92 protein-coding genes, 1 tRNA gene and 14 pseudogenes (1 of these 107 only partly in view) are annotated in these 115,343 nt (G+C 56.3%); 47 read left to right on the top strand and 60 right to left on the bottom strand.

Features of this window, described 5'->3' with window-relative positions; all coding sequences use genetic code 11:
* Both ptsP and PSES9_RS23105 read right to left on the bottom strand, forming a co-directional pair.
* Positions 1-1,805 (bottom strand): annotated as a pseudogene (ptsP, locus tag PSES9_RS23110) (phosphoenolpyruvate--protein phosphotransferase) (it extends 475 nt beyond the left edge of the window).
* Between the two features lie 19 nt (positions 1,806-1,824).
* Positions 1,825-2,304 (bottom strand): annotated as a pseudogene (locus PSES9_RS23105) (RNA pyrophosphohydrolase).
* Positions 2,305-2,444: 140 nt separating this feature from the next.
* On the opposite strand from PSES9_RS23105, the gene PSES9_RS0107495 reads away from it, so the two are divergent.
* The gene (locus PSES9_RS0107495; protein ID WP_010485603.1) at positions 2,445-3,098 is read left to right on the top strand and encodes an HAD family hydrolase; all 654 of its coding nucleotides are present in this window, start codon (positions 2,445-2,447) and stop codon (positions 3,096-3,098) included.
* Positions 3,099-3,177: 79 nt separating this feature from the next.
* On the opposite strand, the gene PSES9_RS25675 is transcribed toward PSES9_RS0107495, so the two are convergent.
* The 3 genes and pseudogenes from PSES9_RS25675 to ilvA form a co-directional block, all read right to left on the bottom strand.
* Positions 3,178-3,354, bottom strand: a complete 177-nt coding sequence (locus PSES9_RS25675) for a hypothetical protein (RefSeq protein ID WP_443216054.1) — start codon at positions 3,352-3,354, stop codon at positions 3,178-3,180.
* A 76-nt stretch (positions 3,355-3,430) separates the two neighbouring features.
* Positions 3,431-3,670, bottom strand: a pseudogene (locus PSES9_RS25670) (DUF2269 family protein); the annotation flags it as partial.
* A 12-nt stretch (positions 3,671-3,682) separates the two neighbouring features.
* Entirely contained in the window at positions 3,683-5,197 is a 1,515-nt protein-coding gene (gene ilvA, locus PSES9_RS0107485; protein ID WP_010485600.1) for a threonine ammonia-lyase, biosynthetic, read from the bottom strand.
* A gap of 190 nt (positions 5,198-5,387) precedes the next feature.
* Here ilvA and rpiA point away from each other — a divergent pair, with 190 nt between their 5' ends.
* Complete coding sequence (gene rpiA / locus PSES9_RS0107480; protein WP_010485598.1) at positions 5,388-6,059, top strand: ribose-5-phosphate isomerase RpiA; 672 nt, start codon at positions 5,388-5,390, stop codon at positions 6,057-6,059.
* Between the two features lie 72 nt (positions 6,060-6,131).
* Entirely contained in the window at positions 6,132-6,464 is a 333-nt protein-coding gene (locus PSES9_RS0107475) for a YegP family protein (RefSeq protein WP_010485597.1), read from the top strand.
* 64 nt (positions 6,465-6,528) lie between these two features.
* Here the strand turns inward: PSES9_RS0107475 and PSES9_RS0107470 are convergent, their stop codons facing one another.
* The 5 genes and pseudogenes from PSES9_RS0107470 to PSES9_RS0107450 form a co-directional block, all read right to left on the bottom strand.
* Entirely contained in the window at positions 6,529-7,440 is a 912-nt protein-coding gene (locus PSES9_RS0107470) for an SdiA-regulated domain-containing protein (protein WP_010485595.1), read from the bottom strand.
* Positions 7,441-7,569: 129 nt separating this feature from the next.
* A complete protein-coding gene (locus PSES9_RS0107465; protein WP_010485592.1) occupies positions 7,570-7,917 on the bottom strand; it encodes a NirD/YgiW/YdeI family stress tolerance protein in 348 nt (115 codons plus the stop codon).
* Between the two features lie 122 nt (positions 7,918-8,039).
* A complete protein-coding gene (locus PSES9_RS0107460) occupies positions 8,040-8,939 on the bottom strand; it encodes an SdiA-regulated domain-containing protein (protein WP_010485590.1) in 900 nt (299 codons plus the stop codon).
* 109 nt (positions 8,940-9,048) lie between these two features.
* Positions 9,049-9,714: pseudogene (locus PSES9_RS23095) on the bottom strand (fumarylacetoacetate hydrolase family protein).
* Between the two features lie 97 nt (positions 9,715-9,811).
* Positions 9,812-11,206, bottom strand: a complete 1,395-nt coding sequence (locus PSES9_RS0107450; RefSeq protein ID WP_010485586.1) for an FAD-binding oxidoreductase — start codon at positions 11,204-11,206, stop codon at positions 9,812-9,814.
* Between the two features lie 188 nt (positions 11,207-11,394).
* Between PSES9_RS0107450 and serA the strand changes: the two genes are divergently transcribed.
* Positions 11,395-12,624, top strand: coding sequence for a phosphoglycerate dehydrogenase (serA, locus tag PSES9_RS0107445; RefSeq protein WP_010485585.1), 1,230 nt, complete (start codon positions 11,395-11,397; stop codon positions 12,622-12,624).
* Between the two features lie 84 nt (positions 12,625-12,708).
* Here the strand turns inward: serA and PSES9_RS0107440 are convergent, their stop codons facing one another.
* The 3 genes from PSES9_RS0107440 to PSES9_RS0107430 form a co-directional block, all read right to left on the bottom strand.
* Positions 12,709-13,143 carry a DUF4399 domain-containing protein gene (locus tag PSES9_RS0107440; RefSeq protein ID WP_010485584.1) on the bottom strand — a complete coding sequence of 145 codons (435 nt, stop codon included), beginning with the start codon at positions 13,141-13,143 and terminating at the stop codon, positions 12,709-12,711.
* Positions 13,144-13,216: 73 nt separating this feature from the next.
* Positions 13,217-13,708, bottom strand: coding sequence for a DUF523 domain-containing protein (locus tag PSES9_RS0107435; RefSeq protein ID WP_010485583.1), 492 nt, complete (start codon positions 13,706-13,708; stop codon positions 13,217-13,219).
* 21 nt (positions 13,709-13,729) lie between these two features.
* Positions 13,730-14,353 carry a 2OG-Fe(II) oxygenase gene (locus PSES9_RS0107430; protein WP_010485582.1) on the bottom strand — a complete coding sequence of 208 codons (624 nt, stop codon included), beginning with the start codon at positions 14,351-14,353 and terminating at the stop codon, positions 13,730-13,732.
* Between the two features lie 85 nt (positions 14,354-14,438).
* On the opposite strand from PSES9_RS0107430, the gene PSES9_RS0107425 reads away from it, so the two are divergent.
* The gene (locus PSES9_RS0107425; protein WP_036988126.1) at positions 14,439-15,206 is read left to right on the top strand and encodes a DUF2059 domain-containing protein; all 768 of its coding nucleotides are present in this window, start codon (positions 14,439-14,441) and stop codon (positions 15,204-15,206) included.
* A 32-nt stretch (positions 15,207-15,238) separates the two neighbouring features.
* Here PSES9_RS0107425 and PSES9_RS0107420 read toward each other — a convergent pair whose 3' ends face one another.
* Positions 15,239-16,174, bottom strand: coding sequence for an alpha/beta hydrolase (locus PSES9_RS0107420; RefSeq protein WP_010485580.1), 936 nt, complete (start codon positions 16,172-16,174; stop codon positions 15,239-15,241).
* A gap of 120 nt (positions 16,175-16,294) precedes the next feature.
* Between PSES9_RS0107420 and PSES9_RS0107415 the strand changes: the two genes are divergently transcribed.
* Positions 16,295-16,873 (top strand): DUF6436 domain-containing protein, encoded by a 579-nt coding sequence (locus tag PSES9_RS0107415; RefSeq protein ID WP_010485579.1) that lies wholly within the window; start codon positions 16,295-16,297, stop codon positions 16,871-16,873.
* A 6-nt stretch (positions 16,874-16,879) separates the two neighbouring features.
* Here the strand turns inward: PSES9_RS0107415 and PSES9_RS0107410 are convergent, their stop codons facing one another.
* On the bottom strand, positions 16,880-17,920 hold the full coding sequence (locus tag PSES9_RS0107410; protein ID WP_010485578.1) for an AraC family transcriptional regulator: 1,041 nt from the start codon (positions 17,918-17,920) through the stop codon (positions 16,880-16,882).
* 118 nt (positions 17,921-18,038) lie between these two features.
* On the opposite strand from PSES9_RS0107410, the pseudogene PSES9_RS23090 reads away from it, so the two are divergent.
* From PSES9_RS23090 to PSES9_RS0107390, 4 genes and pseudogenes are all read left to right on the top strand, one after another.
* Positions 18,039-20,420 (top strand): annotated as a pseudogene (locus PSES9_RS23090) (penicillin acylase family protein).
* 73 nt (positions 20,421-20,493) lie between these two features.
* Positions 20,494-20,934, top strand: a complete 441-nt coding sequence (locus PSES9_RS0107400; RefSeq protein ID WP_010485577.1) for a YtoQ family protein — start codon at positions 20,494-20,496, stop codon at positions 20,932-20,934.
* Between the two features lie 73 nt (positions 20,935-21,007).
* Positions 21,008-21,367 (top strand): DUF7079 family protein, encoded by a 360-nt coding sequence (locus PSES9_RS0107395; protein WP_029529423.1) that lies wholly within the window; start codon positions 21,008-21,010, stop codon positions 21,365-21,367.
* A gap of 193 nt (positions 21,368-21,560) precedes the next feature.
* Positions 21,561-22,226 (top strand): FMN-dependent NADH-azoreductase, encoded by a 666-nt coding sequence (locus PSES9_RS0107390; protein WP_010485575.1) that lies wholly within the window; start codon positions 21,561-21,563, stop codon positions 22,224-22,226.
* 23 nt (positions 22,227-22,249) lie between these two features.
* On the opposite strand, the gene PSES9_RS0107385 is transcribed toward PSES9_RS0107390, so the two are convergent.
* Positions 22,250-23,149, bottom strand: a complete 900-nt coding sequence (locus PSES9_RS0107385) for a LysR family transcriptional regulator (protein WP_010485574.1) — start codon at positions 23,147-23,149, stop codon at positions 22,250-22,252.
* Between the two features lie 34 nt (positions 23,150-23,183).
* Positions 23,184-23,897 carry a peptidase E gene (locus PSES9_RS0107380; protein WP_051120942.1) on the bottom strand — a complete coding sequence of 238 codons (714 nt, stop codon included), beginning with the start codon at positions 23,895-23,897 and terminating at the stop codon, positions 23,184-23,186.
* Between the two features lie 399 nt (positions 23,898-24,296).
* On the opposite strand from PSES9_RS0107380, the pseudogene PSES9_RS0107375 reads away from it, so the two are divergent.
* The 4 genes and pseudogenes from PSES9_RS0107375 to argE all read left to right on the top strand — a co-directional run bounded on the left by PSES9_RS0107375 (position 24,297) and on the right by argE (position 27,916).
* A pseudogene (locus PSES9_RS0107375) lies at positions 24,297-25,644 on the top strand (flavin-containing monooxygenase).
* Entirely contained in the window at positions 25,644-26,063 is a 420-nt protein-coding gene (locus tag PSES9_RS0107370) for a RidA family protein (protein ID WP_010485571.1), read from the top strand. Before PSES9_RS0107375 ends, PSES9_RS0107370 begins: the two are co-directional and overlap by 1 nt.
* Positions 26,060-26,737, top strand: coding sequence for a DUF1028 domain-containing protein (locus PSES9_RS0107365; protein ID WP_010485570.1), 678 nt, complete (start codon positions 26,060-26,062; stop codon positions 26,735-26,737). Before PSES9_RS0107370 ends, PSES9_RS0107365 begins: the two co-directional genes overlap by 4 nt.
* A 24-nt stretch (positions 26,738-26,761) precedes the next feature.
* Complete coding sequence (argE, locus tag PSES9_RS0107360; protein ID WP_010485568.1) at positions 26,762-27,916, top strand: acetylornithine deacetylase; 1,155 nt, start codon at positions 26,762-26,764, stop codon at positions 27,914-27,916.
* A 16-nt stretch (positions 27,917-27,932) separates the two neighbouring features.
* On the opposite strand, the gene PSES9_RS0107355 is transcribed toward argE, so the two are convergent.
* The gene (locus tag PSES9_RS0107355) at positions 27,933-28,856 is read right to left on the bottom strand and encodes a LysR family transcriptional regulator (protein WP_010485565.1); all 924 of its coding nucleotides are present in this window, start codon (positions 28,854-28,856) and stop codon (positions 27,933-27,935) included.
* 377 nt (positions 28,857-29,233) lie between these two features.
* Here PSES9_RS0107355 and PSES9_RS0107350 point away from each other — a divergent pair, with 377 nt between their 5' ends.
* From PSES9_RS0107350 to PSES9_RS0107330, 5 genes and pseudogenes are all read left to right on the top strand, one after another.
* On the top strand, positions 29,234-30,724 hold the full coding sequence (locus PSES9_RS0107350) for an aldehyde dehydrogenase (RefSeq protein WP_010485564.1): 1,491 nt from the start codon (positions 29,234-29,236) through the stop codon (positions 30,722-30,724).
* Between the two features lie 60 nt (positions 30,725-30,784).
* Positions 30,785-32,167, top strand: a complete 1,383-nt coding sequence (locus PSES9_RS0107345) for an aspartate aminotransferase family protein (protein ID WP_010485562.1) — start codon at positions 30,785-30,787, stop codon at positions 32,165-32,167.
* A gap of 137 nt (positions 32,168-32,304) precedes the next feature.
* Entirely contained in the window at positions 32,305-33,288 is a 984-nt protein-coding gene (locus PSES9_RS0107340) for an ABC transporter substrate-binding protein (RefSeq protein WP_010485560.1), read from the top strand.
* A 70-nt stretch (positions 33,289-33,358) separates the two neighbouring features.
* Positions 33,359-34,193: pseudogene (locus tag PSES9_RS23085) on the top strand (ABC transporter permease).
* Positions 34,181-35,017: an ABC transporter ATP-binding protein gene (locus tag PSES9_RS0107330; RefSeq protein WP_010485558.1), complete on the top strand. Its 837-nt coding sequence runs from the start codon at positions 34,181-34,183 to the stop codon at positions 35,015-35,017. The pseudogene PSES9_RS23085 and the gene PSES9_RS0107330 overlap by 13 nt, the downstream one beginning before the upstream one ends.
* A gap of 60 nt (positions 35,018-35,077) precedes the next feature.
* Here PSES9_RS0107330 and PSES9_RS25665 read toward each other — a convergent pair.
* The 10 genes and pseudogenes from PSES9_RS25665 to PSES9_RS0107275 all read right to left on the bottom strand — a co-directional run.
* Positions 35,078-35,431, bottom strand: a pseudogene (locus PSES9_RS25665) (methyl-accepting chemotaxis protein); the annotation flags it as partial.
* Between the two features lie 186 nt (positions 35,432-35,617).
* Positions 35,618-36,397: pseudogene (locus tag PSES9_RS25660) on the bottom strand (PAS domain-containing protein); the annotation flags it as partial.
* A gap of 392 nt (positions 36,398-36,789) precedes the next feature.
* Positions 36,790-37,668: an ABC transporter permease subunit gene (locus PSES9_RS0107320; protein WP_010485554.1), complete on the bottom strand. Its 879-nt coding sequence runs from the start codon at positions 37,666-37,668 to the stop codon at positions 36,790-36,792.
* Positions 37,665-38,590: pseudogene (locus tag PSES9_RS23080) on the bottom strand (ABC transporter permease subunit). The gene PSES9_RS0107320 and the pseudogene PSES9_RS23080 overlap by 4 nt, the downstream one beginning before the upstream one ends.
* Before the next feature lie 26 nt (positions 38,591-38,616).
* Positions 38,617-39,759: a polyamine ABC transporter ATP-binding protein gene (gene potA / locus PSES9_RS0107310; RefSeq protein ID WP_010485552.1), complete on the bottom strand. Its 1,143-nt coding sequence runs from the start codon at positions 39,757-39,759 to the stop codon at positions 38,617-38,619.
* A 54-nt stretch (positions 39,760-39,813) separates the two neighbouring features.
* Complete coding sequence (locus PSES9_RS0107305; RefSeq protein ID WP_010485550.1) at positions 39,814-40,911, bottom strand: polyamine ABC transporter substrate-binding protein; 1,098 nt, start codon at positions 40,909-40,911, stop codon at positions 39,814-39,816.
* Positions 40,912-41,400: 489 nt separating this feature from the next.
* Positions 41,401-42,495 carry a polyamine ABC transporter substrate-binding protein gene (locus PSES9_RS0107290; protein WP_010485546.1) on the bottom strand — a complete coding sequence of 365 codons (1,095 nt, stop codon included), beginning with the start codon at positions 42,493-42,495 and terminating at the stop codon, positions 41,401-41,403.
* A gap of 162 nt (positions 42,496-42,657) precedes the next feature.
* Positions 42,658-44,031: an aspartate aminotransferase family protein gene (locus PSES9_RS0107285; protein ID WP_010485545.1), complete on the bottom strand. Its 1,374-nt coding sequence runs from the start codon at positions 44,029-44,031 to the stop codon at positions 42,658-42,660.
* 59 nt (positions 44,032-44,090) lie between these two features.
* On the bottom strand, positions 44,091-45,449 hold the full coding sequence (locus PSES9_RS0107280; protein WP_010485543.1) for a glutamine synthetase family protein: 1,359 nt from the start codon (positions 45,447-45,449) through the stop codon (positions 44,091-44,093).
* A gap of 44 nt (positions 45,450-45,493) precedes the next feature.
* Positions 45,494-46,246: a gamma-glutamyl-gamma-aminobutyrate hydrolase family protein gene (locus tag PSES9_RS0107275; RefSeq protein WP_010485541.1), complete on the bottom strand. Its 753-nt coding sequence runs from the start codon at positions 46,244-46,246 to the stop codon at positions 45,494-45,496.
* A 277-nt stretch (positions 46,247-46,523) separates the two neighbouring features.
* Here PSES9_RS0107275 and PSES9_RS0107270 point away from each other — a divergent pair, with 277 nt between their 5' ends.
* From PSES9_RS0107270 to aguA, 8 genes and pseudogenes are all read left to right on the top strand, one after another.
* The gene (locus PSES9_RS0107270) at positions 46,524-47,903 is read left to right on the top strand and encodes a glutamine synthetase family protein (protein WP_010485538.1); all 1,380 of its coding nucleotides are present in this window, start codon (positions 46,524-46,526) and stop codon (positions 47,901-47,903) included.
* A 299-nt stretch (positions 47,904-48,202) separates the two neighbouring features.
* Entirely contained in the window at positions 48,203-49,258 is a 1,056-nt protein-coding gene (locus PSES9_RS0107265) for a polyamine ABC transporter substrate-binding protein (RefSeq protein WP_010485536.1), read from the top strand.
* 141 nt (positions 49,259-49,399) lie between these two features.
* Positions 49,400-50,011: pseudogene (locus PSES9_RS23075) on the top strand (LemA family protein).
* A 1-nt stretch (position 50,012) separates the two neighbouring features.
* Positions 50,013-50,903 carry a TPM domain-containing protein gene (locus PSES9_RS25500; RefSeq protein WP_010485531.1) on the top strand — a complete coding sequence of 297 codons (891 nt, stop codon included), beginning with the start codon at positions 50,013-50,015 and terminating at the stop codon, positions 50,901-50,903.
* Positions 50,903-51,406, top strand: a complete 504-nt coding sequence (locus PSES9_RS0107250) for a TPM domain-containing protein (protein WP_010485529.1) — start codon at positions 50,903-50,905, stop codon at positions 51,404-51,406. Before PSES9_RS25500 ends, PSES9_RS0107250 begins: the two co-directional genes overlap by 1 nt.
* 52 nt (positions 51,407-51,458) lie before the next feature.
* Positions 51,459-52,097 (top strand): TetR/AcrR family transcriptional regulator, encoded by a 639-nt coding sequence (locus PSES9_RS0107245; RefSeq protein WP_010485527.1) that lies wholly within the window; start codon positions 51,459-51,461, stop codon positions 52,095-52,097.
* A 239-nt stretch (positions 52,098-52,336) separates the two neighbouring features.
* The gene (aguB, locus tag PSES9_RS0107240) at positions 52,337-53,215 is read left to right on the top strand and encodes an N-carbamoylputrescine amidase (protein WP_010485525.1); all 879 of its coding nucleotides are present in this window, start codon (positions 52,337-52,339) and stop codon (positions 53,213-53,215) included.
* A gap of 79 nt (positions 53,216-53,294) precedes the next feature.
* On the top strand, positions 53,295-54,401 hold the full coding sequence (gene aguA, locus PSES9_RS0107235; protein ID WP_010485523.1) for an agmatine deiminase: 1,107 nt from the start codon (positions 53,295-53,297) through the stop codon (positions 54,399-54,401).
* An 83-nt stretch (positions 54,402-54,484) separates the two neighbouring features.
* Here the strand turns inward: aguA and PSES9_RS0107230 are convergent, their stop codons facing one another.
* The 7 genes and pseudogenes from PSES9_RS0107230 to PSES9_RS0107200 form a co-directional block, all read right to left on the bottom strand.
* A complete protein-coding gene (locus PSES9_RS0107230) occupies positions 54,485-55,747 on the bottom strand; it encodes an OprD family porin (protein WP_010485521.1) in 1,263 nt (420 codons plus the stop codon).
* A gap of 479 nt (positions 55,748-56,226) precedes the next feature.
* Positions 56,227-57,198, bottom strand: a complete 972-nt coding sequence (locus PSES9_RS0107225; protein WP_010485519.1) for a GGDEF domain-containing protein — start codon at positions 57,196-57,198, stop codon at positions 56,227-56,229.
* A gap of 122 nt (positions 57,199-57,320) precedes the next feature.
* The gene (gene desA / locus PSES9_RS0107220; protein WP_010485517.1) at positions 57,321-58,505 is read right to left on the bottom strand and encodes a delta-9 fatty acid desaturase DesA; all 1,185 of its coding nucleotides are present in this window, start codon (positions 58,503-58,505) and stop codon (positions 57,321-57,323) included.
* Between the two features lie 311 nt (positions 58,506-58,816).
* Positions 58,817-59,353 (bottom strand): annotated as a pseudogene (locus tag PSES9_RS23065) (chalcone isomerase family protein).
* Between the two features lie 86 nt (positions 59,354-59,439).
* Positions 59,440-60,792, bottom strand: a complete 1,353-nt coding sequence (chrA, locus tag PSES9_RS0107210) for a chromate efflux transporter (protein WP_010485515.1) — start codon at positions 60,790-60,792, stop codon at positions 59,440-59,442.
* Positions 60,793-60,855: 63 nt separating this feature from the next.
* A complete protein-coding gene (gene ppk2 / locus PSES9_RS0107205; RefSeq protein ID WP_010485514.1) occupies positions 60,856-61,779 on the bottom strand; it encodes a polyphosphate kinase 2 in 924 nt (307 codons plus the stop codon).
* Positions 61,780-61,804: 25 nt separating this feature from the next.
* Entirely contained in the window at positions 61,805-63,409 is a 1,605-nt protein-coding gene (locus PSES9_RS0107200; protein ID WP_010485512.1) for an inorganic phosphate transporter, read from the bottom strand.
* Between the two features lie 387 nt (positions 63,410-63,796).
* On the opposite strand from PSES9_RS0107200, the gene modA reads away from it, so the two are divergent.
* The 8 genes and pseudogenes from modA to PSES9_RS0107160 all read left to right on the top strand — a co-directional run bounded on the left by modA (position 63,797) and on the right by PSES9_RS0107160 (position 71,436).
* Positions 63,797-64,555 (top strand): molybdate ABC transporter substrate-binding protein, encoded by a 759-nt coding sequence (gene modA / locus PSES9_RS0107195; RefSeq protein ID WP_010485508.1) that lies wholly within the window; start codon positions 63,797-63,799, stop codon positions 64,553-64,555.
* 27 nt (positions 64,556-64,582) lie between these two features.
* Positions 64,583-65,236 (top strand): molybdate ABC transporter permease subunit, encoded by a 654-nt coding sequence (modB, locus tag PSES9_RS0107190; protein WP_029529418.1) that lies wholly within the window; start codon positions 64,583-64,585, stop codon positions 65,234-65,236.
* Positions 65,233-66,366 (top strand): molybdenum ABC transporter ATP-binding protein, encoded by a 1,134-nt coding sequence (gene modC / locus PSES9_RS0107185; RefSeq protein ID WP_010485504.1) that lies wholly within the window; start codon positions 65,233-65,235, stop codon positions 66,364-66,366. The genes modB and modC overlap by 4 nt, the downstream gene beginning before the upstream one ends.
* 284 nt (positions 66,367-66,650) lie before the next feature.
* Complete coding sequence (siaA, locus tag PSES9_RS0107180) at positions 66,651-68,627, top strand: biofilm regulation protein phosphatase SiaA (protein ID WP_010485502.1); 1,977 nt, start codon at positions 66,651-66,653, stop codon at positions 68,625-68,627.
* 84 nt (positions 68,628-68,711) lie between these two features.
* Positions 68,712-69,254: pseudogene (gene siaB, locus PSES9_RS23060) on the top strand (biofilm regulation protein kinase SiaB).
* Between the two features lie 24 nt (positions 69,255-69,278).
* Entirely contained in the window at positions 69,279-69,659 is a 381-nt protein-coding gene (gene siaC / locus PSES9_RS0107170) for a biofilm regulation phosphoprotein SiaC (RefSeq protein WP_010485501.1), read from the top strand.
* A 3-nt stretch (positions 69,660-69,662) separates the two neighbouring features.
* Positions 69,663-70,487, top strand: a complete 825-nt coding sequence (siaD, locus tag PSES9_RS0107165) for a biofilm regulation diguanylate cyclase SiaD (protein WP_010485499.1) — start codon at positions 69,663-69,665, stop codon at positions 70,485-70,487.
* A 178-nt stretch (positions 70,488-70,665) separates the two neighbouring features.
* Positions 70,666-71,436, top strand: coding sequence for a hypothetical protein (locus PSES9_RS0107160; RefSeq protein WP_010485497.1), 771 nt, complete (start codon positions 70,666-70,668; stop codon positions 71,434-71,436).
* Between the two features lie 17 nt (positions 71,437-71,453).
* Here PSES9_RS0107160 and PSES9_RS0107155 read toward each other — a convergent pair whose 3' ends face one another.
* The 5 genes from PSES9_RS0107155 to PSES9_RS0107135 form a co-directional block, all read right to left on the bottom strand.
* Positions 71,454-71,978, bottom strand: coding sequence for an Mpo1 family 2-hydroxy fatty acid dioxygenase (locus PSES9_RS0107155; RefSeq protein ID WP_010485495.1), 525 nt, complete (start codon positions 71,976-71,978; stop codon positions 71,454-71,456).
* 57 nt (positions 71,979-72,035) lie between these two features.
* Positions 72,036-73,349 (bottom strand): NAD(P)/FAD-dependent oxidoreductase, encoded by a 1,314-nt coding sequence (locus tag PSES9_RS0107150; RefSeq protein WP_010485493.1) that lies wholly within the window; start codon positions 73,347-73,349, stop codon positions 72,036-72,038.
* 101 nt (positions 73,350-73,450) lie between these two features.
* Positions 73,451-74,815 carry a glutamine synthetase family protein gene (locus PSES9_RS0107145; protein ID WP_010485491.1) on the bottom strand — a complete coding sequence of 455 codons (1,365 nt, stop codon included), beginning with the start codon at positions 74,813-74,815 and terminating at the stop codon, positions 73,451-73,453.
* Positions 74,816-75,204: 389 nt separating this feature from the next.
* Complete coding sequence (locus PSES9_RS0107140) at positions 75,205-76,281, bottom strand: FAD-dependent oxidoreductase (RefSeq protein WP_010485489.1); 1,077 nt, start codon at positions 76,279-76,281, stop codon at positions 75,205-75,207.
* An 8-nt stretch (positions 76,282-76,289) separates the two neighbouring features.
* Positions 76,290-77,303, bottom strand: a complete 1,014-nt coding sequence (locus tag PSES9_RS0107135) for an AraC family transcriptional regulator (protein WP_010485487.1) — start codon at positions 77,301-77,303, stop codon at positions 76,290-76,292.
* A gap of 120 nt (positions 77,304-77,423) precedes the next feature.
* Here PSES9_RS0107135 and PSES9_RS0107130 point away from each other — a divergent pair, with 120 nt between their 5' ends.
* Positions 77,424-78,494 carry a fatty acid desaturase gene (locus tag PSES9_RS0107130; protein WP_010485485.1) on the top strand — a complete coding sequence of 357 codons (1,071 nt, stop codon included), beginning with the start codon at positions 77,424-77,426 and terminating at the stop codon, positions 78,492-78,494.
* 40 nt (positions 78,495-78,534) lie between these two features.
* Here PSES9_RS0107130 and PSES9_RS23055 read toward each other — a convergent pair whose 3' ends face one another.
* From PSES9_RS23055 to arsS, 6 genes are read right to left on the bottom strand one after another with little or no spacing between them, the layout of a single operon-like run.
* Positions 78,535-79,263: a DUF3047 domain-containing protein gene (locus PSES9_RS23055; protein WP_010485483.1), complete on the bottom strand. Its 729-nt coding sequence runs from the start codon at positions 79,261-79,263 to the stop codon at positions 78,535-78,537.
* On the bottom strand, positions 79,260-81,401 hold the full coding sequence (locus PSES9_RS0107120; protein WP_010485482.1) for an FAD-dependent oxidoreductase: 2,142 nt from the start codon (positions 81,399-81,401) through the stop codon (positions 79,260-79,262). The genes PSES9_RS23055 and PSES9_RS0107120 overlap by 4 nt, the downstream gene beginning before the upstream one ends.
* Positions 81,401-82,369 carry a hypothetical protein gene (locus PSES9_RS0107115; protein ID WP_010485480.1) on the bottom strand — a complete coding sequence of 323 codons (969 nt, stop codon included), beginning with the start codon at positions 82,367-82,369 and terminating at the stop codon, positions 81,401-81,403. The genes PSES9_RS0107120 and PSES9_RS0107115 overlap by 1 nt, the downstream gene beginning before the upstream one ends.
* Positions 82,369-82,887 carry a peroxiredoxin-like family protein gene (locus tag PSES9_RS0107110; RefSeq protein WP_010485478.1) on the bottom strand — a complete coding sequence of 173 codons (519 nt, stop codon included), beginning with the start codon at positions 82,885-82,887 and terminating at the stop codon, positions 82,369-82,371. Before PSES9_RS0107110 ends, PSES9_RS0107115 begins: the two co-directional genes overlap by 1 nt.
* 9 nt (positions 82,888-82,896) lie before the next feature.
* Positions 82,897-84,297, bottom strand: coding sequence for a sodium:solute symporter (locus PSES9_RS0107105; RefSeq protein WP_010485476.1), 1,401 nt, complete (start codon positions 84,295-84,297; stop codon positions 82,897-82,899).
* 11 nt (positions 84,298-84,308) lie between these two features.
* Positions 84,309-85,277 carry an arsenosugar biosynthesis radical SAM (seleno)protein ArsS gene (gene arsS / locus PSES9_RS0107100; protein WP_010485474.1) on the bottom strand — a complete coding sequence of 323 codons (969 nt, stop codon included), beginning with the start codon at positions 85,275-85,277 and terminating at the stop codon, positions 84,309-84,311.
* Positions 85,278-85,430: 153 nt separating this feature from the next.
* Here arsS and PSES9_RS0107095 point away from each other — a divergent pair, with 153 nt between their 5' ends.
* Positions 85,431-85,847: a hypothetical protein gene (locus tag PSES9_RS0107095; RefSeq protein WP_010485473.1), complete on the top strand. Its 417-nt coding sequence runs from the start codon at positions 85,431-85,433 to the stop codon at positions 85,845-85,847.
* 157 nt (positions 85,848-86,004) lie between these two features.
* On the opposite strand, the gene gabT is transcribed toward PSES9_RS0107095, so the two are convergent.
* Together gabT and gabD are read right to left on the bottom strand one after the other, a co-directional pair.
* Positions 86,005-87,285 carry a 4-aminobutyrate--2-oxoglutarate transaminase gene (gene gabT, locus PSES9_RS0107090; RefSeq protein WP_010485471.1) on the bottom strand — a complete coding sequence of 427 codons (1,281 nt, stop codon included), beginning with the start codon at positions 87,283-87,285 and terminating at the stop codon, positions 86,005-86,007.
* A 192-nt stretch (positions 87,286-87,477) separates the two neighbouring features.
* Complete coding sequence (gene gabD, locus PSES9_RS0107085; RefSeq protein WP_010485469.1) at positions 87,478-88,926, bottom strand: NADP-dependent succinate-semialdehyde dehydrogenase; 1,449 nt, start codon at positions 88,924-88,926, stop codon at positions 87,478-87,480.
* A 368-nt stretch (positions 88,927-89,294) separates the two neighbouring features.
* Between gabD and PSES9_RS0107080 the strand changes: the two genes are divergently transcribed.
* Positions 89,295-89,371, top strand: a tRNA-Arg gene (locus PSES9_RS0107080).
* Positions 89,372-89,802: 431 nt separating this feature from the next.
* Complete coding sequence (locus PSES9_RS0107075; RefSeq protein WP_010485467.1) at positions 89,803-91,935, top strand: TonB-dependent siderophore receptor; 2,133 nt, start codon at positions 89,803-89,805, stop codon at positions 91,933-91,935.
* A 321-nt stretch (positions 91,936-92,256) separates the two neighbouring features.
* Here PSES9_RS0107075 and PSES9_RS25655 read toward each other — a convergent pair whose 3' ends face one another.
* Positions 92,257-92,424: a helix-turn-helix domain-containing protein gene (locus tag PSES9_RS25655; protein WP_010485464.1), complete on the bottom strand. Its 168-nt coding sequence runs from the start codon at positions 92,422-92,424 to the stop codon at positions 92,257-92,259.
* Between the two features lie 379 nt (positions 92,425-92,803).
* Between PSES9_RS25655 and PSES9_RS0107065 the strand changes: the two genes are divergently transcribed.
* The 3 genes from PSES9_RS0107065 (at position 92,804) to PSES9_RS0107055 (ending at position 96,976) form a co-directional block, all read left to right on the top strand.
* The gene (locus tag PSES9_RS0107065; protein ID WP_010485463.1) at positions 92,804-93,604 is read left to right on the top strand and encodes a phosphatase PAP2 family protein; all 801 of its coding nucleotides are present in this window, start codon (positions 92,804-92,806) and stop codon (positions 93,602-93,604) included.
* A gap of 477 nt (positions 93,605-94,081) precedes the next feature.
* The gene (locus PSES9_RS0107060) at positions 94,082-95,386 is read left to right on the top strand and encodes an MFS transporter (RefSeq protein ID WP_010485460.1); all 1,305 of its coding nucleotides are present in this window, start codon (positions 94,082-94,084) and stop codon (positions 95,384-95,386) included.
* A gap of 549 nt (positions 95,387-95,935) precedes the next feature.
* Complete coding sequence (locus PSES9_RS0107055; protein WP_010485458.1) at positions 95,936-96,976, top strand: GlxA family transcriptional regulator; 1,041 nt, start codon at positions 95,936-95,938, stop codon at positions 96,974-96,976.
* Positions 96,977-96,987: 11 nt separating this feature from the next.
* Here the strand turns inward: PSES9_RS0107055 and PSES9_RS0107050 are convergent, their stop codons facing one another.
* Together PSES9_RS0107050 and PSES9_RS0107040 are read right to left on the bottom strand one after the other, a co-directional pair.
* A complete protein-coding gene (locus PSES9_RS0107050) occupies positions 96,988-97,731 on the bottom strand; it encodes a glutaredoxin family protein (RefSeq protein ID WP_010485456.1) in 744 nt (247 codons plus the stop codon).
* 184 nt (positions 97,732-97,915) lie between these two features.
* Positions 97,916-98,830 carry a LysR family transcriptional regulator gene (locus PSES9_RS0107040; protein ID WP_010485453.1) on the bottom strand — a complete coding sequence of 305 codons (915 nt, stop codon included), beginning with the start codon at positions 98,828-98,830 and terminating at the stop codon, positions 97,916-97,918.
* A gap of 168 nt (positions 98,831-98,998) precedes the next feature.
* Here PSES9_RS0107040 and PSES9_RS0107035 point away from each other — a divergent pair, with 168 nt between their 5' ends.
* From PSES9_RS0107035 to PSES9_RS0107025, 3 genes are read left to right on the top strand one after another with little or no spacing between them, the layout of a single operon-like run.
* Positions 98,999-100,342 carry a nucleobase:cation symporter-2 family protein gene (locus PSES9_RS0107035; protein ID WP_010485451.1) on the top strand — a complete coding sequence of 448 codons (1,344 nt, stop codon included), beginning with the start codon at positions 98,999-99,001 and terminating at the stop codon, positions 100,340-100,342.
* Positions 100,343-100,402: 60 nt separating this feature from the next.
* On the top strand, positions 100,403-100,903 hold the full coding sequence (locus PSES9_RS0107030) for a nucleoside deaminase (RefSeq protein WP_010485450.1): 501 nt from the start codon (positions 100,403-100,405) through the stop codon (positions 100,901-100,903).
* A complete protein-coding gene (locus tag PSES9_RS0107025) occupies positions 100,900-101,259 on the top strand; it encodes a hydroxyisourate hydrolase (RefSeq protein ID WP_010485447.1) in 360 nt (119 codons plus the stop codon). The genes PSES9_RS0107030 and PSES9_RS0107025 overlap by 4 nt, the downstream gene beginning before the upstream one ends.
* 20 nt (positions 101,260-101,279) lie before the next feature.
* Here PSES9_RS0107025 and PSES9_RS0107020 read toward each other — a convergent pair whose 3' ends face one another.
* The 7 genes and pseudogenes from PSES9_RS0107020 to urtA form a co-directional block, all read right to left on the bottom strand.
* Positions 101,280-101,627 carry an FmdB family zinc ribbon protein gene (locus PSES9_RS0107020; protein ID WP_010485445.1) on the bottom strand — a complete coding sequence of 116 codons (348 nt, stop codon included), beginning with the start codon at positions 101,625-101,627 and terminating at the stop codon, positions 101,280-101,282.
* Positions 101,628-101,748: 121 nt separating this feature from the next.
* Positions 101,749-102,978 carry a formamidase gene (gene fmdA, locus PSES9_RS0107015; RefSeq protein ID WP_010485443.1) on the bottom strand — a complete coding sequence of 410 codons (1,230 nt, stop codon included), beginning with the start codon at positions 102,976-102,978 and terminating at the stop codon, positions 101,749-101,751.
* A 210-nt stretch (positions 102,979-103,188) separates the two neighbouring features.
* Positions 103,189-103,878 carry an urea ABC transporter ATP-binding subunit UrtE gene (gene urtE / locus PSES9_RS0107010; protein ID WP_010485441.1) on the bottom strand — a complete coding sequence of 230 codons (690 nt, stop codon included), beginning with the start codon at positions 103,876-103,878 and terminating at the stop codon, positions 103,189-103,191.
* An 86-nt stretch (positions 103,879-103,964) separates the two neighbouring features.
* Positions 103,965-104,728: pseudogene (gene urtD, locus PSES9_RS23050) on the bottom strand (urea ABC transporter ATP-binding protein UrtD).
* Positions 104,725-105,906 (bottom strand): urea ABC transporter permease subunit UrtC, encoded by a 1,182-nt coding sequence (urtC, locus tag PSES9_RS0107000; RefSeq protein ID WP_010485439.1) that lies wholly within the window; start codon positions 105,904-105,906, stop codon positions 104,725-104,727. Before urtC ends, urtD begins: the two are co-directional and overlap by 4 nt.
* 100 nt (positions 105,907-106,006) lie before the next feature.
* Positions 106,007-106,927: an urea ABC transporter permease subunit UrtB gene (gene urtB / locus PSES9_RS0106990; RefSeq protein ID WP_010485437.1), complete on the bottom strand. Its 921-nt coding sequence runs from the start codon at positions 106,925-106,927 to the stop codon at positions 106,007-106,009.
* A gap of 109 nt (positions 106,928-107,036) precedes the next feature.
* A complete protein-coding gene (urtA, locus tag PSES9_RS0106985; protein ID WP_425439618.1) occupies positions 107,037-108,251 on the bottom strand; it encodes an urea ABC transporter substrate-binding protein in 1,215 nt (404 codons plus the stop codon).
* Positions 108,252-108,592: 341 nt separating this feature from the next.
* Here urtA and PSES9_RS0106980 point away from each other — a divergent pair, with 341 nt between their 5' ends.
* Both PSES9_RS0106980 and PSES9_RS0106975 read left to right on the top strand, forming a co-directional pair.
* The gene (locus PSES9_RS0106980) at positions 108,593-111,991 is read left to right on the top strand and encodes an ATP-binding protein (RefSeq protein WP_010485434.1); all 3,399 of its coding nucleotides are present in this window, start codon (positions 108,593-108,595) and stop codon (positions 111,989-111,991) included.
* A complete protein-coding gene (locus PSES9_RS0106975) occupies positions 111,966-112,655 on the top strand; it encodes a response regulator (protein ID WP_010485432.1) in 690 nt (229 codons plus the stop codon). Before PSES9_RS0106980 ends, PSES9_RS0106975 begins: the two co-directional genes overlap by 26 nt.
* Before the next feature lie 28 nt (positions 112,656-112,683).
* Here the strand turns inward: PSES9_RS0106975 and PSES9_RS0106970 are convergent, their stop codons facing one another.
* Together PSES9_RS0106970 and PSES9_RS0106965 are read right to left on the bottom strand one after the other, a co-directional pair.
* On the bottom strand, positions 112,684-113,865 hold the full coding sequence (locus PSES9_RS0106970; protein ID WP_010485430.1) for a M20 aminoacylase family protein: 1,182 nt from the start codon (positions 113,863-113,865) through the stop codon (positions 112,684-112,686).
* Positions 113,865-115,157: an MFS transporter gene (locus PSES9_RS0106965; RefSeq protein ID WP_010485428.1), complete on the bottom strand. Its 1,293-nt coding sequence runs from the start codon at positions 115,155-115,157 to the stop codon at positions 113,865-113,867. Before PSES9_RS0106965 ends, PSES9_RS0106970 begins: the two co-directional genes overlap by 1 nt.
* Positions 115,158-115,343 lie beyond the last annotated feature (186 nt).

Below are 115,343 nucleotides of genomic sequence, written 5' to 3'. Positions count from 1 at the left end.
ATCATGCCCACTGGCGGCAATGGCACATCGGTGCCTTCATCGCGCACCTCGCCCCACGCCCGATGGATCAGGTGCAGGGCCTCTTCAAGCTCCTGAACCCCCGATATCATCGGCAACAGGATCCGCAGGTTGTTCAACCCTTCGCTGGCCTTGAGCATGGCCCGGGTTTGTACCAGGAAAATCTCCGGATGATCGAGGGTCACGCGAATGCCGCGCCAGCCCAGGAATGGGTTGTCTTCCTTGATCGGAAAGTAGGACAGGCTCTTGTCACCGCCGATATCCAGGCTGCGCATGGTTACCGGCAGCGGATGGAAAGCTTCAAGTTGCTCGCGGTAGATTGCCAGTTGCTCTTTTTCGCTGGGGAAGCGCTCCTTCATCATAAAGGGCACTTCGGTACGGTACAGGCCCACACCTTCGGCACCACGCTCTTGCGCGCGGGTTACATCCGCCAGCAAGCCGGTATTGACCCACAGCGGCATTCGATGTCCATCGAGCGTCTCGCACGGCAAGGCGCGCAGCGCATCGAGCCCCTGGCTTAGCTGACGCTCTTCCTCAACCACGTCAGCGTATTGCTTGCGCAGTATTTCACTGGGGTTGGTGAACACCTCGCCATGGTAACCATCGACGATCAGCTGGATTCCGTCGATCTTCGAATAGGGTAAATCCACGGCGCCCATGACTGTCGGGATGCCCATGGCACGGGCAAAGATAGCCACATGGGAGTTACCCGAACCCAGCACCGAAACCAGCCCGACCAACTTGCCTTCCGGCACTTCGCCAAGCATCGACGGCGACAGCTCCTCACTGACCAGGATGGTGTTATCGGGATACGTCAGGTTTTGCTGGCGAGCTTTCTGCAAATACGCCAGCAAGCGCCGGCCCAGGTCCTTGATGTCCGAGGCTCGCTCACGCAGGTAGGCATCGTCCATCAATTCGAAACGGTTGACGTGATCCGTTACCACCTGGCGCAAGGCTCCCTGCGCCCACTGGCCGGTCTTGATGACCTTGACCACCTCGTTACCCAGCGAGGCGTCTTCGAGCATCATCAGGTAGACATCAAACAGCGCACACTCTTCTGGGCGCAGTTGTGTGGCCATCTTCGCCGAAAGTGCGCGCATGTCTGCACGAACGCCTTAAAGAGCCGTATTGAACAAGGCCAATTCAGCGTCGATGTTCTCAATGGTTTTATCGGGTACCACTTCCAGGTCCGCTGGTGGCAGTACCACCAGCGCAGTACCAACCGCCGCGCCTGGCGAGCCGGGCACGCCGACAAACTTGGCTTCCTGGATACCCTTGCCTTGCTTGCCCAGGCCACGAATCGAACCCGTGGCCTCGGCGTGGGCAATAACACCGGCGAGCTGGGCGCTCATGGTCACCAGGAAGGCTTCTTCACCTTCGTCGAACTGGCGGCGCTCTTTTTGCTGGATAACCAGAACGCCCATCACCCGACGGTGGTGAATGATCGGCGAGCCCAAAAATGAGGCATAGCGCTCTTCACCGGTTTCGGCAAAGTAGCGATAGCGTGGGTGAGCGGCTGCATTTTCGAGGTTCAGCGGCTCTTCGCGCGTGCCTACAAGACCGACCAGGCCTTCATTGGGCGCCATGCTTACCTTGCCAATCGAACGCTTGAGCAAGCCGTCGGTGGCCATCAGTACGAAACGGTTGGTTTCAGGGTCGAGCAGGTAAACCGAGCAAACGTGGCTGCCCATGGCCTCTTTTACGCGCTGCACGATAATGCCCAACGCCGCCTTGAGGTCTTTGGCGGCATTCACTTCCTGGACGATCTTGCGCAGCGTATTGAGCATGGCTCGACTCTAGTCTATGTCAGTCCCGCGTCAACAAACGCGGTGCGAGTTCTTTAAGGGCGCGGCGATAAACTTCACGCTTAAATGTAACGACTTGACCGAGAGGATACCAATAACTGACCCACTTCCAGCCATCAAACTCAGGTTTATTGGTGAGGTCCATGCGTACGCGCTGCTCATCGGAGGTTAGGCGCAGCAAAAACCATTTTTTCTTCTAACCAAACACCAGCGGTTGGCTTTCCGTACGCACTAACCGCTGAGGCAGACGATACCTCAACCAACCACGGGTGCAGGCGAGAATTTGAACATCGCGCCGTTCGAGCCCGACTTCTTCATTCAACTCACGATAAAGCGCGTCTTCCGGCGACTCATTATCGTTGATCCCACCTTGTGGGAATTGCCAAGCGTCCTGGTTAATCCGGCGCGCCCACAGCACCTGCCCGGCATCATTAGTCAAAATAATGCCGACGTTCGGGCGAAAACCATCGGAGTCAATCACGGCGCACAACCTCGTAAACGCATGTACTGGCATTGTTCCACAAAGCCTGCGACAGCGGCAACGCGCTAGATGGTGTAATAGGAATACCTCGCAAAAGCAGCTATTCTGCGGGCCCTTGGACTCAATCAGTAAGGTGATGTGTGCGCTTGGCTTTATTTGATCTCGACAACACCCTGCTCGGTGGTGACAGCGATCACGCGTGGGGCGACTACTTGTGTGAACGCGGCATCCTCGACGGTGTGGCCTACAAGAACCGCAATGACGAGTTCTATCAGGACTACCTGGCTGGCACCCTGAACATCACCGATTATCTGAATTTCACCCTGGACATACTCGGGCGCACCGAGATGAGCCAGTTGCAGCAGTGGCACGATGACTTTATGCGCGATTGCATAGAGCCCATTATCCTGGCCAAGGCCGAGGCCCTGCTCGAACAACACCGCCAGGCAGGTGACAAGCTGGTCATCATCACCGCGACCAACCGCTTCGTCACCGGACCTATTGCCGCCCGCCTTGGCGTGGACACCCTGCTGGCGACCGAATGCGAAATGGCCGACGGCCGCTACACCGGCCGAACAACCGATGTACCCTGCTTCAAGGAAGGCAAGGTCACCCGTCTTAATCGCTGGCTCGAGGAGACCGGATACAGCCTTGAAGACAGTTACTTCTACAGCGACTCAATGAATGACTTGCCGCTGCTTGAGCAAGTCAGCCATGCCTTCGCCGTTGACCCCGACCCACGCCTGCAAGCCGAAGCCGAAAAGCGCGGCTGGCCGGTGATATCACTGCGCTGAATCAATAGCGCCGAGACTCGGCAGGCACAAAAAAAAAGGGTTACGGCGCGCGCCTGTAACCCTTTTTGGGAGCAACCCCTTAGACCGGCTTGGCGCCCATCAGCCCCATGATCGCGATCAGCAGGATAATGATCAGCACCGCATAAGCCATGCACAAGCGCTTCAAGCCGGCTGGTGCCGGCGTCTCCCCCACCGCCAGCCAGACGCGCAGGCGCCTGGAAAGCAACAGGCCCAGGATCACCAGCAGGGCAAACAACAGGCTGCTTGCCGGAAAGCAACAGGCCCAGGATCACCAGCAGGGAAAACAACAGGCTGCTTGCAAACAACCACATCTGGCTCAGCGGCAACCCGGTCATGTCGACCATCCAGTAACCACTGAACGGCAGCGTCAGCGCCAACAGGGCCAGCACCGGCACGCTGATAAAGCGTGTGCGCTTGAGTTTACGCTGCAACACGTCGGCATCACCGCTGCGCTGGGCCTTCCAGAGCATGAACACATGGGCCAGCAAACCTAACAGCACAAGCACTGCAACGGCGCTGTGGGCGATCTTTATCAGTTGATAATGTTCCATCGTATATTGGGCCTATCCAAGGAAAAGTGTGTACGCCGGGTTCTCACTCTCATCCCAGTAGGGATAGCCGATCGCGTCAAGTGCTGCCGGGACCAGATGGCGCTCGTGTTGAGGAACTTGCAGCCCCGCCACCACACGGCCATCCGCGGCGCCATGGTTGCGGTAATGAAACATCGAGATATTCCAGCGCCCACCCAACTTATTGAGGAAGTTGAACAGAGCACCCGGACGCTCGGGAAACTCAAAGCGCAGCACGATTTCGTCACTGACCCGCTCCGCGCGACCGCCAACCATGTGGCGTATATGCAACTTGGCCAGTTCGTTGTCGGTCAGATCAAGTACCGGGAAACCCTTGTTTTGCAGGCCTTCAACCAACGCCTTGCGCGGGTCGGTTTCGGGATGCGTCTGCACGCCAACGAAGATGTGTGCCTCTTTGGCGGCATGGTAACGGTAGTTGAATTCAGTGATCTGGCGCTTGCCAAGGGCTTCGCAGAACGCCTTGAAGCTGCCAGGCTGCTCGGGAATAGTCACGGCAATGATCGCCTCGCGTTTTTCGCCCAGCTCGGAACGCTCGGCGACGTGACGCAAACGATCAAAGTTGATATTGGCTCCCGAGTCGATGCCAATAAGCACCTGATCCCGGACACCTTCACGCTCGACGTACTTCTTGATGCCGGCGACACTCAAGGCGCCAGCAGGTTCGGTGATGGAGCGCGTGTCATCGTAGATGTCCTTGATCGCCGCGCAAATTTCATCGGTGCTGACGGTAACCACTTCATCGACATAATCCTTGCAGATATCGAAGGTATGCTTGCCGATCTGGGCAACTGCCACACCATCGGCAAACAGCCCAACCTGCCCCAACACCACACGCTCACCCGCCGCCATGGCGGCTTGCAGGCAATTCGAGTCATCTGGTTCGACGCCTATGACCTTGGTTTGCGGGCATAGGTATTTGACGTAGGCCGCGATTCCCGCGATCAACCCGCCACCGCCAACAGGAACGAACACCGCATCGATCTTGCTTTGATACTGGCGCAGGATCTCCATCGCCACCGTGCCCTGGCCAGCAATGGTGTCCGGGTCATCGTAGGGATGAACATAGGTAAAGCCCTGCTCCTCGACCAGCTTCAGCGAATGAGCCAATGCCTCGGGGAAGCTATCGCCGTGCAACACTACGATTCCACCACGCGAACGCACGCCATGGACCTTGATTTCCGGCGTGGTCTTGGGCATCACGATTGTGGCCTTGATCCCAAGGTGCTTGGCAGCCATGGCCAGGCCTTGGGCGTGGTTGCCGGCCGAGGCAGTGACCACACCGCGCTCACGCTCGATATCACTGAGCTGGATCAGCTTGTTGTAGGCGCCACGAATCTTGAATGAATAAACCGGCTGCAAGTCTTCACGCTTAAGCAAAATCTTGTTGCCCAGACGCTCTGAAAGTTGAGGAGCGACTTGCAACGGCGTTTCCACCGCTACGTCATAGACGCGCGAGGTCAGGATTTTCTTAACGTAGTGTTCGAGCATGATCTCTAATCGCTGGCGGTATTCAAAGGAGCTCACGAGTCTACCCCACGGCGGCCGTGCTAGACCACACGGAATCGGGGGATTTGGCTGCGACGTCGTGACTCGATTGCAGCACATTAGTGGCAGGGTTTTCTTGCACATGCCGCTATAATTAGCCCCCACCCATCTTCAACTTAGGCTCAGAACCGTGATGACTCAGGACCAACTCAAGCAAGCTGTGGCGCAGGCTGCTGTCGACCATATCCTCCCCAAGCTCGACGCAAAGAGCATCGTGGGTTGGGGCACGGGCTCCACCGCCAACTCCTTTATTTATGCGCTGGCCAAGCACAAGATGGAGTTCGACGGTGCAGTTGCCAGCTCTGAAGCCACCGCAGCACGCCTTAAAGGCCACGGCATCCCGGTCTACGAACTGAACACGGTCAGTGACCTGGAGTTTTACGTCGATGGCGCTGATGAAAGCGATGAGCGCCTGAACCTGATCAAAGGCGGCGGCGCTGCATTGACTCGCGAAAAGATAGTCGCGGCCGTAGCCAAGACCTTTATCTGCATTGCCGGTGCCAGCAAATTGGTGCCAGTGCTTGGGGCCTTTCCCCTGCCGGTCGAGGTGAGCCCTATGGCGCGTAGCCATGTGGCCCGCGGGCGGGTCAAGCTCGGTGGCGATCCGGGATACCGCGAAGGCGTAGTTACGGATAACGGCAATGTGATTCTTGATGTATTCAATCTGCAGATCGTCAACCCAATTGAACTGGAAACGCGCATCAACGCAATCGTGGGCGTTGTCACCAACGGTCTGTTCGCGGCGCGTGGTGCCGATTTATTGCTGCTGGGAACCAGCGAAGGGGTCAAGAGTCTGACTCGATAGGAGGCTTGGGCTGGTCGGATGGCAAAGACCAGCTAGGCTTGGATTGTCCCTATCCCGACCAAGGAGGTCAAAATGGCCAGTAAATTTCACCTGAAAAAAGCCAAAGACGGTCAGTTCCACTTCAACTTGCTCGCAGGTAACGGTGAGATCATCCTCACCAGCGAGATGTACAAAGCCAAGGACTCGGCGCTTAACGGCATTGAATCGGTGAAAAAGAATTCGGCGCGCGAAGGCGCTTTCGAAATCAAGACCAGCAGCAACGACAAGCATTACTTCGTGCTCAAGGCGACAAACGGCCAGGTGGTAGGCCAAAGCCAGATGTACACCACAGCCGCAAGCTGCAAGAACGGTGTTGAATCAGTCCAGAAGAATGCGCCAGGGGCCGTGCTCAACGACGAAAGCTAAAGCCAAGGCATTGGACTCAAAAACGCCGGTGGCTTATGGAGCCCCGGCGTTTTTTATGAGCGCACTACTTGGCTTGCTTCTCGAACACATAGAACAGGTTTGGCTCACTGATCAGGTAGAGCACGCCGTTATCATCCATGGCGACACCTTCAGCCTGTGGCACCGACGCCTTCAAGCCATGCTGGCGACGCAGCAGGGATAAGGTACTGATCGGCTTGCCCTCCACATCAAGCTCGATGACAAGGCTCGACTCATCAGAGAGCGCCAACAAATGGCCCGTTTTCTCGTCAAACTGCAGGCTCGACAGGTCGCGAACAAACAAGCCCTTATCGCGCTTGATGTTATCAACCACATGCACTGAATACTTTTGTTCGGCGTTGGCTTCGGCAAAACCGGTTATTTCAAGGATTCGTACGGGGTCACGCTCTTTGGCCACATACAGGCGCTTGCCCACAGAATCATAGGCCAGGCCTTCGAACCCTTTGTTGCCGCCCCCACCCACGCTGAGTGAGAACTGCTTGGTTTGATCGGCATTGACTTGCCTGGTGCTGTCATCGATCTCTACCCGCAGCAGCCGCTGGAGCCGCTCATCGGTGATCACGAATACATTGGGGCGAATGTATTCAACCGCCTCGGGATCACCAAAGCCCACCAGATCAATACGGCGCAAAACCTGGCCATCGAGGGAGAGCTCGATCAGCTGTGGCTGCGTATTGGTGACGGTAAACAAGGTGCGCCTATCAGGGTCGAAAGTCAGCGCGGAGATATCATCATCAAGGCCTTCAATTTTCTTGGCCTCGAGGCTGACGCGATAATCCGACAGCCAGATCGCATCCGCTTGACTGCTGCTGGCAGATGTTGCGTTGAACCAGATCCGTTCGAACAAACGATACTGCTGCGCAGCGACCGCCAGCAATACCACCACCAGTACCAATAAGGCCAGCAACACACGTTTAACCGAGAACAGGGAACCCATGTTTGTACTTCTCAGAAATTGCGCATAAAAAACGCCGCCCAAGCCCAGCTTGCAGCAGCGCATCCAACATTGGGGCTGGCCCCGGATGCACTAGATCAAATGCACCCGGAATGCCAATCACAGCAAGTGTTACTTGACCAACTCCACGCGGTCGACTTCAACTTCAACACCGCTACGACCCTGATCAACTTCACCGGTCAGCTTGACGGTGGCTTTATCGTCAACGCTCTGGCTCGGCCAGTCTTCATCATCGATTTCAACTTCGACGGTGCCGGTGGCGTCCTTGAATGTGTAGTGTTCGCCGCGCAGACGCTCGACAATCTGACCTTGCAGCACAACCTGGGTATCGTCAGCAGCCTTGAGCGCTTCAGCGACTGTGGTCACCTGAACGTTGGCGCTAGGACCGTTGTAGCTTTGAGCCATGACCGCAGTCGAGAACAGTGGGGCAAGCAGCAGTGCGAGAGTAGTGCGTTTCATAGTCTGAATCTCTAATCAGTGAATGACAGGGTCAGATTAACCAGCGTAGCTGAAGCCTTGCTGAATTTTGCCTTAAGCCAAACTTAAAAGAATCCTCAGACAGCGAAGTGATGTTCCAGTGGCTAATTATACAGCACATAGAAAAGATTGGGCTCGCTGACCACATAGATATCGCCATCGGCACCGATGGTCACGCCCTCGGGCTGCTTGACGCCCCAACCCAGACCATTGAATCCACTGGCAAGACTGATAAAGCTGTGCGGCCTGGCGTTGGCATCCAGCTCAACCAATACCCGCGACTCGTCAGAGAGCAGCAGCCCATGCCCGGTCCGGGGATCAAAACTCACGGAAGAAATATCGCGGACAAAAACATCGTCGATATTAAGCTCAAGCATGCCCTGGGCCGGACCGCTCTTGCCTGGCAGTGGCAAGGTGTAAAAGCCCCGGGGATCTCGCTCTTTGGCCAACAGTATCAGCTGGCGACGACTGTCCCAGCCTAGCCCCTCAAAGCCTTTGTTAGCGGCCTTGGCAAAGCCCAGGTCAACCTGGATTTGCTGCCTGGCATTGATCTGGGTTGTGCTTGCAGTCAATGGAAAAACCGTGAGCGTGCGCTGACGCTCATCGACGATGGCCATCAAGTCGCCAGAGAGCGCTTCGACACCTTCGGGGTTTTCAAGCCCTGTCACCGGGATACGCCGCAACACATCGCCAGTCAGCGATAACTCGACCAACTCGCTATGCTTGCCCAAAATAGTAAACAGGGTGTTGCTGCTGGGCCGGTACGTCAGCCCGGAAACCTCACCCTCTTCAAGCCCGGCAATCGCCTTGCCGGCCAGGGTCACGCGGTAGCTGGGCAACCAGATGCTTGACGCTTGCATCTCGTCACTGGTTTGCAGTTCCTTGAGCAGGAACAGCGCGCGTTGATCCCAGCGCTGATAGAGCCCGACACTGACAAACACCACAAGCATTAAAACCAGCAGACTGCGAAATACAGTGCTGAACACCTTCGAGCTTTTGGGCACCGCTATTACTCAATAAAAACGATACCGCTCAAGCTAGGCGTATCCTCAGGTTCAAATACCGCTCAACGCGCATCCCTGCACATACTAAGAAAGGGGCCGGATCATTTAATTAGAGGACTTGGCTGGTGAAACTGCTCAACCCAACCAGTTCAATCTGCAATTGATCACCCTTGTTCAGAGGGCCTACTCCGACTGGAGTTCCAGTGAGAATGACATCGCCAGGTTGCAAATTGAAGTGAGCGGCCATGTTCTGGATCATTGGCACGATCGGATTGAGCATGACGCTGCTGTTACCGTCCTGGCGGACTTCACCATTGATGCACAGACGAATGCCAATGCCGGCCAAGTCAGTGATGGCATCACCACTGACAAAAGGCGCAAGCACGCAGGCGCCATCAAATGACTTGGCGATTTCCCACGGATAGCCCTTTTCCTTGAGCTTGGCCTGGACATCACGCAGGGTCAGGTCCAGGGCAGGCGCGAAACCTGAAATCGCATCCCGTACTTCTTCGCTGCTCGGTGAGCGCGACAGTGGCTTGCCTATCAGCACCGCGATCTCGGCTTCGTAGTGCACCGAGCCACGGTCGTCAGGAATGCTGAACCCAGTATTGAGTGGCACTACACAACTGCCTGGCTTGATAAACAACAGCGGCTCGGTCGGAACAGGGTTGTTTCAATCTTTGGCATGCTCGGCGTAGTTGCGACCAATGCACACCACTTTACCCATTGGGAAATGGATGAGGGTGCCGTCGATATACTGATGCTGGTAGCTCATGAATAGTCCTCAAAAGGCAATGCATGCAAAACAATGTGGGCTCGACAACAGGCCGGACATCAGTGATGTGTTGTCCAGTTCCGGCCTGGCCTGGCAATTACTCAGCGAAAATCTTACCGGGATTCATGATGCCATTGGGATCAAACACCGCCTTGATGGGCTTCATGTAGGCAATTTCAGCTTCAGAGCGGCTGTATCCCAAGTAGTCACGCTTGGTCATGCCCACGCCATGCTCAGCCGAGATCGAGCCGTTGTACTTCTGCACGATCTCGAACACCCACTTATTGACAGTGGCACACTTGGCGAAGAATTCGTCTTTGCTCAGGTTCTCGGGCTTGAGGATGTTCAGGTGCAGGTTGCCGTCCCCGATGTGACCGAACCAGACAATCTCGAAATCCGGGTAATGTTCGCCGACGATCTCGTCAATATCATGCAAAAAGGCCGGGACTTTAGAAACGGTCACCGAAATATCGTTTTTGTATGGCGTCCAGTGGGAGATGGTCTCGGAGATATATTCGCGCAGCTTCCACAGGTTCTGCAGTTGCGCCTCGCTCTGGCTCATCACGCCATCGAGTACCCAACCTTGCTCAACGCAGTGCTCAAAGGTCTCGAGTGCGGCGTTGGCCACTTCTTCGGTACTGGCTTCAAACTCAAGCAATGCGTAGAAAGGGCAATCGGTTTCGAAGGCTGGCGGCACATCGCCACGCGCCATGACCTTGGCCAGGGCCTTATCCGAGAAAAACTCGAAGGCGGTCAGGTCAAGTTTGCTTTGGAAGGCATGCAGCACCGGCATGATCGAATCGAAATCAGCGGCACCCAGCACCATTGCGGTCAGGTTCTGTGGTGCGCGATCGAGGCGCATTGTCGCCTCGACCACAAAGCCCAGTGTGCCTTCGGCACCGATAAACAGCTGGCGCAAGTCGTAGCCGGTGGCGTCCTTGATCAGGTCTTTGTTCAACTCAAGCAGCTCGCCAGTGCCGGTCACCACCTTTAGGCCAGCCACCCAGTTGCGGGTCATGCCGTAGCGAATAACCTTGATACCGCCGGCATTGGTGCCGATATTGCCGCCAATTTGACTGGATCCTGCGGAAGCGAAATCCACCGGATAATACAGGCCCTGTTCTTCAGCAAAGTTCTGCAGTTGCTCTGTAACGACACCTGGCTGGCAGACCACGGTGCGATCAAATTCGTTGAACCCAAGAATTTGATTCATGTAGTCAAACGAAACCACCACCTCGCCGTTGGCCGCGACGGCAGCAGCAGACAACCCGGTGCGGCCGCCGGAGGGTACTAAAGCGACCTTGCTCTGGTTCGCCCAGCGGACGATGGCCTGCACCTGTTCAACGCTCTTGGGAAAGACAATAGCAAGCGGTGCCGGGGCAAAGTGTTTGGTCCAGTCCTTGCCGTAGGCATCAAGGGAATCGGCATCGGTCAGCACTTTTCCGACTTCGACTAAGGACTTCAACTCATCAATCAGGGCAGGATTGGTCATCTACAGAACTCTCAAACGATTCATGGTCACCCTGAGCACGCTTCATCTGCCAGGATAGGGTGTTTCGCGGGGCACCTATGCTAGCATACGCACCCCGTTAATCAGTGCCCAGCACTAACCCACGGGCTTATCAGCAGTTGGTGCTGAGAATTTTCCTGACACTCTATTGTGGGACAACAGGTACTCCGATGAGCAAGACCTCTCTCGACAAGAGCAAGATCAAGTTCCTTCTTCTCGAAGGCGTCCACCAAAATGCCGTGGATACCCTGAAGGCTGCCGGCTACAGCAATATCGAGTACCTCACCGGCTCGTTGCCTGAAGCCGAATTGAAGGAAAAGATCGCCGAGGCCCATTTTATCGGCATCCGCTCTCGTACCCAGCTGACGGCTGAGGTATTTGATTGCGCAAACAAACTGGTTGCCGTCGGCTGTTTCTGCATTGGCACCAACCAGGTGGATCTCGATGCGGCCCGCGAGCGCGGTATCGCCGTATTCAACGCCCCCTTCTCGAACACCCGCTCGGTTGCCGAACTGGTATTGGCGCAAGCGATTCTGTTGCTGCGCGGTATCCCGGAGAAGAACGCCTCTTGCCACCGTGGCGGCTGGATCAAAAGCGCGGCCAACTCATTTGAGATCCGCGGCAAGAAACTGGGCATTGTTGGTTACGGCTCGATTGGTACGCAGCTGTCGGTGCTTGCAGAAGCGCTGGGCATGCAAGTGTTCTTCTATGACGTAGTGACCAAGCTGCCGCTGGGCAACGCCACGCAAGTCGCCAAGCTGCATGACCTGCTCGGCATGTGCGATATCATTTCGCTGCACGTTCCTGAGCTGCCATCGACTCAGTGGATGATCGGTGAAGCGGAAATCCGCGCAATCAAGCAAGGCGGCATCCTGATCAACGCTGCACGCGGCACTGTGGTTGAACTTGACCACCTGGCAACTGCGATCAAAGAAGAACGCCTGATTGGCGCGGCCATCGACGTATTCCCGGTCGAGCCTCGCTCGAACACTGAAGAGTTTGAAAGCCCGCTGCGTGGCCTTGACCGCGTAATCCTGACGCCGCACATCGGTGGTTCGACCGCCGAAGCCCAAGCCAACATTGGCCTGGAAGTGGCTGAAAAGCTGGTCAAGTACAGCGACAACGGGACCTCGGTATCGTCGGTCAACTTCCCGGAAGTGGCCTTGCCGTCACATCCTGGCAAGCACCGCTTGCTGCACATCCACGAAAACATTCCAGGTGTGATGAGCGAGATCAACCGCGTATTCGCCGAAAACGCCATCAACATCTCCGGTCAGTTCCTGCAGACCAATGAGAAGGTTGGCTACGTGGTAATCGACGTCGATGCTGAATACTCCGATCTGGCATTGGAGAAACTGCAGCAGGTAAACGGCACTATCCGCAGCCGCGTTCTGTTCTAAAACAGAACAGCTGCACTAAAAAGGGAGGCTTTTGGCCTCCCTTTTTAGTGGCTGGCATTTGGGTTTGCTTGAAACCCAATCCGGCTATTTAACCGTTACAGTGATTTTTTTCGACAGCACCGGCGGGTCAAATGGCACGTGGTTCTTGTCGCCCAGAAGCAATTGCAACGTATGCTTGCCCGGGGCGAGGGTCAGCTCGGTTTCGGTCTGGCCTTTACCGAAATGGACCACGTTTTCGGTGGCCGGTAGCGGGCCGTTCATAGCAGGCAACTGGTCGAGATCGATCAACAAGTGGTGATTACCGGTATCCGGAGCATCCACGCCCGCCGGGGCAATGCCCATCCCCTTGAGGCCAAAACGTACGGTAAAGGGTTTATCGACAGTGGCTCCGGCCTTAGGCTCGATGATATACACCGAGGCATTTTCCGGAGCGGCTGTCCGGGGCACTTCAGCGAGGGCGGCGAAACTGGCTCCGAGCATGCAAAAGCTCAGGGCGAAGGCAGGCACTAACTTATTCATCATGAACACCTTGTGGATTGATTCATGGGATTGACGCTGCAATAAACAGGTTTGTTCCCTGCAATCAGCAGCTCTAGTCTAGTTCAAGCCGAGCAAGCGCCCGGGTCGCCGCGTCCAGTTGCTCTTCGTTAAACACTGCAACGCCCGCGCGCCGCAGCAGAGCGGCAGTTACGCCTTCGCCAGCAACCTTGTTGCCACTGAAGCTGCCATCATAATTCTCAATATTTCCGCACGAGGGGCTGCGTGCCTTGAGTAAGGCGATTGCAATGTCGTGTTTCTTGACCAACGCCAGCGCCTGCTCGGCGCCCGATACGAATTGAGCGGTGAAATCTTCACCTTCAATACTGACCACGGGCAACAGGCCATCCAACACCTGGGCGCCCTGGCCACCTGGAATTTCAGCGGCAGGGCGCGGTGTTGGCAGACCACCGGCGACTTCCGGGCACAGGGCAATAACCCGGCCTTCCGCTTGCCAGCGCGCCAGCACGTCATAAGGCCCGTGCGCACCGCCGTCATAGCGCACGCGATGGCCCAACAGGCAACGGCTGACCAGGATCATTTGCATCGCTATCTCCACTCACCAGCCCTAAAGGACCGAGTCACCCCGCCGGCGAAACCAACCCGTTAACGACAGGCGCTCACGCTGGGCGGGCAACACCTCATGGGGCATATCGGCGGACAGAAAGACTGCCAGTACCCCGGCTTTCGGCGCTATATCACGCACCCCGCCCCCTGGCAGGTGCAAGCGCAACTCGCCGCCCTGCCCGGTTTCCCACTCTTGATTAAGATACAGCACTACTGACACAGCGCGTCGGTCATCGTCACGAAAGCGATCCAGATGCTTCTTATAGAATGCACCCGGCGGATACAGGGCAAAATGGCTTTCGTAGTCTTCAAGCCCCAGATATAAACCTTGATTGATGGCTTGGCGCAATGACTCAAGTTTGGCCAAGTACTGGTCACAGGCTTGCGACTGGCCCGGTTCCAACCACTGGATACGATCACCGCGAATGCCTTCCTGTACCGCCAGGCCTTGGCCACGGCCTATACTCGCAGGCACTAATGCGCCCTGCGCTGCACGTTTACGGCACTCTTGGGCCAGTTCGAGGGTCAGAGTCTGTGAGATAAATGCAGGCTGCAGTGACCAGCCCTGCTCTGCCAGGTCGTCGACGATGCTCGAAAGCTGCTCTAGGGAAGGATTTTCAGACATGCCGATATTCTATCAGCGCTGCTTCTGCTTCTCGACAAGCATTGACTGGCCAATGAAAATAGCCGCGCGCCAGACAGGAGTCATTATCCACGCCCTATTTGTTCAACTTTTTATTTTTATCAGCCTGCCGAGCCTGGCAGCGTCTTCAGTCGAATTGTACAAGGTCGCCGGTTGGCCCGAGCAGCGCGCCAACTTCAACGATGCCCTGAGCGCTGCCCAGGCGCGCTATCGCAGCACACTGCCGCCTGCGGTTTACAAGGCATTGGTCGACAAAAGCAATAAACGCTTTGCGCCACAGGCCATGGATCAGCGCGCGCAACAAGCCCTGCAGGACAATCTGGCGGACCCAGCCCCTGCCGTCAGCTTCTTCAATTCCGCATTGGGCAAGAAAATAGTGGCTGCAGAAACCCTGGCCACCCGCAAGGATCAACTTGCCCGCTACGCCAATGGCCTGCCGCAAGTTGATGCCTCAGACAGCCGGCGCCTGCTGATTGGCCATCTGGCGCAAGCCTTGCCCGCCAAGGAAGCCGGCGCCGAAGTCAGCCTGGCGCTGGCCGGTGTGGCGGCAGACAGCCTCAGCCAGATGATTCCAGGCTTGCTCGGTGGCGGCACGGCCCAGGCGCTGCTCAGCTCGCAACGGCAAAACCTGATGAACCAAATCGGCGCAGAGCTGGATAACACCTTGTTGTTTGTCTATCGCGACCTCAGCGATGCCGAGCTTGAAGAGTTTGTCAGCTTCGCCCAGTCAGATGCAGGTAAAACCTACTACCAGGCAGCACTCGCTGCGATGCGCGCAGGCTTGGCTGTCGGCCAGAACACAGCGGATCTGGCGCCAGCCCCGCAAGGCATTTAATCCCGGCGCGTCACTGGCGCCTTGCGGTTGGGCTATTTGTGCATCTGTTTGGTCAGAAATGCAAAGTACTGGTCGCGGTAGAGCTGCGACTCATTGGCCATGTGATGCCGCGCCTCGGGTAAAAGCAAAATCTTCGGCGCCTTAAATTTCTCCTTGAGCACCTGTAGATTGTGCCGCCAATCCACCGTCATATCGCTTTCACCCTGGATTATCAACGGGCTCCGCGGGCTCGGCGGCGCCATTTCGATGTGCAGCACCCAGCGGGCCAGCGAGCCAACCCATGCCGTGGGCAAGCATTGCGGCTGCAGTGAGTCGTGGGGATGGAGGAAGTCGATAAATTCAGCATCGTGCGAATTTTCGGTAAAACGTCTTGAGATCTTGCGCACGAAAGGCTTGAGCAAGTGATAGCTCAACTTCGACCACCCCCATGCACGGGGCCGTACCAGGGGTGAAAACAGGATGCTCTGGCCAATTTCAGGGCCGGGATTACCCGTGAGCAGATAATCAACCACAATCGCCCCGCCGGTGCTCTGGCCAAACAGGAGCCAGGGCTGCGGCAAGTCTAATTGCCCAACCTGCGCCAAAGCGGCCTTGAGCACGATCTGGTATTCAGCAAAATCACCGATACTGGCCCGCGCACCGCTCGATAAGCCATGCCCCGGCAGATCAAATGCAAAGACGGCGAAATCCATGCTTAACGCCCACTCAATGACATGGCGATACAGTGCCAGGTGATCGTAATAACCATGCAGCAAGACCAGGGTTGCCTTGGGCGCTTGGGGCCACCACACCTGGGCTGCGATGCGATAACCGGCGGCATCAAAGAAACCCAGGCGCACCTGGCGCGCCGCGAGCTTGTCGAGCCGATAGAACGAGCGGTACGCCTGCTCGTGTGGCAAGCTCATGGCAGCTGCGGCTATGGGTCGCAGACCGGCGACCACGCTGTCAGGGGTGAAACGCTCTGGCATTGGGCTTTCCATGATTGGTGGGCGTGTAGGGCGATTATTTCACGTCATTGCCTGCACTGCGGATATTTTGCTGCCGGGCGCATCGTGGCAAGCTATACCTCCTTGGATAGACAGCGCACCATGCCAGTTACCCGTCATAAAATCATCATTGCCAGTATTGCCGTGGTCGCAGTGATCGTTGCGCTATGGTCGGCATTTCTTTGGTTTGAAGCACGCTACCTGCGCGCATTCAGTGAGCGCACAGCCATTTTCACGGGAGCAGATATTCGCTTACCCCCTGACATAGCAGGGCCCGGCCCGATTCGACTGGTGCATTTCTGGGACCCCGCATGCCCCTGCAATGTCGGCAATCAACAACACCTTGCGGAACTGGTCGAACACTTCGCAGTGCAAGGCGTTGCGTTTTACGCGGTGCAAAAACCGGGAAGCAGCGGCCAGTTGCCCGACACCCTCAAAGCACTGAAGCCCTTGCAACAACTGCCGGGGAGCGAAAAGCTGCCAGCAAGCCCAGCCGTGGCAATTTGGGACCGAGCGGGCAATCTCGCCTACTTTGGCCCATACAGCTCGGGGCTCACCTGTAATTCGAGCAACAGCTTTATTGAGCCAATCCTTAACGCCCTGGCTGAAGGGCGCTCGGTCAGCGCCAGCAATAATATGGCGGTGGGTTGCTTCTGTGACTGGAACGCCAGCGACAAATAGCCGGAGTCAACACCGCGCTTTATGTTTTGGGGTGCAACCCTGCCAACGCCTGAACGCCCGGTAGAATGGCGACAACTCAGCAAAGCCGCAGGCCCTGGCAACATCACGCGTCGCCATGCCTTGCTCCAGCAGCGCCAGCGCACGCAGCCTGCGAACCTCATCGTGGAGCTGACGAAAACTGCTGCCTTGGGCTGCCAGATCCCGCTGCAAGGCCGCCGGTTTTAGATTCAACGCCGGCGCACAAGCCTGCAAGCTGCAGAGCTGTTGCCCCAGGTTTGCTTCCAGCCAGTTACGGACCCGGTCCAGCAAGAGGTTCTCGCTCAGTTCGGCCAGCTCGACTGTCGCCTGCTCACTAAGCAGCTTGAACAGCCGTGGGTTGGCACTGCGCGACGGCCTGGCAAGCAGTGCCTGGGGAAAGATCAAGGCATCGTGGCGCTGACCGAACTGTGGCGTAATACCAAACAGGCGCCGATGCTCACTGATGCGCCGTGGCGCCGGATGCCGGAACTCGACTGCACTCAAGCAGAACTCATCGTCGGTCACACTGCTGAGTTGTTTCTGCCAAAGCAGGGCCAGGCATTCGATTTGCTGACGCAACGAGCCGACTCCTCGGTAATTGAGGTCGATAATCAGCCGTACGCTGTCGCGCTGTTCCTCAAGCCGTGCAGCAAAGCCACCCGAGAGAATGTGCTGGAAGCGAACAAAGCTTTCCAGCGCCTGGCGCAAATCACAACTGGCCAATAGCAGGTAGCCCACCACGTCCATCGGTCGCGGCTTCATCACCTCGCCCAGGTGCAGGCCGATATCCACATCGCCGGTCAACTGCTCGAGTGCCTGCCAAAAGCGCGGTGCACTGTCATGTTCCTGGCGAGTGTCAATCAATGGCGGCGACAAACGTGCACCGTCATAGGCGCGTCGGTATGTATCCGTTGGATCAAAGCCAAGGCTGCTCAATCCTTCATACAGCAAGCGGCGCATGGTCGCCGAGTGAGTCAGGCTGATGGTGGGTAACTGTTGTTCGCTGATCATCTGTACTTCGCGACCCATTGATTGACCAGATAATTTCACTGCAAATGCATTTGGTCAATGCTGTATAGCTGTCTATTCCGCACAATAGCGACATAAAACGCGGCTAGAACCGCAAGACAACAATAAGGATGATCGAATGAAACGCTCCCTCACTGCACTGGCCGTCATCGTTGCTCTAGCGGCGGCTGGCGGCGGTTGGTATTGCACCAGCAAGCAACCTAAGCGCGAGGGGGAAATCGCCCTGCAACAGCTGCAAGCACCTGTCAGCGTGCGCTACGACGAGCGCGGCGTGCCGCATATCAAGGCTGAAAACGAAGCGGACATGTACCGCGCCCTTGGCTATGTACATGCCCAGGATCGGCTATTCCAAATGGAACTGATGCGCCGCCTGGCACGGGGGGAATTGGCAGAGGTATTGGGCAGCAAGCTGGTTGATACCGATCGCTTGTTCCGCACCCTGGAAATTCGTCAGCATGCCGACAAGTACGTGCAGAAGATGGATAAAAGCAGTGCATCATACAAAGCGCTGCAGGCCTATCTCGACGGTATAAACCAGTATCAGGACAACAATCCGGCTCCTGTTGAGTTTGATCTACTGGGCATTAACAAGCGCCCCTTTACCGTCGCCGATACCATCAGCGTTGCCGGCTACATGGCTTACAGCTTTGCTGCCGCGTTTCGCACAGAACCGGTTTTGAGCTACGTGCGCGACCAGCTCGGCCCGGACTACCTCAAGGTGTTTGACCTGGCCTGGCATCCACAAGGCGTGATACAGCAACCCCTGGCCAGCAACGACTGGCAAGACCTCAACAGCATCGCCCGCCTGAGCAACGATGCGCTCGCCGAAGCGGGCTTGCCACAGTTCGAGGGCAGCAATGCCTGGGCCGTGTCGGGCAGCCGCACGGCCAGCGGCAAGCCATTACTGGCGGGCGATCCGCATATTCGTTTCTCGGTACCCGCCGTCTGGTACGAGGCGCAACTCAGCTACCCCGGCTTTGACTTATATGGCCATCACCAGGCGCTCAACCCGGTTGCATCCCTGGGCCACAACAAGGACTTCGCCTGGAGCATCACCATGTTCCAGAACGATGACCTGGACCTGATTGCCGAGAAAGTGAATCCCGACAACCCCAACCAGGTGTGGTATCACGGCCAATGGACAGACCTGCAAAGCCGTACCGAAACCATCACTGTCAAGGATGCCGAGCCGGTCACCCTGACTCTGCGCCGCTCGCCCCATGGCCCTATCATCAACGATGCCTTGGGCGAGTCCGCTGGCAAGACGCCTATCGCCATGTGGTGGGCGTTCCTGGAAACCGATAACCCGATCCTCGAAGGTTTTTACCAGCTCAACCGTGCCGACACTCTTGAAAAGGCACGCACAGCGTCGGAAAAAATCGAGTCGCCCGGCCTCAACGTGATCTGGGCCAACGCCAAGGGTGATATCGGCTGGTGGGCGGCGGCCAAGCTGCCGCGCCGCCCTGCTGGGGTCAACCCGAGTTTTATTCTCGACGGCTCCACGGAGGAAGCGGACAAGCTCGGCTATTACCCATTCAGCGATAACCCGCAGGAAGAAAACCCACAGCGCGGTTACATCGTCTCGGCCAACTTCCAGACGGTTTCGCCAACCGGTATAGAAATCCCCGGCTACTACAACTTGCCAGACCGCGGCCAGCGCCTGAATCAACGCCTGGTTGACAACTCGGTCAAGTGGGACTGAAGCAACAGCCAGGCACTACAGCTTGATCCGGGCACCGGTTACGCACCACGCTTGCTGGCCCCCATCATCGATGACTTGCGCAAGGCCGCCGCTAATGAGCAAGAGCAGGCCCTGGTTGAACAGTTGGTTAGCTGGAATGGCGACCATACACTCGACGCAACCGCTCCAACCCTGTTCAACCAGCTTGTATATGAATTGGCCAGGCACGCCATGGGCGATGAGTTGCAAGGGCCGTTTTTCGAGAATCTGCTCGCCACGCGGGCGCTTGATGTCCCACTGCCACGCCTGACAGCTGATGCCGACTCGCCATGGTGGGATAACCGCAGCACCGACGCCATCGAAGACCGTGGCCAAACGGTCAAGGCGGCTTGGCAGGCGAGTATTGCCCACCCCAAGCAAACCCTTGGCGACGACCCGAAAAGCTGGCGATGGGGCACGGCACATACCCTCACCCACAACCACCCGCTGGGCCAGAAAAAACCGCTGGATCGCCTGTTCAACGTCGGCCCATTCGCAGCGCCGGGAGGCCATGAAACACCAAACAACCTGTCGCACCGCGTAGGCCCTGCACCCTGGTCGGTGGTTTACGGCCCATCCACGCGGCGCCTGATAGACATGGCCGATGCCAGCACAGCGCTGGGAATCAACCCGGTCGGCCAGAGCGGCACGCCGTTCGACAAACACTACAGCGACCAGGCCCAGCGCTATATACAAGGCGTTTACCTGCCCATGCACCTGAGCGACAGTGATGTTGCCGCACACACCAGCAGCAGCCTGACCCTCATGCCTGCCCGCTGAACCAGACGGCGCGTCGTCACAGGCGCGCCATGGTTGGTATAGTGGTTGTCTTTAACAAAGCATTGAGGTTCTGATGATTTGGACAGTCTACTTATCCGGCGAAATTCATGCCGACTGGCGTGAGCGCATTATCAATGGCGCCGCCAAAGCCCAGCTCGACATCAAGTTCACCTCGGCCAATACCGATCACGAAAGCAGTGATGCCGCCGGTGATGTACTCGGCGCTGAAACCGAAAGCTTCTGGCGCGACCACAAGTCATCCAAGGTCAATGCGATTCGCACCAAGACCCTGCTTGAACAATGCGATGTGGCAATCATTCGTTTCGGCGACAAATACAAACAGTGGAATGCCGCCTTTGACGCAGGCTTTTGCGCCGCACTGGGCAAGCCCTATATCACCCTGCACGCGGACGACATTATCCACCCGCTGAAAGAAGTCGACGCCGCCGCCATGGCCTGGGCACAGACACCCGAGCAAGTGGTTGAGCTACTGGGCTACGTCACGCAACAGTAATCACCCGCAAGCGCACTGACTGCCGCCATTGAAACGCGCAGCGGTCAGGGCAACTGGCCAGGACACCTTGATAGTGGAATATGTTTTGAGCCCGCACGAAAGAGCCCGAATAAGAGCCGTGCTTAGCGAGGCGTTCAATGACCTTCCTGTTGATTACGACTACCTCGCCGAACAGGTAAAAGATGTTGATCCCAAGGTGCTGCATGAAATCCTTTATTCCGAGGTGGCGCCCCTGTGTTTCTCCAACCTTGCCGCGCCAGTACCGCCGGTGTGGACAGGCTTTGAGCCCGACTCGCTCAACGCGATGATTGATCAGCGGCTGGCCGCAAGAGAACGCCATTGGCTACGCAGGCAGTTTGATAAAATCCTGATTCGTTGGCTCAGTTATAATTACGCTTATATCTGGCAAGAAATCACCCGCCGAATTAAATAGCCAACCGCTGGCCTTTAATAATCGGCAAATAGTTGAATCATTATTTAGAACAATAACTAACTGAGCGCTTCACCGCACTTGAGTTTTACTTAACCCTGCGCAAACAAAACTCAATAGTCAGACCTCATGAAGTTATGGCCCACTTGTTCATGCCTTGAGCTTATTCAAGTTCAGATTAAACAGGATCTCAGCCATGACAACTCTTTTGCATATTGATGCCAGTGTTCGCTCTGAACGTTCGCTAAGCCGTAAACTTTCGCAGGCCTTTGTCGATGTCTGGGTTGCACATGATGACAATGCACAGGTTATTGTTCGTGACATTGGCCGCAATCCACCGCCATTCATTACCGAAGACTGGATAGCAGCGGTATTTACCCCCGAAGCGCATATGACGACTGAAAAGCGCGAGGCGCTAAGTGTCTCGGACGAGTTGATCGATGAGCTAAACCGCGCCGATGTCATCGTTATCGGCACCCCGATGTACAACTACGGCATGCCTGCCCAGCTCAAGTCCTGGTTCGACAACGTGATCCGCATCGGCAAGACGTTCAGCTTTGATTTGGGCCGCGGTGATTACCCGCTGGAACCTATCATGACCGGCAAGAAACTGGTGATTTTGTCTTCCCGTGGCGAGTTCGGCTTTGGCCCCGGAGGGATACGCGAATCCATGAACCACCTGGACACTCATATCCGGACCTGTGCGCACTATTTGGGTGTGAATCAAACTCACGGGATTTCCATCGACTACCAGGAGTTTGGTGATGATCGGCATCAGGCCTCCATCGCCGATGCTTTCGACGCTGTGCCGCGCCTGGTCATGCAGATGCTCGAGAAAAAACCTCAACTGTCGCCAGCATGAATGACTGTGCCGCTGCCTGGTTCCTAGCCGGCACTGAATTGAGCAGCCTCGCTCAGCAGCCAATCCTTGAACAGTGCCAGGTTGCTGTTCGAGGCCTGCCCTGGCCCCTCGACCAGATGGTAAGAAAAGCCAGGCAGGCTTGGGCCTTCCACAGGATGTATCTGCCCAGTGCGCAATTCCTCGTCAACCAGTAGATTGCTGCAGAGCAACGGGCCCAGCCCCTGTTCCATAGCGCGTAGCGCCAGGGTTTCCTCGCTGTACCAGGAGGTGCGTAACTCGCGAGCGCTGTCATGTTCAACCTGAGCCAGCCAAGCAGACCAGGATGGCGCGGCAAGCGCCTGGTTTTTCCATTTGAACGCCAGCAGTGGCCGACTGTAGAAGTCGCTTATCCGTGCCTGTCGATCAGTTGGACAGATGCTTGTATGCGCCACGGCAATGTATCTGTCCGCGAACAGCACTGGCCCCCGCAGGTTCCCACCGAACGGGCCATAGCGAATCGCCAGGTCTACAGCCTCGCTACGCAGGTCCACGATCTTTTCCGATGCATGGATAGACACCACAAGGTTGGGATAAGCCGCGTTGAACCTGGGCAGGCGCGGCATGAGCCAGCGCTCGGCAAATGCCCGGGTGGTTGACACCTCGATGCTGTCTTTCGCCTTTGGCGCGGCGAGCAAGGCAAAGGCCTGGGCGATCTGGTCGAAACCGTCGCGCAGCAGCGGATAGATTGTCTTGCCTGCTGGAGTGAGGCTGACCGAGCGCCCCCTTTCCAACAACTTTTGCCCCAGGCCATCTTCTAGCTGACGAACTTGATGACTAACCGCCGCAACCGTCACAGACAGCTCGTCAGCCGCAGCAGAAAAACTCTGGTGACGCGCCACGGCCTCGAATGCACGCACGGAGTTCAACGGAGGTATTTTGCGCATCGTTTTTTCCTGGCGACCATCTGCTTAGAATGACCTACAAGGGTAATTTCTGCCCAGCTCTAAACCGCTCGACGCTAACCTCACCGGACACCTCGGTGTAGAGGTAGGCAAAGGCGTTCGGGAGACTGCTAAGGACTTGAGCGACGCCATCATGCCAATAGATTGCCGCACCATTGTCGCACGCAATCGCCCTTTCACCTGAGGTGCGCACCAACTCTAACAAAGAAGCATGGCGCTGTTCTTTATCCAGATGTGGACAAAATACACCAGGCAGAAAACCCAGGGCACCGAGACGTTTAAGCCTCCAGTCCGAGCCTGCAGTGAATCGATCCGAGTCGCTTAGCCCGGCTTCATACCAACAGATAGCACCTGCGCTCAATCCCGCGAGAACCGTGCCACTCTCCCCGGCCTGACGTAAAGCTGCTGCGATCCGAAAATCCCTCCATACGGCTAGCATCTTTTCGGTGTTGCCACCGCCGACATAAACCAGATCGGCATTTAGAATTTTGTGCACGGCTTGCTGATGGGAAAAGTCGGTGCGCGATGCCAGCAGAAAATCAACTTCGCAACCCAGCCGCTCGCCATAGACATGCTGGAAAGTCGCGCAATAGCCATCTGCATCGCCACTTGCAGTGGGAATAAACAATGCTTTTGGAGTGGATTTTCCAGTTTGACTGCAAATAAACGCGTCCAAATCCAGCGTTTCCAACTCAGAAATCTCACCACCACCAATGGTTATAATCTTCACGCTCAATGACCTTGATTCAAGAAGGCTAGTCGGGGCTGGCGCCAGTGTAGCGCCCACCCGCATCACTTGCATGGGTCGCCCAACCCACACAATTGCAGGCCCGTTGCGGGGTGTTGGTGAGTTTGTGCATCAATTACGATGAGTCAGGCCTTGGCGCAAGCCACGAACTATTTTCCACCTGCGCTATTGGCAGCGTTATCGACCCTCTTGCCTGACGACGCGCGATGCCCAACATGGGCCTTCCCCCCCGCAAACAGTGGTCTGGAGGCCTGTAACTACGAGGCAAAGCAGCTTTTAGATAAGCAACAACGACAAAAAACATAATTTCGCTAATCAGCCCCGGTGGACAGAATGCAGCTGTAGACAGTTCGGCGCCGTCAGTAAAGGCCGCGTCTTGACCTGAATTTGTCCCGCCTTCCACATGGGCTCAGATATGACAGTTGAACATCTTCAAATCGATACGCTTGTCGTCGGCGCAGGCCAGGCAGGTGTGGCCATGAGCGAACACCTGAGCAAACTTGGGGTGGAGCACCTTGTCTTGGAGCGCAACCGTATCGCCGAAGCCTGGCGAACCGGGCGCTGGGATTCACTGGTGGCTAACGGCCCAGCCTGGCATGACCGCTTTCCAAACCTTGAATTTGATCTCGACCCCGATGCCTTTGCACCGAAAGAGCAAGTGGCGGATTACTTCGTCGAGTACGCCAGGACCTTCAACGCACCGATCCGCACGGGCGTGGAAGTCAAGCAAGTGGTGCGCAATAACGGCCGCCCCGGTTTCACCATCGAAACCTCTGAAGGCGTGATCGAGGCCAATCGCGTGGTTGCCGCAACAGGCCCTTTCCAGCGTCCGGTAACCCCGCCGATTGCGCCAAACGATAGCAATACCCACCAGTTGCACTCGGCGGCCTATCGCAATGCGCAACAGTTGCCCGAGGGTGCGGTGCTGGTGGGTGGCGCGGGCTCTTCCGGGGTGCAAATCGCCGAGGAGTTGATGCGTTCCGGCAAACAGGTTTACCTCTCGGTTGGCGCCCATGACCGGCCGCCACGCAGCTATCGCAACCGTGATTTTTGCTGGTGGCTCGGCGTGCTTGGCCAGTGGGATGCAGAAGCGGCGCAGCCCGGCAAAGAGCACGTAACCATTGCCGTGAGCGGCGCACGCGGCGGCCAGACCATTGATTTTCGCAACCTTGCCAACCAAGGCATGACCCTGGTTGGCCTGACCAAGGCCTTCAATAACGGCGTTGTAACCTTTCAACCGGACCTTGCCGAGAATCTGGCGCGCGGCGATGAAAACTACCTGGCCCTGCTTGACGCTGCAGACGCCTATATCGAACGCAATCAGCTCGACTTGCCGGAAGAGCCCGAGGCGCGCAAGAAGCACCCGGATCCGGCATGCGTCACCCAACCAATTCTTGAGCTTGACCTGGCAGCAGCAGGCATTACCTCAATTATCTGGGCGACCGGTTATGCGGTTGATTTCAGTTGGCTAAAGGTTGACGCCTTCGATGCCCAAGGCAAGCCACGGCATCAACGCGGCGTCTCCAGCGAACCGGGCATCTACTTCCTTGGCCTGCCTTGGTTGTCACGTCGTGGCTCGACCTTTATCTGGGGCGTGTGGCACGCCGCCAAACACATCGCCGATCACATCGTCACGCAGCATAAATACCGCGACTACCGCGACGCCACGCAGCGCCAGGCTGAAGGCGACTCACAGGCGCAACCCTTTCGTATCATGGGAGTCAGCTGATGCCAACACACACTCGCATCCGCATGTTCAACACCAAGGACACCTACCCCAACCAGTCATTGGATAACGACCTCTGCCAAGCCGTCCGCGCGGGCAATACCGTCTATGTGCGCGGCCAGGTCGGCACCGATTTTGACGGTAACCTGGTGGGCCTGGGCGATCCGCGTGCACAGGCGGAGCAGGCAATGAAGAACGTCAAGCAACTGCTCGAAGAAGCTGGCAGTGACATGAGCCACATCGTCAAGACCACCACTTACCTGACCGACCCGCGCTTTCGTGAGCCGGTGTATCAGGAAGTCGGTAAATGGCTCAAGGGCGTATTCCCGATTTCAACCGGCCTGGTGGTTTCGGCACTTGGCCAGCCGCAGTGGCTGATGGAAATTGACGTGATTGCGGTAATTCCCGAGGAGCAAGCATGACCTTTTCAATTGTCGGCCGTTGCCCAGAAAACGGCCAGTTGGGCATTGCCATCAGCTCATCCAGCATCGCGGTTGGCGCACGTTGCCCCTGGCTGAGAAGCTCAGTTGGCGCGGTTTCAACCCAAAATATCACCTTGCCTGCACTTGGCCCTGAAATCCTCGACTTGCTCGAAGGAGGCGAATCCGCCGCCAGCGCACTGGACAAGGCACTCTCACGCCACGGCTACAGCCAGTACCGGCAAGTCACAGTGATCGACATGGAAGGGCAAACTGCACATTTCACCGGCAGCAAGGCGCTTGGAGTCAACCATGCCCTGGCGGGAGAAAGTTGCGTGGCGGCAGGTAATCTCTTGAGTGACCAGGCGGTAATCGAGGCCATGGTTCGCGCCTTCGAGGATAGCGCGGGCGAAGCCCTTGCTGATCGTCTGTTGAGCGCCATGAAAGCTGCAATGAGTGCCGGTGGCGAAGCCGGGCCCGTGCATTCGGCCGCACTGTCGGTGGTAAGCGACCTGCTCTGGCCAATTGTTGATCTGCGAGTAGACTGGTCAGAGCAAGACCCTATTGCCGACTTGGATAAGCTTTGGCAGGCCTACCGCCCACAGATGCAGGACTACGTGACCCGCGCGCTCGACCCGACCAAAGCCCCGACCTACGGCGTACCCGGCGACGAGTAGCGCCAGCTCCGGGAGAGACTGACCATGCAAAACAGCCGTCAATTACTGGCCAGGTTGATTGAGTTCAATACCGTTAGCCGTGAGTCAAACCTGGCGCTGATCGACTTTATCAGCACCTACCTCAAGGGCTTCGACATCCCATGCCAGCTGTTCTTCAATGCCGAAGGCAGCAAGGCTAATCTGTTCGCAACTATAGGTCCGGACATCCCTGGCGGCGTTGTGCTTTCAGGGCACACCGACGTGGTGCCGGTCGAGGGGCAGGCCTGGACCTTGCCGCCCTTCTCAATGACCGAGCGCGACGGCCACTTGTTTGGTCGCGGCACTGCCGACATGAAAGGCTTTATTGCCTGCGTGCTGGCCGCAGTGCCGCAGTTTCTGGCCGCACCGCTGAAGCAACCCGTGCATTTTGCGTTTTCCTACGACGAAGAAGTAGGCTGCCTGGGCGTGCGTTCCCTGCTGGCTGATTTGCAACAACGACCGCATAAACCCAGCGTTTGCATCATCGGTGAACCCACATTGATGAAGCCGGTGCTGGGCCATAAAGGCAAGTTGGCCATGCGCTGCAATATCCAGGGCGCGGCCTGTCACTCGGCTTATGCTCCGCAAGGCGTCAACGCCATCGAATATGCAGCAAAGCTGATTGGCAAGCTCGGTGAAATCGGCCAGAACTTGCGTGCGCCGCAGTTGCACGATCCCCGTTTCGACCCACCATTCTCCACAGTGCAGACCGGTATGATCAGCGGCGGGCGGGCCTTGAACATCGTCCCTGCCGAGTGCCAGTTTGATTTCGAAGTCCGCGCCCTGCCATCGGACGACCCGCAAAATGTCGCCGACCAAGTGCAGCAGTTCGCCAAGGATGAATTACTGCCGAGAATGCACGCGGTCGATACACAGACGTCCATTGAGTTCAGCCAGCTTTCCGCCTATCCGGGCCTGGCAACGGACGCCCAAAGCCCGGCCGCACAATTGATTGCCCTGCTCAGCCAATGCGATGACTTCAGCACGGTAGCCTTCGGTACCGAAGGTGGCTTATTCGATAAAGCCGGAATTGCCACAGTTGTCTGCGGGTCCGGCAGTATCGAGCAAGCGCACAAACCAGACGAGTTCATCAGCATTGCACAGCTTGAACAGTGCGATGCCATGCTCAGTCGCCTGGCGCAGTGGTTAAAAACAGCGTAAGCCGGATAACGCTGTTTTACCCGCCACTTGTGACCGTCGGTGGCGCCACATGCTCTTTGCAGTAATCAACAAACAAATGCGCCGGCTTTGTCAGTTGCGCCCGCTTGAGCCAGGCGGCGACCAGACCTGAGCCGGTAACCTTTTCACTGATGTCCACCATCACCACTTTCTGGCCGTCGTAGGTGCATTCCGAACGCGGCCGGGTGACCAATATCGAGAAGCCAAACCCCTGGCCAACCATGCCACGCACCATTTCGATCGAAGGCGAGCTAAAGCCAATATTCGGGCTCAGGCCAAGCTCCTCGAACAGGCTGACGAAATAGGTACGGCTGGGCTGCACATCGAGCAGAATCATCGGTTCTAGCACCAAGTCACGCAGTGAAACCTGTGCCTGCTGGGCAAACCTGTGGTTTTCAGGAAGCAATGCGTAAGGCGGTTGCGGCGGCATCAGCGGCTCGACCTCAATGGTGCCATCAAGGTCGTGCTCATACAGGATCGCCAAGTCAAAACGGCCACCGGTCAGGCCTTGCACCAAATCCTGTTGCTCACCGTCAAAAATGCGGATATCCACGCCGGGATACAGCGTGCGAAAGCCGGCAATCAATCCTGGTAAATACAAGGGTGCAACGGTTTCAAAACAACCGATATCAATCTGTCCGCAGACCACGTCGTTGTCCGCCAACGCATTCTGCTCGAATTCGTGGGACATGCGCAGCAGCTCTTGCGCCTTGCGGTAAAAGCGCGCGCCGCTCGGGGTCAACGATACGCCCTGGGCGTGATGACGAATAAACAACTGCACGCCAAAGCTTTCTTCCAAGCCCTTGATCGCCGTTGATATCGAGGGTTGCGCGATGTACAGCTTGCGCGATGCCTCGGCAACGCTGCCGCACTCGACGGTGGTTACAAAATACTTCAATTGACGCAGGGTATAAGCCGCCACGATAAACCTCGTCTGACCACCCCGGCGAACCAGGATGGGGCATTGCAGTGTTTGATTACTCAAGTGGCCTGTGCAAGCAATTTACACGCCCCACCTGGCTGGAACTCAAATAACTCACTGCTTTTATTGATTATGTTGGCCGTTCAAGCCACCCGTCTGCTAGCCGGGTGAACATCCGCAAGACTAGAACCGCCGTCCGTCAACCTTACTGCACAATCGCCATGCATGGCGCTCCTTATTGGTGCTGGCTTAACCAGCTTTTTCATATACCCCGAAGACATATTTAATAATTTTCCTTGGCGCGCGCATCAGCCAACATCGTCCCACAGTAATAAATATGGCCTATTCGGTTTGGGCAGTGAGCGAGGGTTAATCCGGTGTTTGAACTCAGTGACTGGCAACAACGTGCACAGCAGCAACGCTTTATCACCACTGCGCTGATTGCAGGCCAGCCGGTTACCCCGGCATCTGGCGCGACCTTCAGCGCCATCAACCCTGCGACCCAACAGGTGCTGGCCGAGGTCAGTGCCTGCGCTGAAGCCGAGATTGACCTGGCCGTTCGCGCCGCGCGTGAAGCCTTCGACAATGGCCCCTGGGCGCGCATGGCGCCAGTGGAGCGCAAGGCCGTGCTGCAAAAGCTTGCGGCACTGATGCTGGAAAATCGCGAAGAGATGGCGCTGCTCGACTCCCTGAATAGGGGAAAGCCAGTGATGGATGCCTGGAATATCGATGTGCCGGGCGCTGCCAATGTATTTGCCTGGTACGCCGAAAGTATCGACAAACTCTACGACCAGGTCGCGCCCACCGCCGCCAACACGCTGGCGACTATCACCCGCGAGCCTCTTGGCGTCATCGGCGCCGTGGTGCCCTGGAACTTCCCGTTGGACATGGCCGCGTGGAAACTTGCGCCAGCCCTGGCGTCCGGTAACAGCGTGGTGCTCAAGCCTGCGGAACAATCGCCCTTCTCGGCCCTGCGCCTGGCTGAATTGGCGCTTGAAGCGGGGCTTCCCGCTGGCGTACTCAACGTGGTGCCGGGGCTGGGTGAAACCGCAGGCAAAGCCTTGGGCCTGCACCCGGATGTCGACAGCCTGGTGTTCACCGGCTCGACCGAGGTGGGCAAGTATTTCATGCAATACGCTGCGCAATCCAATCTCAAGCAAGTGTGGCTGGAGTGCGGCGGCAAGAGCGCAAACCTGGTGTTTGCTGATTGCCAGGACCTGGAACTGGCAGCGGAAAAGGCAGCCTTTGGCATCTTCTTCAACCAGGGCGAGGTCTGCTCAGCCAACTCGCGGTTACTGGTCGAGCGCTCGATTCATGATCAGTTTGTTGAACTGCTTATCGACAAGGCCCGTGCCTGGTTACCGGGCGATCCGCTGAACCCAGCAAGCACTGCCGGCGCCATCGTCGACTCACGCCAGACCCAGCGCATCCTCGATTACATTGCGCAAGCCCGTGAGCAAGGCGCGCACGTCGTCTGTGGCGCCAAGCAACTAGAGTTCAACGGCTCTGCCAACTTTATCGAACCGACTATTTTGTGCAACGTCAGCAGTGACATGCAGATTGCCCGCGAAGAGGTGTTTGGCCCGGTTCTGGCGGTAATCGCCTTCGACACCGAAGAGCAAGCCATCAAGCTCGCCAACGACAGCATCTACGGCCTCGCCGCATCGGTCTGGAGTGATGATCTCAACCGCGCTCACCGGGTTGCCAGGCAGCTCAAGGCAGGCACGGTTTCAGTCAATACCGTGGACGCACTGGATGTAACAGTACCCTTTGGTGGTGGCAAGCAATCCGGTTTTGGCCGTGACCTGTCGCTCCATGCATTCGATAAATTTACCCAGCTAAAAACAACCTGGTTTCAACTGCGCTAAGCAACCACTGATGAAGACAGCGCAGTAGTTTTTCAGAGGTTTCCTAAGAGGAGTTTTGCAATGACTGCCCCGTTCACCCCAAAACGCACAACCGAGGATTATCAGGCACTGGATGCGGCTCATCACATTCATGCATTCCTCGACCAGAAGGCGCTGAACGCAGAAGGCGCGCGCGTCATGGTCAGAGGCCAGGGCCTGAACCTGTGGGACAACGACGACAAACGCTACCTCGACGGCATGTCTGGCTTGTGGTGCACCAACCTGGGCTACGGCCGCCAGGACCTCACTGCAGCGGCGACCCAGCAGCTTGAGCAACTGCCTTACTACAATATGTTTTTCCACACCACGCACCCGGCGGTGATTGAGCTTTCCGAGTTGCTGTTCAGCCTGCTGCCTGCCCACTACAGCCACGCGATCTACACCAACTCAGGCTCCGAGGCCAATGAGGTGTTGATCCGCACCGTGCGCCGCTACTGGCAGATTCTCGGCAAGCCGCGGAAGAAGATCATGATCGGCCGCTGGAATGGTTATCACGGCTCCACCCTGGCCAGCACGGCATTGGGCGGCATGGGCTTTATGCATGAAATGGGCGGCATGCTGCCTGACTTCGCCCACATTGGAGAACCCTACTGGTATGCCGAAGGCGGCGACCTGAGCCCGGCGGAGTTTGGCCTGAAGGCGGCGCGCGAGCTGGAAACCAAGATCCTCGAGCTCGGCGCTGAAAACGTCGCGGCCTTCGTTGCCGAACCCTTCCAGGGCGCTGGCGGCATGATCTTCCCGCCTGAGAGCTACTGGCCTGAAATCCAGCGCATCTGTCGCAAGTACGACGTATTGCTGTGCGCCGATGAAGTGATTGGCGGTTTCGGCCGCACTGGCGAGTGGTTCGCCCACCAACATTTCGGTTTTGAGCCAGACACCCTGAGCATCGCCAAGGGCCTGACCTCGGGCTATATCCCGATGGGCGGCTTGGTGCTGAGCAAGCGCATGGCTGAAGTCCTGGTCGAGCAAGGCGGGGTTTTCGCCCATGGCCTGACCTACTCCGGGCACCCGGTTGCAGCCGCGGTGGCCATCGCCAACCTCAAGGCGCTGCGCGATGAGCAGATTGTCAGCCAGGTCAAGAACGACACCGGCCCCTATTTGCAAAACGCCTTGCGTGAAGTCTTTGCCGACCACCCGCTGATCGGTGAAATCCAAGGCACGGGCCTGGTCGCAGCGCTGCAGTTTTGCGAAGACAAAGCCACGCGCAAACGCTTTGCCAACGAAAGCGATATCACTTGGCAATGCCGCACATTCGGCTTTGAAGAGGGCGTCATCATTCGCTCGACCCTTGGCCGCATGATCATGGCGCCAGCACTGGTTGCCGATCACGCAACCCTGGATGAACTGGTCGAGAAAACCCGCCGCGCAGTGGATCGAACCGCGCAGCAACTGGGTTTGCTTTAACAAATAAAAGCCCCGAAGAGGGCCAGGAAATACTCCAGTGCCAGCTTCAATAGCTGGCGCAACGGACGCTTATTGGTCGCTGACCAGCCCTGCCACTAATAAACCAACAACAAGCCGACAGGCTGTGGGAGTGCTCCATGAACAAGTCCTTGCGCAATTACCTGACCCCAACCTTGCTCTGCGCTGCCTTGGCAGCCGGAGCCACAACCGCTCAGGCCGGCACCTTATCGATTGGGCACACCACCTGGGTCGGCTACGGCACCCTTTATCTGGCCCGTGACCTTGGTTACTTCAAGGAACAAGGCCTGGATGTTGAGCTGACCACCATCGAGGAAGCGGCCATGTACATGGCGGCGCAGGCTTCTGGCCAGTTGTCTGGTTCGGCTTCGACCATCGATGAAGTGCTCAAGTATCGCTCCAAGGATTTCTGCTTCAAGGCAGTTGCGGCACTCGATGAAAGCGCCGGCGGCGATGGCGTGCTCGTCGGCAATGATGTGTCGAGCCTAAGTGACCTCAAAGGCAAGTCAGTTGCAGTCAATGAAGGCTCGGTTTCACAGTTCTGGCTGTCGTATCTGCTCAAGCAACAAGGTATGAAAATGGCTGATCTGGATATCCAGAACAGGACAGCTGGCGACGCCGCCACCGCATTTATTGCCGGAAGAATCCCTGCCGCAGTGACCTGGGAACCTCATTTGTCGATGGTTCGCGCCAAGAAACAAGGCAAGGTTCTGGTCGACAGCAGCCAGACGCCGGGCGTGATTGTCGATGTGGTTGCGTTGAGCTGCGATGTCATCGACAAGCAGCCTGACGACGTCAAGGCCCTGGTCAGCGGCCTGTACAAAGCCGTTGAGTACACCAAGACGCACCCAACTGAAGCCTACAAGATCATGGCCAAAGGCGTTGGCGGTTATCTTTCCGATCCCAAGGAGCTCGCGGAAGCCGCCAAAGGGGTGCGTTTCTATGACCAGGCCATGAGTGAAAAACTGCTCGGCACCCCTGAAACCAAAGGCGACATTGCCAACATCATCACCTTGGCCAATGAAACCTGGAGCGAACTGCAAGGCAAACCGTACAACGTCAGCTATGGCGATCTGGGCGGTACCCGTTTCGTCAAGCCATAGCCTCTTTACCCGCCTTTGTTAAGGCAAAGGCGGGCCTTCTGACATTTGTCTATTGCTCCGGAGACGCCGAATGGCTACTCAAAAATCTACCTTGCAACGATGCCTGACGCCCAAGGTCGAGCTTCCTGCAACCCTTACCCTGACCGCCAGCATCGCCTGCTGGGTCCTGGTCTTTGGCTTGTGGGCTGCGCTCTCGTATGGCGGTGTGGTTCCTACCATGTTCTTACCTACGCCCGGCGCTGTGCTCGACGCCGCAATGCGCCTCAGTACCGACGGCACACTGGGCAAGCACGTACTGGCCAGCGTCGAGGCTGGGCAAGCACGTACTGGCCAGCGTCGAGGTCGTGGTCATAGGTTTTGTTGTTTCATCATTGGTTGCCGTCCCATTGGGATTGCTGATGGGCAGCTTTCGCATCGTCCAGGCATTGCTTGAACCCCTGGTGAATTTCATCCGATATTTGCCGGTGACCTCTTTTGTACCTTTGTTCATCTTGTGGATCGGGATCGGCCTGGAACAGCGCGTCACCGTGATCATATTCGGGGTGTTCTTCCAACAGTTGGTGATGATCGCCGATGTGTCAAAAGGCATATCCAAGGACCTGATCAATGCCAGCTATACCCTCGGCTCCAGCCGCCGCGATGTGGTGATGCACGTGCTGGGGCCAGCCTCGCTGCCGGGCATACTCGACACCTTGCGCGTAACCATGGGCTGGGCCTGGACTTATCTTGTGGTTGCAGAACTGGTGGCAGCATCCAGCGGCTTGGGCTACATGAGCCTGAAAGCCATGCGCGGCTTTCAGGTCGACGTAATTTTTCTGGCGATCGCAATCATAGGCCTGCTTGGCTTGATGACCGATCAATTGTTCCGACTCTTACGCTTAAAGGTGGCTTCATGGGCGCAGTAGCTGCGGTGCGACGCGACATTAAGGCACAAGTAACAGAACCAGGAAACCCAACCGCCCGGCTGCGGGTGGATAACGTCAGCCTGCGTTACGACACACCTTCAGGTGGCGTTTTTACGGCACTTGACTCCGTTTCACTGGAAGTGCCGGACCAGCAATTTGCAGTAATCGTCGGCCCTTCGGGATGTGGCAAGTCCAGCCTGCTGTACCTCACTGAAGGGCTGGCCGAGCCAAGCAGCGGTGGAATCTATGTAGGGGGCCAGCGGGTTGACGGCCCCGGCGCCGACCGCGGCATGGTTTTCCAAAGCTACACCCTGTTTCCCTGGCTGACCGTACGCCAGAACATCGAGTTCGGTCTCAAACGCAAAGGCATGCCGGCCAGCGAACGTAAAGAGGTGGTGGATTTCTACCTCAACGAGGTTGGCCTGACGCCCTTTGCGGATAACTATCCCAAGCAGTTATCCGGCGGCATGATGCAGCGCGTGGCCATTGCACGGGCACTGGCCAACGATCCGCAAATATTGTTGATGGATGAACCCTTTGGCGCGCTCGACAGCCAAACCCGCATGCAAATGCAAAAGCTGCTGTTGCGAATCTGGGAGCACAGCAAGAAGACCGTGGTGTTTGTCACGCACGACATTGACGAAGCCATCCTGCTTGGTGACCGGGTTTATGTGATGGGCGCGCGGCCAGGCCGGATCAAGCAAACCCTGGATGTCCCCATCCAGCGCCCCCGTGACCTCGACATGGTTATGGATCATCAGTTCATCGACATGAAACGCCAGATCCTCGGCCTGCTGCACGACGAACTCGAAGACGCTCACTGATCAAGCGCTGCATCCATCGCGGCTGTACTGGCGATGGATGCAGCGGCTCATAGTTGCGTGCTATTGCAGCCGCAATGAGTTACTGAAGTGACTGATGGCATCGACCACATGCCGTGAGCCTTGCTGGATTTCGACAATCGCCTCGCCGGCCTCGTTGGCCAGCTCAACACCTTGCCCGGTCCTGCCAAGGCTCGACCGCATACTTTCCACCGCACTGAGCGATAGCTCATGGTTCTGCCGCACCACTTCGACGATCTCCAGGGTCGCCTGGCTGGTACGCGCGGCGAGGCTTCTGACTTCATCGGCGACGACCGCAAAACCACGGCCATGCTCACCCGCCCGTGCGGCCTCTATGGCAGCATTGAGGGCAAGCAAGTTGGTTTGATCGGCAATGCCACGAATGGTCTGCACAATATTGCCAATCAGTTCGGACTGCTGGTTGACCGCATCGATACTCTTGGCCGCATCATTCAAGTCATTGGAGATCGCCTCAATCACCTTGACCGTTTGCTGTATCACCGACGAACCTTTTTGCGCACAGGTATCGGTTTGCACCGAGGTGGCATGGGCAGCCTCAGCAGCACTTTGCTGGCTAATGACTTGCTCAGTGATATCGCTGGCGAACTTGACCACTTTGTAGAGGCGATTGTTCGCATCAAAGAGGGGATTGTAGGAAGCCTCAAGGTAGATTCGCTGACCACGACTGTCGACTCGTTGAAAACGTCCGGAGTGAAATTCCCCCCGGTTCAGCGAGGCCCAGAAGTTCTTGTACTCAAGCGACTCGCTTTCACTGCGGTCACAGAAAATCCGGTGATGCTGGCCCTTGACCTGGTCGAGGCTGTTGTGGGGGGTTTTCAGGAAGTTTTCGTTGGCATTTAGGATGTGTCCATCCGGGGAGAACTCGACCACCGCCATCGAGCGGCTCAGCGCATTTATCATGCTCTTGCCCTCACGCTCCCGGTGGATTTGCTGGGTGACATCGGAGGCAATCTTGATCACGCTCACGACTTGATTGTCAGCGTTCTTAACCGGCATGTAGCTGGCTTCCAGCCAGAGTTCACGACCCGATTTGTCCAGGCGCATGAAGGTATCGCTGATCGCTTCGCCCCGTGCCAAGTCGGCCCAGAGCTTGGCATAGGCCTCACTGCGGTAATAAGACTCTTCACAGAAGATGCGATGGTGCTTGCCGCGGACTTCCTCTGCGCTATAACCCATGGCCTCACAGAAATTCTGATTGGCATCGAGAATGATGCCGTCAGGGCGAAATTCAATCATCACCATGGAACGGCTGATGGCGGCCAACTTGGCGTTGACCTCAGCCAATGCAAAGGTGGCGCGTTCTTGTTCTAGACGATCTGTTTTACGCAATGAATTAAACATGAAAAGCCCCTCACCGGCCCCGCATTAAATTAAAAGTTACAGCACCCTGTTACTGCATCACTGCGTGCACACTACTTTTGAATTAACACGTTTTAGTTAATCCTTTAATGACCTCATCAAAACAGAATTTGACGCGAACAAAACAGGCACATTCACAGCATCAAAACCTGTACAGCCTGTATAACCAAGGCTTCCAGACAAGTGCTACTGTTTAGCCATTACCGACTATTCAACTATGCGACCTGAATTAACTTTCGTCAGCAGTACAATAGTATTAATCCAGTCAAATATTGACCAACCCCTGATGTATTGATCGACACTCAAAAACAAAGCTTTATATACAGGCATAAAAAACGGGCCCATAAGGCCCGTTTAAATCCAGCAATTAACGATCAGCTTTTAGCACTGCTTGGTGCTTGCTGCCAGGTCGCTTTTGCCCCTTCGTCAACGGCTTGTTGAATTGCTTTCTTGCGCGCGTTTTCAGCACGTCGGGTCAGCGCCCAGGCGATGAAGGTCACCAGCGATACCGACAACAGGATCAAACTGGCAATGGCATTGATCTCAGGCTTGACCCCAAGACGCACGGCCGAGAACACTTCCATCGGCAAGGTGGTTGAACCCGGCCCGGAAACGAAGCTGGCCAGTACCAAGTCATCCAGCGACAACGCGAAGGACATCATGGCACCCGCGGCCAGCGATGGCGCAATCATCGGAATGGTGATCAAGCAGAACACCTTCAATGGTCGTGCGCCCAGGTCCATGGCCGCTTCTTCGATCGACAGGTCCAGCTCACGCAACCGCGATGACACCACCACCGCCACATAGGCAGTACAGAAGGTGGTGTGGGCAATCCAGATCGTGGCAATGCCACGCTCTGACGGCCAACCGAGCAACTGCGCCATGGCCACGAACAGCAGCAATAGCGACAGACCAGTAATCACCTCCGGCATGACCAATGGTGCGGTGACCAGGCCACCGAACATGGTGCGGCCCTTGAAGCGTGTGACGCGAGTCAGCACAAAGGCAGCCATGGTTCCCAGTATCACCGCAGAGATTGCAGTGTAGAAGGCGATTTCCAGCGAGCGCAGCACGGCATTGATCAACTGCGTGTTGTCGAGCAAGCCGACATACCACTTGACCGACCAGCCACCCCAAACGGTCACCAGGCGCGAGCTGTTGAACGAGTAGATAACCAGGATGACCATCGGCAGGTAGATGAAAAAAAAGCCGAGCCACAGCATGATGTTGGAGAAACTAAAGCGCTTATTCATGCCCTGCCCTCCATTTCCTTGGCCTGGTTACGGTTGAACAGAATGATTGGCACGATCAGCAACGCCAAAATCACCACAGCCAACGCCGAGGCTACCGGCCAGTCACGGTTGTTTAAGAACTCTTTAACGCCGAGGCTACCGGCCAGTCACGGTTGTTGAAGAACTCTTGCCAGAGCACTTTACCGATCATCAGGGTTTCCGGGCCGCCCAGCAGCTCTGGAATCAAGAACTCGCCTACCGCCGGAATAAATACCAGCATGCAGCCCGCAATGATGCCGTTCTTGGACAATGGCACGGTAATTTTCCAGAAGCTGTTGAAGGTGCTTGAACCAAGATCCGAGGCAGCTTCGAGCAGGCTATGGTCGTGTTTAACCAAGTTGGCGAACAGCGGCAGGATCATAAATGGCAAGTACGAATAGACAATACCGATATACACCGCAAAGTTGGTATTGAGTATTTGCAGCGGCTCACTGATCACACCGATCGACATCAGGAAGCCATTGAGAATGCCGTTGTTGCTGAGAATCCCCATCCAGGCATAAACCCGAATCAGAATCGCAGTCCAGGTTGGCATCATCACCAACAACAAGTAGACCGTCTGCATTTCCTTATTGGCACGGGCAATGGCATATGCCATCGGATAGCCAATCAGCAGGCAGATCAGCGTACTGATAAAGGCCATCTTCAGCGAGCCCAGGTAGGCTGCCAAGTACAGCTCATCTTCCGTCAGGAAGATGTAGTTACCCAGGTTGAGGATGATCGACAACTGGCCTTCAGCCCAGGTGTAGATCTCGGTATAGGGCGGAATCGCGACATCTGCTTCGGCAAAGCTGATCTTCATCACGATGATGAAAGGCAGCAGGAAGAACAGAAATAGCCAAATGAACGGGATGCCGATTACGACATGCCGGCCCTTGGGCATCCGGCGACTGATGCTTCGGGATATGTTCATGAGCGCAATGCCACCCCGCTATCGTCCTCCCACCAGACGAAGACCTGATCGTCCCAGGTTGGCCGTGCGCCGCGACGCTCGGCGTTGGCAACGAAGGACTGGACGATCTTGCCGCTTGGTAATTGAACGTGGAAAACCGAGTGGCCACCAAGGTAGGCGATATCGTGGACAGTACCGCGTGACCAGTTGTATTCGAACGATGGCTGCTCGGTGGTCACCAGCAGTTTTTCCGGACGAATCGCGTAGGTAATGCTCTTGTCCTGGACCGAAGTGCTGACACCGTGGCCGACAAATATATTGCGCTCAAGGTCCGGACTGTCGATCAGGGCATGGGCCTCATGATCTTCAACCACCTGGCCTTCGAACAGGTTGACGTTACCAATGAATTCGCAAACCAGGCGGCTGGTCGGGGTTTCATAGATATCAATCGGGCTGCCGATCTGCGCGATCCAACCCAAGTGCATGATCGCGATGCGCTGGGCCATGGTCATGGCCTCTTCCTGATCGTGGGTTACCATTACGCAGGTCACGCCTACGCGCTCGATAATCTCGACCAGCTCCAGTTGCATTTCCGAGCGCAGCTTTTTATCCAGTGCGCCCATGGGCTCATCAAGCAGCAGCAACTTCGGGCTTTTCGCAAGCGAGCGGGCCAGGGCAACACGCTGGCGCTGACCACCCGACAACTGGTGCGGCTTTCGCTTGGCATACTGGGTCATATGCACCAGCTTGAGCATCTCGGCAACACGCGTTTCGATATCAGCCTTTGGCATTTTGTCTTGCTTGAGGCCGAAGGCGATGTTTTCAGCCACGGTCATATGCGGGAACAATGCATAAGACTGAAACATCATGTTGATCGGGCGCTCGTAGGGCGGCATGTCGGTGATGTCTTCACCGTCGAGATAGATGCGACCCTCGGTTGGTCGTTCAAAACCTGCAAGCATGCGCAGCAGGGTTGACTTACCCGAGCCAGAGCCGCCCAGCAAGGCAAAGATCTCGCCTTTATTGATAGTAAGAGAGACGTCATCAACGGCAACCGTTTCATCAAACTTCTTGGTTACACGCTCGATTTTAACCAGCACCTCTTTCGGTTGCTGATCGCCCTCAAGAACCCGTTTATAGGTACTAGAAGCAACTGCCATTACCAAAACTCCCGCAAAATCGCGCCCGCCGTCTTGGCGGCGGGCCGCTTAAAATTATTGTCCTGACTTGATCTTCGTCCAGCTGCGTGTCATCAGACGCTGGATCTTACGAGGCATTTCCTGCTGGATGTACAACCGATCCAGTACTTCCTGAGGAGGGTAAACCGACGGGTTGGTGCTGACCTCCTGGTCCATGAACTTGGCGGACTTGAGGTTGGGGTTGGCGTAACCCACGTAATCACTTACCCCGGCAATGACTTCAGGTTGCAGCAAGTAATTGATAAAGGCATGGGCTTGTTTGACATTCTTCGAATCCGCCGGGATTGCCATCATGTCGAACCACAGGTTGCCACCTTCCTTGGGAATCGCATAAGCGATATCAATGCCCTTGCCTGCTTCTTCTGCACGATCTGCAGCCTGCAGTACGTCTCCGGAGAAGCCGGCCGCCACGCAGATATTGCCATTGGCCAAGTCACTGATGAACTTGGAAGAGTGGAAATAGGTCACGTATGGCCGTACCGCCAAAAGCTTCTCTTCGGCTTTCTTGTAGTCATCCGGGTTCTTGCTGTTTGGATCAAGGCCCATGTAGTTGAGCACCGCTGGAATCATTTCATCGGCCGAATCCAGGAATGACACACCACAGGTGGTGAGGTTCTTCATGTTCTCAGGCTCAAACAGCACCGCCCAGGAATCAATATGGTCGACGCCCAGCACTTCCTTGACCTTCTCGACGTTATAGCCGATGCCGTTGGTACCCCACAGATAAGGCACGGCATACATGTTGCCCGGATCATTGGTCTCTAACTGCTTCATCAAGCGCGGGTCGAGATTCTTCCAGTTAGTCAGTTGGCTGCGATCCAGCTTCTGGAACGCACCAGCACGAATTTGCTTGCCCAGGAAGTTGTTGGACGGCACCACGATGTCATAACCGGTGTTGCCTGACAGCAGCTTTCCTTCAAGGGTTTCGTTGGAGTCGAATACGTCGTACACCGGCTTGATACCAGTGGCCTTCTGGAAGTCGGCCAAGGTGTTCTCGCCGATATAATCACTCCAGTTGTAGATGTGTACGGTCGACTCAGCGGCTTGAGCTGCTGCCGCAACGCCGAGTGCTAGTAAGCTGGCTGTTAGAGTTTTGCTTATTGAGAATCGCACACGTATGTCCTCTTATTTTATGGAGCGGCCAAAAAAAGGCCGGCACTGTATCGGATAAGATCGCTTCTGTTCAGTGGTCTTTTGCTTGTCAGGCTGAACAACACGGTAATTACCGCGCTCTCTGGCGACCGGAACATCAATCGCGAGACCTCAAACTGAACGCGCTTAACGGCGAACAGAAGAATTGAACAATACATGCAAGCTTTCTTTTACCAGTTGACCGGGCACACGAAGGAACCTCTGAAAAACTACTGCGCCAGGTATTACCGCATTGAAAAGCTGCTCAAATGCTCACTTAGAATAACTAAAGTCGAGCGCGACCCTGGTCGCTTTTTCACAGCTTCTACTCCCGTCGCTCGTTACCTTTTTCAGAAACTCCTTGAGACTCGGAAAACTGCATCCATTTCTGATACCACCAGCGGGTTACAACTTCTGCATCAGGCGGTGGGTTCCGCCTGATGCAGGACTACAGTCTTAAATCAACAACACTTAACGGCCCGACTTGACCTTGGTCCAGCTACGGGTCATTGCACGTTGTACCTTCGGAGACAGCTCGGAGAAGGTGTACAACTTCTTCGACGCTTCCTCGGTTGGGTAGATGCCTGGGTTGTTGCGGATTTCTTCCGACACCAGTGGTGTCGCCGCAGCATTACCGTTCGGGTAGGCCACATAGTCAGAAATAGGCGCAATAACCTCTGGCTTGAGGATGTAGTTGAGGAAGGTATAGGCCTCGTCAGCGTTTTTCGCGTCAGCCGGGATAGCCATCATGTCAAAGAATGCGGCAGCACCTTCTTTAGGAATGACATAGCTGACTGGCACGCCATTCTTGGCTTCTTCAGCACGGGCTTCAGCCTGGAAGACATCGCCGGACCAACCCAGGGCCACGCAGATGTTGCCGTTGGCCAGGTCAGAGATGTACTTGGATGAGTGGAAGTAGGTGACATCTGGACGAACCTTGAGCAGCAGCTCTTCAGCCTTTTTCACGTCCTCGACACTTTGTGCAATCGGGTTCAGGCCAAGGTAGTGCAACGCGGCTGCATAGACTTCCTCAGGAGCGTCGAGCATGGAAACGCCGCAAGACTTCAGCTTGTCCATGTTCTCTGGTTTGAAAATGATGTCCCATGAGTCGATCTTGTCGATGCCCAGGGCCGCTTTGACTTTTTCCGGGTTGTAGCCAATGCCCGTGGTGCCCCACAGGTACGGAAATGCGTACTGGTTACCCGGATCAGCGGCTTCGAGCGACTTCATCAGGTCAGGATTGAGGTTTTTCCAGTTTGGTAGCTTGGACTTGTCCAGCTTCTGGAAAACACCAGCCTTGATCTGCTTGGCCAGAAACTGGTTGGACGGCACCACGACGTCATAGCCCGAAGTACCGGCAAGCAGCTTGGCTTCCAGAGTTTCGTTGCTGTCGAAAACGTCGTAGACCACCTTGATACCGGTTTCTTTCTGGAAGTTTTCCAGTGTGTCTTCAGCGATGTAATCGGACCAGTTGTAGACGTGAAGAACTTTATCCTCAGCCTGTGCTGCTCCCACTACAGCAGCCGCCAAGGACAACGCGAGAAGGGTTTTGCCGAAAAATTTCATGCGTAAAGCTCCTGTTGTTTTATAAGTATTCCAGAAGGTAGCGCAGCCTGTTTGCACCACCTTCCGGCGAGCCTGGCCAACGCACTGGCGCAGTCTGGCAATTTCACCGACATTTTTAAACACTCAACTGATTACAGTTGCGAGTTTAATCATTGCAATGCTTTAACCCAGTACTTCGGCAGCCGTCAGATCGAGACATTGACGGGCCTTGGTTACCAGCTCATCGATTTCTGCCTTACTGATCACCAGCGGTGGTGAAATAATCATGGTGTCGCCTACGGCACGCATGATCAAACCATTGCTGAAACAGTGTGTACGGCAAATCATGCCAACACCTTTATCACTCGGGTAACGCTCGCGAGTAGCCTTGTCCTTCACCAATTCAATGGCGCCGAGCATGCCAACACCGCGAACTTCACCCACCAACGGATGGTCAGCCAGCTCACGTAGACGCTTTTGCAAATACGGTGCCGTTTCTTCTTTGACCCGTTCAACAATTTTCTCTTCGCGCAAAATACGCAGGTTTTCCAGGCCTACCGCTGCAGCAACAGGGTGGCCGGAATAGGTAAAGCCATGGTTGAAATCGCCGCCTTGATTGAGCACCTCAACGATTTCATCACGGACGATCAAGCCGCCCATCGGGATGTACCCGGAGGTCAGGCCCTTGGCAATGGTCATCATGTCTGGCGCATTGCCATAGAGGTCACTGCCAAACCACTCGCCGGTGCGCCCGAAGCCACAAATCACTTCGTCAGCGACAAACAGAATTTCATACTTGGCGAGGATCTCACGCACTTTCGGCCAGTAAGTATCTGGCGGGATGATCACACCGCCAGCGCCCTGGATGGGCTCGGCGATAAATGCACCGACATTGTCGGCACCAACTTCGAGAATTTTCTTTTCCAGTTGTTCGGCCGCCCAGATACCGAACTCGTCCGGCGTCATGTCACCGCCTTCGGCGAACCAGTATGGCTCCGCGATATGCACAATGCCCGGAATCGGCAGGCCGCCCTGTTCGTGCATATAAGTCATGCCGCCCAGACTCGCACCGGCCACGGTTGAACCGTGATAGCCGTTGAGACGGCTGATAATGACCTTCTTGTTTGGCTTGCCCTTGATCGCCCAGTAATGGCGGACCATACGCAACATGGTGTCATTGCCTTCGGAGCCTGAACCGGTGAAGAACACATGATTCATGCCTTCCGGGGCCAGTTCCGCAATTTCCTTGGCCAGTTCCAGCGCTGGCGGCGTCGCGGTCATGAAGAACATGTTGTAGTAAGGCAATTCTTGCATCTGCTTGTAAGCAGCTTCGGCCAACTCTTTGCGACCATAGCCCACTGCCACACACCACAGGCCTGCCATGGCATCGAGGATTTTATGCCCCTCGCTGTCCCACAGATAAACACCTTCTGCGCGAGTGATGATGCGCGGCCCTACTTCCGCCAATTGCTTGAAGTCGCTGAACGGCGCGAGATGATGCTCGCGGCCCATCGCCTGCCATTCACGGGTTTTTGGGTTAGTCGCCTGGTTAGTCATATCCACCTCTAAAAATGCATGTAGCGTGCGCCGGACAAAACTGCCCGGCGCCCGTTCAATTACACGGACAGCAGCAGGAATTCACGCTCCCAAGAGCTGATCACCCGCTTATAGTTCTCATGCTCTGCGCGCTTGACCGCCACATAGCCACTGATGAACTTGCGGCCCAGGTACTCCTCGGCCACCTTGCAGTTTTCCATTCGCTCCAGCGCGGCTTCCAACGTCAGGGGCAGACGCAGGTTGCGGCGCTCATAGCCACGCCCTTCAACTGGCGCACTTGGCTCTATACCTTCGACCATACCGATATAGCCGCACAACAGGCTGGCAGCCAGCGCCAGATAAGGGTTGGCATCGGCACCGGCCAGGCGGTTTTCAACGCGGCGATTCTCTGGAGAAGCATCGGGAACACGCAAGCCAACGGTGCGATTCTCCTCACCCCACTCAACGTTTACAGGCGCCGAGGTATCCGGCAGGAAACGGCGGAACGAATTAACGTTCGGTGCGAACAGCGGTAGCAACTCAGGAATCAGCTTCTGCAAACCACCGATGTGGTGCAAGAACAGCTCACTCATTGTGCCGTCGTCATTGGAGAAGATATTTTTGCCGGTGTTCTTGTCGATGATGCTTTGGTGCACATGCATCGCGCTGCCTGGCTGGTCGGTAATCGGCTTGGCCATAAAGGTTGCCGTTACATCATGCTTGAGCGCGGCTTCACGCATGGTGCGCTTGAACACCAAGACCTGGTCGGCCAGATGCAGTGGTTCGCCATGACGGAAGTTGATTTCCATCTGCGCCGGGCCTTCCTCGTGGATCAGGGTATCCAGGTCCAGGCCTTGAATCTCGCACCAGTCATACATGTCTTCAAACAGCGGGTCGAATTCGTTCGCCGCATCAATGGAGAACGACTGACGACCGGTTTCCGGGCGGCCCGAACGGCCCAGCGGGGCTTCCAGCGGGAAGTCTGGGTCGGCATTGCGCTTGGTCAGGTAAAACTCCATTTCTGGCGCCATGATCGGCTGCCAGCCTTTGTCGGAGTAGAGCTTGAGCACTTTCTTGAGAATGTTGCGCGGCGACAACTCAATCGGGTTGCCTTGCTTGTCATAGGTGTCGTGAATCACCTGGGCAGTCGGCTCGATCGCCCAAGGTACAAGGAATACAGCGCTCTCATCGGGACGGCAGACCATATCGATGTCCGCCGGATCGAGCAGGTCGTAATAGATGTCGTCCTCGACATAATCGCCCGTCACGGTTTGCAGCAACACACTCTCTGGGAGGCGCATGCCTTTTTCCGCAATGAACTTGTTGGTTGGCGAAATCTTGCCGCGGGCAATGCCGGTAAGATCGCTGACCAGACACTCAACTTCGGTGATTTTGCGTTCTTTCAGCCAGCTGGATAGCTGGTCTATTTTGGTACTCATAGAGACCTCAGGGTTGGTTGAGCCGACTATTGATTGAGTCGGCCTCAGCGTTGCCCCGCCCTCTTCCTGCAAGCCTCACCAAAGGCCTGGAAGATGGCGAGATAATTCGGATTAGATCGTACCTGCCATTCGGGGTGCCATTGCACCCCCAAGGCAAAGCTTTTTGCACCTTCGACGGAAAAAGCCTCGATCAACCCGTCAGGCGCCAGCGCTTCAACTCGAAGGCCCGGCGCCAGACGCTGAACGCCCTGACCATGTATGGAATTGACTTCGATCTGCGCTGACAAGCCGATGCCAGCGAGAATGCCACCAGGCTGCACATGCAGCGCATGACGAGGTGCATATTGCACCTCGAGCGGCTCGTCCTGCGGTTCACGATGATCCATGAAGCCTTCGACTTCGTGCACTTTCTGGTGCAGCGTGCCACCGAAGACCACGTTCATTTCCTGGAAGCCGCGACACACACCGAGCACCGGAACCCCGGCCGCGATCGCAGCCTTCAACAGGGGCAAGGTGGTGCTGTCTCGCGCAGGATCGTGCAAAGTGCCAGGCTCGCTGGCCGGGCCATTGTAATGATGCGGTTCGACATTGGATGGCGAGCCGGTAAACAGCAAACCGTGCAGATTATCGAGCAGGGTAGGCTGATCCAGCAGCTCGCCGAGTGAAGGAATAATCACCGGCAAACCAGCTGCACCCAGAACCACTGCGCGAACATACTTGTCGCCGGTAACGTGGTAAGGATGAGGGCCAATCTGTTTTGTATCAGAGGTGACGCCGATTATCGGCAGGCGTGACATGGGGCACCCGTTTTATTGCTGTTAGTGGGTTTGAACCGAGCTTAGCCTTGTTCATTTTTTTTCACAATAGCCATGTAAAAAATTGAACACACCCCACTGAGCACCGCACAGGCAAAGGGCTCAAGAGGCTCTGAAACTCCCCGAAACGCCCTAAAATTGGCCGCACAGCCCTATTTTGGGGCAAAATACGCCTCTCTTGACAGCGCAAGGTGTTTAAGATTGACTCACACCTGTGCATTCGCATGATTGATATTTTTAACAAGAAAGGTGTTGCATCATGTCGGTACCCCCGCGTGCCGTTCAGCTTAATGAAGCGAACGCGTTCCTTAAGGAACATCCTGAGGTCCAGTTCGTCGACCTTCTTATTGCAGATATGAATGGCGTGGTGCGTGGCAAACGCATCGAACGCGCCAGTCTTCATAAAGTGTACGAGAAAGGTATTAACCTTCCCGCTTCTTTATTCGCACTCGATATCAATGGTTCAACGGTAGAAAGTACCGGCCTGGGCCTGGATATTGGTGATGCGGATCGTATCTGCTTCCCGATTCCCGACACACTGTGCAATGAGCCATGGCAGAAGCGCCCAACCGCGCAACTGTTGATGACCATGCACGAACTCGATGGCAAGCCATTCTTTGCCGATCCACGAGAGGTGTTGCGTCAGGTAGTACAGAAGTTCGACGAACTAGGCCTAACCATCTGCGCCGCTTTCGAATTGGAGTTTTACCTGATCGACCAGGAGAACGTGAACGGCCGTCCACAGCCGCCACGCTCGCCTATTTCCGGTAAACGCCCACACTCGACCCAGGTTTACCTGATCGATGACCTCGACGAATACGTTGATTGCCTGCAAGACATGCTCGAAGCCGCGAAAGAGCAAGACTTGCCTGCTGACGCCATCGTCAAGGAAAGTGCCCCGGCGCAGTTCGAAGTCAACCTGCATCACACCAAAGACGCGATCAAGGCCTGCGACTATGCCTTGCTGCTCAAGCGCCTGATCAAGAACATTGCCTACGACCACGAAATGGACTCGACCTTCATGGCCAAGCCCTATCCAGGTCAGGCCGGCAATGGTCTGCATGTGCATATTTCCCTGCTCGACAAGAAGACTGGGCAAAACATCTTTACCTCGGAAGATCCGCTGGAAAACGATGCCTTGCGCCACTCGATTGGCGGCATTCTGGAAACCATGCCTGCGTCAATGGCGTTCCTCTGCCCTAACGTCAACTCATACCGCCGCTTTGGCGCACAGTTTTATGTGCCTAATGCGCCGAGCTGGGGGATTGATAACCGCACGGTCGCTGTTCGCGTACCTACCGGCAGTCCGGACTCGGTGCGGATCGAGCAACGTGTTGCCGGTGCCGACGCCAACCCGTACCTGATGATGGCCTCGATTCTGGCCGGTATCCACCATGGCCTGACCAACAAGATCGAACGGGGCGAGCCGATTGAAGGCAACTCCTACGAGCAGTTGGAACAGAGCCTGCCGAACAACCTGCGTGATGCCCTGCGCGAGTTGGACGACAGCGAAATCATGGCCAAGTACATCAGCCCTGAATACATCGACATCTTTGTCGCCTGTAAAGAAAGTGAGCTGGCTGAATTCGAGCACTCGATTTCAGATCTGGAATACAACTGGTATCTCCATACCGTATAAGCCCAGGTAACACCCGACGCCGGCCTTGAGCCGGCGTCTTTTTGAGTCACGCGCCAAGGCGTGAAAAAACAAGAAGACAAGCTCGACACTGGCCCTTTTGCCCGGACATTCAGCTGCAACCCCTGTACCAGCAAAAGCCCACAATAGTGAATGCCGAACTAAAGTATGTTCAGTTAAAGGCTGTGAGTAGCGTCTCAACACCGCGATACATTGCGTAGTAGCTTTCGTCCGACCTGCCAAGTACCCACTTTCCAGCCGTCGCTACTGGTACGGTTGATGATGTTTACAGGAACAGATCTATGCCTCGTTTGTACGCCCTGCTTCTACTTGTATTGACCTCGTTGTCCGTCAATGCCCAAGAAATGATTCGCGTCTACAACTGGAACGACTACATAGCACCGCAAGTGCTCAAGGACTTCGAGGCAGAAACCGGCATCAAGGTCGAGTACCACACCTTCAGCACAGCGGAAGAGCTGAGCAAAGTCATGGCCAGCGGTGAACCCATCGATGTTGCCGTGCCGTCCAACGACACCATTCCCGAATTGATCAAGGCCAAGGCCATCTTGCCCTTGGACATGAGCCTGCTGCCCAATCGCACGCACCTCGACAAACAGCTGCTGAGCAAGCTTGCAGCTGTCGACCCCGACAACCGCTACGCAGTGCCTTACCTGTGGGGCTCGGTTGGCCTGGCGATTAATACGCCCCAGGCAGAAGCGGCCTACGGGGGCCCGTTACCGGATAGCTGGAGCGTCCTGTTCGATCCGCAAAACAGTGCTCGCCTGAGCAGCTGTGGCATCAGCGTCCTGGATGCATCGGACGAAGCCTTATCCTTGGTCCTGAACTATCAAGGCCGCGATTTCTCGCGCAGCGCCCCTAGCCGCATCCGCCGCGCAGGCGAGATCCTGAAGAACATTCGCCCCAACCTGCGCTACGTCGACAGCGAGCGCTACATCGAGGACCTCAACAACGGCAAGTTGTGCATGGCCATGGCCTGGGTAGGTGATGCGCTGGCCGCCAAGCAGGCTGGCCAGCCAATCAACTTTATCGTGCCGTCCGAAGGCTCGGTGCTGTTTATCGACAATCTGGTTATTCCAAGCACAGCCCGGCGCGCCGACTTGGCACACCGATTCATCAATTACCTGATGCAACCTGAAGTTGCTGCCGAAATCACCACTGAAACCCTCTACCCGAACGCCAACAGCGACTCCAGGCAGTTCCTGGATGCCTCTTTGCAGGCGATGCCCGACCTGTATCCGAATATCGAAATCAAACGCCGCCTGTACACGCTCAAAACCCTTTCTGATGAGCAAAAAGCCGTACGCGACGAGGTGTGGCAACAGTTCACCCCGCAATAGCGACAGTCAGGCTGCCGAATCGTCACGGTGACTCGGCAGCGCCATATTTCAGTTCGCCATGTCGTTCAATTGACGCAACCACTGCGACTGACCTATTGTTGACAGCTACTGTCCTGCGCAATGGAATGAACTGGAGCACTCATGAAAACCCTACATTTACTCTTGCTCATCCTGTTTGCGAGCACCCTCACAGGCTGCGGCTAGAACGACATGCAGCGCCAGGATGAAGCCGTCAAGGCCGCATGGTCCGAGGTCGTCAACCAATACCAGCGCCGCGCCGACCTGGTTCCCAACCTGGTCAATACGGTCAAGGGCTACGCCCAGCACGAAGAAAAAGTCTTTGTCGAAGTAACCAATGCACGTGCCAAGGTCGGCAGCGTGCAAATCAACAGCGACTCGCTCAACGACCCACAGAAGCTCCAGCAATTCCAGGCTGCCCAAGGCGAGTTGTCCAGCGCCCTGTCGCGCTTGATGGTGGTAAGCGAGCGCTACCCTGAGTTGAAAGCCGATGGGCTGTTCCAGAATCTTCAGGCTCAACTCGAAGGCACCGAAAACCCCGTGACAGTTGCACGCAACCGCTACGTCCAGGCGGTACAGCAATACAACACCCTGATTCGCACCTTCCCAAACAACTTGACGGCGATGGTGTTGAGTTATGAGGTCAAGCCAAACTTCAGTGTCGAGAACGAGAAGGAAATCTCCACGGCACCGGCGGTAGACTTTGGCAACAGCACAGCACCTGCCACGCAGTAACATGAAGCCATTTCACCACTGGATTCAGCGCCTTTTTCTGGCGCTGATGCTTATCGTCCCGGTTTTGGTCCATGCCGCCGAAGTACCCATGCTCAAACGCCATGTCACCGACCAGACCGGCACCCTGACTACCGAGCAAATCGAGCAACTCGACCAGCAACTGGTTGCGCTGGAGAAACGCAAGGGCGCGCAAATGGTGGTGCTGATCGTATCGACCACCGCGCCGCAAGATATCGAGAGCTACTCATTAGCCGTTGCCGAGGCCAACAAGATTGGTCGCAAGGGCACCGATGACGGCTTGTTGCTGCTGGTCGCCAAGGATGATCGGCGTGATCGTATCGAAGTCGGTTACGGCCTTGAGGGCGCGGTGCCCGACGCAGCTGCCGCACGCATCCAACGCGAGTTCATTGAGTCACGCTTCAAACAAGGTGACTTCTTCGGCGGCATTAGTGCCGGTGTTGATGCACTGACCAAGCTGATTGATGGCGAGGCCCTGCCGCCACCAACCCAACGCAGCGAAAGCAGTGGTCTTGGCGCCATCATTGCCCTGTCTGTGTTTGCTCTTTTGATGCCAGCAATCATTCTGCGCATGATCGTGGGCGCCATCATTGGCCGGCGCGGCTTGATACCCCGCATGGCCGTGGGCGCTGTACTGATGTCATTGTTTGCACTCTTCACCCAAGGCACACTGGCCGCCGTGTTGATTGGTGCAGTGATGGGCGCTGCCTTTCTCGCCATACCGCTTGGCGTAATAAACATCGGCAGCGGTTCTGGACGCAGCAGTGGCGGCGGCTTCGGTGGCGGTGGTTTTAGTGGCGGCAGCGGTGGCGGCGGTGGTTTCAGCGGCGGCGGCGGCAGTTTCGGGGGCGGCGGTTCGTCGGGTAGCTGGTGATGACAGTGATAAAACGTGTATTGATCCACCTCTTCTCAGGCTGGTTCCAGCTGCGTCGCAATTTTCCGGCCCCCTTGCTGGCTGAAATCAGCCAGGCAATAAGCACTGGTGAAAAACTGCATATTGGCGAGGTGCGCTTTGCCATTGAGTCGCGCCTGCCCTTGGTTGAGGTATTGACCGGCGTCACGTCGCGCTCGCGTGCCGAGCAGGTTTTCGCCGAACAAGGCGTATGGGATACCGAGCACAACAGCGGTATCTTGATCTGCCTGCTGCTTGCCGAACATCGCGTTGAAATCGTTGCCGACCGAGGCATTTCGCGCCACGTCGAGCAAGCGCAGTGGGACGCAATCTGTTCGCGCATGTGCGAACACTTTGCCCAGGGCCTGTGGCGCCAAGGCAGCCTTGAAGCCATTACCCAGGCCCACAGCTTGCTCGCGCAGCATTTTGCAGCGCCGAGTACAGGCAACCCTAATGAGCTGCCCGACCAGCCGATTATTCTGTAACCTGCCTGGCCAGGCGAATAAACCGCTAATGATTCCTTGACCTGAGCGGACCATGCCACGCCCGACGACTGTCCGTAACCCCCGCGCCAGCAGCCAAGCCGGTATCGCTGCGATTCTTGCGGCTGCCCGTGAGTTGCTAGCCGAACAAGGGGTGGCCGGCCTGTCGATCTACAGCGTTGCCGAGCGCGCGCAGATTCCCCCGTCATCGGTTTACCACTTCTTTACCAGCGTCCCGGCTTTGCTTGAAGCCCTTACAGCAGATGTTCATGCGGCCTTTCGCGCCTGCCTGCAACAACCGATTGATCATGCGCAATTGCGCAGCTGGCGCGACCTTTCAGCCATAGTCGAACAGCGCATGCTGGCGATTTACGCGGATGATGCCGCAGCCCGCCAGTTGATTCTGGCGCAGCATGGCTTAAGCGAGATAACCCACGCCGACCGGCAACACGACATCGAACTGGGCCAGTTGATGCAATCGCTGTTCGAGCGGCACTTCGCCCTGCCAACCCTGCCCGATGATATTGATGTGTTTGCACTGGCCATGGAGCTTGGTGATCGCGTCTATGCGCGCTCAGTGCAACAGCATGGCCACATCAACCCACGGCTTGCCGAAGAAGGCATGCGCGTATTCGATGCATATCTGGGCCTGTATCTGCCCATCTGCCTGCCCAAGCGCCCCACCGCCCTGTAATCAGCCCAAAGAACCTTGTGGCAGCCAAACGGCTGTCCATGGCATTGCTATTCCTACAATATAGATATCGATATTTATCGATTAAAAACACATAAAAATACGCTACCTCTTCATATTTTTCTTTTAAAGCAGATTTTTATCGACTATAAATGCACTCACTCAAGGCCAACTCGCCCAGCTTCAAGCCATCTCGATGCGAAGGTTGAAGCTGGGCGCCGAACGTTTTTACGAGGTGTCCAATGTCACGTACCGTTACTGTCGCCGCTACGCAAATGGCTTGCTCGTGGGATCGCGCAGCCAATCTCGCCACTGCCGAGAAACTGGTGCGTGAAGCAGCAGCAAAAGGCGCTCAGATCATCCTGATCCAGGAACTGTTCGAAACGCCCTACTTTTGCCAAAAACCCAACCCGGATTTCCTGCAATTGGCGACTGCTGTCGAAGCCAACGCAGCCATTGCACACTTCCAGCAAGTCGCCAAAGAGCTGCAAGTGGTGCTGCCAATCAGCTTCTATGAACTGGCCGGTCGGGCGCGCTTTAACAGCATTGCGATTATCGATGCCGACGGTAGCAATCTGGGAATCTACCGCAAAAGCCACATTCCAGACGGCCCCGGCTATCACGAGAAGTACTATTTCAACCCAGGCGACACCGGCTTCAAGGTCTGGAATACCCGCTACGCCAAGATAGGCGTGGGCATCTGCTGGGACCAGTGGTTCCCCGAATGTGCGAGGAGCATGGCCCTGCTTGGCGCCGAGATTCTGTTTTACCCCACCGCGATTGGCAGCGAGCCGCATGACCCCAGCATCAACTCGCGCGATCACTGGCAACGCGTACAACAAGGTCATGCCGGTGCCAACCTGATGCCGCTGGTCGCCAGCAACCGTATCGGCCGAGAAGAACAGGACGGCTCCGGAATTACATTCTACGGTTCATCGTTTATTGCCGATCAATTTGGCGCTAAAGTTGAAGAACTGAATGAAACCGAAGAAGCTGTGCTGGTCCATAGCTTCGATCTCGACAAACTTGAACACATACGCAGCGCCTGGGGCTCTTTCCGTGATCGTCGCCCTAACCTGTACGGGCCATTAAAAACCCTCGACGGCGTACTCGAGTCTTAAATTAATCACACACCACTGCCGGGCGCCCACCGGGGAGCCTGCAGCGGCTGTTTCTAACGTCTATATGCAGGTGCTTGTAATGACAACCCTAAACACCAACCCTCGCGCAGATGGCTTTCGTATGCCGGCCGAATGGGAAGCCCACAGCAAGACCTGGATGGTCTGGCCGCAGCGCCCGGATAACTGGCGCCTGGGCGGCAAACCTGCACAGCAGGCATTTACTGCAGTAGCCAAGGCAATTGCCGAGTTCGAACCGGTGACGGTTTGCGTTTCGGCCCAGCAATACGAAAACGCCTGCGCGCGCCTTGATCACAGCAATATCCGCGTGGTTGAGATGAGCAGCGATGATGCCTGGGTACGCGATACCGGCCCGACATTTGTCATCAACGACAGTGGCGATGTACGCGGTGTCGACTGGCAATTTAACGCCTGGGGCGGTTTCAACGGCGGTTTGTATTCCCCCTGGAACCGTGATGACCAAGTGGCCAGCAAGATTCTGCAGATAGAAAGCTGCGCGCGTTATCGCACCGAAGGTTTTGTCCTTGAAGGCGGCTCGATTCATGTTGATGGCGAAGGCACTCTGATCACCACCGAGGAATGCCTGCTCAACCCTAACCGCAACCCGCATATGACGCGTGAGCAGACCGAGGCCGTACTCAGCCAACACTTGGCCATTGATAAAGTGATCTGGCTACCAGATGGCTTGTACAACGATGAAACCGATGGCCACGTCGACAATTTCTGCTGCTACGTGCGTCCAGGCGAAGTCATGCTGGCCTGGACCGATGACGAGCAAAATCCCAACTACCCTCGCTGCCAGAAAGCCATGCAGGTCTTGGAAAGCACCCTGGACGCCAAAGGCCGCAAACTGGTTGTGCACAAGATGCCGATTCCGGGGCCAATGTACGCAACCGAAGAGGAATGCGCCGGAGTCGATTTGGCCGATGGTTCACAGGACCGTCACCCTGAGTCGCGCCTTGCCGGCTCTTATGTGAACTTCCTGATCGTCAACGGCGGCATCATTGCCCCCAGCTTTGACGACCCGCGAGATGAAGAGGCCAAAGCCATTCTTGGCCAGGTATTCCCCGACCATCGCGTAGTCATGGTGCCTGGTCGTGAGATTCTGCTCGGCGGCGGCAATATCCACTGCATCACCCAGCAACAGCCTGCCCCGCAGACGCGATAAGCCTGGCAAATTGTTGCGGCAAAAAAAGCCCGGCATCTGTATCCAGAGCCGGGCTTTCTATTGCTGACTAAGGCTGCTCAGGCTTACAGCAATGGCAGCGTGTAGCTCACGATCAGACGGTTCTCGTCGATGTCCTTGGCGAAGTTCGAGCGCACAGTCGCATTGCGCCAGCGCACGCCCAGGTTCTTCAAGGCGCCTTCCTGGAACACATACATCAACTCGGTATCGCGCTCCCACTCTTTGCCTTCGCTGGCATTGGCGGTTGCCAGGTCCACATTGTCGCCGTTGAGATAACGGGTCATGAAGGTCAGGCCCGGAATACCAATGGAGGCAAAGTTATAGTCGTAGCGTGCTTGCCAGGACTTTTCGTCCTTGTTGGCAAAATCGCTGATCTGTACATAGTTGACCAGGAACGGGTCAGTTTTGCCGACATAGGCGAAACCGCTGTCGCCGGTCATGCTCTGATAGCCCAGGCCAAAGCTGTGGCCGCTGACACTGTATGTGGTCATGATGCCGTAGGCATCGTTGTCGATGGTGCTACGACCGTCGTCAGTGGAGTGAGCATAGCGCACATCGGTCTTCAGGGTCTGGCCTTCAGCAACCGGCCATACATGCACCAGGTTGAAAGAGTTCTGCTTATAGAAATCTTCCAGGTTGGAGTAGTAATAACCTGCAGTCAGTTCCTTGGTGACCTTGTAGGTACCGCCGATATAGTCAAATGAGTCGGTAGTGCCGCTGCCGGTTACCGCGATACCACGCGTCTTGCCGCTGGTGACCGTGATGTCTTCATAGTCATTGGAGTTACGGTTGTTCACTTCACGAATATGCGCGGCATCAAGGGTCAGGCCTTCGATTTCCTGCGAAACCAGTTGGCCACCGCTGAACACTTGCGGCAACAGACGACCATCACTCGACGCGATTGCCTGGTTCTTGTACTGCAGGCTACCGATCTTCAATACAGTCTTGGAGATCTTGGCTTTACCGGCAACGGCCAGGCCCGAGGATGTGTCCTGCGAACCGCCAGATGAGCGATCCGGAACCAGCAAACCGCTACCTGCGGTGCCGCCGCCCGAGTCCAGCTTGAAACCGAAGGTGCCAATCGCATCAACACCAAAACCTACCGTGCCGTCGGTATAACCCGAGTTGGCGCGCAGGATGAAGCCTTGAGCCCACTCTTCAGACTTCGATTGAGGCGCACCCGAATCACGGAAATCACGGTTGAAGTAGAAGTTGCGCGCCTCAAGAGTTGCCGTGCTGTCTTTCAGGAACTCAGCATGGGCAGTTTGGCTCAAGGATAAGCCCAAAGTGCTGGCAGTAACGGCCAGCGCCAAGGAGGTTTTTCTCATTATGGTTTACTCCAGTGTTATAGGGACACACATCAACACACGCACAGCGTTCAGGGATAAAGACGCCACGCATGCCGAATCCTTAGCAAATCCACACAGCAACGCGCAGGCAGCCGGATAGGCGCCAGCAAAGCGTTAGCGGTGGGACTGAAAAATCAGGGGATTAAGGCTGCTGGCCTGAATAGCAATGTGCTACAGAGCAGTTTTTGCGAAAGACAGAAATTCTTCATGGCACGGGTCTCTTCATTTTTATTGTCAGCCGGCAAAAGGCGCCGGACTCACTTATGAAGCTGTCGTTACAGATTTTGTGCCAATTATTTAAGAAAATATTAAATTCATTACAAATCAAACAGTTACATAATTTTTCGCTGTTTAACTCAGTAAAAACAACCAGCCGCATGGGCGCTTTTTCGCCGAAACCAACCTAAAGTTAGGCGGAATACCGCCAGTTCGATTCAGGTTAATTATCAGCCTCCTCATTAACCTATGACGACTTGATCCTTGCCCTGGTTCTTGGCCTTGTACATCGCCTCGTCAGCACGGGCAAACAAACTGTCCAGGGTCAAATCCGCACTATTGATGCTGGTCAGCCCCTGACTGACGGTGACACCAAACTGGATATCTGCATGAATGAATCGCAGTTGCTTGATCTCCCGCTGCAGGCGTTCGGCAATTTGCTTTGCCAAGGCCGTCTCGCAGCCCGGGAACAACGCGGCAAACTCTTCTCCTCCAACGCGCCCGAACAAGTCGCCCCGACGCAAGACAGAAACGCCGCAAGCGGCCATCCGACGCAACACCTCATCCCCCACCTGGTGCCCGTACTGGTCATTGATTTGCTTGAAATTATCGATATCAAGCAACAGGAAAGACAGCGGCGTACCAAACTTGCGGGCATGCTCGAATTCTTTCTGCGCACACTCGAAAAAATGCCGGCGATTACTGCTCTCCGTCAGCACATCGGTGGTGGCCAGGCGCTGCAACTCACCTTCAAGCTGCTTCTTCTCGGTGATGTCCTCGGCAATCCCGACAACAACCTTAGCGTCGCCCACATGGCTCAAGCGGCCCATAAAGCACTTGTCGCTGAGCCAACGTAGCTGCCCGTCCGCACGGATAATCCGATACTCGCGCGACTCGACGGAACCGGTCTGCAGCACCTTGGCCAGGCTATTGGCGGCATACTCGACATCATCTGGATAGATCGAGTTGCGCCACTCGCCGTAGTCCGCCATCAGCGAAGCCGCCGGGCGGCCAAATACGGCCTCGTATGCAGGGCTGACATAAATGACTTTTTGCGTATTCCAATCAAGCGCCCAGACCACGGCATTGATACTGCCCAACAAGGAGCTGATCAGTTGCTCGCGCTCGCGTAGGCGCGTGACCTCTGAACGGCTGGGCAGCAAAGCCAGGGTCAATTCTTCAAGCTCTGTTGGCAGACGACTATTCTCATCCATGGAGTTATTCCTAGCATGGGGTTGTACTAGTAAAAGCCTAGATAAGAGATAAAACCTGTTACTTAGTTCTAATAAAACCAAAAAGCCCGCTAATTAGCGGGCTTTTTAGACGAACGAGCAGGTTAAATAGCGTTTGGGCGCAGTGAGTAGGTTTTCAGCTGTGCTGCAAAGTCACGCAGGGATTGGATACCGCTGACTTCGGCTTCATGCACCCACTGCTTGATCGCTTCGAGCATTTCGTGGCCGTTAGAAATGGTCTTGGCCCAGATCAACTGCAACGCCAAACGCTTTTCATAAATCACTTTCAGCGCCTGGCTCTGCTCAAGCATCGCATCAATGCGCAACTGATGCTTTTCATTGAGCAAGCTGGTCTCACGCGACAGCAAGCGCTTGGCCCGGTGGAAACGGTCGCGCACCGATGCGTCGGCCTTGGCCAGTTCCTGCTTGACCAATGGGGCGATCACCAGCTTGCGGTACTGCGCCATGATCTGGAAGCGGTTGTTGAGGATCGCCATCGCGGTATCCATGTCGAGGTTGTGCTTGCCTTCAACACGGTGCGCGATTGGCGCGACACGCTGGACCTTGGCCAATCCCAAAAAGCTGAATAGCTTGATCCACGCCCAGCCCATATCGAACTCCCACTTCCTGACCGAAAGCTTGGCGGAGTTTGGATAGGTATGGTGATTGTTATGCAGCTCTTCGCCACCAATCAGAATGCCCCAAGGCACCAGGTTGGTCGCGGCATCCCGGCACTCGAAGTTGCGGTAGCCGACTGCATGGCCAAGGCCATTGATCACGCCTGCCGCCCATACCGGGATCCACATCATCTGCACGGCCCAGACAGTAATGCCGGCCGCGCCAAACAATGCCAAATCGATAACCGCCATGATCGCCACGCCGCCCAGCCGGAAACGCGAGTACAGGTTCCGCTCGATCCAGTCCTCCGGGCAGTTCTTACCGTAAATACGCAGCGTTTCCGGGTTGTCCGCTTCCTCGGCATACAACTCGGCGCCTTTGCGCAATACAGTGCCCAGGCCCTTGATGACCGGACTGTGCGGGTCATCCACGGTTTCACACTTGGCATGGTGTTTACGGTGGATAGCCGTCCACTCACGGGTGTTCTGCGCCGTGGTCAGCCACAGCCAGAATCGGAAGAAATGTTTGAGCGCAGGGTGCAATTCAAGAGCACGGTGCGCTGAGTAACGGTGCAGATATACCGTTACGCTGACGATCGTAATATGCGTCATCAGCAGGGTGACCGCGATCAGTTGCCAGACCGACAAGTCAAGAATACCGTTGTACCACATGCGTTAGAGAACCTCTCTGAAGGTAAGTGCCCGGTGCAGCACCGTGCTGCATTATGTCTATCTGTATACAGAAAACCAGACGGACTTTTGCATATGAATGTTACAGGGCTGCTTGCGATGTCACTACTGCCCACGTCGGCATCTAGAGCCGGCAGCCGCCGCGGGTTTGCAGGCTGTTCGGCCCAATTAGGCGGCAATCGACAAAATGGCTAAACAGACGACCGGTCATCCTGGATGGCATCTTCGAAACTACAGCAGCACCGACAGCAACACCGATGCCAGCAGTGTATCAAGGCCAAGTCGCGACAGAATCAACGGCTGCCCAGCAACTGCTGTCGCAACCCCGGATCGCGGGTTTTCGGGTCCAGCCAGATGGCAAAGAATGCCTTGGTAAACGCACCGTCTTGCACCTATTGGTGAAAACGGCCATCAACATAGAACTGACTGCGCTGGAGCAAATTAACCCCGGTGATACGCTGACCTTCCCGGATATCGACGAACGCACGCTGCATTTCGCTGCGCCAGGCCTGCAACTGCGACTCGCTGACCTGGCCTGGGGATGTGCGGCGTATCTCGTCAAGGCTGGCATCAACAAACTCCTGACGACTGATGTCTCGATGATAAATCAGCTCAAGGGCAAAGGGTTTGCTGCTATCAAAAGGCTGCTGGGCGCTCCACAGCCGCGCCGTGTAGATGCGAAAACCCCAGATGCGCAAATCGCCTTGCCCGACCAACTCTGCATCAGGCAGGACATCGCGCCAGCTGGCTGACGCCCCCAGCGGAACAATTGCAATACAACAGCTGAGCCAGAACGTTCGGCACAGGTTGGCGAGACTGGCACTGGTCATCACAAACTCTCCCTGCAAGAAAGATGGCTGTGGGTTGATAGTCCTGCGCAATCGACAACAAAGCCACTGCTAATTTGCTTGACTGCTCAACTGAGGCGCAGCAGGTGCACCAGCAAGCCACAACAGGCGCTCAGCGCAATCACCTGAATAACCCCACGCTTGTAGCGCAGCAAGGCCACGGCTGCTGCTGCGACAATTAGCGCCGAGGGCCAGTCAAAGGCTGCACTCATGCCTTGTGGCCAGAGCACGTGGTAGGCGAAAAACAACGCCAGATTGAGAATAACCCCAACCACCGCCGCCGTAATTGCCGTTAACGGCGCGGTAAATTTCAGTTGATTGTGGGTCGACTCCACCAGCGGCCCGCCTGCAAGAATAAACAGGAACGAGGGCAGGAAGGTAAACCAGCTCACGAGCACCGCTGCCACAGCTCCGGCCAGAAACAGCTGTTCAGCGCCGAAGACCTGCTGCACATAGGCACCAATGAAACCGACAAAGGCGACCACCATGATCAGCGGTCCAGGCGTGGTTTCGCCCAGCGCCAACCCGTCAATCATTTGCACGGGGGTCAACCAGCCATACTGCGCGATTGCGCCTTGATAGACGTAAGGCAACACCGCATAGGCACCACCAAAGGTCAGCAACGCAGCCTTGGTGAAGAACCAGGCCATCTGCGTCAGCGTACCCTCCCAACCAAACGCCAGCATCAATGACGCCATGGGCAGCAACCAGAGCAAGCCCCCCACCAGGAGCAACTTGACCAACCCTGCCAGGGTAAAGCGCGCATGGGCAGGCGCTGGTGTATGGTCATCAATTAACGCTTTTGTGGCTACTGGGGTTAGCGCGTCGGCACGGGCGGGCCCGCTAAACCAGTGTGGCCAGATACGCCCGGCAACGTAGCCCGTCACCGCGGCTCCCAGGACGATCAGTGGAAAAGCGATCTCAAGGGCAAAAATCGCCACAAAGGCGGCACTGGCAATCAACCACAACCCGGGATTGGTTAGCGTCCGTGAGCCGATACGGTAGGTCGCCTGGATCACAATTGCAGTGACCGCCGGCTTGATCCCATAAAACAGTCCTACAACCAGCGGTTGGTCGCCAAAAGCGATGTATAGCCATGACAACGCAATAAGGATAAGCAGCGAAGGCAGGATAAATAAGGCGCCCGCAATAATCCCACCCCAGGTGCGGTGCATGAGCCAGCCGATGTAGGTCGCCAATTTTTGCGCTTCTGGCCCTGGCAGCATCATGCAGTAGTTCAGGGCATGCAGGAACCGGCGCTCAGACAACCAGCGACGGCGGACCACCAACTCTTCATGCATGATCGCAATTTGCCCAGCCGGACCGCCAAAGCTGATCAGCCCCAGTTTCAGCCAGAAACGGAAGGCTTCAAGAAAACTGACAGATTGTGGCGCTTGGCCTTGTTTTTTTGAGCAGGACATAGAGCCACTGGTAATAGGGCGCCCATCACGACATTGGGGCGGGTGCAGGGCCAGATAAATACCTCAGAAGAACTGGGGCACCAGCATCTGCTGCGGAACCGGCGAGCGCAGATAATCCGCATTATATACCCGCGCAGGCAATACCACTTCGGGCTGCTTGGTCTGGCCGTAGGGAATTTGCATCAGCAAGTGCTGGATGCAATTTAGCCGGGCACGCTTTTTGTCGTCAGCCTCGACAATCCACCAAGGCGCCTGCTCGGTGTGGGTGCGCGAGAGCATTTCTTCCTTGGCCCGGGTGTAATCTTCCCAGCGGCGGCGCGATTCCAGGCCCATGGGCGATAGCTTCCACTGCTTGAGCGGATCATGGATACGCATCAGGAAACGTCGGTATTGCTCCTCATCGGTGATCGAGAACCAGTACTTGACCAAGATGATGCCCGAACGAATCAGCATGCGTTCAAACTCCGGCACGCTGCGATAGAACTCTTCGTACTCATCGTCAGTGCAAAACCCCATGACCCGCTCGACACCTGCGCGGTTGTACCAACTGCGGTCAAACAGGACCAATTCCCCAGCGGCGGGCAAATGCGCGACATAACGCTGGAAATACCATTGGCTGCGCTCCCGCTCACTGGGCGCGGGCAGGGCAGCAACACGGCATACGCGCGGGTTCAGGCGTTGGGTAATGCGCTTGATAGCACCGCCCTTTCCTGCCGCATCACGCCCCTCAAACAGCACCACCACCTTGAGCTTCTGTTCGACGACCCACTCCTGCAACTTGACCAGTTCGGACTGCAGGCGCAGCAGTTCGCGCAAGTACAGGCGCCGGTCCATATCCACCGGTGCCGCGTGCCCCAACTCCTTGAGCACAGGGTCAAGGCGAACATCGTCGAACTCCATTTCCAGCTCTTCGTCGAAACTGTCGAGGATATCGGCATGCAAGCGTGACGCCTGCTCGGCAAAATCCAGGTTTGCGTTATCGGTCATGACAGGTCCTCAGGTTAGGCCCGCCTCAGAAGAGGCTTCGCAAGGCCAGGAAGGCAACGGCGGCAAGCACTGCCGCGGCAGGCAGGGTAATCACCCAGGCCAGGGCAATGGGTTTCATCAGCGACCAGTTGGTTTGCCGGTTGACCAGGCCAATGCCCAGCACCGCTCCAATCAGGATGTGCGTGCTCGATACCGGCAGCCCCATCACCGAGGCCAGCATCACCACCGCGGCCGCCGCAAGCTCGGCGGAAAACCCCGAGGCAGGATGCAACGCAGTGAGGTTGTGGCCCACGGTTTGAATCACCTCTTTGCCGATAAACCACAAGCCGGCAATCAGAGCGACACCGAAGGTGACCATTGCCGCAGTCGGAATGGCTGCTTCTGAACCGATAGCGCCGGTACGCAATACTTCCAGAATCGCAACAAACGGCCCGATGGCATTGGCTATATCGTTGGAGCCATGACTGAAGGCAAAGCCACAAGCGGTAAAGACCTGCATCCAGCTGAACATGACAAAAGTCGCCCGGCTCAGCGATTCCCCCTTCAGGGTTTTGGCAAAGATAAAAGTCGCCAGCCAGACCAGCGCCCCGATCATCACCATGATCAAGTAGCTGTTAAGGGTGCTCAGGCCCAGGTGCATGTTCTTCAGGCCCTTGAACAGCAACATGGAGGAGATGATCACCGCCCCAATTGCCGCGATCACCGGCACCCAGGTTTCCAGTGCATTGTGGGTACGCAACTGGCCACGCTTGTTCTCGATTTTCTGCAGGTCGCGGTAGTAGTCGGACTCAAGGTCTTCGGCTTGGAAATCGCGATCGTTGATCACCTGCATGTCGCGCGTCATGGAGTGGGTGTAGGAGATTTTCTGGATCTCGGACAGCCGCTCAAATGCCTCTTTGTGCCGGCGCTGGTGATTGCGCTTTTCTTCCCGGATCTGCCTTATCTGGCTTTCCGCCTCGTCGTTGTAAGTGAGGATGTATTTTTTTATCTGCGCGTACAGCAGGTACGCCACAATCCCGCCGAGCAACGGTGACAGCACCCAGGAAATCGCGATTTGACCGATTTTGCCCCACTGCACCAGCGCCAGTGCCGTATCAGTACCGTTGAGCAGGATGCCCAAAGTGATAGAGCTACCGACAATCGCACCAATGATCGAATGGGTGGTGGAGACGGGATAGCCCTTCCTGGTCGCGTACAGTAACAAAACTCCCGCCGCGATCAGTGCCGACATCATGATGTAGACAAAGTCCATCGGCGAGACCGCCATGGCACCCAGGTCAACAATGCCGCCGCGTATGGTCGAGGTCACTTCACCGCCAGCGATTACCGCGCCGCTAACCTCAAATACCGCCGCGACCATCAGCGCCTGGCGTATGCTCAGGGTGCCCGCACCAACACTGGTTCCAAAGGAGTTGGCGACATCGTTACCGCCAATGTTGAAGGCCATGAAGATGCCAAACAAGGTCGCCAGGATAAACAACAGCGCATAGTTGTTGTGGGTGTACTCCAGCCCCCAAACCATGAAATACAAGGTGACAGCGATGAGCATCGCAGCGAAAACCAGACTGATTTTCGAGATGCCCCCTGCCGGAGTAGCCAAGACGTTACTTGAAGTTGGGGAGCCAGCCATTTGTATCCCTCCAGACTAAAGCGCAATGGCCCCATTACGGGGAGGTCGTTCTGGCTGATCATTTATTCACCAGAAGGTGACAGGCTGATTAAGAAAAAATGACCAAAGATCAAGCGCTGCGGTACTGCCAGGCGCGTTGGCGTTGTAGAAAATCCGTATTCGCCTCTAAAAAGCGCTGTATATTTTCAAATACAGCGATATAAGCTAGCCTCGTATCAGCACAAGCAGCTCGAATCTGGTCGAGCGGTTTACCTGCACAGATTTTTATTGACTTGAAAGTCAGCTTTCAACAGCATGCAGCCATTATTTCGGCCAATGCTGGGCAAGCATCCGCCAAGCGCTATATACAAAAACATATACCGATTGATGCACCCAAAGGGGAAATCCATGTTTCGCCATCGCCTCAAAGCCCTCTGCACCCTGCTCGTTGCCGGCGCACTAAGCCCTAATAGCTTCGCCGCGGATGTTAATGTCGCCGTTGCCGCCAACTTCACAGCTCCACTGAAAGCAATCGCCGCAGAATTTGAGAAAGACACCGGCCACAGGGTTATCCCGGCATTCGGCGCTACCGGCCAACTCTTTGCGCAGATCAACAATGGCGCGCCATTTGAAGTATTTCTTAGCGCCGATGACAGCACCCCGGCCAAGCTTGAACAAGCGGGCAACAGCGTTCCCGGCTCACGTTTCACCTACGCCACCGGCGCCCTGGTGCTGTGGTCGGCCAAACCCGGTTACATCGACGAACAAGGCGCCGTACTCAGGCAAAACGGGTTCAAGCACTTGGCGATGGCTAACCCCAAAGCTGCTCCATACGGCCGTGCAGCCACACAAACCCTGGAGAAACTGGGCTTGAGCATACGCCTCAAGGACAAGATCGTTGAGGGCCAAAGCATCACTCAAGCCCTGCAGTTCGTTTCGACCGGCAACGCCGAGCTGGGGTTTGTGGCACTGTCGCAAGTGTATAAAGATGGCAAGATAAGCAGCGGCTCAGCCTGGCTTGTACCGGACGCCTACTATCAACCCATTGAACAAGACGCACTGATCCTCAGCAAAGGTGCAAATAACCCAGCGGCCAAAGCCCTGACTGATTACCTCAAAGGCCCTAAAGCCCAGGCGATCATCAAGTCTTATGGCTACAAGATTTAACCCCGAGCCCCCCCCCCCCCCCCCGCCATCTGGCTGACCCTTGAACTGGCATCGCTGTCCACCGTGCTTTTGCTGCTGATCGGCACGCCAATCGCCTGGTGGCTTGCACGCACAGACTCATGGCTGAAGCGTCCGGTTGGCGCCGTAGTCGCCCTGCCGCTGGTCCTGCCTCCCACAGTTATCGGCTTTTACCTGTTGATTGCGCTGGGGCCAAATGGCTACATCGGACAGCTCACTGAAAGCCTGGGCTGGGGAATCCTGACGTTCAGCTTCACCGGCCTGGTGATCGGCTCGGTGTTTTATTCCCTGCCTTTTGTTGTACAGCCGTTGCAAAATGCCTTCGAGTCGATTGGCAACGCTCCCCTTGAAGCCGCTGCCACCCTGCGCGCAAGTAAGCTGGATACATTCTTCAGTGTGGTCATACCGCTGGCACGACCCGGCTTTATCACCGCTTCGATTCTAGGTTTCGCGCACACCGTCGGCGAGTTTGGCGTGGTACTGATGATTGGCGGCAACATTTCGGGCAAGACCCAGGTTGTGTCGGGGCAAATCTATAACAATGTCGAAACCCTGCAATATACCCAGGCCCATTGGCTGGCTGGCGGCATGCTGCTGTTTTCGTTTGTCGTGTTGCTCGCGCTCTACTCCAGCCGCCAGGCGAAGCAAGGCTGGCAGTCATGAACAGGCCATTGCCAATGGATAAGCCGCAAGACCCGGCTTCAGAGTCAATACAGGCACACTTCAAGCTCAGCCACGATAGCTTTACCCTGGATGTCGACCTCCAGCTGCCAGGCAAGGGTGTCAGCGGTTTCTTTGGTCACTCCGGGTCGGGCAAAACCAGTTGCCTGCGCTGCTTTGCCGGCTTGGAAAAGCCCCAAGAGGGCTACCTCAAGGTCAATGGTGAAGTCTGGCAAGACAGCCAGAACGGTCTGTTCATGCCGCCCCACAAACGCGCGATTGGCTACGTGTTTCAAGAGGCCAACCTGTTCCCGCATTTGAGTGTGCTGGGCAATCTTCAATATGGCCTCAAGCGTATCCCCAGCACATTACGCCAGGTACCTTTGCAACAGGCCGTCGAGCTGCTGGGCATTGGCCACCTCTTAAAGCGCATGCCCGACAAGCTATCCGGCGGTGAGCGCCAGCGCGTGGCAATCGCCCGCGCACTGCTGTGCAGCCCCAAGCTGTTGCTGATGGATGAACCTCTGGCCGCACTCGACCCCAAGCGCAAATCTGAAGTGCTGCCCTATCTTGAGCAGTTGCATGGGCAACTGCAGATTCCGGTGATCTACGTCAGCCATAGCGCAGATGAAATCGGTCGCCTGGCCGATCACCTGGTGGTGCTCGAAGACGGCAGGGTACAGGCCACTGGGCCTCTGAAGCAGACGCTGGTCCGTGATGACTTGCCCTTTATCTTCGAAGCCGACGCCGAGGCAGTCGTTGATGGCCATGTCTGTGACTTTGACCAGCACTACCGGCTGCTGAGTATCCGCTTGAATGGCTGCGACAGCGTACTGAAACTGCCGCACTCCATGCTGGAAAATGGCCAGCCGGTGAGAGTCAAGATCAAGGCCAGGGATGTCAGCATCAATCTGCAAAAGGCCCATGACAGTAGCATTCTCAACCTGATTCCAGCACAGGTCGTGAGCATCGTCTCGCTTGATGGGCAGGCTCAGGTGCTGATCCATGCCGCCGTGGGCGAAGAACACATAGTGGCGAGGATCACCCGCTACTCGTTCGACCGGCTCAAGCTCTTGCCACAACAGCAGGTTTGGCTGCAGATCAAATCAGTGTCACTGCTCGGCACAGCCTAGCTGGTCGCCGACTTTTCCAAACCTTGGTTTGCTTGACAAAAACCAACACATGGCAATTTGCCACTGCTGGCTTAATGAAATCTAAGCTACTTTGAAGCCTTGTTTTATCCGAGTAGCTGTTTCATCTTTTTTCAAAAGCATCGTTTGTCTTTTATCCAGGGCGCTTAGGCAGGCATTTTCGGCTATCTGCCTTTTTTTAAAATTGCCGATCGACTGCCATACAACTCACACAACTTATTTGTACGCAAAGCCCACAGAGGCTGCGTAGCTAAAGGACATAGCGTATGGCTGTAAAATGGGGATTACGGGGTAAGTCTGCGCTCGCAGTCCTGCTTGCGTGCGCTATTGCGCTGGTTCCGGCCGTAATGTTTGGTTGGCGGGCGCTTGGCGATATTCGTGGCCATTTTGGCGAAGCCTACGCACGTAACTTCACCCTTCTGCATCGCCAGCAAATCGCAGCCCCCTTGAGTCGGGAGCTGGCACTGTCCAAGCGCTTGGCGAACTCACTCGGCACCCGGCAATGGCTGCAAGATGAAAGCAGCTCGGTACACCGCACACGTTTTTTTGATGAAGCAGAGGGTTTTCGCAGCGATTTCCTGGATAAATCCTACTTCATCATCGTTGACTCATCCCTGCACCTTTATCGCAATGACGAAGACAGCCCGGTCAGCCAGATCCGCCGCTACACCCTCAGCCAAACGGACCCGAAAGACGCCTGTTATTTTGCCCTGCGCGATGACCAAACCGACTACAGCCTGGGCATTGAGGTCGACGATCAGAACAATGCCAGCAAGATTCGCTTTAACGTGCGCGTACGCAATGCGCAAAACAAGCTGCTTGGCATCACCGGCAGCGAGCTGAACCTCAAGCCCTTTATTGATGAGCTGCTGAGCAAAACCGAGCCGGGTGTGATGCCGATGCTGTTCAACCACGACGGCATCATTCAAGCCCAGCCCAAGCAAGGCAATGCGCCGCACAGCAATGACATATTCGAATACCTGAGCAACCGCGACGACCGCCAGTCGTTGCGCCAGATCATGTTGCAGGCGCAAACCGAGCCGAACCGGGTCAAGACCATGGACGCCATGGTCAACGGCAAGCCGCGACTGCTGGCACTTGCCTACATCGAGCCACTGAGGTGGTACGTAATGACCTCGGTCGACCTGCAAGCAGCCAATGTAGTTGATAGCCGCTGGTTGTGGCTGCTGCTTATCAGCTTTGTCGCCTTGCTTGCCGTGCTTTTGCTGGGGTTTGCCTACGCAGTGGAAAGCCTGGTGGTAAGGCCAATCAAGGGGCTGCGCCGCTCGGCACTGGCAATTGCCGCCGGGCACTATGAAGAAACCCTGCCTGATGCGCGCAATGATGAAATAGGCGAGCTTACGCAAGCCTTCTCGAGCATGGCCGACCAGGTTCTACAGCACACCCGGGAACTGGAGGGCAAGGTACAGGAGCGAACCCAGGCGCTGGAACAGGCGAACCGGGAAATGGTCGCGGCACATAAGAAAATCGACGACTCAATTGATTACGCAAGCCTGATCCAGCGCGCCATTCTGCCCGATCGTCAACTCAGTGCATCGTTGGGCCAACAGCAGTTTGTACTTTGGCAACCGCGCGATACGGTCGGCGGTGACTTTTATGTGTATCGCCAGCACCAAGAGGGGTATTTGCTGGGCGTATTCGACTGCGCAGGTCACGGCGTGCCGGGCGCCTTGATGACCATGCTTGCCCGCGCCGCAATCGACCACGCCATTGGTGTGGCGGGGGCCGATGATCCCGCTGCAATTCTGCGTGAAACAGACATCGCCCTGCGCGGCATGCTTGCCGATGCGCAACTATCCCGCGCGTTGGCCACCAACACTGATGCGGGCTTGGTCTGGGTCAATCCCAGCCACAAAAAACTCTTGTTTGCCGGGGCCAAGATTGGCCTTTTCGCCACTGACGGCGAAGCCATCCAGGAACTGCCGGGAGGTCGCAGGGCCTTGGGTGACAAGCGCAAAGGTGAATACCAGAACATCGAGCTGGCATTGATGCCCGGCTGGACCTATTACATGTGCACCGACGGCTTCCTTGACCAGGCTGGCGGCGAACATGGCTTCGGGTTTGGCAACAGGCGATTCACCGCTATGCTGCAAAAGCACGCGAAATTACCGCTAGCCGAGCAAGCTGAGCTTTTTGCGACGAAACTCGCGGAATATCAAGGCGAGTTGCCGCAACGTGATGACATCACCGTGCTGTCTTTTCGCTTTGACCAGAACAGCTAACGGCTAAATTGAAATGCTGAAGAGAAAGAATGGGGCGATACGCTCCGCTCACATTCACCAGAGCAGACAATAACAAGGGCGCCTATGGAATCGTTAGATCTACTTGCAATGCGTGAAATCTACAATCGGCAGCGTGTCATGCTCTGTTTCAATGGCCCGATATCACGCAGCCTGATCGAGGAAATCGGCAATGCTTTGCGTAACTACCTGCAGGCCGAGCAAGCCAAGCCTTCGGCGGCGATGGACGTATTTTCGGGTTAAATCGAGATGACGCAAAAAATCAGGCATTATGCCACCCAGAAGTGCTCAGGCGACCAGGACGCCTCTGCTACCGTAGCCATTTCTCGCGACGACAAAGGCCGCTATGTAGTATCGGCAGGCAACCTGGTGACAAAACAAGACGGCCGCCAATTAGTCGACTTTGTCGCACGGCTATCTACGCTGGAAAAACCCCAACAAAAAATCGCCTATAAAGAACAACTACGCAAACCGCGTGAAGATGGCGCAAGCAGCGGTGCTGGTCTTGGCTTGCTGGATATCGCCCGCAAGTCCAGCTCGCCTATGCGTACCAGCTTGCAAGAGCAAAAAGACGGCCGGTTCTTTTTTAGCCTTAGTGCCGTTATTTGAAATAAGGATATTGAGAGTAAAACCATGAGCGAACTTAATATCGCCAGCACACAATCCACACCTGCCATTCATGGCGACTGGCAAGCTGGCGTGCTGGCAATGCAAGGCGATTCCTACCCGGAAAACTCATTTGAGCTGTATGACCAGGTCATCCAGTGGGTTGAACGATTCCTGGGAGAAGAACCCCGTCCCCTGGCGCTACAACTAAAGCTGCTGTACCTCAACACCAGCTCGATCAAAGCCATGATGGATATCTTCGACCTGCTTGAAGAGGCGCACAACCAAGGACGGGAGGTCAGTGTCACCTGGTTATACGACAGCCGTAACGAACGCGTTGCAGAGCTCGCCGAAGAGTTTCGCGAAGACTGCACATTTGCGTTCACTATCAGTACCTTTGACGAGTAGCATATGAACCGCGAGCGCGATCTAGATAGCTTGATAGAGAGCTTGTTGGCTGATCCTGCGTATATGGACCATCCGCTACGCGATGCCCTGCAACGCCTGCACCAGCAGAATGTTGAGCACCTGGGTCGCATCGAACGCATTGCGCGCATCTCTGATGGCTATCAATCCCTGGCCCGCGAACAGAACCTGTCGTTGTCCGAGCGTTATCACAAGCAACTGCGCAAACTGGAAAAGGTCGCCCGTATTTCCGACCGCTATCAGCAAATGATGCGCGACCTCAACCTGGCCCTGAAAGAAGCCTCCAACCGCGACCCATTGACCGCCCTGGCCAACCGCCGCATGTTGATTGAGCGACTCAAGGAGGAGGTTTCACGGGCCACTCGTCAGAACAAGACCTTTGTCTTGGCAATGGTTGATGTGGACCATTTCAAACAGATCAACGACAACTGGGGCCACGATATTGGCGACCGCATGCTCGAAGAGATCGCCCGGGTCTTGCAAGCAGAGGTCCGCAGCTACGATCTTTGTGGGCGTTGGGGTGGCGAAGAGTTTCTGATCTTATTACCCGACACCGACCTGGACTCGGCCGCACAGGTTATCGAGCGCGTGCGTAGCGGCCTGCGTGCCCTGGCCGTGCGGGTCAGCACGGAACTGCTGAGCGTATCCGCCAGTTTCGGCGTGGCAGAACACCGCACCGACGAAAGCTACTCGCAAACCCTCAACCGGGCAGATGCTGCCCTGCTACAGGCCAAGCGCAATGGCCGCGACCGCTGCATCTACGCGAACCATGAGTCGCTCGACAGCACCGCCCCCAAGCCACAGCCCTAATATCCAGGCAGTGGCTGCCAGCAAGTGGCAAGGCAACTGCAAGGCTGATGATCAATAGTCAAAAAATCACTCTTTCGGTTAATTTCATAACGCCCCCAGAAAAGTAATCTATACCTAGCGTATTGCTGCGCAAAGTCTTATCCGCACTGCTCACAACAATAACAAGGAGCACCCCGGAATGCGTTCCAAGCTTATGATTACCCATGCTTTTATATTTTTGATTGCGCTCGCTGCGAGCTTCCCAGCGAGCACCTCAGCGGCTGCACTCAGCCCCGCCGAGCTTGCTCAGGTATATGCCTGTCGCGCGACCAGCAGCTTGCTCCTGTTACGTGGCGAAGGCTTCCAAAAGATCCATCAACAGCGCCTCGAAGCAGACCTACAAGCTCTAAACGGCGCCCTGCAAGCCATTTCACAACCCAGCGATAACCTTCTGGCCACGCGCCAAGAGCTTGTTACCCAGCTGCGTAACGGTGTTTCCTATGGCCCCAGCGAAGACAATGTGCCGTGGCGTTATCCACAGGAGCTGAGCAAGGCGCTACGCGACTTTCTGCATGAAGCACGACAAATGCCGCAAGGCAGTGACGATGAGCTGCCCGCCGAGGTCGAATACCTTGCCGTGCAGTACCTCAGTCGTTCCTACATGGGCACCTTTGAAATTGCCCGTGAGCAGCCCGACACCTATCTGGGGCAGGACGAACGCCTGTTGCTGCCAAAGATTGACCAGCAACTCAACACCGCAGGATTAGCCGATGATCCGGCGCTGGGCAAGCTCACCGCACGCTGGGAGTACCTGAAGAGCGCACTGGCCGACATGAACAGCAAGAGCAACACCCTGCAGAGTGTGTCGGGCCGGCCCTTTTCTCCCATTACGGTTGACCGGCATTCACGCACGCTGACGCAAAACTGGATAGAACGCGAGCAGGCCTCGCCTGCCGTTGCCGCGCAGTAGCGCCCGGCAACGCAGCGTTAAATCGATTGTTGGCCGCTCCCGTGCCTTACCGGCCCGGCGCGGTCGGCCACCTGCTGCTCGACTTCAGCAAGCATGCCCAACAGGAACGCAGCTTCGGCCACCACAAACAGCGGTCCGATTGCCAACCCCATGACATCGTCAACAAATGCAGGTTTGCGGCCTTCAAAATAGTGGCCAACAAACTGGATAAGCCAGCCCACGACAAACAGGCCGAGCCCCGAGCCCAACCACAGCATCGTACCTTGCTGCGCCAGCAACGCTCCGGCCCAGACACACAGCAACAGCCCGATGCTCATGGCCAGGCCAAAGCGCAGGTCAAGGCGCAGGTAAAACACGGCAGCCACAAGACTCACAAGTGCCGCGCCTGACCACCAGAGTCCAAGCCACTCAACGCCAGGGCGAGACAACAAAACCGCCACGGCCAGCACAATCATCGGAATACCGACAAAGTGACTGATGATATTTCGCTGATCGCGGTGATACGCCGCGTACTGCGCCAGGTGATCGACCAGGGTTTTCATTATTATTCTCCGCTGTAGCTAGGGTCACTAGGTCGATCATAACCCGACAAGCCCGTATCAGCGCAGCTTCTCAAGCAGTTGGTAATACCACATTCCGACCGCCAGCATCGGGTTGCCAAGCACATCGCCAAACGGCACTTTAATGTGCGAACAACCGGCAAAGGTGTCGAACTTCTCCAAAGTGCCAGTCAAGGCATTGGCCATGACTTCACCCATGATATGCGTCGTGGCGATACCGTGGCCGGAGTAACCCTGGCAATACCAGACGTTATCCGAAAGCTTGCCCAGCTGCGGAATACGGTTGATCACGATGCCCATGGCGCAGCTCCACTGGAAATCGATATCAACGCCTTTGAGCTTGGGGAATGTCTGCTCGATACCCGGACGCAACTCTGCCGCAATGTCACGAGAGTCACGCCCGGAGTAGTTGGCGCCACCCCCAAAGAGCAAGCGCTTGTCAGCCGTCAGGCGGAAATAGTCGAGCACAAAGCGGCAGTCATACACGGCCAGGTCATGTGGGTTGATCTGGTCGGCCACTTCGCCAAGGGGTTCAGTGGTGACAATCCCGCCCATGGCCGGGAAGATCATGCCCTTTAGTTTTTTCGGCTCAAGCTGGGGATATACATCACCAGCCAGCAGGACCTGCTTCGCATCGATCCGACCTTCAGCGGTCACCACTGCCGGTTTATCGCCGTGAATAATCTCCAGCACTTCGGAGTGTTCGAAAATCAGCGCGCCCAGGCTTTCAGCTGCCTTGGCCTCGCCGATACACAGGTTCAGTGGATGCAGGTGCATATTGCGCATGTTCTTGATTGCGCCATGGTACAGGTCGCTGTCCAGGTGATTGCGCACGGCACTGCGGTCAAGCAGGGTCACTTCATCACCCATGCCACGGCGCACGGCTTCTTCGTAGTCCGCTTTCAAGTCATCCATGTGAGCCGGCTTGTAGGCCGCATGCAGGTGACCGTACTTGAGATCACAGGCGATCGAATACTTCTCGATACGCTTCTTGATGATCTCGTGGCCACGCCAGCGCAGGCCCCAGATGAAATCATCAACCTCACTGCCGAGCTTATTGCGCATCTGTTTGCGCATGGCGCCATCCGCCGAGAGGCTGCCGGTGACCTGGCCACCATTGCGACCGGTTGCGCCCCAGCCAATTTTCTTGGCTTCGACAATCGCAACCTTCAGGCCGCGCTCAGCCAGTTCAACCGCACTGGCGACGCCGGTAAAGCCTCCGCCAATAATCACCACATCGACACTGACCTGGCCTTGCAGCCTTGGGTAATTGGTTTCCTGGTTGAGGGTGGCCGTGTAGTAAGACTTGCAGCGCTGCGCGTCCGGGGTCACAACATCTACTTGAGCATTCATACAAAATCCTTGGTTAAACGGTTTGCTGGCAGGCTTGAGCCTGAACAGGGCCGGCAGGTCCAGCACAACGCTGGCAAGCGGCCCTTGAAGGCTCAGGCTAATCAAGCGTTAGTCAGGTACCAGCGCCAATCCTGTTCGCCCACTTCAGCCATGAACTGGCGATGTTCTTCGCGCTTGACCGCGAGATACACGTCAAGAAATTCGCCACCGAGGGCTTCACGCGCCCAGCTTGAGTTTTCCAGTGCATGCAGTGAGGTCAGCCAGTCGGTTGGCAGCAGTTCCGTAGCCTGTGCATAACCATTGCCCGTGACCGGAGCGCCCGGATCAAGCTCATGGCGAATCCCGTGATGAATCGCTGCAAGAATGGCCGCAGCCGCCAAATAGGGGTTGGCGTCGGCACAACAGATACGGTGTTCGACATGGCGTGTATTGGCTGGACCCCCCGGCACACGCATGCTGACGGTACGGTTGTCCACACCCCAGGTCGGTGCCAGGGGCGCATAGCTATTGGCCTGGAAACGGCGGTAGGAGTTGGCGTTGGGGCAAAACAACAGCAGTGAGTCGAGCAGTGCGCTGAGCATGCCCGCCACCGACATCGCCAACAGTGGCGTGCCCGCCGGATCTTCGCTGGCATAGAGGTTATTGCCCTGTGCGTCCGCCAGGCTGACATGCATATGCATGCCAGTGCCGGCCAGGTGATCGTAGGGCTTGGCCATAAAGCAGGCCTGCATGCCGTGCTTGTGGGCGACTCCTTTGACGATGCGCTTATAGCGAACCGCTTGATCCATGGCCGCCAGTGCATCGCCATGCTCCAGGGTGATTTCAACCTGGCCCGGTGCATATTCGGAGATGGCCGTGCGCGCCGGAATTCCCTGGGTTTTGCAGGCACTGTAGAGGTCAGCGAGAAAGGGCTCTATCTGCTCCAGTTCACGCAAACCGTAGACCTGGGTGCTGCGTGGGCGACCGCCATCGGCATCCAGCGCCGGTTGTGGACGCCCCCGCGCATCAGGCTTCTGATCGAGCAGATAAAACTCCAGTTCACAGGCCATGACCGGGTGATAACCGTCCGCCTTCAGCCGTTCGATCACCTGAACCAGCAGGTGCCTTGGATCGGCAACAGTAGCGGGCAAGCCTTCAGTCGGGTGCATGCTGACCTGTACCGCAGCAGTCGGAATCTGCCGCCAAGGCATCCGAGTCAGGCTGCCGGGCAATGGATAAGCACGGCAATCTATATCGCCCACTTCCCAGACCAGGCCCGAATCCTCGACGTCGTCCCCGTTCATGGTCAAGCCGAGGATAGTGCTCGGCAATGGCCGACCGGTCTTGTACACCGCGGGCAACTCGTCGCGGTGTAAAAGCTTGCCACGTGGCACACCGTTGGCGTCGAGAATGAACAGCTCGAACATCTCGATATCAGGATTGTCGGCTAGAAATTTTTCAGCTTCTTGCACTGGAGCAAATTGCATGGGATCTCGATAGCGCAGTCGCGCGAATAAGTCAGTTGCCATGTGGCAAGCGGGTAAGCAATAGCGCGGCAGTGTCATGGGACTGCCAAGGGTCGATAACCGTCGTATGCGCTATTGCATAACGATTAACAGGTCGCGAGGAAGGCTGTATCCGGAGGGCGCGCATGTCGGCAGTGCCAAAGCGCCCAGAAGGCTAGTATTTTCGGGAAGAGAGGGTTCACCCGGTTTGCAGCAAAGCAGAGCCGTTCCCGTATCGACGGGACAAAGACAGTCTGCTTGGAAAGAAGCGCTGGCGAACTCATAGAACCAAAGACTCGCACAGCGCACAATGTTTGTTAAAGCAGATTTTTTACATGTTTAGATTATTCATGGCTAAACAATCTGGCGAGCTATCCTGAAAACCGATGTCGACGAATAAAGCTCTGGTCCAGGTAGTCCTTCCAGTATCCATAGACTTGCCCACCAGCACTGATGCCGCGCCACGCCAACAGCGCGCCACCGTCCCCCGTGGCCAACAAGGCCAGGCTCTGCTTTTGCGGGCGATAGTTTTTCAAGGGTTGCTGGTGCAATGCGGCCATCAAATTGCTCGCCAATACCGGCCCCTGACGCACTGAATAAACACCGCTCTTGGCGGCACCGGGCAAACTGGCGCAATCACCCACGGCGAAGATCTGCCGATGGGAACAACTTTGCAGCGTGGGCAAGACCTGCACAAACCCACGCGCATCACAGGCCAGGCCACTTTGCTCGAGCCAGGGCAAAGCCTGCGCGCCCGTTGCCAGCAACGCCCGCTCGCCCCGCCAGACCAATTCGTCCTGGCTGAATAACTGGTCATCTTCAATACGGCTTATCGGGCTGTATTCGCGCAGGCGCACGCGGCGCTGACGCAATGCGCCTATCGCTCGCAGATGCAGCCCCGGGTTATGACCTGCAAGCAGTTTGCCCGCACAGAACAATGACAAGCGCGGCACTTTATCGGCAAGCGCCAGCGCCAGCTCAACACCCGCTGCGCCACCGCCAATAATGGCGATGGGTTTTGGTGACTGCTGCCAGGTCTGCCAACGCGCCAGGAACGATGCGAAGGGTTTGATCGCCAGGCATTGCATGGCATCACCTTGTTGCGCCAAAGGTGCAACCTGGCCACCGACATTGAGCGACAACCAATTGGCACTCAACTGGCGACCATCACTGAGTTGCACCTGGCGCTGCTCCGCCGAAAGGGATTCGACCTGCGCGGTAATTAACTCGACCTTGGCGGCGCGGCAGATCGGTTGTAGCTCGACACTGCAATCGGCTGCCGAATAACGACCCGCCAACAACCCGGGAAGCATGCCCGAATACCAGGCATGGGTGTCGGCGCTGACCAAGGCGATGCGCCCGGACGGACGCTCAAGCATGGCCCAGCGACGCAACACGCCAAGATGTGCATGGCCTGCACCGACCAAGATCAGATCGTAATCACTCATAACGCTTTCTAGTCATCCTTGAGAGTCTCGCGGTATTGGCTCGGCGTCTGTCCGGCCCAGCGCTTGAATGCGCGACTGAAGCTGCTGACATCCGAAAAACCAAGCAAGTAGGCTATCTCACTAATTGAACAATTGCCCTCGCGCATATACTGCAGGGCCAATGCCTGGCGTGTTTGCGCCAGTACAGCTTCATAGCTTGTTCCTTCTTCGGCCAAATGCCGCTGCAGGCTGCGCAAGCTCAGGTGCAAGGCTTGGGCAATGCGTTCCGCCGAGGGTTCACCCTCTGGCAACTGCGCCTCCAAACGAGCGCGCACCTTGCGTATCCAGCTGGGTGCCTGCAGCTGCTCCAGATTACGCTTGAGCGCCTCTTCGTTGTGTTCGGCCAATTCAGGATTGCCATCATCAAGCTGCTGCTCGAGTGCCGGCTTTGCAAAGAGCAGTATATTTTCTGCTGCCGCAAACACCAGGGGCGCACGAAACACCGCATGCCAGGGTTGGCTATCCTCGGGTTCGGGTCGCTGCAGATACACCGCCAAGGGCGCAAAATCGCGGCCCAGTCGATTACGGCAACTGCGCACATAGATGGCCGCAAAGGCATCGAGTGCTTCAGGTGCGGGAGGCTGGCTGCCGGGCGCGGTGCGAAAGCAAAACTCATAGCAATCGGCGCATTCGCGCAGCTCGAGTTCCATCACATCACTAATGACCTGGTAATACCTGACCGTGCGCTCGAACATTTCACGCATGCTGCAGCTGGCTATCAATGCATAACCCAGCGCATGAAAGGTGGTGGGGCTGACAAACTGCGAGGTCTTGAGGCCCAGCGCCGGGTCCCCGCTGGCTTCGACAGCCAACTGCCAAAGCCGAGTGGTCAGCGACAGCGGACAACGTCCATTGGGGTCGTCCAGTGCACCGGGCTCGAAGCCTGCCTGCCGGCACAGCTGCTCACTATCAAGGCCCAGCGCATCCAGTTGCTTACGCAGGGCACGGGTCCAGCTGGCCAGGGTGGTTGCTTCATTGGTCATGCAAGTTGGCGCATCCAGTCAACAGGTTGGCGTACTCGGTCGGGCACATAAATACCAAATGACGCATGGTTATGGCACTCACCATAAGGTTTGCCAGCCGATAATTAAGAGGATGGGGTTATGTCCAACGATTCTGCAAGCGTTGACGCCATGAATGACCAGCAACGATCAGCGCATATTCGCCAAGCAGTACTGGCCCACGGCGTGGAACTGCGCCAGCGCTTCCCAATTTTATTGCACCAAGACGCATTGGGCGCTGGCATCCTCGCTTTTGCCCTGCTGGGCATGATCGGCTCTGCAGCACTGTACATGGGCGGCTATATGTCGTGGTGGGCATGCCTGTTACTGAATGCTTTCTTTGCATCCTTGACCCATGAACTTGAACACGACCTGATTCACTCAATGTACTTTCGCAAGCAGCGCATCCCCCACAACCTGATGATGGCGCTGGTGTGGCTGGCACGGCCAAGCACGATAAACCCCTGGGTCAGACGCCACCTGCACCTGAATCATCATAAGGTGTCCGGTACCGAGCAGGACATCGAGGAACGCGCCATCACCAATGGCGAACCCTGGGGCATCGCACGCTTGTTGATGGTGGGTGATAACGTCATGTCCACCGTAATTCGCGCGGCTCGCGCACCCAGCGCCGAAATCCGCAGGAAAATACTCAAACGTTCTCTGCTGGTTTATGCGCCTCTGGCACTGCTGAACTGGGGTACCTGGTACCTGTTTCTAGGCTTCCACGCCATTGACCTGCTCAGCAGTAGCCTGGGTATGCCGATCGACTGGTCCGCCAGCACCCTGCAGTTCATCAACGGCGTCAATATCGCAGTAGTGGTATTGGTCGGCCCGAACGTACTGCGCACCTTCTGCCTGCATTTCGTCAGCTCCAACATGCATTATTACGGCGATGTCGAACCGGGCAATGTGATCCAGCAAACCCAGGTGCTCAACCCATGGTGGATGTGGCCGCTGCAAGCCTTCTGCTTCAACTTTGGCAGCAGCCACGCCATCCATCATTTCGCGGTCAAGGAGCCCTTCTATATTCGCCAACTGAGCGTCCCTTTCGCCCATAAGGTGATGCGTGAAGCAGGTGTACGTTTTAACGACTTTGGTACCTTCAGCCGTGCCAACCGCTGGCAACGCAAGGACCAAGCCCAGGAAGACCCAAGCGCACAAACGGCCTAGGTTGCCCAACCAAGACACAGCGGCTGATGCCGCTGTGTTGTTATTGCGCCTGTAACTCCAAGCTCGGCTCGGCAAAATAGCTTTCGGCCGACTCCCCGGTATTGTCGCTATCGACGGCAAAGACCACGCCGATGATCCGTTGCGGCGCAGCGCCAAAAGCGGCAATCGCATCCGCGCGCAGGTTGCGTTTCTCGCTCAGCCAGGTCGCCAAGGGTGCTTGGGGGCCGCGCAGTACGCTCATCTCGACTTGATCGGTATAGGCGCTACGCCCATGCGTGCCGGGAGCCGCCTTGTTATCCCATACATAAGCCAGTGTCGCGGCAGGCAGGTCCGGATCATAAAAAGTACGCGCCAAACGGATCTTTTGCCGGGTCAGGAAAGGTAGGTCATCCAGCGGATAATCCAGCAGCACATACACCCGCGCAGCATAATCATCCCCCTCACGGGGGGCGAATTGCGCCTTGCGCAAAGGCTTTTCCGTGCGCCCCTGCCAGCTCAATATCCAGGGTTTATCACCGGCAAGGTCCAGTGGGTGCAGCAAACCTCCCGCGGCGGCATCGGCCTTGATATGCAGGACCTTTCGACCCGCCTGAGTCTCCAGGGTGCGGATCGAGGGCTTGAGCTTGGGTATATCGGCCAAGCGCCAAGGTGCTGACCACTCACCCGCTGGCGGGCCGGATGTCCATGCCTGCAGCTGATTTCCGACCTGTGCCACGGCGGCCTGCGCCAAGGCACAGACCAGCACCAGCATGCCTGGCAGGCGTTTCAACCGCGCCTCCAGCCATGAAACTTCTCGACCCAGCGCAACAGGCCTTGCGGCGCATGGGCACGCTTCCACTCACCTGCCGCATACTTGTTGGCTTCAGCCATGGTTGGGTAACTGTGCGTGGTGCCCAGGATCTTGTTCAGCCCCAGGTTGTGCTTCATTGCCAACACATATTCAGCCAGCAACTCACCGGCATGCTCACCCACGATACTCACCCCGAGGATTCGGTCCTTGCCGGGCTCGGTAAGCACTTTGACAAAACCCAGGGCGGCTTCATCGGCAATCGCCCGGTCGAGATCATCAATCTCGTAGCGGGTGACTTCATAGGCAATATCCTGCGCCTGTGCTTCAGTCTCGGATAAACCCACCCGCGCGATTTCAGGAGACGTGAAGGTGCAATACGGAATCACCCGGTAATCCACCTTGAACCGCTTGAAGCCGCTAAACAGCGAGTTTACAGCCGCGTACCAAGCCTGATGCGCCGCAACGTGGGTGAACTGGTATGGCCCGGTTACATCACCCACCGCATAGATATTGGGGAAACGCGTCGCCAGGTATTCGTCGGTTTCCAGCGTACCGTTCGGGCGTACCGCTAGGTCGAGGTCTTCTGCACCGTAGCCGCTGACATTCGCCACGCGCCCCAGCGCCATCAACAGGCAATCAAAGGCGATGGTCACTTCCTCGCCGTTGTCCATACGGCGCGCAACCATACGCTGCTCACCATCGACCAATTCGAAACGTTCGGCCTTATGCAGCAAGCGCACATCGACACCATCGTTAAGCAGGCTATTGAGTACCTGCTCGCTGGCATCAGCATCTTCACGGGGCAACAAGCGGTCAGCCAGCTCGACCTGAATAACCTGGCTGCCCAGGCGCTGGAAGGCTTGGGCCAGCTCACAACCTATGGGGCCGCCGCCCAGCACCAGCATCCAACGCGGTTGTTGGCGTAGATCCCAGATGCTATCGGAGGTGTACACCTGAACCTGGTCAAGGCCCGGAATATTGGGCACCAAGGGCCGGGCACCGGCGGCGATAATCATGCTCCGTGCGCTTAACGCCTGGCCGTTGACCTCAACCGTCCAGGGCGAGGTGATTTTCGCCTCGCCGGTAATCACCTCGACGCCCAGGCCGGTGTAGCGTTCAACCGAGTCATGGGGCTCGATGTCACTGATAACCCGCTGCACACGCTCCATTACCGCAGGAAAATCAATCTCGGCACGTGCCGTGCGAAAGCCCAGGGCATCGGCTTTTTTCAGCTCGCCAGCAAACTTTGCCGAGCGCAGTAAGGCCTTGGAGGGGACGCAACCTGTGTTGAGACAATCGCCGCCCATTTTGTGCTTTTCAATCAAGCTGACCTTGGCTTTGACCGCCGCCGCAATATATGCGCTGACCAAGCCACCGGAACCCGCTCCGATGACAATCAGGTTGCGGTCAAAGTTGTCCGGGCGAATCCAGTTCTTGTAGATGCGTCGTGCCTGGATCAGGCCGAGCAGCTTGCGCGCGATAATCGGGAATATGCCCAGCAGTACAAATGCACCAATCAAGCCCGGCGACAGAATGCCACTGAGTGATTCCAGCTGGCCCAGCTCGCGACCAGCATTCACGTACACCAGGGTGCCCGGCAACATGCCCAGTTGGCTGACCCACCAGAAGGTACGCACCGGCAAACGGGTAAGCCCCATCGCCAGGTTGATCAGGAAGAACGGAAACAAAGGCACCAGGCGCAATGCGAACAGGTAGAACGCGCCTTCGCGCTCAACGCCCTGGTCAATGCTGGCCAAGCGCTTGCCGAAGCGCTTCTGTACCCAGTCACGCAACAAAAAGCGGCTGCTGAGCATGGCCAGGGTGGCGCCCATGGTCGAGGCAAATGAAACCAGCAGGAAACCTTCGCCAAGGCCAAACAGCGCTCCGCCGAGCAAGGTCATCAGCGCGGCGCCAGGCAGCGACAACGCAGTCACGGCCACATAGATGACAAAGAATATCCCGGCGGCCAGCAAGGGTTGCGCCGAGACCTGTGCATTCAAGGAGGCTTGCTGGGCCTTGAGCGCCTCCAGGTTGAGGTATTGGCCCAGGTCAAAAACAAAGAAGCTGGCAATTAGCGCCAGAATCACACCCATCAACAAAATTTTACGGCTGTTCATTAAGTAAGCGCCTCCATGGCGCATAGGCTCTGGCACAAGCTGAAGCCTTTCAGCAGAGCGCTGGACACCGCTGGCAGTGCCTGCCCCTGGATACGTGGACGATAGGACAGCGCAGCCGGACTGGAAGACGGCCACTGGCGGTCGAAGTCATTGAGAAATTGCGGGTGATCGTAGTTCAAGGCCAAGGCCTCGATAAACAAACCCTTGCGCTCGGCGCGATACAGCGCTGCCGCATGTGGCGTGGTCGCAATCCGCGTGATGACGCCATAGCGCCCGCCACTGAAGTTAGGCATGCCAGCGGCACCGTTGTTGATCAGGGTGCCATGCTCCAGGTTCAACGCAACCGCCGCGCAACTGTGGCTGGTGGCCAATACTTCGCACTGATTATGCTCAAGCCATTTGTCAAGCTCCAGCTGCCGCGCCGGCTCATCCAGCGCCTCACGCGAGCACTGCCAACCCGCCAGCGATTGCTCGTCGCCATGGCTGATTGCTATGCGCCGTCCGCCAACCGCGACCACAGCCGTTGCTGGCCGCGCGGCCAATTGCTCAGCCACGCCAGGCAGGCCTTGAACGGTTTGCTTGAGTCGTTGCTGCATGGCGTTCGAACGTTCGACCACCTGCTCATCAACCGTCATCGGGTAGGCGCAACCACAACCTGCACCGCTATCACTGGCTCGCCCGAGTTCGGTCTCCACATTGCCGCGCAGCAAGGTGTAGGCACTCAGGCCTTGCTCGACCTGCAAGAATACCTGCGGATCGCAATCGAACCAGTGCACATCGCCATTGAGCACGACACGAGCACCTGGCTCGGACTGGACCCTGCGCTGCAGCGCCGCCATGGCCTGACGATTACCGTACAAGCCACCGACCACATAAAGCGTGTCGCAGCCAAACAGTGGCTGCGCAGCGAACGCTTGCGCGGGCAAGCGGTAATCCAGGGGGCAGTCACGGCCCGCGCGCAGTGACATCAGGCTTCGCCGCGCGCTGGGTAGTTGTTGTTGATCACGTACTCGACCGCACCGAGCAGCTCGTCGAAGTGCGGCCGGGCAAACGGCATGCTGTTGACCGAAGACATGTACAAGGTACCGTCCGGGCGAACCAGGAACACGCCCGGCTCGGCGAAAATTTCCGGCTCCGGCGAACCAGGCTTGCCTTCGGAAACGAACAACCCCCAGCTACGCGCTGCCTCGATACTCAGGTCGTAACCCAAGGGCACATTGGCGATGGTCCAGGTGGCCTGGGTCTTCTGCGCGCGTTCATGGTTGTCGGTCGACAATGCAATCACCTCGACACCCAACGCTGCATAGCGTTCAACCAAGCCGTTGAGCTCTTGCAGTGACTTGCGGCACAGCGGGCAATGCATGCCGCGATAGAACACCAGCATGGTGAAGTTCTTCGGCGTGTTGGCATTCAAGGTCCATTGGCCTTCCGGCATCAGCTTGACGCTCAGTTCGGGCACAGTCTGGCGCGGGATCAATTGGCTCATGTTCAGCTCCTAGGTAGAGGCGGATGATGCGTTGGGCGCCGAGCACAGAAGCCCCGGCACTGCATAGCCCAGTGTGCAAAGAATAAGGCCGTAGAGGTTGGTGCCCAGCAACAATGCGTAGTTACCGTCGCCAATTGCCCAGCTTTGCGGTATCCAGCCGATGCTCAATTCAAGTCCCAACAGCAAGCCGCACCAGAAGCTCAGATGAAACCCAAGGCGAGTTGGCCTGACGATGCCGTGGAGAACAAATACCGGTGCCAGGCCAATCACCATGGTGCCGCTGATAGTCGTGGCTTTGAGAATGTCAGTGCCCGCCAGCATTGGCAGGTTACCGAGCAGGGCAAACACCACCATCACCGCCATGCCCACGCCAATTGCCTTCTGACCCAGGTCACGCCCGGCCAGATTGGGCAATTCACGGCCCGCCAACTTGGCCAGACTGGAAAAGGTTGAATCCAAAGTGGAACCGGCAGCCGAGAACATTACCACCGTCATGACCATCAAGGCTGCGACGCCCATGGATTTGGCAAGGTCAGCCGGCACGTTACCTGATGCGGCCAACCCCGTGAGCTGCGCATGGACCCCAATCAGGCTGAAGGCGAGAATTGCGAAAAACCCCAGTACGCCCGCAATCACAAAGGCACGACGCATGGTTTTCTCTTCGCTGATAAAGCCACGATCGGTCAACACCGGATCATGAAAGCCATAGCTGAACACCTGCAAGCCCGCGACCAGCAGTAGATCCACGCCACCACTGAAAGCCCAATGGCTGGTGCTGGTCAATTCGGCGGCTGAGTGCCGTGGCAATACCAGCCCGAGCACCCACACCAGGGCCACGACAAAGATTGCCGCTTGCGCCGCGTCGGTCAGGATCGAACTGCGCAAGCCACCGCGCAGGCTGTAGGCCAGTGTCACCGCAGTAAACAGCAAGGCGGCCGTGATAAACCCGGTGCTGCCCGAATCACCGTAATAACCGCCGACCACTGCAGTATTACTCCAGACCTCGTTAAACAGGCGAATCAGGATCGCCGCGGTAAAGGCCAATGCCGCGCCGCGCCCGTAATTTGAACTCAGAAAGCTGACCAGCCCGGTTGCCGCAAACTTGCGCCGCAACCGGTAGATCACAAAGCCGGTCAATGGGATCGCCAGCCAATAGGTGGCGTAGGCCAAGCCACCAATCAAGCCGTAGCTAACGCCAAGGTTGGCCGCATTGGTTACCGACTTGGCGAAGATCCAGCTAATGAAAATACTGGAGGTCAGCAGCCATGGCGCAGCGCTACGCCCCTGGTTGTCTTCACCATGGAAAAACCCACCGATGGTGACGGCGCGTGGCGACAACATCACCATCAACACCCCGTACAGCACCAGAAATCCCCAAAAAAACAGGCCAAGAGCACTGTTGGGTTGCATAGGCTACTTCCTCAGGAATTAAGCGCACCGCCGCAACTGGAACCTTGTCCAGCCGTGCAAGCGAAGCAATGGTCACGGGTAACTATGGGATTGCCAGCCAGTGTCGCATTGAGCAGATCACTCAAGTGCGGACGCTGGCGGCTGATTACGTGGCTTTGCAGCTCCAGGGGCAAGTCGAGCATCTGGTTGAAGTCGCAGTCGTACAGATAGCCTTGCCAGTCGACACTGATCAACGAACGGCACATCAAGCCCGCCACGTTCTCGGCACGGTAACTGTCACGCAGTAGCTGCATATAGCTATTGAACTGGCCCTTGCTCACCAGCGTGCTGCCAAAGCGCGCAATCGGCTGGTTGGTGATGGTCAGCAAGTGATTGAAGACGATGCCAAAGTCTTCCAGCAAGTGGCGCTTATAGTCAGTTTCCAGGGCTTGCTGGGGCGGTGGCAGACTGGCGCCTTGCGGGTTGTACACCAGGTTCAGGACCAGGCCGCTACCCTCTTTACCGTAGCCCAGCGCATTGAGTTTTTGCAGGCCGATGATGCTGGCATCGAAAACACCATCACCACGCTGCTTGTCCACATTGTCACGGGAATAACAGGGCAGTGATGCGCTGATTTCAACCTGGTGCTCGGCAAGAAACTGAGCCAGATCCTCATAACCGGGCTCGCTCAGGATAGTCAGGTTGCAACGATCAATGACCCGCAAGCCTTCGCGCCGTGCATGCATGACGATTTCACGGAAACGCGGGTGCATTTCAGGTGCACCACCGGTCAAATCAAGCGTATGCACAGGATGAGCATCAATCACCTGATGCAGCAGCGCAAGGCTTTCATCGGTCATTGATTCTTTACGCGTAGGCCCCGCGTTGACATGGCAATGCAGGCAACGTTGATTGCACACATAGGTTAGATTGACCTGCAAAGCCTCAAGCTCGCCGCGATTCAGCGCGGGAAATGCCAAGCGATCGAGCAGCGGTAACATCGCGTGCACAGTGGGCTCCTATGAAAAGTATGATTTATAGAGCTATTTGCCCAACCTTTGTTACAGCCAGCGCCCAGCAAAAACTTGCGGTATTGTTATACAAAGTTTGTACAAAGTCCGCGCTGGTTAATAAAGCTATCCTGGGAGCTTCGCATGACGCGTATTGCCTTGTTCTTTCTCGCCGGTTTTCTTGCAGTACCTTTCTTCCATCAACCCGTTCTGGGCATATTACACGGCATTGGCATCGTACCCTTTGCACCGTTCAATATGAGCGCCACTCTGCCGTTTGGGGTGCCGGCGTTGATCTCAGCCTCATTCTGGGGCGGGGTTTGGGCGATAGTGATGCTGAGTGTATTGCGTTGGGATGCACAAAAACCGCAGCCCTGGATTAAAGGCTTGCTGTTTGGCGGCATCGCTTTAACTCTAGTCGCCCTGCTGGTGGTTTTCCCGCTAAAGGGCATGGGCTTCGATATGGCCCAGTTGCCAGGCCGTTTCCTGATCGGTTTCCTGGTCAACGCGGCATGGGGTGTGGGTACGCTGGTGTTTGCGAAAACCTTTATCAGCCGTTGAACGGCAGGGTGTGACAACGCGAAACTTGCCCACCCGTTCGACCCGCAAGCGGAGCTTGAACCAATACAACTACAGACGGATAAAGCGTTGCCCTTCCTACAGGTGCAAAAAAGCCCGCTTCGGCATTTCGCCAAAGCGGGCTTTTTTGCACTATGGCTTACGCCAGCTCGTCAAAGCACTCAGCGATAATCGCCAGGCCCTTGTCCAGCAATGCATCTTCCGCAGTCAGCGGCACCAGCACGCGCAACACGTTTCCGTAAGTACCGCACGACAGCGGGATCAGACCCTTGTCGCGAGCCTTTGCCACCACTTGGCCAACCAGCGCTGCTGCTGGCTTGTGGTGATCGCCGCCTTCGAACAACTCAACGGCAATCATCGAGCCCAGCGCACGCACATCGCCGATGGAGTTGTGCTTGGCCTGGATGGCCTTGAGACCAGTCACCAGACGCTCGCCAACAGCCTTGCTGCGATCAAGCAGGTTTTCTTCTTCAAACACGTCCATGACAGCAAGAGCCGCCGCGCAAGCAATCGGGCTACCGGCATAAGTGCCGCCCAAACCGCCAGGAGCAATAGCGTCCATGTATTCAGCCTTGCCGCACACACCCGCCAACGGAAAACCGCCGGCGATCGACTTGGCGAACGTGGTCAGGTCAGGCACAACGCCCATCTGTTCCATGGCGAAGAAAGTACCGGTACGGCCAGCGCCAGTCTGGACTTCGTCGGCGATCAGCAGAATGCCGTGCTGGTCGCACAGGGCGCGCAGACGCTTCATGAAATCCTTCGGTGCAACGTAGAAACCACCTTCACCCTGGACAGGTTCGATGATGATTGCCGCGATGTCTTTCGGCTCGGCGTCGTTCTTGAAGATGCGCTCGATACTGGCGATTGCATCATCGGTGCTGACACCATGGAGCTCGCAAGGATACTGCGCACGGAATACACCACCCGGCATCAGGCCCATGCCTGCCGAATAAGGTACGACCTTGCCGGTCAGGCCCAGGGTCATCATTGTGCGACCGTGGTAACCGCCAGTGAAAGCAATAACGCCCGCACGACCGGTTGCGGCGCGCGCAATCTTCACCGCGTTCTCAACGGCTTCGGAACCGGTGGTAAACAGCAGGGTTTTCTTGTCGAAATCACCTGGCACCTTAGCATTGATCTTCTCGCACACCTCAACGTATGGCTCGTAAACCAATACCTGGAAGCAAGTGTGGGAAAGCTTGGTCAGTTGCTCTTGAACAGCCGCAACGATTTTGGGATGCAGATGGCCAGTGTTGAGCACCGCAATACCGCCCGCGAAGTCGATAAACTCACGGCCTTCAACATCGGTTACCGTCGCATTTTCCGCTTTTGCAGCGAAAATCGGATGGATCTGGCCAACGCCACGTGGAACAGCGGCGGTGCGGCGTTGCATCAATGATTCGTTAGTCTTGCTCATGTCTTCCTCATTCACCGCTCATCGTGCGGCGTGGTTCAAGGACTGCGCGACCGGTGACAAACGCAGCAGCATACGATGATCGACTGCCGCGTCCTCCCCAGTCACAGGGTTACTTAAAACTAAGGGCAATGGCCAAAAAACCGGGCTGGCTCTTGCCAGTTGGTTCCTCAGCCATCACCAGGCATTAAGGATTTATACGCTCAGGCACAGGTACTTGATTTCCAGATAGTCCTCAATACCGTACTTGGAACCTTCACGGCCCAGGCCAGAGGCCTTGATGCCACCAAACGGCGCAACTTCGTTCGAGATCAAGCCGGTGTTGACGCCGACCATGCCGTACTCCAGGGCCTCGGCCACACGGAACACACGGCTCATATCACGGGCATAGAAGTACGAAGCCAGGCCGAACTCGGTGTCATTGGACATGGCAATCACTTCAGCTTCATCTTTAAAGCGGAACAGTGGCGCCAACGGGCCAAATGTTTCCTCTTTGGCGACGGCAGCGTTAAGTGGCACGTCAACCAGAATGGTTGGCTCAAAGAAAGTACCGCCCTTGCTGTGGGGCTTGCCGCCAGTCAACACCTTGGCGCCTTTGCCGACGGCATCTTCGATGTGCTCTTGCACCTTGGCCACGGCTTTATCGTCAATCAACGGGCCAGTTGTGGTGCCTTCGCTCAAACCATCACCAATATTGAGCTTGGCAACGGCAGCCTTGAGCTTGTCGGCGAAGGCATCGTAGACGCTGTCCTGAACATACAAACGGTTGGCGCAGACACAGGTCTTGCCGTTGTTGCGGTACTTGGAAACAATCGCACCTTCGACTGCAGCGTCGAGATCAGCGTCATCAAATACGATAAACGGCGCGTTACCGCCCAGCTCCAGCGACACCTTCTTGATGTCCTTGGCGCACTCAGCCATCAGTTGACGACCAATTTCGGTCGAACCGGTGAACGACAACTTGCGCACGATTGGGTTGCTGGTCAGCTCGCCACCGATATCGCCAGCACTGCCGGTGACCACGCTCAGCACCCCTTTAGGGATACCCGCGCGCTCGGCCAACTCCACCAAGGCCAGGGCCGAGAATGGAGTCTGCGACGCAGGCTTGATCACCATTGTGCAGCCTGCCGCCAATGCTGGACCGGCTTTACGGGTGATCATCGCAGCAGGGAAGTTCCACGGGGTAATTGCCGCAGTCACGCCAATTGGCTGCTTGATCACAATCAGGCGCTTGTCAGGCTGATGGCCAGGAATCACATCGCCATATACACGCTTGGCTTCTTCTGCGAACCACTCGATAAACGAAGCTGCATAAGCAATCTCACCCTTGGCTTCCGCCAGCGGCTTGCCCTGCTCCAGCGTCATCAGGCGACCCAGGTCGTCCTGGTTTTCGATCAGCAGCTCAAACCAGCGGCGCAGCTTGTTTGCGCGTTCCTTGGCAGTCAGTGCACGCCAGGCCGGCAGCGCACGGTCAGCCGCTTCGATCGCACGACGCGTTTCTGCTGCGCCCATCTTTGGCACAGTACCCAAGGTCTCGCCGGTCGCGGGGTTGGTCACCTTGATAGTCTGGCCGCTGTCGGCGTCCAACCAGGCACCATCGATATAAGCCTGCTGACGAAATAGCTGAGTGTCTTGCAATTGCATGGCAGTCTCCTGAATACCGGCGCTAAAACCGGGAGGTTGTTATGGGAGCCTAGGCGTGTGCCCAATATGAAAATATGTCGGTCGAATGGCCGCGCGGATCAAGCATCAACCTGGCCTGTAAGGGTTTCGAGCAGCAGGGGGCTGTCGAGTTCCGATCAGTTTCAGGGCGTGTGTTTGAAATCTCAAACGAATCCTAGGGTCGTAAGGGGTAAAGGGCAATAGTCTGTTCGAAAAAATTAACGATTTAAGCCGTTATTTATTCTTTCGATAGACGAGTGACTGCCAGCCGTTCATATTTTGTGCAGAATCACGAACAAACCATGCCCATGGACGCCCGCGAACTAGATGCGTATCATTGCGCCCGCAACGCACCAGTAGCTCAGCTGGATAGAGTACTGCCCTCCGAAGGCAGGGGTCGTGGGTTCGAATCCCGCCTGGTGCGCCATATAAGACAAGGGCTTAGGTGAAAACCTAGGCCCTTTTGTTTTTCATGTGTCCCAAATGTGCCCATCCAAATTGGCGCTCGGAATGTCGGACTACCCCGCTCCGGTAGGCATCCCCGGCCTATGCTGGACTACCCCCTTCAAAAGCCGAAGAAAAACCTAGAATCGGGTCCGGCATTAGTTGACCACAAGACCTCAACAAACCCGATTCTCCATCAATTAGTTTTCGAGATCGACGCAAATCAATGGGTAGCAACCACTCAAATCAACAAATACGAATAGTTATTGTTTATTTTATCACTTGCATTTATTAAGCTGCCGAACACTTTGTGAAACAGCTACTTGGCGGATTTCAGGATTTTGGGGAGGGAGCAAGATGACGACAATCAGACGGGGCGCGGGACGGTTTCAACTTAAGTACTTGGCGGTAGTAATGACCGCCACTTTCCACGGCCCTTTATTTGCGAACGTTGATCCAGTGACGCTACCAGAACAGACCGTGACCGGTGAGTTGGATCGACCACAAGGCCCTGACTTCGGCTACAAGGCAGAGAAAAGCCTGACCGCCAGCAAAACCAGCACGCCACTTTCCGAGACGCCACGCTCAGTATCAGTAGTCACCCGACAGCGTATCGAAGATCAGAAGTCGCAGTCCTTAACGGATGTATTGGGTTATGTTCCGGGAATCTTTGCCCCGCCATTTGCCGCCGGTGATGGTTTGGCCGGTGACCTGTTCTTTATTCGTGGTTTCAATGCAACTGACTATGGTTATGGCCTGCTGCGCGATGGTCTGCGTGTACAGGGTAATCGCTATGACACCACCAGCGAACCTTACGGCTTGGAGCGGGTAGAAGTATTCCGCGGCCCAAGCTCAATTCTCTATGGTGAGAATGCACCCGGTGGTCTGGTCAATTTGGTGAGCAAACGCCCTACCGCCGCATCCCAAGGTGAAGTGCAACTGAATTATGGTACGAATAATCGTCGCCAGCTGAATTTTGATATATCTGGTCCGCTGGACGAAAGCGGTAATGTACTGGGCCGCATGGTTATGGTAGGGCGTAAATCCGATACCCAAACCAATCATGTACAGGACGATCGCATCTATATCGCCCCGTCCCTGACGCTGAACTTTAATGATTTCAACACCCTGACATTGCTTGCTACCTATCAAAAAGACCGGACTAATCTTGAGCTAGGCCTACCTGCTGCTGGAACGTTGCGCAACAACCCCAATGGCAAGCTGGACAAGGACACCTTCCTTGGTAACCCGGATTGGAACGATTTTGATCGTGAAGTCTGGACTGCCGGATACGAGTTCACTCACATCTTCAATGATGACTGGCAGTTCCGGCAGAACTCACGCTATATGCAGTCGCAAATCCAACGGAATGAAACCTGGCCGACCAACCTCAACGACGGTGGTTACGGCACAACGCTGGGCATGACGGCTTACGACCGCCACAACAAGTCCATCACCTACTCGCTGGACAATCAGTTGGAAGGAAAAATCAGTACAGGTGCCGTAAAGCACACCGTGCTGGTAGGAGCGAGTTTTGACCGCACTTCATTCAATCAGGATTGGGACGCCGGTTTCGGCCCAACGATCGATATTTACGATCCGATATGGACCAGCGAGCCAACCACTCCATTCACCATCCAGAACGCGCAACTCGACCAACAAATGAGTGGGATCTACAGCCAAGCGCAGAGTCAGTATGAAAACTGGATTTTCTTACTCGGCGGTCGCTACGAATCGGTGGACAGTCAGTACCGCAACAAATTTGCCCCCACCAGCCCAGTCAGCAACGCAGCCTCTGACCTGGACTACACCGACCACGACGTCACCTGGCAAACCGGTCTGATGTATCAGTTTGAGAATGGCTTGTCGCCTTATGTCAGCTACCCCACAGCGTTTGTACCGGTACAACAGACGTCCAGTGCTAGTGGCGTACTTGATCCGATTACCAGCGAGCAGTATGAAGTCGGCGTAAAGTATGAACCTAGAGGCTGGGATACAACATTCACCGCCGCTGTGTACGATCTCCGTAAAGAAAACGACGTCTACTTCGAAGCGGCCATCAACGATTACCGCCAAGTTGGCGAAAGCCGTTCAAAAGGGATCGAGTTGGAGGTAAACAGCGACATCAACGCCAACTTGAATATCACAGCGGCTTATACCTATACCGACGCACGCGTCACCAAAGACGCACCGGGCTCCTTGCTTGAAGACAAACAAATGACCGGAGTGCCTCGTAATCAGGCGTCGATCTGGGCTAACTACCGGTTCATCGATGGGGCCCTACGAGGCTTGCGATTGGGTGGCGGTGTACGCCATTACGATAGTACGTTTGCCTACACTCCAGACACTCTTTACGGCACCTTGGATAGCGGCGACGTGACGCTGGTTGATGCAGCCATCGGTTATAAGTTCGACAAAAACTGGTCAATTGATCTAAATGCCAAGAATCTGTTTGATCAGGAATATGTAGCCGGTTGCAACAATGCGGGCCGCTGTTATTGGGGCGATGAGCGGACTTTGCTCGGCAGTCTATCGCTAAGCTGGTAACGCCCTCTGATTCCTAGTGTCCGGTCCTGAAATTCAGGACTAGATACTGGAATCAAGCGATGCAGTCCTGACTGACTATTCAAGCATCCCGCCCCTAGTACTTTCATCACCGTTAGATTTCGCCTCTATGATTGGGTGATGTAGTGATCTAATGGAGCCGACATCTCATATTTAGTTTTTTGTGCCTAGGATGACCATCCTTAGATGCCGATATGAGTTATACACTGCAAACAGGAAAATCAGCTTAAAACCTTTCAGAACAGTACTTAGAGGCATTTTTAAAAGTTTGCCTCCAACCGAGTTTCCTGTTCCGAATCGGCCTCAGAAGAGAGCCTCGGCTTCGATCATTTCCAGCAACTTCTCTGCGTGCATACGGAGCGGCCCAAAGCTACGCACACAAGGAAGCCTCCTCTGCGTTGCTAAGCGATACGCAGTTGTGCGGCAGATATTCAGAATACCTGCTGCTTGCTCGATACTACTCAGGACCATCGACGAAAACTCCAAGGGTGTTTATGCAATCAGGGAGTGGACTACCCCCACTGCAATTGTGTTTGCCATGGGTTTAAGCGAGCCGATAGCGGGCTGCACCATCTTGCCTGTCAGAGCGCTCGGCTCCTGTCGTAGGATCAATCCCAGTACTTCATCACTGCACCCAGCCCGCACAATTGCACAGCCCGCCGCACCCCTTCACTTTCGCGCCAAATGCCCCTGCCAGCAGAATGCCAAGCCTGTTCTGCTTCCGCTTGCGATGGCGCAAAACCGGTCCCAAAAGCCTGCCAGCGCTGATGACAAAGTTGTTTCAAGACGTTATAAAGCCCCGCTACGCGCCCCAAGGAAGTGGCGCAACCGCATGTAACCTGGAGCTTTTATGGCCAATAACACCCTCTTTCACGCCAAGTGGAGTATCCGCAGGCTGTTGCTGTGCAACCTTATAGCCTTAGGGCTTCTTGGCGTCTGGGTCTGGCCGACCGGCCAGGCACTGTTCAACCAGTTTGATACCTGGTTTTTTCATCTTCTTAATCGTCCGCTTGAACACAATGTGGTGTGGCTTCATATCTGGACGGTCGCCAGCCTGCGGCCTTTCGATGTGTTGGTCGGCTTGATCCTGCTGGCGCTGCTGATCAAGGGAGACTGGGTGCTCAAGGCTGCGCAGGTGCGGGCAGCGATGTTTGGATTTGTTTCGATCCTGATCCTGTTATTGATTATCCGCACGCTGTTTTCCAAATGGCTTGACCATTCCGGCCTTCAGCATGACAGCCCCTCCATGGTGCTTGAAGGCGCAGTGCATTTGAGTGACATTTTTCCGACTCTGGAAAAAACCTGGGAACTCAAGGATCGCTCCAGCCAGAGCTTTCCGGGCGACCATGCTTCGGTGCTGCTCATTTGGGCAATGTTCTTGTCAGTGTTCAGCCGCACACTGCTGCAGCGTGTGTTGATCTGGGGACTGGCACTGCTGTTTATGCTGCCACGGTTGGTCGCAGGAGCTCACTGGGGCCAGGACGATTACATCGGCGGCCTGTTAATCGCATTTCTCGCCCTGGGCTGGGGCTATTACACGCCATTTGCAGCCATTGCCAGCAGCCTGTGGCTTAAAGCCACAGCGCCCATTTTCCGCTTGCTTGCGAAAATACCAGTCATCAACCGCATGAGCCTGGTGCGCGAGGCGTAACAGGCTTGTCCATATCCAGCCCAGGTCCGATCGAGTATTTCGTGTAGGGACTTACAACAAGCCCCGGCCATTGGCTGCAAAACCGCACTGATTTCCCTTTCGCAGACTAAAACGACTGCCTCGCCGCTGCGGGGTCTATGTACTGGAAATCCAAGGGGCTTTCCACCGAGTGAAGGGCCTAGTCCAGGCCTGTTCCTGGGTAAGTTGTTGTTACACCCCGCCCCTGTCCTCTGCCTATTACTTGCTAGTTCCTACCGATCATCCTCCACGGCCCAATGTGAGCAGTCACCACTATTGGCGACGAATGCTGCACGAAAGACACAGCTAACCTGAGCCCTCTTCAGGCTCTAAACCGGCAGCCTAGACGTCGTGTATGGGTAGTTTTTTGGCGAAAGGAGTACCCCGGCTCAAACCATGGGGTGGGTATTTTGAAAGTTGACTTGCATAAGCTGGCAACGAAAAAAAAAAAGGTAATCCATGACAAGCCATGAACAGATAACAGACGCACGACTTGTAGACATCGCGACCTTGAAGAAGGTAATCGCAGCCTCTGCAATCGGGAACTTTGTCGAGTGGTTCGACTTCGCGGTCTATGGATTTCTCGCTGTTACTATCGCCAGTCTCTTCTTTCCTGCCGGCAACGCAGCATTAGCATTACTGCAAACATTTGCTGTCTTTGCGGTGTCCTTTGCACTACGCCCGCTCGGTGGCATTTTCTTCGGAACCCTTGGCGACAAGATCGGCAGAAAGCGTGTTTTAGCAATTACAGTTCTTATGATGGCTGGCGCAACAGCGATGATAGGCCTATTACCCACCTATGCCGCCATAGGCATATATGCGCCAGTGTTTTTGGCACTCGCAAGGTGTGCGCAAGGCTTCTCCGCGGGTGGTGAGTATGCAGGTGCATGCGCCTATGTAATAGAACATGCGCCAGTGGAGCAAAAGGCCAGGTACGGGAGTTTTATTCCGGTCTCTACCTTCATTGCGTTCGCCTTGGCTGCAGCATTGGTTTATGGCCTTAATTTTTTTGTATCAGAAGCCGACATGAGCCAGTGGGGATGGCGTATCCCGTTCCTGATTGCAGCGCCACTAGGCCTAATTGGTTTATACATGCGCTTGCATCTAGATGAATCCCCAGCGTTTAAAGCATTAAAATCACAGCCTGTAGCAGAGCATTCACCATTAAAAGACACCTTTAAAAACCATTGGCAGAGCATTACTTGCCTAATGGCTTTTATTTCCGCTACCGCGCTTTCTTTCTATATGTTCACAACCTACTTAAGCACTTACATGCAAGTTGTGGGGGGCGCTAGTCGATCCACCGCATTGCTCGCGGTATTTTCTGCCCTCATCTTTGCTGCTTGCCTGTGCCCGTTTGTTGGTCGGTACTCGGATTATGTCGGGCGCAGAAAAACGATCATGACCGCCTGTGTTTGCCTTATCGGCTCGGTGTATCCGGCGTTTGCAATGGCGGCTTCTGGGCAGTTGGTTTACTTGATCCTAGGGGGTTCGCTGCTTGCAATCGGGGCAGTGATATGCGGCGTGGTCACAGCGGTTCTCTTATCCGAGCAATTTCCAACCCAAGTCAGATATACCGCATCAGCCTTCACATACAACATGGCCTACACGGTGTTCGGTGGAACGGCGCCCCTGGTTGCCACATGGCTGATTGCAGAGACGGGCAACCAAATGGCGCCTGCCTATTATTTAATCGTTATTGCTCTGCTCGCCCTTATCGGTGGCCTCGCGCTGCCTGAGACCTCAAAAAAACCACTCAATTAATGGTCCAGTACAGGTTGCGCATCTGTGTATGCCTCTCACTGGGACTTAAGCCCTGAACCCTGGCGTTAGCTACCCATGCACCGCTGCAGGACGACATTGCCCCTGTCGACCCGGGAAGGTTTCGAGCAAGGGGAACAAGCCCGTTGATAAAGCGCAGATTCCAAGACAGGCTCTTTGCGGCGTGACGGATCTCCGCGCGCATCTGATCACAAGCCAAGCCCGACTCACCTAGGCAAAAACACCACACCAGGGTTTATTACCGAAACTCGACAAACCAACATTTGTCGAGCACCTGGCTTTTTCTGTGCAGCGAAAAATATCCGTTACAAAGCGGAAAAGTGGGGATAAGGTGCCTGTCAGTGACAAATAGCATTAGCTGTTGAGGGCGAGCGTAGGTGGGCGTGCGCCTTTACGCCAGGGCGACTCAAACCTACCGACTGCAGAAGTGATTGCACTGCTATTTTCGTAGGCAGTACAGATCAATATGATTATCCGCACCATCAATACCGCTCCGACCAAGCTGTACCGCAATTATTGAGTAGCAAAATAATGAGATCGTCGTTCGAGAGCGTCCTGAAAGATAAAAACCGTTTGCACCTCAACGGCTTGATCGATGACGCTCGGGAGAAGGCGGTACAACGCGTTGCATTTTTGTTGCTCGATCATTTCTCGATGATGGCGTTTACCGGTGCGGTGGATGCGCTCGTCACGGCTAACCTGATGAGTACGGCTCCACTTTATGAAATATTGGTGGTCGGGAGTAAAGACCTGGTCGTCAGCGACCTTGGTATCTCGATCTCAGTAGATTGCAGCTTAGGTGACCTGGATGAACGTCAACAAAGCCTCATCCTGGTCTGCGGTGGATTTCGTGTTGCATTACAGACACAACAGGGTATCAGGACCAAGTTACGCTCAGCCGATTCTGCCGGGGTAACGCTTGGCGGCCTTTGGAATGGGTCGTATTTTATTGCTGAGGCAGGCCTCCTGGATGGATACGACTGCGCCTTTCATCCTGACGGCCGGGCCATGATGGCTGAGCTTTTCCCTAAAGTTCAGCTTTCAAAACACTCATTTGTGTTGGATCGCAACAGGATAGGCTGCGCAGGCGCTAACAGCTCATTGGACATGATCCTCGAATTCGTCAAGCTTGAGCATGGCGACAGCTTAGTCCATGCAATAGAGGAAGTACTCAGCTGCGATAAGACCAAAGAAACCCTGGATATTTCGGCACTGACGCTAGACAACAACCTGACCTTGCCACAACCGCTCAAACTGGCTCTGGAGTTGATGCACAATAATATTGAAGAGCCCCTGACGATTGATGAAATCGTCGCTCATGTGAGTATGTCCAGACGTCAACTTGAGCGCCTGTTCTGTCGCCATGTCAATGTTACGCCACCCCGCTATTACCTTGAGCTGCGCTTAACCCATGCTCGCCAGTTGCTCCAGCAAACCAACAGGTCGCTCGCTGATATCGCAGTGGCAAGCGGGTTTATCAGCATTTCTCATTTCCGCCGATGCTTCCGCGAGTTTTTCGATATTTCCCCAGGACGTTTTCGCACGGGTGTGCACAAGACACGGGGCACATAGGCGGGACGTGCCTAATGCGCGATCAGCATCCATGACCCCATGCCGACCATCATCAGGTTCTCGGTCAGGGATATAAACCCCAGCGGGACATTGCTGTCACCACCGACACAGGCACACTTGAGCTCGCGCTTTTCAAAAAAACCCGCCTTGAACACGGAATAGGCGCCGATAGTGCCGATAAAGAGTGCCAAGGGAGCAGACAGCCAAACCAGCGAGCCGCTGATCATCAGCACACCTGCAATCAGCTCTGCAAAGGGATACGCATAGGCATACCGAACCACCCGCTGCGCCAGCAAGTCATAGCCCAGAAACATGGTGGTAAAGCTCTCAAGGTCGCGTAGCTTGAGTGAAGCCAGCATGCACATGCTGAATGCCACGAACCACTCCACAGCCTGGAGCTTGAACAGGCTAGCAAAGGCCAGCCAGCTGGCGGCCAAAGCCATGAGCGCAGCCGTGACGAATACGGCGATAACTGGTTGGTAAGTCACCTCGTCCGGATCGCTAACCGGTTTGCCCAGCTGTCTTCTCAAGGCATCGAAACCGCCAATACGCTCACCGTTGATAAAGATCTGCGGGGTGGTCTCGACCCCGTGTTTATCCATAAATGCATCGGTTGCTTGCCGCGTACGAAGCCAGTTGTCTTCGACTTCGAATCCTTCTCTATTGAGTAGGTCAAGGGCTTTTAGCCCGAACGGACACAGGTGCTCATCCATGACCATTCGATAAATGATTGCCTGTTTGTGGGGGTTACTCATGCCTGAATCTCCTTGCGCCTTGAAGCTTTCGCATGCATCGCGGCCTGATGGATGAGGCAAACACCTGGGCCAGCATGATGCTAAAAAGCCAGTGGGTGTATGAGATTCTGAGAATGGCCGCAGGCTAAAGTTCAGTGGTTAGTCGATTGCAGGGCCTGGCAATCGCCCAGCAACCACGGATGCTCTACAGCGTGGTTGACTGGCCGTTGCGATCCAGTTCAAACACCTTGCTCTGCATCAAACGCTGTTTAAGCCAGCGCTCGGCCTTGCCTCGGCGTAGCTGGCGCGGCCATACCAGATCGACACCTACCAACCAGTCGGTGTGCGGGTATGCAGCCAGTTGTAACTCGACCAATTCACCATTGTTCAATTCACGCAGGATAAGCTGGCGCGGCAAGGTGGCCCACCCTAATCCGGCGCGCACCATTTCCATCACCGCCATGTAGCTTTCGGCCTGCCACATTTGCGTGGAACGCAGGTATTCCGTACTTGGTAGTTTGTCGGCGTGGGCACTGAATGCCAGCCGACGATGGGCATGCAACTCGGCAAAGCTGACTTGCTTGTGCCGGGCCAGCGGGTGATTCCTATGAGTGACATGCACCATGATCAATTTGCCCAGCTGCATAAACTCAAGATCACGGGGATAGTCAGGTTGCGAAAATGCCACGCCAAGGGCGGCATCACCCTTGAGCAATATCTGGCGGACATCGCCATCCACAGGATGACGGACAATCAGGTCGACCGAAGGAAACTGTTGCTCGAACTCAACAAGAACCGGCATCACCGTGGTGTAAGGCACTTCAATGGCCAGCGTCAGGCAGGGTTCCACATCCTCGGCCAGGCCGTCGGCGTGGCTTTCCAGCGCCAGGCAACGCTCGATCACGGCCTCAGCTTGCAACAGCATTTTCTGGCCAGCGGGAGTCAAGGTCGGAATTCGACTTGAACGATCAAACAAGGCGACGCCCAGATCGGTTTCCAGATTGGCTATTGCAGCACTCACGGTTGACTGGGTACGCCCCATTTTACGCGCAGCCGCAGAGAATGAACCCGCTTGCACGACGAGACTGAAAACCTGTAGCTGATCCAGTGAAAAACGCATGGCATCGTCCAACTAACCCATCGGTAATAACGATGGTTATTCATTTGTTCCATCGAGATCAAGCGGGGAAGATCAACTTCGCCAGCACAGAGTCACTAATTGGTCGAAGAACCGATAGCGTGCCCGGCCCTTATAAAAATAAAGCTGCCCTCTTCAGGAGACACGCTAATGAAAGCCACACGAGTCCATCCGGTCGATGAGGTTCTGCCCATCCGCCAATTGTTCACCTTTGGTTTGCAGCATGTCCTGGTGATGTATGCCGGGGCTGTGGCCGTTCCACTGATTTTGGGTAGCGCATTGGGGCTGACCTCGGCCCAAGTAATATTGCTGATCAACGCCAACTTGCTGACCTCAGGCGTGGCGACCCTGATCCAGACAATCGGCTTCTGGAAATTTGGCGCCCGCCTGCCGCTGATCCAAGGCTGCTCATTTATTGCGCTGGCCCCTATGATCATGATTGGCAAGGAGTTCGGCCTCAGCCAGATATTCGGCGCAGTTATCGCGGCTGGGGCGATCACCATTTTTCTTGCTCCAATCTTCAGCCGCCTGCTGCGTTTATTCCCGCCGGTGGTGATTGGCAGCCTGATTACCATCATTGGCATCTCGCTGATGCCGGCCGCCGCCATCTGGCTGGGCGGTGGCAACCCTGCTGCCGAGGACTTTGGCGCGCCTGCCAACCTGTTGCTTGGCTTGGTGACGGTCGCCATTACCCTGGTTGTGTACGCCAAGTTTTCCGGGTTCGTCGGCAACCTGAGCGTGTTGATCGGCCTGATTCTGGGCAGCCTGGTTGCAGCGGCTTTCGGTATGACCAACTTTAACCGCGTGGGCGAGGCGGCCTGGTTCGAGCTGAGTCCACCCATGGCTTTCGGCGCGCCAGAATTCTCGCTGATGCCGATTCTGATCATGACCTTGGCAATGCTGGTGATCATGGCTGAAACCACCGGCAACTGCCTGGCCATCGGCAAGCTGACCGGCAAACCGACCACTCAGCGGACCTTGGCCAACGCCTTTCGCGCCGACGGCCTATCAACCATGCTTGGCGGCCTGTTCAATAGTTTTCCCTACAACGCCTTTACCCAAAATACCGGTTTGATCGCCCTGTCCAACGTCAAGAGTCGCTTCGTGGTCGCGGCGGCGGGCGCAATCATGGTGCTCATGGGCCTGTTCCCCAAGCTCGGCGCACTGATCGCCGCAGTACCGACTCCAGTGCTGGGCGGCTGTGCCATCGTGATGTTCGGCATGACCACGGTAGCCGGCATCCAGGAGCTTTCGCGGGTCAAGTTCGAGGGCACGCGCAACGCAATTATCGTGGCGGTATCCGTGAGTGTTGGCGTGCTGCCGATGTCATTCCCAGCCTTGTTCGAACATGCCGGTGGCACCCTGAAACTGATTTTGGAAAGCGGCATTTTCCTGGGTGCAATCACCGCGATTGTTCTCAATCTATTGCTCAACGGCAATCCGCACAGTGAGCACGAAGCAGTACTCGATCCCCAACCCGAGCCAAGCAAGTAAGCCCAGCTTCCTCTTGCACCTGGCCAAGAGGAAGCCCCAACCATCACGACAGGAATCGCTATGACTAGCTCGACCAACCCCAATGTTTCCACGCTCGACCTGGACCTGCTGAGTCAATCGATCCAGCTTTCCGAAGAATCCAAGCAGCGTGGTCGTCATCCTTTCGCGGCTCTGGTCGCAGACCAGCATGGCAATGTCATTGCCCGAGCCGGTAACAATTCGATGCCGCCTGAAGGCGACCCGACCCAACATGCAGAGCTGGCTGCAGCGGCCATGGCGGCCAGGCTGCTGAGCCCTGATGAATTGGCCAAATGTACGTTGTACACCAGCGCCGAGCCCTGCTGCATGTGTTCCGGCGCCATCTATTGGACAGGTATCGGCCGAGTGGTATATGCCCTTTCCGAGCACGCATTACTGAGCCTGACCGGCGACCATCCGGAAAACCCGACTTTCTCCTTGCCGTGCCGTGAAGTCTTTGCCCGCGGCCAGCGCCAGGTTGAGGTATTGGGGCCGATGCTGGAAGAAGAAGCGGCCAAGCCACACCAGGGATTTTGGCAATGAATGCTGGCATCTCCATCCATGTGGTTGATGTCGCAACGGGCAAGGTCGCCGAAGGATTGACCGTAAGCGTCGAGCGTCTAAAAGACGGGAACCGGGAACTGATCTGCGCAGGCCAGATCGCTGCCAATGGCCTGTTCGCTGAGCTGGCGGATCACAGCGAAATGTTCGAGCCAGGCCAGTACGAGGTCTGTCTGGACGTAGCGGATTTCTACCGGGCGCAGGGCATCCAGCTACCGCAGGTGCCTTTTCTGGATGTGCTGGTCTATCGCTTCGGGCTGGACGATCCCCAGCAGCATTACCACTTGCCTTTTAAGCTCACGGCCTGGGGATTGTCTTGCTTTCGCGGTGGCGCTTGAACGCCTTTACTGGCTGAAATTCAATGGCTGATCATCCAGGGCCGCCCCGCAGGCTTGCCTTTCATGGCATGGGGGTTGGCCTTGGTTGGCGCCAGTGGCTTGTTCGGCGTGCAGCAACCACAGCCCTTTGGGTGCTTGCGGCTTTGCTTGTATTCATCAAGGGTTTGCGGGGCGTTGGCGCTGCGTTCATTGGCCGCAATGGCGCGACGCTGAGTGCCGGGCATGGTTGCCAGGCTTGGCGCACTGAGAATCACCCGTTTGCTTATGGCTCCGCAGTATGGGCAATCACAGGGTTGATCACGCTCGGCCATGGGTCGCAACATGGTGAAATCGCCGCAACCGACGCAGTCATATTCATAAATTGGCATGCACGACTCCTGAATACTCAGTGTTCACCTCCCTGACAAGCCTGGCCGCCGTCCAAAGCGCCAGACCTGCCAGGGGGGAGAACTCGTTTGCCGGGTCGACACCGGCTTGTTGATCGATGGTTTAAAGATCCGGCGCAATTGGCAGATCGATGCTGCCGTCAAGGAACTTGGTCGGGCCGTTGGCGTTCGGGTTGATATCGAAGTCGAAGATTTCTGTCGGCAGCCACAGGGTGGCGCAGGCGTTTGGTACATCGACAATCCCACTGATATGCCCCTGCACCGGCGCCGAACCAAGCAGCGCATAACCTTGCGCAGGTGAATAACCGAACTTGGTCAGGTAGTTAATGGCATTCAAGCACGCCTGCTTGTAGGCGATGTTGACGTCGAGGTAGTGCTGCTTGCCTTCCTCATCAACCGAGATGCCTTCGAAAATCAGGTAGTTGTTGTAGTTCGGCACAACCGGGCTTGGCTTGAACACCGGGTTCTTGATGCCGTACTTGGCCATGCCACCCTTGATCAGCTCGACCTTCATGTGCACCCAGCCGGCCATTTCGATGGCACCGCAAAAGGTAATTTCACCATCGCCTTGACTGAAATGCAGATCGCCGACCGACAAACCAGCGCCATCGACATAAACCGGAAAGAATATCTTGGAGCCACGGGACAGGTCCTTGATATCGCAGTTACCACCATGTTCGCGCGGCGGCACAGTGCGCGCACCGGTCAGCGCGGCCAGGTCACGCGCCTCGCCTTTCATCTTGCCCATATGCGCAGTGGGCGCCATTGGCGGGTTGGCCAGCGCCGGTACGCGGTGCGGGTCGGTATCAATCAACTCCTGCTCGCGCTTGTTCCAGTCGGCCAACATCTTGTGGTCCGGCAAGCAACCGATCAGGCCAGGGTGAATCAAGCCCGCGAAGTTCACACCCGGGATATGTCGCGAGCTGGTGAACATGCCTTTGAAATCCCAGATGGCTTTCTGCGCCATTGGGAAGTGGTCGGTAAGAAAGCCGCCGCCATTGTTCTTGGAGAAGAAGCCATTGAAGCCCCACATGGACTCAGCCTTGGCGCCAATGTCGAGCAAATCGACCACCAGCAAATCACCGGGTTCGGCACCGTGCACGCCGACCGGCCCCGACAGGTAATGCACGGTGGACAAGTCAACATCACGCACGTCGCTGGCATCGTCATTATTCTTGATCGCGCCCGCAGTCCAGTCATAGGTTTCCAGGATGAAATCGTCGCCCGGTTTAACCCAGCAGGCCATTGGGATATCCGGATGCCAGCGGTTATGAATTTGCTCGTTCTCGGTGGCTGGCTGGTTGGGGTCGACCTTGATGAGTGTTTCGGTCATGACAGAACTCCTGGGACCATTGATAGGGTTTAGCGCTAAAACGCCTGACACGGAGCTAGTCTTAAACGTCGACGAAAATGACGAAATACGCTGAATGACGTATGGGCAAAACCCGCACTGCGCCGGGCTTCAAGGGCAAAACCAGGCCACGCAGAAAAGCCGGCACAACATAGCTGTGCCGGCACGACGATCGACCGTGGAGTTCAGTGGTTAAACCGACAAATACCGGCTGATGGTTGCCTCGTCGACCTTGTCGCGGGTTTCCTCGATCACAAACTTGCCCTTTTCTATCACCAGGAACCGATCGGCAACTTCCAGGGTGAACGACAGCACTTGCTCGGACACCACTATGGTCAGGTCACGCAAATTGCGAATCTCCTTGAGCTTGTGGGCGATGTCCTTGATGATCGATGGCTGAATGCCTTCTGTCGGTTCATCGAGCAACAGTACCTTGGGATTTGTTGCCAGCGCGCGGGCAATTGCGAGCTGTTGCTGCTGCCCTCCTGAAAGATTGCCACCCTTGCGCGAACGCATCTCGTGCAGCACCGGGAACAGTGCATAAAGGTCGTCGGGCACCTTGCCCTTGGCCGAGGCTGGCAGACCGGTCTGGATGTTCTCCAGGACGGTCATGTGCGAGAAGATCATCCGCCCCTGCGGCACATAGGCAATGCCTCGCTCGACTCGCTGATGGGTTTCCAGCCTGGACACATCCTGGCCGTCGATACTGATCTGCCCGCCCCACTGCGGCAGCACGCCCATCAGGCTCTTGAACAATGTGGTCTTGCCCATGCCATTACGCCCCATGACGGCAACAATTTCCTTCTTCGCCACGTCCAGACTAAGTTCATGAAGGATTTGGCTCTGGCCGTAACCAGACACCAGGTTACTGATTGTGAACATGGCTATCCCCTGTAACGCTCAACTGTCCAACGCAAGGCGTGGCCAGCCGATGCTCGATTGTCTTGGTCGATAATTTGGTCCGGCACTCAATGGCCGAGGTACACCTCGATTACTTTCGGATTGCTCTGCACCGCTTCCATGCTGCCCTCGGCCAGTACCTTGCCCTGGTGCAGCACAGTGACGCGGTTAGCGATGCTTTTGACGAACTCCATGTCATGCTCGATCACCAGCACCGAGCGCCCTTGGCTGATGCGATTGAGCAGTTGTGCGGTCTGCACCCGCTCGCTGACGCTCATTCCGGCAACCGGCTCGTCGAGCATCAGCAGCGCGGGGGCCTGCATTAGCAAAATGCCGATCTCCAACCACTGCTTTTGGCCGTGAGAGAGCAGGTCGGCCTGCTTATCGAGAGAAAGTCACTGAGGAAGATTTCAGCGGCGCCCTCCTCGACCCGTGCGACCACTTGCGCGGTGCGCTTGAAGAACAGCGCGCTGAAGACATTGCGGCCCTTGGGATATGACATCTCCAGGTTCTCGAACACCGTCAGGTTTTCGTAGATCGACGGATTCTGAAACTTGCGCCCGACCCCGGCGCGAACGATGTCGTACTCGCGCATTTTGGTCAGTTCGCGACCATCAAACTCAATGCTGCCAGCGGTTGACTTGGTTTTGCCGCAGATCAAGTCAAGCACCGTGGTTTTACCAGCGCCGTTCGGCCCGATCACCACATGCACCTCGTTGCGATCGACATAGAGGTTCAGGTCGTTGACCGCCTTGAAACCATCAAAAGATACTGTCAACCCCTCAACGGCCAGTACCGGCTTGGCAGCCTGAAATCCTGCTGGGCTATTCATGGCGTGGTCTCCAGTTCACGAACGGGTTGCACTGCAGCGGCCTTACTTGCCATCCGCACCTTGGGTTCTGGGCGACCAAATAGCTTGTTGCCCAGCGACGACCGGGAAAGCCATCGACGCCCATGGCTTTCCCACAAGCCGGCAATGCCGTTGGGGAAATACATGACCACGACGATAAACAGCCCGCCCATCAGGTACAGCCACAGTTCGGGGAAGCTTTCGGAGAAGTAGGTCTTGCCGAAGCTCACCAGCAAGGTTCCGTACACCGCCCCCAGCAACGACATGCGTCCTCCAACAGCGGCGAAGATGACCATCTCGATCGACGGCACTATGCCGACAAAGCTCGGCGACATAAAGCCAACCTGCAGAGCAAACATCGCCCCACCGATCGCCGAGAAAGCCGCTGCCACGCAGAACACGAAGATCTTGAAACTGGCCACGTCATAGCCGGAGAAGCGCACACGCTCTTCTTTATCGCGCATGGCCATCAACAGTCGACCGAGTTTCGAAGTCAGGATAAAACGCCCCAGCAATACGCAGCCGAGCAGCAAGAAGGCATTGACAAAGTAGAGGATGACCTTCGAGCTGTCGGGACGAATATCCCAGCCAAGCAAGGTCTTCAGGTCGGTGATACCGTTGACCCCTCCCGTCAGGCCTTGCTGACCGATGATAAGAATGGTCAGGATCGCGGCAATGGCCTGGGTCACGATAGAAAAGTAAACATCGCCAACCCGCCGCTTGAACATGGCGATGCCAATGATCAAGGCCAGTAGCGTCGGCACTGCAATCACCGCCAGCAGGGTGAAGCTGAAGCTGTGGAAGGGTTGCCACATCATCGGCAGTTCGGTGATCTGGTTCCAATCCATAAAATCCGGAATACCAGGCGTTGACTGGATCTTGGTGCTCTCGGGATCTGACGCCTCAAGCTTGAGGAACATCGCCATGCAGTAGCCACCCAGCCCGAAGAAGATGCCCTGGCCAAGACTTAGAATGCCGCCATAACCCCAGCAAACCACCAGCCCCACGGCCACGAATGCGTAGGTCAGGTATTTGCCGACCATATTCAGGCGAAAAGTGTCCAGCATCAGCGGGAACACCAGCAGAATCAATGCGGCCAGCACCAGCAGGCCAATGGCCCCCTGCTTGCCACCCAGCAGGCTTTCATATGCATTTTTCATGGACGGCTCCTACGGCTCTGCATCACGCCTGCACTGACCCTGCGGATCACTGCAAGCTCCTGCGCCAGCGCACTGGCGCCTTTCAAAAGCGACATCTGCATCACTTGCGCACCTTGATCGAGAACAACCCTTGCGGGCGCAGCATCAGGATCAAGATGACCGCAGACAAGGTCAGCACCTTGGCCATTGAGCCGGACAGGAAGAACTCCATGATCGACTGTGCTTGAGCAATGGTGAACGCCGAGGCGATGGTCCCGACGAGGCTGGCTGCGCCGCCGAAAACCACAGTGAGGAAGGTGTCGACAATGTACAGCGAACCGGCGGTCGGGCCAGTCGAGCCGATAGTGGTAAACGCCGCGCCAGCCACGCCAGCCACGCCGCAACCCAGGGCGAAAGTCATGCGGTCGACTTTTTTGGTGTTGATGCCAACTGCCCGGCTCATTACCCGGTTCTGCATGGTCGCGCGCACCTGCAAGCCCCAGCGCGAGCGGTACAACATGATGAAAATGGTGGCGGTCAACAGCACCGTCAGCCCCATCACAAACAAGCCGTTCTTAGGAATATCGATAGCTGCCGAAGGCGCCCAGGACCCCATGATCCATTCCGGCATTTCTGCGCCAACTTCACGCGCACCGAAAATCGAACGAAACGCCTGCTGCATCACCAGCGACAAGCCCCAGGTGGCAAGCAAGGTGTCCAGCGGTCGGTGATAAAGCTTGCTGATCATCAACCATTCGACCAGCCAGCCCAGCGCTCCGGCAATCAGGAACGAAGCCACAATGGCGAAGAAAAAATAATACGGCTGCAGCGCCGGGAAGTATTGCAAGGTGACTGATGAAATCACGTAAGTGGTGTAGGCCCCAACGGTCAGGAACTCGCCATGAGCCATGTTGATCACGCCCATCTGGCCGAAGATAATCGCCAAGCCCAGGGCCATGAGCAGCAGTACGCAGAATACCGACAGGCCGTTAAAGCCTTGCATCACGGCAATCGCGCCGAATTCGGAGAGTGATACGTCCATCTGGAAGGCTCCCGCGGGTAGACAATTAAACAGGGAGATAAACCTTCGCCCGACAATCGCTGCGGGCAAAGGCGGCGATGGCGCCAACCGCCATCGCCGCGCTTGCGACTTACTGGTAGCCTTTCGGGAATGGGTTCGGCTCGATCAGCTCGGACTCATGAACCACCTTGAAGGTACCGTCAGCCTGGATCTCGGCGATGCGCGCCTTGCTCCACAAGTGATGGTTGTCATGGACTTTCACGTAGCCTTCAGGAGCAGTGGTCAACTCAATGCCCGGGGAGGCCGCGACCACTTTGTCGACGTCGAAACTACCGGCTTTCTCAACCGCCGCCTTCCACAACCATGGGCCAAGGTAACCCGCCTGGGTCACGTCGCCGATGACCGAATCCTTGCCGTACTTGGCTTTGAATTCCTCAACAAATTTCTTGTTGTTGGGGTTATCCAGGGTCTGGAAGTACTTCATAGACGAATAGAAACCCTTCATGTTTTCACCGCCGATACCGAGCATTTCATCCTCGGTTACCGAGATGGTCAGCAGGGTTTGTTTGTCGGAGGTGATGCCTGCGGCTTTCAATTGCTTGTAGAAGGCCACGTTGGAGCCACCGACGACTGCGGCGAACACCACATCAGGTTTTTTCAGCTTGATCTTGTTGGTCAGCGAGCCGAACTGGGTATTGCCCAGCGGGTAGTACTCTTCGCCGACGACCTTGCCGCCGAGCACGTTTTCAATGTGCTTGCGGGCAATTTTCATCGAGGTGCGCGGCCAGATGTAGTCGGAGCCGAGCAGATAGAAGGTCTTGGCGCCTTTCTCTTTGGCGATCCAGTCAAGGCTCGCAAGGATCTGCTGGGTAGCTTCCTGGCCGGTATAGATCACGTTCTTCGATTGTTCCAAACCTTCATAGAAGGTCGGGTAGTAAAGCAGGCCGTTGTCTTTTTCGAAGATCGGCAATACGGCTTTACGCGATGCCGAAGTCCAGCAACCGAAGACAGCGGCAACCTTGTCGCTTTCAAGGAGTTTCTTGGCTTTCTCGGCAAAGGTTGGCCAGTCTGAAGCGCCGTCTTCCTGGATGACTTTGATTTGCCGGCCCAAGATACCGCCCGAGGCGTTGATCTGGTCAATCGCCAGGCGCTCTGCCTGGATAGAGCCGGTTTCCGAGATTGCCATGGTGCCAGTTGCCGAATGCAATTGGCCGACGGTTACTGTGGTATCGGTCACCGCCAAGCCGGTGGTGTTGGCGTCATCCGCCATGGCGGTTTGGCCGAGCACGCTCGCGGCCAGCAATGAAAGCGCCGCAGCCCCCAGGGTCAGGCGCCGGGGAAGCATTCGTTTCGCACCCGTCAGTCTTAAGTCCATGGTCTTGCTCCTCGTTGTGGTGTTGCCGCACCGGCTCGCCTTGCGGGTACCGGGTCGGGTTGCAACAAGCATGCGGTTCGGGGAGCAGTGGCGGTATACGCAGCTTGACGTAAGCGCATACGTCGTCTGACGTACAGGCAAACGCCCCGCACTGGTGCAAGATCACGCCTGGAAAGCGGTCAGATAGAAGCTTGCGCGCGTGGGCTGGCCCTTGCAGGCCCGGGGCATGCTTGTTGCAAGCCCTCATCTGCTCCAGCTGGCAACAGTACAGACCGCACAACCTTCGCACAGCTACTCAAGGAAACCGCGTCGTGCAACCAACCGGCACCCAGCGCATCGTCAAGATTCGCCGCGACTACAACACTTGGGTCGCTGACGAAACCATGGAGGACTACGCGCTCCGCTTTACCCCGAAGTCATTCCGCAAATGGTCGGAACTGCGCATTGCCAACACGGCGCTGAGTGCCGTGTCTTTCCTCGCGCTGGAAGCCATAGGTGGAGCGCTTGCCATCAGCTACGGCTTTACCAATACCCTTTGGGCGGTGCTGGCGGTAGCACTGGTGATTTTCCTGACCGGCTTGCCCATCAGCTACTACGCCGCCCGCTACGGTGTCGACATGGACCTGCTGACCCGTGGCGCGGGCTTTGGCTATATCGGTTCGACCATTACCTCGCTGATCTATGCCAGCTTTACCTTTTTGTTCTTTGCCCTGGAAGCGGCAATCATGGCGCTGGCCCTGGAGCTGTATTTCAAGATCCCGCTGGCGTTGGCATATGTCATCTGTTCGATCATCGTCATTCCTTTGGTGGCTTACGGCGTCACCCTGATCAACCGCCTGCAGATGTGGTCTCAACCTTTGTGGCTGTTGTTGTTGCTGGTGCCTTACCTCTTTGTGATGTGGAAAAACCCGGATGCCTTCAGCGACCTCACCAGCTTTGGCGGCCGGGTCGGCGAGGGCGGCACCTTCAACCTGCTGTATTTCGGCGCGGCCTGCACGGTGACGCTGTCGCTGGTCACCCAGATTGGCGAGCAGGTCGACTACCTGCGCTTTCTCCCAGAACAAACCAAGGCCAACCGCAAGCGCTGGTGGGCAGCCTTGATCATGGCCGGGCCCGGCTGGATCATTCCAGGCGCACTGAAAATGCTCGCGGGCGCATTTCTCGCGTTTCTCGCGCTGCAGCATGAAATCCCCATCGAACGCGCCGCCGAACCCACGCAGATGTACCTGGTCGCGTTCAATTACGTGTTCAGCTCACCTGAGTGGGCGCTTGGGGCCATGGTGTTGTTCGTCATCATTTCGCAGATCAAGATCAACATGACCAATGCCTACGCCGGCTCCCTGGCTTGGTCGAATTTCTTCGCGCGTGTCACTCATAGTCATCCTGGCCGGGTCGTCTGGCTGGTGTTCAACGTTGCCATCGCACTGATGCTGATGGAGCTCGGCGTATTCGATGCCATCCAGCAGGTGCTGGGCCTCTACGCCAATATTGCCATCGCATGGATAGGCGCCCTGGTGGCTGATCTAGTCATCAACAAACCGCTTGGGCTTTCTCCCAAGGGGATTGAGTTCAAGCGCGCCCACCTGTACGACATCAATCCGGTTGGGGTCGGTGCCATGCTGATTGCCTCGCTACTGTCGGGGCTGGCCTACGCCGGTCTGTTTGGGGCCATGGCGCAAGCCGCCTCGCCCATGGTTGCGCTGGGCAGTGCCTGCATCTTTGCCCCGCTGATTGCCTGGCTCACCCAGGGCCGCTACTACATCGCTCGCTCCAGCGTGCCGCAACTGCTCTACCCTAGCGGGCCACAGGCAACCTCGGAATGCGGCCTGTGCAACAATGCTTTCGAGGCGCCAGACATGGCGTTCTGCCCGGCTTACAGCACGCCGATTTGCTCACTGTGCTGCTCGCTGGATGCACGCTGCGCCGATGCCTGCAAACCGCAGGCGCGCCTCAGTGAACAGATGGATGACTTTGCCCGCTGGCTCTTGCCCAAAGGCTCGATTCCACGCCTGCACAGCCGGCTTGCGCAATACCTTGGGCTGCTGACGGTTCTAGTCCTGGTATTGAGCGGCGCCCTGGCACTGATCTACGGGCAGATTTCCCATGGCCTGGTACCCCATTCGCCACAAATGCTGGAAACCCTGTACCAGACTTTTCTCAAGGCCTTGCTAACGCTTTCATTGTTCGCGGCGATTCTGGCCTGGTGGGTGGTGCTGACCCGCGAAAGTCGTCATGTCGCGCAAAAGGAATCAGACCGGCAAACCTTGTTGCTAATGCAGGAAATCGAAGCACACCGGCGTACCGACGAGGAGCTGCAAAAGGCCAAGGAAGCCAGTGAAGCCGCCAACGCTGCCAAGAGCCGCTATGTCACCGGTTTATCCCACGAGCTGCGCACGCCACTCAACAGCATTCTCGGCTATACCCAGATACTGCAACGCGATGGCGCCATGCCCAGCCAGCATAAGGATGCGCTTGGCACCATTTTTCGCAGTGGCTCGCACCTGTTGTCGTTGATTGATGGCTTGCTTGATGTGGCCAAGATTGAGGCTGGCAAGCTCAACCTTGAGCTTTCGGAAATCCCTTTTCCTGAATTCATTCATCAACTTGAACGCATGTTTACCCCCCAAGCCGAGGAAAAGGGCCTGCGCTTTCGCCTGCACACCACAGGACGCATGCCAAGCGTCGTACGTGGTGATGAGAAGCGGGTGCGGCAGATACTGATCAACCTGCTGGGTAACGCCGTGCGTTTCACCGACAGCGGCGAAGTCTGCCTGCGCGTCAGCTACCTGCGCGAGACGGCAAATTTCGAGATTATCGACACCGGCATCGGCATTGCCCCCGAACAGATCGAACGGATTTTCCAGCCATTCGAACGTGGTGACTTGATGCGCCAAGACAACGGCGTAGGACTTGGCCTGACCATTACCCGCATGCTCACATCGTTGATGGGCGGTGAATTGTCAGTGCGCAGCGAACTCGACCGAGGCACCAGCTTTCAGGTCCGCCTGTTTCTTTCCGAAGTTCGCGTGCCCCAGGCGGTGGTGCATGTGGAGCACGACATCATCGGCTATCAAGGCCCGCGCCGACTGATTCTGGTGGTCGATGACCATATCGAGCATCGCCGCGTGCTGGCTGGCATGCTCGAACCGCTGGGCTTCCACATCGCCCAGGCTGGCAGCGGTCACGAAGCGATTCGCCAAGTCGCACTGCTGCATCCGGACCTGATTTTCATGGACCTGTCGATGCCGCAGATGGATGGCTGGGAAACCAACCGCCTGATCCGCCGCAATGCGCTGTCGCAGGCGCCAATCATCGTACTGTCCGCCAACGCATTTGCCGATGATCGAGAGCGCAGTGTAACCAGTGCCTGCAACGATTACCTGGCCAAGCCGGTGCATACACCGCAGCTACTGGAGCGCATCCAGAAGCAACTGGACCTGCAGTGGCTTCATCGCGCCAGCAGTCCGCTTGCACCCAAAACCAAACCGTCACGCTTGCCGACAGCCAGCGACCTGGAGGCACTGCATGAGCTGGCAGCGCTCGGCTATGTGCGTGGCCTACAGGAAAAACTCGATGATATTGATCGTCAGTCACCCGAGTTCATCGGCTTCACCGCGCCCTTGCGGCTGCTGGTGAAAAACTTTCGGCTCGACGAACTCACCCGCCAACTCAAGGAGGCCGACCATGAACGCGCTGACATCACCCCATGAACATCTGGCCGCCACACGCGGGGTAATCCTGATTGTGGACGACACCCCGGATAACCTGGCCCTGCTTTCCGATGCACTGGATGATGCGGGCTATATGGTGCTGGTGGCGCTCGACGGTCTCAGCGCTCTGTCACGTATCCAGCGCCGACGCCCGGACCTGATCCTGCTAGATGCCATGATGCCCGGCCTTGATGGCTTTGAAACCTGCAGGCGGATAAAAGCCGAGGCGCAGACGGCAGATATTCCGGTGCTGTTCATGACTGCACTGACCGACAGCGAGCACGTAATAGAGGGTTTTGCTGCAGGCGGCATCGACTACGTCACCAAACCTATTCACCCCGAACAGGTGATCGCCCGTGTCGCCTCACACCTGCGCACTGCGCAGATCCTCAAGTCTGCCCGGGAGGCCGCTGCCCCACGGGATATCAGCCTGAGCAATGAGACGGCTTACGAAACCCTGTCTGCGCGATTTTCCCTGACCGAGCGCGAAGTCGAGGTACTCAGTTGGGTCGCCTGCGGCAAGACCAACCGCGACATCGGCGACATCCTTGGCCTATCGCCGCGCACGGTGAACAAACACCTGGAACACGTCTACGTCAAACTCGGCGTGGAAACGCGCACGGCGGCAGCCGCCGTGGCGATTTCAGCCAATGTGGGACGCTAGACAACCCAAACTCCAGGCGTCCAAACAGCTACGCCAGATAATGCTCGGCTAACTTGACCCAGCACTGTGCGCCCAGTTCGATCAGTTCGTCGTTAAAGTCGTAATGCGGGTTGTGCACCGAACAGCCATGAAACTCGCCGGTGCCGTTGCCCAGCATGAAATAACAGCCTGGACGCTCTTCCAGCATGTAGGCAAAGTCTTCGGTGCCCATGACTTTCTTCGGCATCTTCGATAGCAACTGCCCTTCAGCGAAAAGCGGGCTGAGGCTCTGGCGCAGGATTTCGGTTTCCCGCTCATGATTGACCAGCGCTGGCGCCAGTTGCACCATGCTCAGGTCAATCTTTACGCCAAAGGTCTGCTCATGGCCTTTGACGATTTCAGTCAGGCGATTATTGATTTTCTGCTGGGTTTCACTGGTATCGGTACGCACGCTGATCAGCATCGAGACTTCATCGGGAATGATGTTATAGACCGTGCCTGCCTGCACTGAACCGATGCTGATCACCGCATATTCCTCCACTGCCAACACCCGCGACTTGATGGTCTGGATGGCGTTGATCAGGCTGGCCAGGACAGGCACGGGATCGATGGTCAATTCCGGCATGGCACCATGACCGCCCTTGCCGGTGATGTTGATCTTGACCCGTTCGGAGGACGCCATGGTTGGCCCGGCCTGCACCACGCAAGTTCCCACAGGAATACCGGGCATATTGTGCAAGGCAAATACCGCATCGCAGGGGAATCGCTCAAACAATCCATCGTCGATCATGGCCTTGGCGCCTGCAAGGCCTTCTTCATCGGGCTGGAAGATCAGGTTGAGCGTCCCATTGAACTGACGCGTGGCCGCGAGCTGAGCGGCGGCGGCAAGCAGGATAGTGGTATGCCCGTCATGGCCACAGGCATGCATACGCCCGGGCACACGGCTTGCGTGCGCGAACTGGTTTTTCTCATCCATGGGCAGCGCATCCATGTCACCCCGAATGCCCAGGGTGCGACTGCCATCTCCATTACGCAAAACGCCAACCAGGCCATGCCCCCCGATATTACGATGTACCTCGTAACCCCAGCTCTCAAGCATTTCGGCAACCAGCGCAGCGGTGTGAGGCGTATCGCCTCCTAGCTCAGGGGCTGCGTGGATCTGGCGGCGGATATCGATGAAAGATGCAGTGTCTGGCGTTGCAGACGTCTTGTGCAGGGCATGCATATTCATTACTCACGTCCTTTATGTTCTGGGTAGTATTTAAGGCAAATCAAACTGACGACACCACCGGCCACCAGGTAGAACGCCGGAGCCATTGGGCTGTCGAAAGCAGCCGTCAGGGATGCTGCAATCAGCGGTGAAAAACCACCGAACAACGTCACCCCAAAGCTATAGCTGACCGAGGTTCCAAGGGCTCGGTTCTCCTTGGAAAACCCTTCCATGATCAGCGAGAAAAATGCGCCGGCACCCACACAGCTAGGTAATACCAAAGCGGCGACCACCAGCATGGCCACATAGAGTTGGGTGGTATGGCCCAGCACATAGAAAGCCGGGATCACCAGCACCACCGGCAGCGCAACCGTCCAGCCCAGCAGTGATTTACGCAGTTGATAGCGATCGGCGAAGCGCCCGGCCAACGGCGTGATAATCGCCATGCAACCGCCTGCCAGGCAGCCGATGGCCATGGCACTGCTCTGCGGATAATTCAATGCAGTGATCAAGTAGGTCGGCATGTAGAACACGAACAAGTACATGCCGATTGTGGCGCTGGCCATCAGCCCGATACCCAAGGCTATGCGCTGCCACAAGGCTGCAAAGCCGTCAGCTGCTGGGGCCGGGGCCTGATCATCATGGGTTTCAGGCAGGCGGGTGCGGATGTACCAGCCGACCGGGCCGATCAACAAGCCAAAGATGAAAGGAATGCGCCAGCCCCAGCTTTCGAGCGCCGAAGTATCCAATACTTGGCTCAGGGTAAAACCGAACCCTGCACCGAGCAAAGCAGCATAGCCTTGGCTGGCCGCTTGCCAACTGACCATGTGGCAACGCCGGGAAGTGTGGGCGGACTCCATCAGGAACACGGACGCAGTGCCGATTTCACCCCCCGCCGATATGCCCTGAATCAAGCGCCCGCAGACCAGCATCACTGTGGCGAAAAGCCCGATCTGTTGATAGGTCGGCGCAAAAGCGATCAGCGCAGTGCCCAGGGTCATCAGGCCGATAGTCAGGCTCAAGGCCGACTTGCGCCCTTTGCGATCGGCAAACCGGCCAATCAACACCGCACCGACCGGGCGCATCAGGAACCCCACGCCAAATGTCGTAAGCGACAACAATAGCGAGGCCACTGCCGACTCGGACGGGAAGAAGTGCTTGCCGATTAATACCGCAAAGAAGCTGTAGATCGTGAAGTCGTACATCTCCAGCGCGTTACCGAGCGAACACGCAATCACCGCTTTTCTCTCGCGCTGGCGTGCCGGTGCAGCCGGACTGTCGACACCCGTGACTGATAGTGTTTGCGCTTGCATAAGTGCCTATCTCCATCACCGTAGTTGTTGTGAAATCACTATCTGGTAAACGGAAAAACAATACACATGCACATTCGGCCAGGGATTAGCTTTTAGTTAACTTGCTCGGGCAAAAAGGCTCTAGCTTGCTGCATTGCGGCGCATATTACGCACAAGGCAAGGCCCGCGCCCCAAGTTGGCCCAGCG

The organism is Pseudomonas sp. S9 (assembly GCF_000222125.1).
Classification (GTDB): Bacteria; Pseudomonadota; Gammaproteobacteria; order Pseudomonadales; family Pseudomonadaceae; genus Aquipseudomonas; species Aquipseudomonas segetis.
Note: the sequence above shows the minus strand (reverse complement) of the source record. Positions and strands in the feature narration are given on the sequence as shown.

Excerpts from the sequence above, each read along its gene's own strand:
- PSES9_RS0107230 (WP_010485521.1), bottom strand. The coding sequence starts at position 55,747 with ATGAGAAAAACCTCCTTGGCGCTGGCCGTTACTGCCAGCACTTTGGGC.
- desA (WP_010485517.1), bottom strand. The coding sequence starts at position 58,505 with ATGTGGTACAACGGTATTCTTGACTTGTCGGTCTGGCAACTGATCGCG.
- chrA (WP_010485515.1), bottom strand. The coding sequence starts at position 60,792 with ATGTCCTGCTCAAAAAAACAAGGCCAAGCGCCACAATCTGTCAGTTTT.
- aguB (WP_010485525.1), top strand. The coding sequence starts at position 52,337 with ATGTCACGTACCGTTACTGTCGCCGCTACGCAAATGGCTTGCTCGTGG.
- PSES9_RS0107110 (WP_010485478.1), bottom strand. The coding sequence starts at position 82,887 with ATGAGCCAATTGATCCCGCGCCAGACTGTGCCCGAACTGAGCGTCAAG.
- modA (WP_010485508.1), top strand. The coding sequence starts at position 63,797 with ATGTTTCGCCATCGCCTCAAAGCCCTCTGCACCCTGCTCGTTGCCGGC.
- PSES9_RS0107030 (WP_010485450.1), top strand. The coding sequence starts at position 100,403 with ATGACTAGCTCGACCAACCCCAATGTTTCCACGCTCGACCTGGACCTG.
- PSES9_RS0107245 (WP_010485527.1), top strand. The coding sequence starts at position 51,459 with ATGCCACGCCCGACGACTGTCCGTAACCCCCGCGCCAGCAGCCAAGCC.
- potA (WP_010485552.1), bottom strand. The coding sequence starts at position 39,759 with ATGGCAGTTGCTTCTAGTACCTATAAACGGGTTCTTGAGGGCGATCAG.
- PSES9_RS0106975 (WP_010485432.1), top strand. The coding sequence starts at position 111,966 with ATGAACGCGCTGACATCACCCCATGAACATCTGGCCGCCACACGCGGG.
- PSES9_RS0107385 (WP_010485574.1), bottom strand. The coding sequence starts at position 23,149 with ATGCGCAAAATACCTCCGTTGAACTCCGTGCGTGCATTCGAGGCCGTG.
- PSES9_RS0107465 (WP_010485592.1), bottom strand. The coding sequence starts at position 7,917 with ATGAAACGCACTACTCTCGCACTGCTGCTTGCCCCACTGTTCTCGACT.
- PSES9_RS0107345 (WP_010485562.1), top strand. The coding sequence starts at position 30,785 with ATGACTGCCCCGTTCACCCCAAAACGCACAACCGAGGATTATCAGGCA.
- PSES9_RS0107105 (WP_010485476.1), bottom strand. The coding sequence starts at position 84,297 with ATGCAACCCAACAGTGCTCTTGGCCTGTTTTTTTGGGGATTTCTGGTG.
- modC (WP_010485504.1), top strand. The coding sequence starts at position 65,233 with ATGAACAGGCCATTGCCAATGGATAAGCCGCAAGACCCGGCTTCAGAG.
- PSES9_RS0107430 (WP_010485582.1), bottom strand. The coding sequence starts at position 14,353 with ATGTCTGAAAATCCTTCCCTAGAGCAGCTTTCGAGCATCGTCGACGAC.
- PSES9_RS0107290 (WP_010485546.1), bottom strand. The coding sequence starts at position 42,495 with ATGAAATTTTTCGGCAAAACCCTTCTCGCGTTGTCCTTGGCGGCTGCT.
- gabD (WP_010485469.1), bottom strand. The coding sequence starts at position 88,926 with ATGCAATTGCAAGACACTCAGCTATTTCGTCAGCAGGCTTATATCGAT.
- ilvA (WP_010485600.1), bottom strand. The coding sequence starts at position 5,197 with ATGCTCGAACACTACGTTAAGAAAATCCTGACCTCGCGCGTCTATGAC.
- PSES9_RS0107130 (WP_010485485.1), top strand. The coding sequence starts at position 77,424 with ATGTCCAACGATTCTGCAAGCGTTGACGCCATGAATGACCAGCAACGA.
- PSES9_RS0107155 (WP_010485495.1), bottom strand. The coding sequence starts at position 71,978 with ATGAAAACCCTGGTCGATCACCTGGCGCAGTACGCGGCGTATCACCGC.
- arsS (WP_010485474.1), bottom strand. The coding sequence starts at position 85,277 with ATGTTACCGCTGCTCGATCGCTTGGCATTTCCCGCGCTGAATCGCGGC.
- PSES9_RS0107140 (WP_010485489.1), bottom strand. The coding sequence starts at position 76,281 with ATGAGTGATTACGATCTGATCTTGGTCGGTGCAGGCCATGCACATCTT.
- PSES9_RS0107050 (WP_010485456.1), bottom strand. The coding sequence starts at position 97,731 with ATGAGTAACCCCCACAAACAGGCAATCATTTATCGAATGGTCATGGAT.
- PSES9_RS0107440 (WP_010485584.1), bottom strand. The coding sequence starts at position 13,143 with ATGAATAAGTTAGTGCCTGCCTTCGCCCTGAGCTTTTGCATGCTCGGA.
- PSES9_RS0107410 (WP_010485578.1), bottom strand. The coding sequence starts at position 17,920 with ATGGGTCGCGAAGTACAGATGATCAGCGAACAACAGTTACCCACCATC.
- PSES9_RS0107470 (WP_010485595.1), bottom strand. The coding sequence starts at position 7,440 with ATGGGTTCCCTGTTCTCGGTTAAACGTGTGTTGCTGGCCTTATTGGTA.
- PSES9_RS0107060 (WP_010485460.1), top strand. The coding sequence starts at position 94,082 with ATGACAAGCCATGAACAGATAACAGACGCACGACTTGTAGACATCGCG.
- PSES9_RS0107435 (WP_010485583.1), bottom strand. The coding sequence starts at position 13,708 with ATGCAAATGATCCTGGTCAGCCGTTGCCTGTTGGGCCATCGCGTGCGC.
- PSES9_RS0107320 (WP_010485554.1), bottom strand. The coding sequence starts at position 37,668 with ATGAATAAGCGCTTTAGTTTCTCCAACATCATGCTGTGGCTCGGCTTT.
- PSES9_RS0107025 (WP_010485447.1), top strand. The coding sequence starts at position 100,900 with ATGAATGCTGGCATCTCCATCCATGTGGTTGATGTCGCAACGGGCAAG.
- argE (WP_010485568.1), top strand. The coding sequence starts at position 26,762 with ATGCAAAACAGCCGTCAATTACTGGCCAGGTTGATTGAGTTCAATACC.
- PSES9_RS0107250 (WP_010485529.1), top strand. The coding sequence starts at position 50,903 with ATGACAGTGATAAAACGTGTATTGATCCACCTCTTCTCAGGCTGGTTC.
- PSES9_RS0107200 (WP_010485512.1), bottom strand. The coding sequence starts at position 63,409 with ATGGCTGGCTCCCCAACTTCAAGTAACGTCTTGGCTACTCCGGCAGGG.
- aguA (WP_010485523.1), top strand. The coding sequence starts at position 53,295 with ATGACAACCCTAAACACCAACCCTCGCGCAGATGGCTTTCGTATGCCG.
- PSES9_RS0107400 (WP_010485577.1), top strand. The coding sequence starts at position 20,494 with ATGATTTGGACAGTCTACTTATCCGGCGAAATTCATGCCGACTGGCGT.
- ppk2 (WP_010485514.1), bottom strand. The coding sequence starts at position 61,779 with ATGACCGATAACGCAAACCTGGATTTTGCCGAGCAGGCGTCACGCTTG.
- PSES9_RS0107065 (WP_010485463.1), top strand. The coding sequence starts at position 92,804 with ATGGCCAATAACACCCTCTTTCACGCCAAGTGGAGTATCCGCAGGCTG.
- PSES9_RS0107370 (WP_010485571.1), top strand. The coding sequence starts at position 25,644 with ATGCCAACACACACTCGCATCCGCATGTTCAACACCAAGGACACCTAC.
- gabT (WP_010485471.1), bottom strand. The coding sequence starts at position 87,285 with ATGAGCAAGACTAACGAATCATTGATGCAACGCCGCACCGCCGCTGTT.
- urtE (WP_010485441.1), bottom strand. The coding sequence starts at position 103,878 with ATGTTCACAATCAGTAACCTGGTGTCTGGTTACGGCCAGAGCCAAATC.
- urtA (WP_425439618.1), bottom strand. The coding sequence starts at position 108,251 with ATGCTTCCCCGGCGCCTGACCCTGGGGGCTGCGGCGCTTTCATTGCTG.
- PSES9_RS0107040 (WP_010485453.1), bottom strand. The coding sequence starts at position 98,830 with ATGCGTTTTTCACTGGATCAGCTACAGGTTTTCAGTCTCGTCGTGCAA.
- PSES9_RS0107095 (WP_010485473.1), top strand. The coding sequence starts at position 85,431 with ATGACGCGTATTGCCTTGTTCTTTCTCGCCGGTTTTCTTGCAGTACCT.
- PSES9_RS0107075 (WP_010485467.1), top strand. The coding sequence starts at position 89,803 with ATGACCGCCACTTTCCACGGCCCTTTATTTGCGAACGTTGATCCAGTG.
- PSES9_RS0107270 (WP_010485538.1), top strand. The coding sequence starts at position 46,524 with ATGTCGGTACCCCCGCGTGCCGTTCAGCTTAATGAAGCGAACGCGTTC.
- PSES9_RS0107390 (WP_010485575.1), top strand. The coding sequence starts at position 21,561 with ATGACAACTCTTTTGCATATTGATGCCAGTGTTCGCTCTGAACGTTCG.
- PSES9_RS25500 (WP_010485531.1), top strand. The coding sequence starts at position 50,013 with ATGAAGCCATTTCACCACTGGATTCAGCGCCTTTTTCTGGCGCTGATG.
- PSES9_RS0107265 (WP_010485536.1), top strand. The coding sequence starts at position 48,203 with ATGCCTCGTTTGTACGCCCTGCTTCTACTTGTATTGACCTCGTTGTCC.
- PSES9_RS0106970 (WP_010485430.1), bottom strand. The coding sequence starts at position 113,865 with ATGAATATGCATGCCCTGCACAAGACGTCTGCAACGCCAGACACTGCA.
- urtC (WP_010485439.1), bottom strand. The coding sequence starts at position 105,906 with ATGAAAAATGCATATGAAAGCCTGCTGGGTGGCAAGCAGGGGGCCATT.
- PSES9_RS0107115 (WP_010485480.1), bottom strand. The coding sequence starts at position 82,369 with ATGTCACTGCGCGCGGGCCGTGACTGCCCCCTGGATTACCGCTTGCCC.
- PSES9_RS25655 (WP_010485464.1), bottom strand. The coding sequence starts at position 92,424 with ATGGTCCTGAGTAGTATCGAGCAAGCAGCAGGTATTCTGAATATCTGC.
- fmdA (WP_010485443.1), bottom strand. The coding sequence starts at position 102,978 with ATGACCGAAACACTCATCAAGGTCGACCCCAACCAGCCAGCCACCGAG.
- PSES9_RS0107120 (WP_010485482.1), bottom strand. The coding sequence starts at position 81,401 with ATGAACAGCCGTAAAATTTTGTTGATGGGTGTGATTCTGGCGCTAATT.
- PSES9_RS0107035 (WP_010485451.1), top strand. The coding sequence starts at position 98,999 with ATGAAAGCCACACGAGTCCATCCGGTCGATGAGGTTCTGCCCATCCGC.
- PSES9_RS0106965 (WP_010485428.1), bottom strand. The coding sequence starts at position 115,157 with ATGCAAGCGCAAACACTATCAGTCACGGGTGTCGACAGTCCGGCTGCA.
- PSES9_RS0107275 (WP_010485541.1), bottom strand. The coding sequence starts at position 46,246 with ATGTCACGCCTGCCGATAATCGGCGTCACCTCTGATACAAAACAGATT.
- PSES9_RS0107340 (WP_010485560.1), top strand. The coding sequence starts at position 32,305 with ATGAACAAGTCCTTGCGCAATTACCTGACCCCAACCTTGCTCTGCGCT.
- PSES9_RS0107160 (WP_010485497.1), top strand. The coding sequence starts at position 70,666 with ATGCGTTCCAAGCTTATGATTACCCATGCTTTTATATTTTTGATTGCG.
- siaC (WP_010485501.1), top strand. The coding sequence starts at position 69,279 with ATGAGCGAACTTAATATCGCCAGCACACAATCCACACCTGCCATTCAT.
- PSES9_RS0107420 (WP_010485580.1), bottom strand. The coding sequence starts at position 16,174 with ATGCCAGAGCGTTTCACCCCTGACAGCGTGGTCGCCGGTCTGCGACCC.
- PSES9_RS0107450 (WP_010485586.1), bottom strand. The coding sequence starts at position 11,206 with ATGACCAATCCTGCCCTGATTGATGAGTTGAAGTCCTTAGTCGAAGTC.
- PSES9_RS0107020 (WP_010485445.1), bottom strand. The coding sequence starts at position 101,627 with ATGCCAATTTATGAATATGACTGCGTCGGTTGCGGCGATTTCACCATG.
- siaA (WP_010485502.1), top strand. The coding sequence starts at position 66,651 with ATGGCTGTAAAATGGGGATTACGGGGTAAGTCTGCGCTCGCAGTCCTG.
- PSES9_RS0107285 (WP_010485545.1), bottom strand. The coding sequence starts at position 44,031 with ATGACTAACCAGGCGACTAACCCAAAAACCCGTGAATGGCAGGCGATG.
- siaD (WP_010485499.1), top strand. The coding sequence starts at position 69,663 with ATGAACCGCGAGCGCGATCTAGATAGCTTGATAGAGAGCTTGTTGGCT.
- serA (WP_010485585.1), top strand. The coding sequence starts at position 11,395 with ATGAGCAAGACCTCTCTCGACAAGAGCAAGATCAAGTTCCTTCTTCTC.
- PSES9_RS0107475 (WP_010485597.1), top strand. The coding sequence starts at position 6,132 with ATGGCCAGTAAATTTCACCTGAAAAAAGCCAAAGACGGTCAGTTCCAC.
- PSES9_RS0107225 (WP_010485519.1), bottom strand. The coding sequence starts at position 57,198 with ATGGATGAGAATAGTCGTCTGCCAACAGAGCTTGAAGAATTGACCCTG.
- urtB (WP_010485437.1), bottom strand. The coding sequence starts at position 106,927 with ATGGACGTATCACTCTCCGAATTCGGCGCGATTGCCGTGATGCAAGGC.
- PSES9_RS0107280 (WP_010485543.1), bottom strand. The coding sequence starts at position 45,449 with ATGAGTACCAAAATAGACCAGCTATCCAGCTGGCTGAAAGAACGCAAA.
- PSES9_RS0107055 (WP_010485458.1), top strand. The coding sequence starts at position 95,936 with ATGAGATCGTCGTTCGAGAGCGTCCTGAAAGATAAAAACCGTTTGCAC.
- PSES9_RS0107135 (WP_010485487.1), bottom strand. The coding sequence starts at position 77,303 with ATGACCAATGAAGCAACCACCCTGGCCAGCTGGACCCGTGCCCTGCGT.
- PSES9_RS0107415 (WP_010485579.1), top strand. The coding sequence starts at position 16,295 with ATGCCAGTTACCCGTCATAAAATCATCATTGCCAGTATTGCCGTGGTC.
- PSES9_RS0107145 (WP_010485491.1), bottom strand. The coding sequence starts at position 74,815 with ATGCAATTTGCTCCAGTGCAAGAAGCTGAAAAATTTCTAGCCGACAAT.
- PSES9_RS0107150 (WP_010485493.1), bottom strand. The coding sequence starts at position 73,349 with ATGAATGCTCAAGTAGATGTTGTGACCCCGGACGCGCAGCGCTGCAAG.
- PSES9_RS0107330 (WP_010485558.1), top strand. The coding sequence starts at position 34,181 with ATGGGCGCAGTAGCTGCGGTGCGACGCGACATTAAGGCACAAGTAACA.
- rpiA (WP_010485598.1), top strand. The coding sequence starts at position 5,388 with ATGACTCAGGACCAACTCAAGCAAGCTGTGGCGCAGGCTGCTGTCGAC.
- PSES9_RS0107365 (WP_010485570.1), top strand. The coding sequence starts at position 26,060 with ATGACCTTTTCAATTGTCGGCCGTTGCCCAGAAAACGGCCAGTTGGGC.